This window comes from Gammaproteobacteria bacterium, assembly GCA_029881255.1.
Classification (GTDB): Bacteria; Pseudomonadota; Gammaproteobacteria; order S012-40; family S012-40; genus JAOUMY01.
In genome coordinates, this window is record JAOUMY010000007.1 from 1 (window position 1) to 115,343 (window position 115,343).

A 115,343-nucleotide genomic window follows, 5' to 3' on the forward strand; every position below is an offset into this window, starting at 1 on the left:
CCCACGCCAGCGCCAGCACCAGCGCCGGCTCCAGCGCCAACCCCGGCACCAGCACCAGCACCAGCAGCAGGCGGACACCATGGCGGAGGTGGGGGCGCACCAGCTCCTGCGCCAGCACCGGCACCGGCACCAGCACCAGCACCAGCACCAGCACCAGCACCAGCACCAGCACCAGCACCGCCGGCTCCAGCACCTGCTCCTCCAGCACCAGCACCAGCACCAGCTCCGGCGCCAGCACCGGCAGTAGCCCCAACGCCTCCAGTTGGAATGGTCAACATGTCTGGATTTTCATCAACCTTGCCAGGCATGACGGAAGTATCCAACCTTGCTTCGAATGCCGTTTGGGATTTTTTTGCGGGAGCACTCAATCTGGAATTGACTGTTTTACCTGGCGACAGGCAAATAACGGTGTGGAATTTGGCTAGCAGTGAATTGATCATGATTTTGAACATCACAGGAAATTCCAGTTCGATCTCAACAGTAAACCGGCAATTCACCAACATTCCTTGCGAACTGGCTGTTTACGCACAGGGACGCTTTCAGGTTTTAACCGTTTCGAATATTTCTGCTACAAGCTGTGTGTCTGGTAGTGGCGCGCTTGCGCGAATAGAGACGCGTTTTCCAAATGCGATTGTGTCAACGTCGCAGTCTGATTTGACGATCCAGGCTGGCAGTATTCGGTCTTTTGAGGCCGCTTCGGCCCCAGGAATTGAGTACCTGTGGTGGATACAGCAAATGAATCTGGTGGGCAGTCAGCGACAATTTGGCCCGATACAGTTCAATACGCCAGGTGTCTTTACCGTCACTTTGAATGTGAGAAATACCGAAGGGCTGGTTGATCCTGTTCCCAAACGCCTAAACATCAACGTTGTGCCTTAGGGGTGAGGGCTGGACTTTAGGGTGTAAGCAATAAATCATCAAGTTCAGCGCTAAAAAAGAGATGGCTGGTGCATCGGCAATCGGATGATCCAAAACCCGTAACCGGCATGCTGGCAGCATTGCGTTGAGCGAGTTCGTTTGCCCAAACGTGTTCAAGTCGTTTTTCGGGCGCGATTACATATTTGACCGGTTCAGTATGTGCGCGCAAAAAATCGATGTGCCATCGTTGTGTTTTATTGTCTGATAAATGTCGTCCAAGTCGGGCACGAATGCCGCCAGGACCAAACGCGCTGCCGACATAGACGTAATATCCTTTCGCAAAGTGGAACATCCCGAGTTTGCCTATGCCTATATTTCCGCTTGTTTCCGCAAATAAATAGAGTGCGTATGTGCCTTGCTGCTGAGTCAAATTTTCCTGTCTGAAGTACACGAGTGTTTACAGGTATTGTTTCAAGTAGGTTGGAATTCTCGTTTCCAGCCAATAGTGCGGCATAAACGGGATACGGCCGGAAACAAAACCCACATGACCACCTTTTTCAAATACTTCCAGTGTTGTAGTCGCAGAGATTGAAGCCTTATCCGGGATGCAGTCTCTGTTCATAAACGGGTCGTCGGCAGCGTGAATAATCAAGGTATGGTGCTGAATACTGCGCAAGTGATTCAAGGCGCTACATTCATCGTAATAGTGCCGAGCATCTCGATAACCGTGTAGGGGACCGGTAATGACATCATCAAACTGACGAAAATTACGCAAGCCCCTTATGCATTGATAGTCAAAAGGCGGTGTTATGCGTCGGAATTTTTCCTGAGCCTTACGTTTTAGCGTGTTCAGAATATTCCATTGATAGAGCCGTGAAAATCCACGATCCATTACATCGGCAATCTGGTGCAAGTCGAACGGGACCGATACGGCGACCGCAGCGCGCAAGGGCAGATCAGGTCTCTTAGCCAACAGGTTGAGTAATGCTGACCCGCCTATGGAAATACCAACAGCAGCGATTCTGGTGTGTGGTTCACGCTTGGCAAGTAGATCGATGATATAGCCAGTGTCCTCTGATTCACCGGCGTGATAGCCACGGGCAAGACGATTGGACTCATGTGAAGCGCCTCGGAAATGCATGACCACGCCCCGCCAGCCAATGCGGTGAAATTGTTTTAACAGACCTTTGGCGTAACGGGATTCTACACAACCGCCAAGTCCGTGGAAGATAACTACGATAGGGCCGCTATTCCCCTTGGTCCAGGCCAAATCAATAAAATCACCATCAGGGAGTTCTATTCGCTCCGGACGAATATCCACCTTTGGTGTCAGGCGGAATAGGTTGGGCCAAATGGTTTGGGCGTGTCGGTGGCGCAACCACCATGCGGGACGAAAAGAGGCGTTTTTTATCATGCGGGTATTATAGAAAAAAAGGCCTGAAAATCAGGCCTTTTTTTTCTAAGCAGTTTTAGGACTTATGGCAATGGGAACGTGATTGGAAGCACCGTCACCGTGATCTTCGCTGGCGTGGGGTCGGCGATACCGGCCGCATTGACGACGCGCAGTTCAATATCCCATATACCTTCCATTGTAAAAGTCACATTACCTGGACTCTGAGCAGTAGAGTTTCCCGCTCCCCCATCAATATCCCAGAAGAACTCTAGTGGCAGACCATTGGGATCAGCCCCCATGCCGGCCAGTTCTATGGTATTACCTACCGTGATCGTAATATTGCCATCTGGCGATACGATAAAACTCTCTGGTGCCCCTGCCAATGGTGAAGCCGGTGTCGCTGGCGCAGGCACAGGGTCCGCTGGTGGTGGTACCGGATCTGCTGGTGGTGCAGGATCTGCTGGTGGTGGTACCGGATCTGCCGGTGGTGCAGGATCCGCTGGTGGTGCAGGATCCGCTGGTGGCGCTGAACCAGCTGGTATAACCGTAATGACAACCTGTGGCGGTGTGGGATCAACATTACCAAGCGAATCTATCGACAGCATAGTAACGGTGTACATACCAGGTGTGGCAAATACCACCGGGCCAGGGTTTTGTTCTAAAGAATCCGGTATAGCGGGATCTCCGAAGTTCCAGAGATAGGTAATGGGATGGTTACCCGCGGCGTCGTCTCCTTCGCCCTGGAAATCCACGGCCATACCGGCTTCTATGATCACATCACCAGGTGGTGACACGATTTCTCCTTCAGGACCAAGCGGCGCAGGCGCAGCTGGGTCGACAACTGTAACCACGAGTTCAGCCGGCGTAGGATCAGCCTGCCCGAGCGAGTCAGTCGCGGTCAATGTAACGGTGTAAATTCCAGGTGCTTCATAGACGACTGGCGCTGGAATCTGTTCAGTAGATACAGGTATGGCTGGATCGCCAAAGTCCCAGGCAAATGTCAGAGGTTCGTTTCCAGCTGGAGAACTGCCCGCACCGATAAACTGCAGTGCATCACCAATATTGACGGTAACGTCAGCCGCTGGTTCGACTATGACGCTGTCAGGAAAATCATTATTGGTTACCGTGGCATCTAATACAGTAATCATGCGGGTGGCAGGCGTGGGATCAGCAAGCCCAAGCGCATCGACAACCACTAGTGATACGGTGAATATACCTGGTGTCGGGAAGGTGATCAGTCCTGGCGCCTGGCCAACCGTGCTATTCGCACCGCCACCAAAATCCCAGAAGTAGTTTAATGGTTCATTGCCGTCCGGGTCCGTACCTGAGCCGATGAAAAACAGACTGTCACCCGAGAAAATCACCATATTGTTGTTCGGCGAAATGATGTTTCCTGATGGCGCGAGGTTCTCTGTAATTGCTGCGACAACGGTGATATCGACGCTGACAGGGTCAACATTACGATTACCCTGTTGGTCGTAAACCGTTAGCGTCACAGTAAAGGTTCCTACTTCGTTGAATGTCACCATTCCCGGACTTTGCTGCGTGCTATTCGGCGCCGCGCCAGCAAAGTTCCACAGAAAGGTGAGTGCGCCCGTGCCACTGGGATCAAAAGCTGAACCGGAGAAGAAGACCTGTTCGCCTAGCATTACGGTCATCGGGCCTGCAGGTGAGTCAATATTTGCAATTGGAGGAGCGCCAAGAATACTTGTCGTTGCTGGTAAAACCTGGATACGGCGTGTGGCGGGAAGCGCGCTCGCTCCGGCGCTATTGGCGACGTTTAGCTTTACGTTATATATGCCAGGCTTAGTGAATCGTATGGCGCCTGGATTTTGGATATTGGATGTGTCGGATGCGCCATCAAATTCCCACTGGAAGGTTAATGGGTCTATTGCATTGTCCGGGCTACCTGTTGATGTAAAAAATACGCTATCACCGGCACTGATTCTAACATCGCTGATCGGCGTGAGAATTATCGCTTGTGGCAGGTTGTTTACACCAACAAAAGGGCTTGCGCTTCGCACATTTGTCAGGTCACGAGTGCGTGACATGGAGTTGCAGCTCGCTGGTGAATTTTCGATTTTACTGACCTGCACTCGTCCATTTACCTGAGCTTTGATGGCACAGGGAACGGTTTGCGGTTTTTGCAGATTGAAGCGCCAGTAGTGTTCGTTGTGAATCAGGGTGGTGGCGATTAACTCGCCGCTATCGTTGTTGACCAGGGTGACTTTGGAACCATCTCCGTGGCCGTGACCGCTAACGTGTAGAATTTCGCTACCGGCATCCCAATGCGCAGATTGGATTACGGATCGTGAGGCGGTTGGAAGAGGTTCGCATGCACTGAGCAAAACACTTAGTAACACGCCTAGCCACAAGAGATACTCTTTTTTGAAGACGGCAGTTAGAGATGAATGTGACATATAAATTCCCCACATATTATTACTGTTCCCACATGACACTCGAAACAAGTTCTGCTTCGGGGATGGAATTCGGAGAATATAAGCCAACATATCCACATTGGCAGTGCGTGGAAGACGGAAAGGTTTTCTGAGTGGTTCGCGATCAGGTTACCTTACAGACGAACGATATCGGTTACTCGACCTCAATCACTCATAAATTTTCTCCGGGCGTTAAACTCCGGTTTCACTTCACCACGCGCTGCCGGTAGATTCATTCCCTTCCCCACGTGTTGCCAGGATTTTTATTGTTGATCCTTTGGCACTTTCTACTTCAGCGTCTTTCTTGTTTTTGTAAGGTCAGCATTTCACATGCGCTTCAGATTGTTCTTATTGTTGTGTCATCTGACCGCGAACCACATTTTCACGTTGACGGGTTCTATGCTCTATTTCTAAGCTGAATCAAACCTGAACCAATTCCTACAATTTACTCAGGATTGTCTTAAAGCCCTAACCTTACGCCTAACCTTACGTTAGGGGGGCTTTATAACATGCGGAATATTAGGCAATTATTAAAGTTACAATTGTTTATCAAATCGGTATAAAACTGAGCTGACTTTGGAACGAAAACAAGATAGGAAAACTATCATTCGGGAGAGTCAGCGTGGCTCGTAAAAATACAGCAGCACAAATCATTGAACAGGCGACCAAGTTGTTCAGAAACAGCGGCTACCATGCCACGTCGATGAACGATATCGCTCAAAGCGTGGGTTTAAAAAAGGCTAGTCTATACAATCACTTTCCAAGCAAGGAAGAGATTGCCAGAGCCGTGGTCAAGCATGTTACGCAAGAGTTTCAGCAACATGTCTTCGATATCGCAAAAGATGGAAGCCTATCGCAAACTGATCGAGCGCATAAAATTGCTGATTTTCTCTATCAGCAGTTCACTGAAAATCGTGGAAGCGTGGTCGCGTCGCTATCGATGGGAGAGCTAGACGATAAGGAACTCCCAATGGCAGAGATTCGCAGCTTCGTCGATGAGTGGCAGAGTTCGTTGGTGAAATTGCTGGTGCCTCGGCTTCAGGAAAATGAAGCGCGTTGTAAGGTGCAGGAATTTGTGGCTTGTCTCCATGGGGGCCAGGTGATGATGCGTCTCTACAATGAAAGGCGCGACCTCATACGCAAAGCTTGCGATGAATTTGCGCAACTGGCTGCGTGAGCGAGCCGCGTTGTAACAAAAAAGAGGCCACAATGGCCTCTTTTTTTTGTGTATTCACTCAGTGAATTTGCTACCGATCTGGTTGTGCGATTCCCAGTTGTTCTGCCTGATTTTGCGCCTGTTTTTCCAGTGTTTTGAGTTTCATCTGTAGCTCACTGTTTTCCGTTCTATACTCCGATATCGTATTGCGGACGGCTTCAAGCTGTTCCAACAAATCGTTGAGTTCCTTCCGTTTGCGTTCCTGATCCTTCTTCAGTTCCGCGACTTTGCCAATATTGCGGGATGAGGCGATATTATTCTGGTACTCAGGCTGCTTTGGCGCGCGGCGCGCGGTGCGGTCAGGGACCGCCTTAGTCGAGAATCGCAGACGCTGCCCGGACATCAAGCTACCGTAGCGGCGTCCGGAAAATGCTTCTGGGTTTAGCTGATATAACACGGCCATGCGGGCACTATTATCCAAGTCAGAGTAATCAGCGAATTTCTCTGCAATGCGCGACAGGGATTCACCTGGACGAACTGGGCCATAACGGAACTCACCATCACCAAGTTCCTCGATTCTTGAAGCTTTTGGCCGACTGGCGACTTGTGGCTCGACTGGCGGCAAGGCTTTGACTGGAGGCGTTACCTCTTCCTCTATTACGGGATCTACGGCAGGAGGAATTGGTTCCTCAGCCTGGGCCAACGCGGTTTCTTCAGTCGCCGGAACCGGCTCTGGTATTGGCTCTGGCATAGATTCTGGCATTGACTCTGGCTCGTCAATTGGCGGGACTTCTGCGGTATTTTCCGCCACTTCAGTTACTGTTGGAGGCTCGGGTTCGAAGGAGTCATCAACGATTTTGGTCTCAGGGACTACGGGTTTGACCGGAGTCTTGGCGACTTCAGTCACCGGAGTGATGGTTTCCACCGGCTTCTTAGGCTGTTTTGTTACGGTATTTTGAACCGGAGTTCTGGTTTCTGTAAAAGGTTTGCCCCCCGGAATGTCGTCAGCAATGATGACGCCTGCGCTATCGAAGGCCATGTTTTCGCGAGGGTCACGGGATGCATTCTTGGATGTCGTCGGAGACAAAAAGATATTGAATTGCTTACGGATTTGCCCACCACTCCAGGTGAATTCAATTAGCAGGTTGAGTATAAGCTCGTGGACCGGCGCACTGCTTCTGACTTGTATAAAAGGCTTATCATCACTGGAAATACGCACGGTGAGATTCATGTCCTTGAGCAAAGGCACCCAATCCACCCCTTCTTTCAAATAGGTGCTTTGATGGGAGACCTGGGCCATCAGAGAATCGATTTCCGCACTTTTGAAAGAGGGGATATTGATTTCGGCTAGCAATGGTTCCGCATAGCTCGATTTCACAGATATTTCGCCAATGCTCAACGCGCTGGCCTGAAGTGGCAGCAAGAACAATAAAACTAAAATATATACGTGAAACCTGTTCAATTTCTTAGCCTTAGCTATTACAGAAAATTCCATTACATATATAGCGGCAGCCAAAATTAATTCTTAATCACTGCCTACATGCCTTCTTTTGCAGGGAAAGGAAGGCATGTTCTATTCACAATCTTTTAAAATCAATCTAAAACTCATATACCGTGTATATTGTATGCCATATCCACTGAGTAGCTGTGATTTTCGAATTCGCTCCTTCCTTGTACGACTAAACCGCAGAAAAACTTAAATAACTTTTTTCTTTGTGTCGATAGCCTTAGACAGTTTGATTTCAAAGGAAGATTTTCGATCTCATGGCATCAGAGTCGTTCATTGAGACGTTTGGAAAGCGCAGCCAGGCCTTTGCCAGCATCACCACAGATACCCATGTTCGTATCCAACAATTAACCGTGCTGTACAAGCAGTCCGGTACCGCGATTGTTGGGACGCTGATCGCTGCGTGCGCCATATTCTACTTGTTATGGGACGAGATTAACCATACGCGGCTTTTTGTCTGGACTGCATCAATTCTATTCTGCGTGTCTTTGGCAGTCGCCTGGCTATTTAGTTTTAGGCGATTTCATATTTTTCCTAAACATATTCGAAAGCTGGACTGGGGTTTCAGTCTACAGGCCCTACTACACGGTTTGTGTTGGGGTGCTTTAGGAGTGATGGCGCACGGTGACGTCACTGAATTTGTTTTTATGGCAATTATTATTGCGCTGGTCGGCATGGCAACGGGGGCGATTACGACGACGGCGGCCGTGTATCGAAGCTATCTCTTTTTTTTACTGCCGAGCTTGTTACCCGTTTCAATCACTATGGTTTTTTACGATGATACGCGTGCATGGAATGTAGCGGGTGTGTTGATATGGGCTTATATCGCCATACTCATCGTCGCGGGATACGATTTTTTTAACACCCTGAAGAATACCTTCAATCTACGCACGATAAATTCCGAACTGGTTGAAAATCTGATGGCGGAAAAAATCAAAAGTGACAAAGCTGTGCAGATGCTGGAAACCGAGATCAAAGAGAGACAGAGTGCACAGGAGAGCATGCGTGAGGCAATGGAGTCTGCTCGAGATGCAAACATTGCAAAGTCTCGATTTCTTGCCAATATGAGCCATGAAATTCGTACACCTTTGGCCTCGATTATCGGTTTTGCAGAAATGATACTGGAAGAACCTGACCCGGTGGAGCGTGAAGCTTCGGTGAAAACCATCATCAGAAGTGGAAAACATCTATTGGAAGTTATCAACGATATTTTAGATCTATCAAAAATCGAGTCAGAGAAACTTGAGATTGAAACTATTGATGTTTCGATTATTGATATCACCACAGAGATCACAGATAACTTTCAAAAACTGGCAGAAGAAAAAGGTGTCGAATTCGGTATTAGCTATGATTTTCCTTTACCCGCCAAGTTTTGTTCAGACCCGACGCGGGTACGTCAAATTATCTACAATCTGGCAAGTAATGCATTGAAGTTTACCCAGGAAGGAAAGATTCATCTTCATGTTGCCTATGATCGGGTTCAGAGAAAAATCAGGGTGGAAACCACAGATACCGGTATTGGCATGAGCGCAGCGGAACAGGCAAAACTGTTTCAGCCATTCACACAGGCAGATGTTTCCACAACGCGTCAGTTTGGCGGCACGGGTTTGGGTTTATCTATATCTCGACGCCTTGCCTTAATACTCGGTGGAGACTTGGCGTGCACAAGTGAAAAAGGTAAGGGCAGTGTTTTTACTTTAACGCTAGATACTGGCGAGATAGATGAAACTGATCTTGTTTATGAAACGAAAAAACGGGCAGCCGCTAATATTGTCGCCGGAACGCCAAGCTTAAAGGGGCGGGTTTTACTGGTAGAAGATAGTCCGGACATACAACGCCTGGTATCGATGCTATTGCGTAAAACCGGGGTGGAAGTCGTGTGCGCTGATAATGGCCGCGAGGGTGTTGAGAAGGCCTTAACCGAAGACTTTGATCTGGTGTTAATGGATATACAGATGCCGGTGATGGATGGAGTTGAGGCAGCCAAAACGTTACGGGCAACAGGAACAGAGATGCCAATTATTGCCATGACGGCGAATGTGTTCGAGGAAGAAAGAAGAGCGTATCAGGCGGCTGGTATGAATGATCATGTCAGCAAGCCTATCGATAAAAGTACGTTCTATAGTTCAATAACCCGATTTCTGGAGGAGGGCGAAATGAATCATGTTGCGGCGGATGACCAGGACGAATTCAATGCGATGGTTGAGAAATTCAAACTGCGCTTGCGCACATATCTGGAGGAAATGTCAGTGTGTCTGAAACAGAACAATATTCAGGACCTGGCTTTGAAGTCTCATACCATAAAAGGACTAGGCGGGAGCTTTGGTTTTCCTGAAGTGACAACGTTGGCAGCGGATTTGAATCAATATGCTAAACAAGGTGATCTCTCTAAAATGGAAACTGCGCTAAGCAAGCTGCGAGACTACGCATTTCAAAACGTGTTTTGAATAGTGGCTGGTGCGTAATATATTGGAAGTAAAATGACGTGCTTATTTTGTACCGTTCTTTCGAGCCAGATGATCAAGCTGCATTCCAGGTAAATTGGCAACATCGACCGTATCAATCTGTTCTTTGCTGAGAATAATTTCGGCGTATTTCAAATATACCTGCTCGTTGACGAATATTGAAACAGCTCATGGTCTATGTGTTGTTCCTCAGCCATTTTCCCGAGAATTGTCAGCGCTTGTGAAAGAGGCATAGGTTTTTTATAGGGTCGGTCTGTCGCTGTCAGAGCTTCAAAAATATCGGCAATCCCCATGATACGTGCCTGCACCGACATTTGCTCGCGTGTCAGACCGTTGGGATAGCCTTTACCGTCCATGCGCTCATGATGATTTCCGGCAATTTCAGGAACGTTTTTCAAATGTCTGGGGAAGGGAAGTGAGTTCAACATGCGTTGACTCAACACAACGTGATTGTTTATCACAACCCGCTCTTCCTGAGTCAGGGTTCCTTTTTGTATACATAAATTCTTGACCTCGTCGTCGTCGAGGAACGGTCGCTCAACTCCGTTTTCCTGCCAACGATAGGCCGCAATTCGGCGAATACGGGTTTGATATTCCTCGTTCATGAATTCGCTACCGGTGTTACAACTGGCAAGAAAGCACTGGTCGTCATCGAGTTGCTTCAGTTGTGTCTGATACTGTTGATCCAGTTGCGCGATTGCTGCTGTATCGCCGTTGCTGGCAAAGGTGTTTTTCAAATGTTCGATTTCCCGGTCGCGTTTTAATACCTCGAATCGGGTATTCACGGTATGCAGACGATCGTAAATCGTTTCCAATTTTGTCGCCTTATCGATAACGTGGACAGGGGTGGTGATTTTTCCACAATCATGTAGTAGCGCGGCAATTTTCAGTTCATAAAACTGTTGTTCACTAAACCGAGTTTTGGCATGTGGTCCGAAACCTGTCTGATGTACCGCTTCGGCCAACATCATGGCTATGTCCGGTACACGACGGCAGTGACCGCCGGTATAAGGTGATTTTTCATCGATTGCCGTGGCAATCAATTCGATAAATTTCTCCAGTAAGTCTTTTAGCGCAAGACTGAGATTGTTATTAGTCAGGACGATTGCCGCCTGTGCGGAAAGTGCCTCAGTCAGGCGTTGATCTTCGGGGCTAAAGGAAATCGTGTTGCCTGCGTCGTCACGCGCGTTGATTAATTGCACGACGCCGATAAGCTCACCATGTGGCGTAGTCATAGGTATGGCGAGAAACGATGTTGAACGATAGCCCATGTTCTGGTCATAGGCGCGCATGCCGGAAAAATCGAACCCTTCGGCCTGGTAGGCATCGGGAATATTGACTGACTGCCCGGTGTTGGCGGCAAACGTCGCAATATTATGGATGTTTTGATTTCCGTTCTTTTCGACCAGAGGGATAGGTGCCAGATTGATCTTTTCCTGCCGGGTTCCACCCTTGGCGATGCCCAGGGTGTCATTCTTCATAATCGCAAATTCCAACGATTTTTCTGCGTCATTATAAAGATACAATGTACCACCATCGGCATTGGTGATGCTTTTTGCGCCATTCAAAATGATTTCGAGCAATTTGTCTGTATCCCGCTCGCTAGATAGGGAGATAGCGATAGAAATCAATTCCTGTGCGAGATCAAATTGACGGAGATTTGGATTCATAGAGTCAGACTAAGTTTTCTACTGCATGCAGTAAGTGTATCGAACTGCATGTCACAAAACTTGATGGAATACGTCTCACTCCCAGCGAAAAATCGCAGACCCCAAACCGAGAAAAAGTATGGTCATGACTGACAATATGCCGTAGTGGCTGGCTATATCAGAGAAACCCGCGCCATCGGACATTATTGCTCGGGCGCCGTCTACCATATGGGTCAGTGGCAAGGCTTGAGAAATCCACTGCACCCATTGTGGGGAGCCTTCAAGGGAAAACCACACGCCCGATAGCAACATCATGGGCCAGGTCGTCATATTCAGAATTCCCCCGGCAAATTCCTCGCTTTTCAGGCGCGCCGCGATGAGCAGTCCAAAGGCAATCATGCACATCGCACTCAGTAGGGACAGGAAGAACAGATTGAGATAGGAGCCTCGCATCTGAAAGTCGAGGAAAAAGTCACAGCCGATGTAAACAAAAACGGTAATGGACTGTATCAACAACAGGCGGGATACCAGTTGAGCCAGCAGGAATTTAAACGGCGAAAGTGGCGTGGCTTTTAGGCGTTTTAGAAAACCATTTTTGCGATACCGGACGATGACATAGCCGACACCAAACAAACAACTAATCATAATGTTCAAACCGAGTACGCCTGGCACTATCCAGTCAACATAACGTATCTCACGCCCATGTACTTCCTGGCGATCAAATTGACGCTTACCCTGGGCGCCGATAAACATCTGTTCCAGAATATAACCATTGGGTGAGGTCGAGTTGATCCAGTATCCAGGCTGTGGCTGCAATGTCAGCAACATATCGATACTGTGACGATCAACCTTTTCGACGGCTTTATCGATGTTTGAAAACGGCAGAAACTCAATAAATCGTGTCGACATAAACGGCAGGGATTGATAATCACTGACTTCGCCTATCACGCCGACTTTATACATTGGTCGGCTGTCGTCGGAAAATAGGATAGAGAAACCAAACACCAGCAGGAAGGGAAATACCACATTCCAGGAAAGGGCTGAGCGGTCGCGCAGAAATTCGAGATTACGTGCGTGCAAAACCGCGAGAAAATCTTTCAATTGCGTAAATCCTTTCCGGTAAGCGTGATAAAGAGATCTTCGAGATTCCACTTGCGCATTTCGACTTTCGCCAGTGGAATTTTGCGGTGCATGAATTCGCTGATAACGCCTTCCACATCACTGGTATGAATCTCAGCCCAACCATTCTTGCGGTGCAATTTGCCATTATTGTCAGGCCAGTCGCTACTCAGTAATTCAGTCGGCAAGCGTACTATGCTTTCATTGAAATGCTTGTCCAGCAAGGCGTTTGGCGTACCCTCGGCAATAATTTTGCCTTGATCAACGATAAGAATTTCGTCGCACAACACATAGGCTTCGTCCATGTAGTGCGTGGTAAGCACAATTGTTTTGCCACGCGCTTTAATGCCTTCGATAAGATTCCAGAAATTGCGTCGTGATTGCGGGTCAAGGCCAGTGGTCGGCTCGTCGAGAAAAACGATTTCCGGGTCATTGACCAGGGCCAGTGCAAGTAATAACCGTTGACGTTGTCCGCCTGAGAGTTTGCGATTATCGCGATCTAGAATATCGTGGAGGGCGCACATGTCGATGATGTGTTGCATATCAGCCGGATGGGTATACAGGCTATGGAACATGCGCAGGGTTTCTTCAACGGATAGAAAATCCTGTAACGAAGTGGCTTGAAACTGTATGCCCGCCTGTTGACGAAAATCGTGATCTAGGGGTTTGTCTTTATACAACACCTCGCCAGAAGTAGGTGCTGCAATGCCTTCCATCATTTCGATAGTCGTGGTTTTGCCCGCGCCGTTCGGTCCAAGTAAACCGAGACACTGGCCTTTTTTTATCTGAAAAGATATGCCATTGACTGCGTTGACCTTGCCATAGCTTTTAAAAAGATTGCGTACCTCCAGCAATACTTCCATATGGCCTAGTGCAGGGAATGAGGTATGGCGAGGGTGAACGCAGGTATATTGGCGTCAAAATGTGTGTGGTCGTCGGCAATCATTTGATAGGTGCCATACATGCTACCGACCGGGGTTTCCAATACGGTGCCACTGGTGTATTGAAAATGTTCACCTGGTTTTAGATAGGGTTGTTCACCGACCACGCCGAGTCCACGAACCTCCTGCTCCTGTCCGTTGGCGTCGGTGATATGCCAGTGACGGCTGACCAAACGTGCCGGGACTTTTCCTTCGTTACTGATGGTAATGGTATAGGCGAAGACAAAGCGCTTGTTTTCCGGGTCAGATTGCTCGCCGAGGTAGTCTGTTTTTACCCTGATATCTATTTTGTGCTCAATGTTCATAGGTCTACTTAGTCCACTTGATTTTGTGCCACGTATTCTGCGCCCATCAGGCCTATCTTGGCATTAATAATCAGATAAACCGGAATTTTCTCAGTTATAACCGACATGCGACCCTTATCGTTAAATGCGCGGACAAAATTACCATCCTGCATGAAGGGGAGTATCTTCGGCGCAATTCCACCGGCGATATACATGCCGCTGGAACAACGAAAATTCAAGGCCATATTACCTGCCTGGGCACCATATATTTTAACAAACAATGCCAGTGCTTCGCCCGCTAAATGTGACGGATTTGCCAATGCCTGCACGGATATTTGGGCCGCTGCGTCACCGGCGCCGAGTTTTTGAGAAAAATCCAGGTCGGCTCTGTGGGGATAGTATTCACTCATGAATTGAAAGATTGCCTGTAATCCATCACCGGATAGAATGCGCTCGTATGACACATGCGCATGACGTTTGCGAAGAAATTGCAGCAAACCTATCTGCACGTCGTCTGTGGGCGCGAAATCGCAATGCCCCCCTTCCGTGGCGTATACCGATATCTCTGACGTTTTGTGATGGAGATAGGCCTGACCGAGACCGGTTCCTGCGCCTATGATCGCCTGTGTGCCATGGCGATCCGGTTTGCCCGGCTGGAGTGTGATGACATCATTCGCGGAAAGCGATGCTATGCCATATCCTATAGCCTGGAAGTCGTTAATCAGTTTTATGCGGGAAATAGCCAATTCGTGACCCAAGGTCTGACTGTCTATTTTCCAGGGCAGATTGGTGATCGACGCGGTTTGCGTATCGGTGTGATGGAATACCGGTCCGGCGACGGCGAGGCAGGCACTATCAACAGGGGTGTTTTCAAGAAATTCCCCCAATAAATGTTCGAAACTCGCATAGTCATTGCTGGTGACATGACGAAATTTTTGTTCGTATACGTTTCCGTTTTCTACTGTGCTGAGACGCAGCAGAGTTTTTGTGCCGCCGAGATCGGCGGAGAGCAAGGTGGTCATCGCGCATCACTCAGCTGGGAAGCGGCATGTCTATCGATAAACCAATTCTGATTGCCGCTGACGTGTGTTGCGGGCACATCGACGCCGAGATCGATGATTCGATGAAGTATCTCGGCTTTCCCTTCTCCTTCGACCAGAAATATGATTTGCCTGGCCTGGTTAATTACCGGATAGGTCAGGGTAATGCGCCAGCTCTGCATTTTTTCCACATAGACAGCACAGGTAGGTGTGCTGGTTTCCTGCAATGCCGAGGTACCCGGGAAAAGTGAAGCGGTATGGCCATCTGCACCCAGACCGAGAAACACGAGATCAAAAATGATGTTTGTATTGAACTGCTGTTGCAATTGCTGTTGATAACGGGCGGCGTCTTGTGCCGCATTGACCCCGTCGGTCGGTATAGGGAAGATATTTTTCGTCGGACAAGTTATGTGATCAAACAGACTCTCTTTGGCCATACGGAAATTGCTTTCCGCATGATCATGCGCTACCCAACGCTCATCACCAAAAAATATGACACAGTTCTTCCAGTCTACGCTTGAACGATACGGTTCTTGCGCCAGTAATGTAAACAAGCGCTTTGGGGTGGTACCGCCGGACAGGGCGACAGTGAAACGACCGCGCGCCTGTATTGCCTCTGCTGATAATTGTTGCCAGCAGTCGGCGGCAGCTTTTGATAACTCATCCGGTGAGTCGAAAATGTTGAGTTCGCCAATCATAGCGACCTGTATACAAAAAACGGGTGTAACGTCACGCTACACCCGTGTTTTATGAAATGCAAGTTGTGTAATCAGGCAGCACTCGATGATTGTCGATTTTTGATCTGACTCATTTTGTCGTCGATCGCGCCCAGCAGTTTTTTAAATGCATCAGTAAAACTCGCCACACCATCGTCTTCAAGTTTTTGCATGGCTTTTTTGACATCAATGCCGGCATTTTGCAGGGCATGAAATTCGGCTGGCGCATCCTTGAGCCCCATTTCCAGTGTAGCTTGCGTAGCAGTGCCGTGATCTTTAAAGGCATCCAATGTCGCCGGTGGAATGGTATTCACCGTATGTGCACCGATGAGTGAGTCGATATACAGCACATCACTCCAATCCGGGTTTTTTACACCGGTGCTGGCCCACAACAGACGCTGGGGACGCGCGCCTGATTTGGCAAGATCTTTAAAACTGTTGCCAAAGAGCTTGCCGTATTCAACATAGGCGCATTTGGCATTGAGTATGCCTATTTGTCCTCGCAACGAGGCAAGCGTTTTACTGACATCGGAGGGTAGTTCGTCTACCAGTTTTTCTAGAATATTGTCGACGCGACTGACAAAAAAACTGGCAACAGAGGCAATTTTATCTATGGCTTGCCCCGATTCCTTACGTTTTTGCAAGCCCGCGATATAGGCATGCGCGATTTCTATATAGCGATCAACGGAGAACAATAATGTGGCGTTGATATTAATGCCATCGGCGATCAGTTGTTCTACAGCGGGTACGCCTTCCCATGTTGCAGGTACTTTGATCATGACGTTGGGACGATCGATGCGTTTGAAAAGCTCACGCGCCTCTTTTATCGTGGCACTGGTGTTATAGGCAAGGTCGGGAGATACCTCGATGCTGACGTAACCATCCTCGCCATGACTTTCTTTGTACACATGCGCGAGTAAATCTGCTGCATGTTTAATGTCCTCAACCGCCAGTTGATAAAAATAGTCGCGACTGTTTAGTGAAGGTTGTTCTAGGGCTAAGCGGGCCAGGGAATCGTCATAATCCTTGCTACCATTAATGGCTTTCTCGAAGATGGACGGATTGGAAGTGATCCCGCGTAAATCGTCCTCGCGTATCATCTGCGCAAGTTTACCGTTTTGCAGCATGTTGCGCTCAATATTGTCGTACCAGAAGCTTTGACCGTATTTTCTCAATAGATTGATCGCGGTAGCCATATTCGTTTTTCTCCGGCAGGTGGTGGAACTGGAGGACTCCAACCTTATCGTCAAACCCGGTGGCGTCTTTAACGTATTCCAAATTCAATAAGATTTTGAATTTTCATCATGCCTAACTGATAGACCGTACTTTCCCTGGGATAAAGCAGCTGAACTATATTATTTATCCGTCGTCGATGCGTGGGGTTGGTTTTTGGTGGTACGGCTCAGTTCTCCTTTTTCCAGTATAGATGACTCAAGGCGAGACATCAGTGTTGGGAGATCCTGATGTTCGGGGGCGAGGGTTTTGATTTGGCTCAACAGGCCTTCCGCCCAACGGGTATCGCCTGCTTTTATTGCGGTATCAATCAACAGACGATAACGCTCTACTTCGGTGTCGATCTGTTTTTTCAACATCGCCAGATAATGATTAGCCAGTTGCACGTTGTCATTCGAGAGGTAATAGGCAGTCAGACGCCTTAAGACAACCGGGTTTGCCAGGGATAGACGAGCGATTTGTTCAAGCTCATTAATAATTTGTTCGTTGCCCCGATTGAGTTGCGTTGCCAGATACCATTGTCGAATCGATGGGTCTGCGTCCACCGCAGGCCGTTGCAAGGTTTCGCCCAAGGAAAACGCAATCTCGGCCAATGTTGCTTGCCTATAATTATCGTCAGGAATATTGTTTGCCAAGGTCCGCGCTTGTTTTGCTTTATTTTGTAGTAGATATACCCGTGTCTGTTGCGATAATGCATCACTTTGAAGTCGTGGGTGTTCCTCAAACCAGGTTGTTGCCGCTTGCAGATTGAATTTCCACACCAACAGGTGATGTTGCAAGCTGTCACTATGGGTTTCTGAGACAGTTTTGAGTTGATGAATAATTTTTTCCGTCGAGCCAGGACTATCCCATTTTAAAAATGCCTTACCTAGCGAATACAGTCTTTCCGCTAGTTCTTTTTTATCGATATATTGGCCGAGATCGATGCGGTAATTCTGGTTTAAAAAGCGATAGGGGTTTTCCTCGTCTTGCAAACTGGCAGAGAGCGCAGACAAACGCACCTCGGTGAAGATATTGGTATCGCGGTTGGGTATAGCGTCTCCGGCGGCAGTTTTTAATTCTTTTTGCGATAGCGCGAAATACCATAGCAAATCCTGCGCTTGGTAAACTTCATAATGCGCCAGTGTAGCGGCGATCGACGGATGCTTCATGCGTTCAGATACTTGATCATAGTCATAGTGAATGGGGCTGAGTGAGCCGAGTAACATAAAGTCGCCGGTGTCGATGTTGGCGAAACTGATGACATAGGGAAATACATTGGTAAAAGCCTTGAAAATGGAACGCAAGGTCGTCACGTCCATTTTGAACAGGTTCACCCATTGACTATAAAACCCCCCTTCGTTGAGCCGCGATTTTACGATGGTGAAAAACTCCTGGGTAAACACGTTCGACGCCCCAGCGAGCCAAGGGTGAGACGCTTGTGCCGCAATGATGTCGTATCGCTTGTCTTCAACAAGCAATGTATTTCGCGCATCGTTAAACGACAGGTTTACGCGAGGGTCATCAAGGGCGATGGCCGGACCATTTTCCAATGTGCGTATGGCCTCAACAACGGTAGGTTCGAGCTCCACCACACGCACGCTTTTCACATCGGTATGCGTGAATGCACGGGTTGTCAGTCCACCACCATAGCCGACAACAAAGGCGCTTTCCGGGTTTGGATGTAGAAAGTAAGGCATGTAGGCAAGCAGACTTTCGATGATGAGCGTCTGCTTGTTATTTTTCATATTGATAATGGATTCGTTTAGACCATTTGCCTGGACTTTGGCGTATTCACCGTCATAGGTGACCAGGCTGATGACGCTGACCTTTCCTTCTTTCAGAAACAGGAATTCCGGTTCTTTGCCCTGTGAGGCCTGTTCGTCATACATATAGTCGACCGATGCAATCATTTCCCTGTAGTCGAGATGCGGCCATAAAAAATGGCTGCTAAGGGCGACGGTTGCGCAAAGCGCGATCGCAGTGCGCTGTGCTGGTCGGGTTGTAATCAAAATAAAGAGTGCACCTGTGACCAAGGTCAATATGGCCATCGAGCTTAGTAATGTATCGGTTCCCCAGGTGGGAATTATCCAGAATCCTGCGGCAAGCGAACCGAGTATGCTGGCGAGTGTGTTGACTGCGTAGGCTTTGCCTACGCGCTGGCGAACGCCGTCGAGATCACCGCAATAGAGTCGCAGATTTACCGGGAAGATAAGGCCTAACACAAACGTCGCCGGGAAGAGTAAAAACAGGATAGTGAGATATTTGATGAATTGTTTATTCGTCTCTTCGATACTCATATGGTTGATGCCTTCGTAAATACTCGGCACCAGGCTCAAACCACCGCGGGTAAACAAAAATAACAGCGCGAGACAGATCATGCTCAAGCCAAGAAACGCGGCTGGATGGCGTATCCGTTGAATATGATTTTTGATAAACCAGGATCCCATCGCTATACCGAACAAGAAAATGGTCAATATGGACGCAAAACCATAAATTGTCGTTCCCGCGAATATCGACAAATATTTTGTCCAGCCAACTTCTGTCGCGATCGAGACAAAGCCGGTCATGAATAGTGTGGCCAGGGCCATGCTGCGAACACCAAGACCCGGCATTGAGTCATAGTGCTTGTCCGTTGATTGGCGATCTTCGAGTGGCGGAAACTGTAGTCGGCGATTGGCCATCATGCCGATAAAAACGATAGTCAGATTAAGTGCAACGGCGATATAAATCGCCCCATCGAGTCCGAAGTTGGGAATAAAAACAAACCCGGATAACATGGCGCCAAATACGGCGCCCAGGGTGTTTAGACTATATAACTGACTTACACGCAAACCGACGTGTTGATGTCGGCGCACCAATATACCGGCCATTACCGGAAATGTTGCACCCATACACAGAGTGGGTATCAGCAGTAGTGTCAGGGTAATCGCGAATTTCGTGCCGAGTTGACCGCCACTGGCCCCGATTTCAGCCATTAAGCCATCCAGGTTCAGTAAGGTGGGTAGTAATAATAGTCCGCTAAGCGCAATCAGCGCTTCAAGCACGATATAGGGCGTTAAATTCTGAATGCGTTGGCGGGTGATGCGCTCAGCGGTGTAGCTACCCAGCGCCATGCCGAGAAAAAATGCGGCCAGAACAGTACTGATGGCTGCACTGGTAGAGCCCATGCTTAGCCCAAGCAGTCTCACCCAGCTGACCTGATAGGTTAAGGCGGCTGTACCCGAAAGAACCAGAAACAGCGCCGATAACACATACACGGCGTATATCCTTTTAATACCGAAAATCGCCAGCGGAAGTTATCGACCGGCTAAACTGCAGCGTCACAGAGAATCGCATGTGACACTCCCCCCACGTAGGCCCATGACCCGAATACATATCGTTTTATACTTATTGTTGTTGAAGAAAGAAGCTTAATTAGAAATCGTCTCGTTAGGCGCAGACCAGTTAAAACTGACTACCTGTTTATGGCTGTTGAAGCGAATCTCCAAAACCTTGAGATTGGCGTCTTTGAGTTTGTGTATCTTGCCCTTGCCATAGTAATAGGTCCACCGGGTGTAATAAGTTCCATCCATCTCGACCACTGCCCCGGTACTCGTAGGTTCACCCATCTTTCCCTTGACCTGGGCCTGGGTGGTTTCACCACGCTTTACCCATGCCTCGAAATCCTTGGGATTAAAATCTGTTCCGAACTGTATGGTGGCGCAGGCGCTAGCCAGTACGAAAATCAACGATATAACAGTGAACTGCAGACTCTTTTTCATTTTTCCTCAGACTTCTTTTCAAGAAATTAAAACCAACTTAATCACAGCGACTATACTTAGTTGTACACGCAAACTGAAAAAGTGCTGCAATCAAGACAAAAGTTTAGTAATAATAGATACATATACCGAGACCTGTAAAGGGCGCAATTCTAAAAATTACCGCGTGTGGGAAGAGGGAAAACGTGAAAAATCAATTTATTAACATCATGACGCCCCGACTGGTACGTTACCTCGGCGTGGCCTGGATCATATTTTTTACGCTTCAGCTCGGCGGTTGTGAACAGTTAAAAGAGCTATCCGCAAATCGAAGCCAATCTTCTCAACCTGAAAGTGTTTCAAAGGGTGGAAATACCGAAAACACCACAATATCCAACGCGAATGGTAGTGGTGAGACTTCTGACGTGATTGTTACGGAAACGGGCACAGGCAGCAGCAACACTATTGATAATTCAAATTCAACCAGCCAAAGTAACAACAATAGCGGCACAGACAAGGTACCTGCAGACAGTTCTGAAACACAGAGCGATGCGACTAACAATACGTCGGATACCAATAGCACGAATACAGAAACAGATACTAACTCAGGTACAGGTGTCGGATTCGGCACGAATGCAGGGACTGGTACGGGTTCTGGGTCTGGCACAGGTACGGGTTCAGGCACTGGAACAGATACAGGCACTGGAACAGATACAGGCACTGGAACAGATACAGGCACTGGAACAGATACAGGCACTGGAACAGATACAGGCACTGGAACCGATACAGGTACTGGAACAGATACAGGTACTGGAACAGATACAGGTACTGGAACAGATACAGGTACTGGAACAGATACACCAACCGATATCCCCGCTTTTATGCCGATGCCGGATTTCGTCGATTCAGCAGGGACACAATGTCATACGTCGGCTACTTCTTCGGGTGATTTGCCTGATCTAGTTAAAATCATCGGCTACGCCCAGTGCGGTGGCCTCGTAGTCGGACAACGTCAAACCATACAGATTGCCGCTCAGGATTCTTTTCCGAATTTGCTGCACATGGTTGTTAAACAACCCGGTGGGGAATCGGCGCCAATCGTCTGTGAAAATCTGCTGACTAACGGTATTGCAACGAAAATTGTGCGTTGCAGCTTTATCGCGACTACCGATAACGTTGAAGTCTTAGTATTTGATGAGGCGCTTTCTCCGCTGCAATTTGGGTTTCAGAGTATGCGCTACAGCGTGATCGAGGGTGGATTCCTGCAGCTGAGAAACATGCCGATTTTGTTGAATCCCGGTAGTACATCGCAAGTTGTCGATGGTGAAGTAGCCGCCCAGGGTGGCGTGTCTTTCAGTACCTTTATCGCGGCAAAAGCGGGTGGCGAGGCAATGTCGAGCCAGTTGAACACACGTGTCGTTTTGTATCCTGATCATATCGACGATCTGGTTTTACTCCTGGTAGAGGCCCCTCCCGAAAGTTCTGGTATCAAATCCTTAGTTTGCGGACCAAAATATGTCACAAGAGTGCAGAATGGTCTGTCAGCGATCGAGTGTGAGGGGGCGTTTGCCGAATATACTCAGCTTAAGATAACCGTGTTTGCGCGTGGGAATAACAGTACTGCGGATGAGCTTCCCTATCAGAACACGATCATCAAAGGTGGGACGACTTTTAAACTACAGGTTGAAACCTATTAAAAAAACCTGGCTTTACTTCGCTCACATTTATAACTAGATGAAAAATCATCGTTTTCAGTGATAAATCACTGAACTTCGCTATCAAGAATAGTATAGAAAATTCCGATATATATAGAGGCCTAAAAGGTCAAACTAACTTAATGATTAATATCGGAATTTTTCGACTCGTCATGTTGTTCGACGATAGATGCACGCCACGATGGAAAAATTTTTCAGCAAGCTGTCGATCAGGGCGAAGTTAAACATCATCATCGCCTTCATATTCCTGGCGGTAATTGCGGTCGCTACCGTGGTTAACGTCATGAGTGAACGACGTTATATTCTTGAGGTTGCCAAAGAACAGGTAACCGATCTCTCCTATTGGTATTTCGATAGTCTCAATACCATGATGCTGACCGGCACCATGGAACAGCGATCTATATTACGTGAAAAGCTATTAGCGCGTTCTCAGGTTAAAGAGGCACGCGTGGTGCGCGGCGAACCGGTCTCTCATCAGTATGGGCCAGGTCTACCGGAAGAACAGGCGGTGGATGAATTGGACTACAAAGGTTTGCAAGGTGAATCCAGTCTCATCGTTGAAGATACACCTCAAGGTCGTGTCATGACCGTAGTGACCCCATTTAAAGCAAGTGAAAACACCCGCGGCGTGAATTGTCTGCGCTGCCACGATGTGAAGCCCGGCGCGGTGAATGGCGCGATTCGCGTGTCATATTCATTAGCGCATATGGACGGCAATTCCGCGACCGAAACGATTCGTAATGTGGTAACGAATCTGGTGCTGTTCTGGGTCGGAATGATACTGGTTAATATGCTGTTACGCCGCTGGGTCATCCTGCCGCTGGGAAAACTCAATCACGCCGTTAGTCAGCGTGGTCAAGGCGATACTGGCATACGCGTCGAGCTTGAAGGAAATGATGAATTTACGAGGCTGGGACGCGCCTTTAACACCATGGCTGACAATATCAATGCTGCCAATGATCGTGAACACCAGACTGCCGTCGATTTGCAGACCAAGGTCGACGCGATGCTTGAGGTGGTAAACCGTGTAACCGAAGGTGACTTTAACGCGCGCGTACCGTTCTCAGGTAATGATGCCATCGGTGAGTTGGCGAGTAGTCTGCAAATCATGATTGACTTCATCAACACGTCTATCGAACAAAAGAAATTAGCGGTGGAAACCTTGCAGAAAAAGGTCGATGACTTACTGCTCATCGTAACTTCTGTTGCGGACGGAGATCTTACCCAGAATATTTCCATCGGTGGCAACGATGCGATCGCGCAATTAGCGCAAGGCGTACAAACGATGACCTCGCGTCTCAATGAACTCGTCGCGCAAGTGCAACGCTCAGGTGTGCAAGTGACCTCTGCGGCGACTGAAATGGCGGCAAGCGTTAAGCAAGTGGAGCTTACCGCAGAAAAGAATGCGCTTACCACAGGAGAAATCGCCACTACCGCAACTGAAATCTCCGCAACGTCTAAAGAATTGCTGGAGACCATGGACGAAGTGGCGGAAGTCGCGGAAAAGGCCTCTAGCTCAGCGGAACAGAGTCACAAGGGGCTGGTGCGCATGGAAGAACTCATGCGTCAGGTGGTGGAGTTTTCCAGCATCGTATCAGACGAACTGGAAGTGTTGAGCGATAAGGCCACAAATATCAGTGACGTGGTGACGACAATTTCGCGCGTGGCGGACCAAACCAATTTGTTGTCCTTAAATGCATCCATCGAAGCGGAAAAAGCGGGCGAATATGGCCGCGGTTTTTCCGTCGTTGCCAATGAAATACGACGTCTCGCAGACCAGTCGGCGGTAGCGACTTTAGACATTGAGCAAATGATAAGAGAGATGCAAGATGCGGTGAACTCAGGTGTGCGCAGTATGGGTAAGTTCGCCCATCAGTTGCAGGAAAGCGTTGCAGTGGTACAACACGTGAGCCAGGAACAATCAGAGATCATCGATCGCGTGGAAACACTCGGGCCGCGCTTTGAGTTAGTACACAAGGGAATGCACTCTCAATCTAAACGGGCAGAACAGATTAACGACGTGATGAAGCATCTCAGTGATGCTGCTCGACGCACAGTGGAATCACTGCATATTTCCTCCGCTGCAATTGAACGGCTGAATAATGCGGCAGGTGGGCTGCACAGTAGTGTGTCGCGATTTAAGGTGAGGACTAAAAACGCTCTGTTCAAAGATGGCGATAGTGGTGGCTCATCATGAACGAAGAAAAAATAGCAAAGCTGGTAGAGCAGGCCTGTTGGCGTCAAATTGGCGTCTGGAGCAGTAAAGTAGGGCGATGTGAATATTTGGAAATTGTTCGGCACTGTCGAAACTGCGAGGTGTTTTCTTCGGCTGCGCAAGGGGTGTTTGCGCGTGAAAGTAGTCAGGCAAAACTGTTTGAACGCTCACTTGACTTATTTCATTCAGGCGAAGTTGTAGCGCGTAGCGAAGGGATTTCTCTGTTGCCATTTCGCTTGGGAACGACGTGGTTTTGCACCCGACCTAAAGAGGTTATCTCCATAGCCCCCCAAAGCAAAGTGCACAGAATTCCGAATAGGGAGAGTGGCTTTATTCGAGGACTTGTACCGGTGGATGGCGCGATCTATCCCAGCATATGTTTGAATGTCTTCTTTGGTTTGACCTGTGCTGGCGAGGAGCGTTATCAGGACACAGGCGTATTTGAACGCACGGTGATTTTGCAAGCAGGTAAAAAACGCCTGGCGGTGTCAGTGGACGAGGTGCGCAACTTACACTATTTCAAGGCGCAGGAGGCAAAACCTCCAGGGCACAGGTGTAGCGACAAGTTACGTCCATACGTGAAACAGGAATTCGTTTTTGATTCCTATCTTGATGAAGTCGTTTTCGAACTGGATATGGAGTCAATTGGTCTGCAATACCTGAAGGCTTTGACATGAGTGGAAACGGTGGAGATCTCAGTGATTTTTCCATGCTTGATCTGTTTCGCATGGAGCTCGACAGTCAGACAAATATTCTCAATCAGGGTTTGCTTGCGCTGGAGAACCAAAATGCATCGGCAAAGGAACTTGAACGGTTGATGAGAGCTGCACACTCTATTAAAGGCGCCGCACGCATGGTGAATGTCAATAGCGTTGTGCGAATTTCTCATGTATTGGAAGAGTGCTTTGTGCAAACTCAGCAACGCAATCTGAGACTCAGTCATGATGATATCGACGCATTGTTGGGCAGCATAGACGTTTTGTGTGAAATTGCCAAACTTCCCGACAGTGATATGACCAGTTGGGATGCAAAATACGAAATTCAAATTGGCACAATAGAATCAAACTTGTTGGCAATAGCGAATAAGAATAAACGAGATTCAGTGGTTGTGACCAGTAATGATATAGATGCCCGGCTGTTACGTGATGAGGCGAATAAACAGTACGCGAAGGAAACGCTATTAAATGAGGAACGGAACACACTGCGAGTAGATGTAAATCGTATCAATCGCATTCTAAGCCTTGCCGGTGAATCGCTGGTAGAAAGTCACCGCCTGAACGACATGATGGAAACGTTCACCCAGTTCAAACAACAGCAAAATCGCTTAATGGATGAGTTGAATCGCCTGCGTGTGACAATGCGAGATGCGCCGATAAGCGGTTTAGTAAAGTCGCAATTTCAAAAATGCTATACGTCTGCCATGCATATGCGGCACACCTTGAATGAAAGGATTGTTGAGCTTGATAGTTTCGATCGCCGCAATGCGCTATTGATCGAACGCCTGCATGAGGAAGTACGATCTACGCGCATGCGTCCGGTATCGGCTCTTGTACATGCTTTTCCTCGTATTGTAAGGGATCTGGGAAGAACGCTGAGTAAAAAAGTCAAACTGCATATGTCTGGTTTGGCGACACTCGTGGATCGTGAGGTATTGGAACGTATAGACACGTCATTGAAACACCTGATTCTAAACGCGGTTGATCATGGCATTGAGGACGAATCGACCAGGTTGAATATGGGTAAAACTGCTGAGGGTCATATTACGCTTGAAGTGTCACAGAGCGCTGGAATGTTGTTTATTGTCGTCGAAGATGATGGCAAAGGGGTGGATCTTAGTGCCTTAAAACGGAAGGTAGTTAAGAAAGGAATTTCGAAAATGGATGTTCTTGACGATATGGATTCAAGCTCTTTGTTGTCGTTTTTGTTTATGGCTGGATTTAGTACGCGTAGCCGGACTGATACTCTGTCCGGGAGGGGAGTAGGTCTTGATTTGGTGCGTGAAACGATAGAGGGACTGGGAGGGAGCATATTTGTAAGTAGTCGCCCGGGGGAGGGAACGCGTTTTCAGTTACTTCTACCCCAAACAGTTTCCATTATGCGAATTCTATTGGTGGAAGCGGCAGGTGAGTTATATGGTTTTCCCTTGTCGCGAGTACACCGCGTGACGCGGATACAACGACAGGATATCGCAAAGAATTTACACGGCTATTGTTGCTATTTTGATGACGGCACGTTTCAGTTAATCAGTATTGATCAACTACTGGGTGAAAGTGTGCCAGAGCTTGCTCCAGAGCTGGACGTAGTCTTAATTGATCAGGCGGATCAAAAAATCGCGATTATCGTCGACAATATACTTGGACAGCGCGAAGTCTCGGTACAACGTCTTGATCCTGATCTTGGAGACATTCCAGGTGTTGATTCCGCGGCTATACTCGATGACGGTGAACTGACCTTGATTTTCAGTTCTCACGCACTGGCTGGGCTTTACAGCGATTTGAATGCAGAACGCAAGATTAATCTTGCCATGCCTCGGCGTCGTGGCGAGCGATACCTGCTTTTGATATGCGATTCTCCTACAACACGTGAAACGGCAAGACGTTTTTTGGTTCGACACGACTATCAAGTGATTACGATGCGCTATTCAGACAGTGTGGTTGATCGAATCAGAGGACAGACACCTGATGGCGTCATTGTCGGAACTGACATAGGGGAGGACTCGCTGCGAAAATTGTTTTTTGTATTGAACAAGGATGAATCTTTGCGTCATACACGCACCATGATGTTAGTCGATGATATGGACAAGTCTTGGTTGAATGAAGATCAATGGGCAATGCCCCAGTTGAATACGCGAGACACGGTTCGACAGGCCTTTTTACATACGGTGAACGCAATGTTGGCAGGAAAGCATTAATGCGAATTGGAATCGTCAATGATGTGCCATTAGTTTCTGAAGGATTACGCAGGGTATTAATGCGTCATACGGAATTCGATGTCGCGTGGCTAGCCTGTGACGGTCAGGAAGCCGTAGATAAATCAGGCATGGATCTGCCAGATGTCATTTTAATGGATTTAATCATGCCGGTAATGGACGGGGTGGAGGCTACACGGCAAATCATGCAGAACAATCCCTGTCCGATACTGATTGTTACCGCCTCAGTTGATGAGAATATTGCGATGGTATTCGACGCGATGAGTCACGGTGCGCTCGACGTTGTTACCACGCCTTTAGCCTGTACCGGAGACCCGGATCTGGGTACAGACGAGTTTCTGACTAAGATCAAACTCGTGCATGCCGCGGCTATGGCGACTACAACTCAGTTAACATCCAAGCGCGCGCAGAGTGCCAGTATGGATGCGTGTATGGAGGCCACCGGCCTGGTGGCAATAGGCGCTTCTTCTGGCGGCCCACAGGCGATTTTGAATGTATTAAATAGAATGTCGCGGAATTTGCCAGTCGCTATTGTTGTCGTACAACATATGGACGAAAAATTTGTCCCCAGCTTTATAGAGTGGCTACGTCAGCAACTGGGTCGGCCAGTACAGCGGGCTGTGGAAGGGAGTAAACTCTGTCAGGGGCGAATTTACGTTGCAGTGACCTCGGATCATTTGGTGCTTAATCAGGACCGGCACCTGGCGTATACCACTTTGCCGCTAGACTATCCTTATCGACCTTCTGTCGATATTTGGTTAAACAGCGTGGTGGAAAACTGGAAGCGCCCCGCGTGTGGTGTATTGCTGACCGGTATGGGAAGTGATGGTGCCACGGGATTGAGAAACATGCGGGAGAATGGTTATTACACCATTACGCAGGATAGGCAGACCAGCACGGTTTATGGAATGCCCGGTGCTGCGCGAGCACTTGACGCAGCAATAGAAGAATTACCGCTGGAACAAATCGGTCCAGCGGTCGAACGTTATATGGCAGCAAGAGTTAGATAAAGAGTATGGGTTGAATGTCAGGCGAAATTCAAAAGACACATGACGCACAGAAAACCATTGTGATGCTGGTAGACGATCAGTCTATTGTTGCGGAAGCTGTGCGTCGTATGCTGGCCGACGACCCGGAGATCGAATTTCACTATTGTGATCAACCGACGCGGGCAATTGATTTCGCCACGGAGTTACGCCCTACTGTCATATTGCAGGATCTGGTTATGCCTGATCTCGACGGTATTTCTCTGGTACGACACTATCGCTCAAATTCTGTAACAGCAAATGTGCCGGTCATAGTTTTATCGACCAAGGAAAATCCGAAGGATAAAAGCCTGGCCTTTAGCGTGGGGGCAAATGATTACCTGGTTAAACTTCCGGACAAAATAGAATTGATCGCGCGAGTGAAAGCGCATTCACGCAGCTATCTCACACAATTGGAGCGTGACGAAGCATATCGTCAGTTACAGGAATTGCAGGCTCAGTTGGAAGAGAGTAACGCGACTCTGCAATTGCTTTCCTGCCTGGATGGTTTGACAGGAATTGCCAATCGTCGTCGATTCGACGAGTTTATGAAAAATGAATGGAAGCGTGCACGTCGCGAACAATCCGTATTGTCGATGATCTTGGTCGACGTGGATATGTTTAAGGCATATAACGATAACTACGGCCATCAACAGGGTGACGATACCTTGAAAAGAGTCGCCAACACACTAAGCGCGGTGCTCAATCGCCCGGCGGACTTGCTGGCGCGTTATGGTGGAGAAGAGTTCGTCGTCGTCTTACCTGACACCGATCTGGACGGCGCATACAAAATGGCTGAGCGTTTTCGTGGTAATGTGATGGACCTTAACATTCCACATGACTATTCAACCCAGAAAATTGTGACGATAAGCGCAGGTATTGCGGCGTGCAAGCCGTCTGAAAAAGAGAATACACCTGAACGACTACTCGAAAAAGCAGACAAGGCTCTGTATGCGGCAAAGGAACAGGGAAGAAATCGGATAGTTTCTTACAACGATTTGAACAAGAAGAAATAGGACACAAATTCTGAAGTTGTAAAATTTATTAGTTTTTCTTTAGTTTAAACTGATTAATCAGCGTTTTGAGCTCGCTAGTCATGTTCGACAGCTGGTGGGATTTTTCCAGGGATGAACTGGCATCGTTGACTACCTTTTTAGCCATATCAGATATTTCGTGAGTGATATCACTCAAACTCTCATTCGATTGACGATGTATTTGAGATGCACTTTCGATACGCCGGTTTAGTACGGCAATTTTCTCGATCTCGCTCATCATCGCAATCAGATCTTTTGCCACCGAAGAAACGGTTTCCGAATTCTCATGTGCAAGCATCTTGGCGTTCTCCATCGAGCTTACCGCGACATTGGATTTACTTAGTAGTTGATCGATTATATTTTTGATTTCGGTTGTGGATTCATGTGTGCGTGATGCCAGGGTACGTACTTCATCGGCGACTACGGCAAAGCCTCTGCCTTGTTCTCCAGCGCGTGCGGCTTCGATAGCGGCATTTAGCGCAAGTAAATTGGTTTGTTCTGCGATATCGCTAATGACGTTGATGACTAGTCCTACTTCATTGCTCTGTTGCGCCAGAGCCTCGATGCTGTCAGCTACTCGGGTAATCTCTTCCGAGAGTTGCGTGATAGAACGGGTTGTTTGTTCCAGATGATGGCTGCCTTGACTGGCTTTTTCCTCGGTCGTGTTGGCGTTTTCCGAAGCGGCAACCGCATTTTCGTTGATTTCAACAATACCGCGTAGCATTTCCTGTATTGAGTGGTTGGTAACCTTGCTCTTCTCAAGTTGCTGACTGGCGCTATTTTGTGTTGTGCGGGCCAGATTCGATACCGCATCTGTTGTTTCCGCTACACTAGCCGTCTGTTTCTGAATCTTGCCGATAATTTCGCGAAAGGTTTCCTGCATGGTATTGGTGCTTTCGGCCAGATCTCCAATCAGATCATCGTATTTAAAGTCGCAGCTTTGTGTGAGATCTTTTCGACCAATGGCTTGTGAGATGCTTCTGATTTCGCGTAATGGCGAGAGCAGGATGCGGTTGACCAGATAGAAATTGACAATGCCAATGGTCACTCCCGCGAGTATGCAGCCGATAGTAAACCATACCAACATTCCAGGTTTCCATTCGACGAACATGGCGGCATAAAATGGAAAAACAGCGCCCATGAACAATCCGAAGCCATAACACGCATACATAAGGCGCGCGAGCAGACTTTTTCTAGGGTTGCGAAGAAGAATCCAACTGCGACTTTGTTTCACGTCTATTCAGGTGTCTATCCGTTATTCATCAAGATATAACGACAAAAGAGGCCCTGATTTTGAGTGTTTTTAACGAATTTAATATGAGAGACAGTGCGGTTATAAGTCTGGCGGCATAATTCGCGCAGTTTTAACCATGTTTTCAGAGGTCTGCATGATTTCGATGGCATATTCGTTAATCTTGACGCTTATTCCTGCTTCCGGAATGCTTTCCAAATATTCCACCACCACACCGTTTAATGTTTTTGGTCCGTCTTGAGGAAGATCCCATTGCATCACACGATTTAGTTCACGGATATAGGTGCTGCCATCGACGAGAAAACTCCCGTCCTCCTGGGGATGGATTTCCTTGATGAGTGCTGACGGGTCGCTGGTAAACTCACCGACGATTTCCTCAAGAATATCTACGAGTGTAACCAGGCCCTGAATGTCACCATACTCGTTAACTACCAGACCAATTCGGCGTTGCTGGCGTTGAAAATTAAGCAACTGTGTATTGAGTGGCGTGGCTTCCGGAATAAAATACGGCTCTCGCATGTTGGCCTCAATCGCCTGTTTCGAAAACTCTTCCTGAGCCATCAAATGCATGACGTGCCGAATATGGAGAATTCCTTCGATATTGTCTATATCACCACGGTATACCGGCAGACGGGTATGCTGACTGTGAGTGAGTTGTTCTTTTATATCTGCCCAATCGTCTTCGAGGTCGATTCCCTGCACTTCATTACGTGGAATCATGATGTCTTCGACAGTCACTTTTTCGAGGTCCAGTATGCTCAGCAACATTGACTGATGTCGTTTTGGAATCAATGCGCCGGCCTCATTTACGACAGTGCGCAATTCTTCCGTACTCAAGTGATGGCTGTTCGCGCCTTCGACATCGACGCCTAACAAACGCAGCAAGGAATTGGCTATGCCATTGACCACCCATACCAGGGGATAAAGTATTTTCAGTAGTGGAATAAAGATAAAAGCCGCAGGAAAGGCGATGCGCTCTGGATGCAAAGCGGCCAGCGTTTTAGGCGCGACTTCCGCAAAAATCAAAATGACAAGTGTTAATAGGCCCGCCGCGATGGCGATGGCAGTTTCCCCACCTAAACGCAAGGCGATGATAGTGGTTAATGATGAGGCGAGGATGTTAACAAAATTATTGCCAAGCAGAATGAGGCCAATCAGGCGGTCAGGACGCTCGAGTAAGCGGTTCGCTCGAATAGCGCCCTTGTGCTTGATCTGCAGCAGATGTCTCAGCCGATAACGATTTAACGTCATCAAGCCTGTCTCTGATCCCGAGAAAAAGGCGGACAATATTAAGAGAAAAATCAGTGAGCCAAACAGCGCACTTAAAGGAATTTCATTCAATGATGGCTAACCCCTTTAGCCTCGATAAGCGGAATCCAACCCGTATTACACGGGCCATTGTGGGCGCTGTCAATCCCGAATGACGTCGGTAACGTTTTAACCGAGATCAAATTTATCGACATTCTTCATGGAATAGTGCGTTGTTTTTTTTCAATAAATGTTAAGTTTTCCGTTATATTTGCCGTTTAACGCTTGAGCAGTATTTCGAGTACGTATTTACTGCCGAAGTAGGCGACCATTAGTGTGACAAAGCCGCTAATGGTCCAGCGTACGGCAGTACGACCGCGCCAGCCGTGTTTCCAGCGCCCCCATAACAGGGTGGCAAACACTAGCCAGGCCACGACGGAAAGCACGGTTTTGTGCACGATGTGTTGAGCGAACATATCTTCAAGGTAGACAAAACCGCTGGCAAGAGACATGGTTTGTAGGGCGAAACCGATGCTGATCATTTGAAACAATAATGTTTCCATGGTTTCAAGTGCAGGGAGCGCACGGATAAAACCACCCGGATGGCGGTTATGGAGATTTCGCTCCTGGGTAGATAGCAGTATTGCCTGTACACAGGCTAGCCCAAGAAGGCTGTAGGCCAGTATGGAAAACAGGATGTGAATACTCAGGCCTCTCGCTTCATTCAGCACAATATGTGTTGTCGGAACGGTGGTATGTATAGACAATACGATGGCTGTTACGGGAAAGATAATGATGCCAAGCGCTTCGATAGGTTTGTTCATCATCGCGATTAACAGTAGACTTGCGACGAACCAGACAGCAACGGAACTTATGTTGGTAAATCCAAGGTTGAGACCGGCTTCGGTCACTACGGTAGCGTATAAGGCCCAAGCGTGAAGCAACAGTGCGACGAAGGTACACAGAAGTACAATGCTTTTACCTGGTGCGGCGGCGAGGTCAGGTCTAAGACGACGCAGCAGTATAACGGATGAAAGCAGATAACAAAGTATGGATAGCGCACTAACAAAAGTAAGCATTGTAAACGGGGCTCCGAGGAAACTCAGGCGAATAATGGCACAACCCCCGGCGCCATTGAAGGGGTAAGTTGGCAAAAATGGCAAACTTTTTCAGGACGAGTAAAGAGAGCAGGTTCAGAACAATATGAAGATTCGGGTCCTAGGATGTAGCGGCGGTATCGGTGCAGGTCTTCGAACCACGTCAATTTTGATTGACGATGACATTCTGATCGATGCGGGTACTGGCGTCGGTGATTTATCGCTGGATGAGATGAGTCGCATACGACATGTGTTTCTGACGCATTCACACATGGACCATATCACTGCACTTCCTTTGATGATCGACAGCATATTTGAACGTATCAATGATCCTATCAACGTGTACACGCAGCCTGAAACCGCCAAGGCGATCAAGGAACATGTTTTCAATTGGATGATCTGGCCAGATTTTACAGTTTTACCTACAGAAGAAAATCCAGTGCTGAATTTTCACTCGATGGTGCCAGGTGAAACGATCGAGATAAAGAAGCGCGTCATTGAAATGATTGCTGTCAATCACAACATTCCTGCCGCAGGTTATCGCGTACAGGGAGAGAATGGCGCGTTCGCGTTCAGTGGAGACACAACAACCAATGACTCATTCTGGGAAGCGCTTAACAAACACGGATCATTAGAATTACTGTTTGTGGAAACGGCGTTTACCAATCGACAACGAAATCTCGCGCAAATTGCCCATCACTATTGTTCCTCGTTATTGGCTAATGACCTGAACAAGCTGAAGCATCGCCCCGATGTCTATCTCACGCATCTGAAACCAGGCGAGGAAATTGCCATACTCTCGGAAATGCGCGTGGCGGTACAACAGTTCGCCCTTAAAACCTTGGTCGGGGGCGAGGTTTTTACGTTATAATCCCAGGCCCTGTTTTCGCAATTATTCCGACAAGGCCGACCCATGCTCGAAAATCTCACCGATCGCTTTGCCCAGTCTCTACGAGCCATTCGTGGTCAGGCACGCATTACCGAAGACAATATCAAGGATACCCTGCGAGAAGTACGCATGGCGCTACTGGAAGCCGATGTAGCCTTGCCTGTGGTGCGGGAATTTGTTAATCGCGTCAAAGAGCGGGCGGTTGGCCAGGAAGTCATCAAGAGCATCTCCCCCGGCCAGGCCTTTGTCAAAGTCGTCAATGATGAACTTATCCATGTCATGGGTGAGGCGAATGAGGAGCTAAATCTTAGCGTACAACCCCCCGCCGTGATTCTGATGGCAGGACTCCAGGGGGCGGGTAAAACGACAACTGTCGCCAAACTGGCCCGTTGGCTAAAAGAGAAAAAAAACAAGACCGTGCTGGTGACCAGTGCGGACATTTATCGGCCCGCAGCAATCAAGCAGCTCGAGACCGTCGCCGCCGAAGTCGGTGCGCTGTTCCATCCCAGTAATGAAAAGCAAGACCCTGTTGATATTGCCAAGGGTGCGATAGACGCTGCGCGCAAGAAATTCGCCGATGTCGTCATTGTCGATACGGCGGGTCGCCTGCATGTGGATGAGGAAATGATGGCCGAGATTCGGCGTCTGCATGGAGCCATCAATCCGGTAGAAACCTTATTCGTCGTCGATTCCATGACAGGTCAGGACGCAGCCAATACTGCCAAGGCCTTTGGTGACGCCCTGCCCCTGACGGGTGTGGTGCTAACCAAGACCGATGGTGATGCCCGCGGCGGTGCTGCTCTGTCGGTAAGACAGATTACGGGTAAGCCGATCAAGTTTATCGGTGTTGGTGAAAAGACTACAGCTCTCCAGCCGTTTCACCCTGAACGTATTGCCTCTCGAATTCTTGGCATGGGCGACGTGCTCACCCTGGTAGAAGAGGCCGAGTCCAAGCTCGACAAAAACGAGGCCGCGCGCCTCGCGGGCAAGCTTCAGCGAGGGCAGGGGTTCGATCTAAACGATTTCCTCAGCCAGGTCCAGCAGATGAACAAGCTCGGCGGTATTGCCAACCTGATGGATAAGTTGCCGGGCATGGGGCAGCTCTCCGATGAGGTGAAGAGCAAGGTAAACGATAAGCAAATCAAACAGGTTGAAGCGATCATCCTGTCCATGACCCCTCAGGAACGTTCCCGTCCGGATGTCATACGCGGCTCACGCAAGCGTCGTATCGCTAATGGCTCCGGTACCCAAATTCAGGATGTAAATCGCCTACTCAAGCAGTTTACCCAGATGCAGAAGATGATGAAGAAGATGGGCAAGAAGGGTGGCATGATGAAGATGATGAAACAACTCAAGGGCGGTATGCCTAACGGGATGCCCTTTTAGCGCAACAAGGTTTTGCAGCCCCATCCAACCTAGAATTAAAAGGATTTAATATGCCGGTTTTCACTTTAGATCAGTGGAAGTCTCACCAAATGAAGGACTATACACAGCACTTGGCGATGAATTGCGGGGGAACGGCGGCGACGTTTGCGATATATGGCTTGGTGGAGAACGTGCCGGAGTCTGCCATTCGTAAATTGCTCATTCAGGAAAGCGTGCCCGGCAAGAAACTCGAGACGCTGATTAACCAGGCAGGTAAGGATAATATCCGTGCATCCAGTCCTGAGCGAGTCAAAACCGCCAACTATGGGGATGTCAATCCACATGAGCTAGGTGGATTGAGTTCTGAGGTATTGGAAGACATATATAAGGATATGTTGACGACTAATGGGTATCGCTGCGTTATACAGTCCTGCCATGTCAGCAAGAAGAAAGAGAGTTCCAATTGGTACAAGGATCCTCATTGGCAGACCTGGTATTTGTCTAAGAATGGCGAATTACGATCCTATAACGCCTGGCCTTATTGGACAGCGGCGACGATTAAAAACACCTTTGTCGGTACGCCAGTAGGTTTTATCGCAGTTAGTGGTCCACGAATTCGGGAGCAAGCGGTATTTCAAGCTATTCCACCGAGATCAGGGAATATAGAAGGACAGAAGAGTCGCTTTGATCAGCGAATCCGTCAATAACCACTTATCTGAAAAAACTTACCCGGAAGATACGAAATCTTACCTTGACGGACTTATTCACGTCGTTATGCGCTTGCTTCTGGAATGGTTTGAACTTCCGTAGAAGAATTGTCTGGAAAGCGTAATACAAACCAGAAGCGTGAACCTTTTCCTGGCGTACTTTCCACTCCGATATATCCTCCCATTAGTTCAACCAGCTGTTTACTAATCGCTAAACCAAGTCCTATACCGCCATGGATACGGGTAAAAGATTCATCGACCTGGGTGAATTTTTCAAAGATATAGGTGAGTTTGCCTTTTTCGATACCGCAACCGGTGTCTGTAACCGAGAATCGCAGCAGATTCCAGTTGTTATTGTCTTTGCTCACTTTAAGAATAATGGAACCGTGTTGCGTAAATTTATAGGCGTTGCTGATAAGATTAACCAGGATTTGTCGCAGTCGAATTGGATCTCCTTGTTGCGTTTCCGATAGCATCGGATCATATTGGAGTATGAGTTCTAAATCGGGTTTTTCGTGTGACTTCCTGAAGAGCTCTAGAACTTCTTCCAGTAGTTTTCGCAAATTGAAGGTTTCGAACTGCAGCGCAAATTCTCCTGACACGTTTTGAGAGTAGTCAAGAACATTGCTTAGTAGTTCGAGTAGATGAAGTCCCTGCGCATAGAGTACATCGACATATTGTGTTTGTTCTTCATCCAGCGGAGTATCCTTTAGGGAATCTGCCATTCCGATGATGCCGTTCAATGGCGTTCTTACCTCGTGGCTCATATTGGCGAGAAATAGTGACTTAGCCTTGTTTGATGCCTCTGCCGCATCCATGGCTTTAGATAAATCGGCGAGCGTATTTTGCAGGTCGGTGGTGGCTAGTCGTCGCCTTTCCACTTCTTCAGATAACATGTGATTGTTTTCAGCGAGTTGACTCTGAGAATTTGCAAGCTCAATGAGCGAGGAGCGAAATTTTTCCAGACTTCTGCAGACGGTTGCAATTTCATCATTTTCTCCTCTCAAGGGAATTTCAATATCTGTGTTGCCTTGTTGTAAATCGTTTAGCGTCTTGCTTATTACGCTAACATTGCGAGACATACTGCGCGTAACAGCAAAGCTCGTCAATAGCATAATCATGACAAATGCTGCTATGACGGTGCCAATAGGGTGGTACACGTCCTTGATGGTATCCATCTCCACAACCAGTTCGCTATTAATGTGAGATGAAATGTCAAAAATAATATGCGAAAGAAAGCTATTGGTTTTGTTAAAGCTGTTAGACGCCTCAAGCAAATATTTTTCTGACAGCCTGAGATTTACGGTAATCATCTCTATCGCGAGACTGATGGATTTTCGGTAAAGAATTAACTCGTCATGTATTTGATCAAAATTAATTTCATAGTCAAAATGATGCGCGTTCGGGGAGTGATTTACTTTGTTGGAAAGCTGGCTAACCAGGTTATCGATTCTATCGAGGTAGTTGCGACCAAGTAGGTAGGCATCTTGTTCGCTATAATTTTTCGGCGCATTTTTAATCAGATTAAATATATCATTGTGAATGCTTGAAAGTTCCTCGAAGCCCCGAGCAACAAGATGTAGTTGATGAATTTCCTCGATTGCGATGTGTTCTACCGTGTCTTCATACTGGCTGGCAGTTAAGAAGGTAAACGTGCTGGCAGTAACGATACCCAGGCTTGCAAGGAATAAAGTGAGTCGTATCTGATTTTTAAACGACCAACTGGAAAAGCTATTGAATTTCATCTTTCCCGGATTTTCTTGTTATCGTCTTCCAGGTCTCTGGTAAAACCGCATAGATTTCTGAAAACGAATGATTGTCGTCTGACTTGAATATATGGATTACCCCTTCTGGCTTAGGCCAGATTCCGATAGCCTCCTGTAAATTTGCCGTGTGCGCGACGATCACCTCATTTGTTCCGCCAGGAGGAATTTTGTGTAGTAGCTCGTTAAGAATGCGGGACTTTTTTTCGCGTTCCTCCCGTGTAAGGCTCATTACAAAGTAAAGCGAGTCATTTACCTGCGGTGCGCCAAAGGAAAGTTGAGCAGTCTCTATACAGCGGCAAAATGGGCTGCTGTGAATTTCGTGGATGGGAATGTTCATGTCCCGGAATGCCTGGCCTATCCACCTTGCCTGATTTCTGCCAGTCTCGGATAGCATTCGTTGAGTAGTACAGTCCTTCAGGTTTACTGGTTGGACATCTTCTTGTGTGTGGTCGGTTGCGGTATGCCGCATATAGATCACATAGCCGCCTTTTTTCAAAGTAGGAATGAAATCACGTAGAGCCGAGTCGGCAAGTAGGTGAGGCTGATTTGCCGCATAAACTGGTAAGGTGCCCAAGAAGACTATTGGGATTAATATGAAGAAATTCGCACAAAGATGGCCAGGTTTCATTTTTTATCACGCAACAAGGTCTATTGGGTTTATTTCGTCTCATATAAATAGAATCATTAGCAGGTAATTTGCGAGTAATAGTGGGGAAAAATGTGTAACTTATTGATATATATGAGTGTACAGGTTTGTTTGGACAAAGCTCGGGTGGGATTATTCTTGATACGTCGGCGGTTTGGCATAATTTGTAGCCAAACAAGGGATAATCCTTTAAATCACATCCACATTAGTATAAAATTCGCCGCTTCTTTGGGCATGGGTGGCTTGCGCGCGCCCGGCGGAGGCCGTAGACGGACCCGCAATAGGCCTACTGATTTATTTTGATGAGGATTTGAGTAGATGGTAACGATTCGTTTATCACGCGGCGGCGCAAAAAAGCGTCCTTTCTACCACATGGTTGTAACTGACAAGCGTAATCGCCGCGATGGCCGTTATCTTGAGCGTGTCGGCTTTTTCAATCCTATTGCAACTGGCGCTGAAGAGCGTCTTCGCGTCAACAAGGAGCGCGTGGAATTCTGGTTAGGCCAGGGTGCACAAACTTCTGAACGCGTTGCAAAATTGCTGAAAGAGGCATAAGCCAAAGTACGCATGGGTGGTGAGAGTCCGATTATCGTCGGTAGGATTTCGGGCATATATGGTGTGAAAGGATGGGTGAAGGTCTATTCTCACACCAATCCAATAGATAACATCACGCATTACAATCCCTGGTTGCTCCGAACAGGCCAGGGATGGCAGCCCCGTAAGGTGGTTGCTGCCCGGCAGCATGGTAAGGGCATTGTTGCCCTACTAGAAGACTGCCACGACCGGGATCATGCCCGAGCGCTGATTGATGTCGATATCGGCATCACCAGGGAACAGCTTCCAGCACTTGCCCCAGGCGAGTATTACTGGAATGATCTGGAAGGTCTGAGCGTTGAACATATCGATGGAACGCCAATGGGGAGAGTAGACCATCTATTCGCGACCGGCGCTAACGATGTGATGGTAGTCAAAGGCGATGTTGAACGCTTGATTCCATTTGTTCAGGGTTCCGTGATAGTTGAAATAGACCTGGAAAAACAGCTTGTTAAAGTTGATTGGCCCTTGGACTTTTAAGCGGTTCAGGCGCCAGATGAATGAAAATTGACGTCGTAACACTCTTCCCGCAAATGCTGACGGGATTTCTGGAATATGGTGTTATTGGCAGAGCGGTGAAGCGCAAGGATTTGGACATACAGGTCTGGAACCCGCGAGACTTTACCGCCGATCGTCACCGTACTGTCGATGACCGTCCATTTGGTGGTGGTCCCGGGATGGTGATGATGGTAGAACCGCTGCAGAAGGCGGTGCAGGCAGCAAAGGCAGCTGGGCCTGTGGGACGCAAAGTGATTTATCTTTCTCCCCAGGGGCGCAGATTGGACCAGCAGGGTCTGCAGGAATTATCGCAACGTCCAGGTGTAATATTAGTCGCTGGTCGTTATGAAGGCGTCGATGAACGTTTCATCGAGTCTGAAGTCGATGAGGAGTGGTCTATAGGGGACTACGTACTCAGTGGGGGCGAATTGGCAGCTATGGTCTTAATAGACGGCATGGCGCGTTTACTCCCAGGAGTGCTTGGGCACGAGGCATCGGCACAAGAGGATTCTTTTGTGTCGGGCTTACTGGATTGTCCGCACTATACCCGGCCCGAAAGCTATCAAGGCGAGACGGTACCAGCGGTATTGTTAAGTGGTGATCATCAGGCGATAGCCCGCTGGCGCGAGAAACAGGCGCTGGGCCGGACCTGGTTAAGAAGGCCGGAATTGATAAATGAATCCGAGCTGGATGAACGACAGCAGTTGTTACTGCGGGAATTCATCCAGGAACAAAATGAATCTTGAATACATCGATATTATGGAGTGAGCCATGAGCAACATTATTAATCAGCTCGAAGCCGAACAAATGAAGACCGATGTCCCTGACTTTGCGCCAGGTGATACTGTTGTTGTTCAGGTCAAAGTGGTTGAAGGTAACCGTGAGCGTTTGCAGGCCTTTGAAGGCATTGTTATTGGCAAACGTAATCGTGGTCTGAATTCCGCTTTCACTGTACGTAAGATTTCCCACGGTGAAGGGGTTGAGCGTACTTTCCAGACACATAGCCCTGCGGTTGACAGCATTACCGTTAAGCGTCGTGGAGATGTACGTCGTGCCAAGCTTTACTATCTGCGTGAACTGCAAGGTAAGGCAGCTCGAATCAAAGAAAAGCTTTCATAAAGTCTACTTTATGAGACTACGGAAAGGCGTGCATAGCACGCCTTTTTTTTGTAGTGTCTATCCGTTTTTATAGGTTGAAATTTTGCCGAGCCAATATAGCGGACAAAAATTGATCAGTGCAGTTAAGATCATTATTGCCGCCAGCACTCCCAGTACTATCGTCAAAACGCCTTGAACGGCGCCAGAGGCAATAACACCGATACATGCAATACCAATTATGATGCGAATAATTTTATCGGTTGTACCCAAGTTTTTGTTCATGACTGTGCCAACTCCTTTTCTGAAATACTAGTTATCAAGCCTACACCTATTACAGTACACAAACCGATACTTGTCAGTACGTGTTATGGCGCTCAGGAAATATATTTTTACAATTCTCAGGTAAATACCTTTCTATCAGGTTCGATACCCTCATATGACCGTACTGAAAGGGAACATTCCCAGCATGGAATTGGAAAATATCGATCAGCTCCCCGTATTTGATGAGGAAAGTACTGCGAACATGCGTAGTATGCTGGGCGATGAATTTGATCAAATCGTCAATGAATTCATCGATACCACACCGCCATTGATCGAAGCATTGTCTCTCGCCATAGAACAAGGCGACAAAGAGCAAATTATTGGCGTATCTCACCGACTCAAGAGCGGTAGCGCCAATCTGGGGATGATGGCATTTTCTACGGTTTGTAAATATATAGAAGAAAATATGCGCAACGGTGACGATGTGGATCTTCATCACTCACTGTCACTCCTTGTTCAGCAATTCGCTCGTATAAAATCCCACTAATTCTTCGCCGGCAACACCTAAGTCATGCTATGTTTTGTGCAGGTAAAACCAGTACAGGTAATTGTCATGGAAACAGTCAGCCTCGATACGCCAATTGGCTTCCTGCAAGCGTCAATCAGTGAGGGGAAGATTACCTCACTGGATTTTTCCGATGATGAGACTGGCGCGAACTCAGTAAGAGTCTCCCATCCAATACTCCAGCAATTACAACGTTATTTTGAAGATCCCAGGTTTCCGTTTGCGGTGGATATTTCGCCCCAGGGAACGGAGTATCAGCAACGTGTTTGGGATGCGCTAAGACAAATACCGGTGGGAAGCACTATCACTTATGGCGAGTTGGCCAAGCGCCTGGGAAGTAGTGCGCGGGCTATTGGAAATGCCTGTCGCAAGAATCCCGTTCCATTGATTGTTCCTTGTCATCGTGTTGTCAGTCAAAAAGGGATCGGCGGCTTCATGGGGCAAGTGAACGGAAAAGAGATTGCAATAAAACAGTGGTTATTGCGACATGAAGGTGTGGAGTATTGAGTGCTGTTGTAGAGACCTCTGCCGGATTAATCGAACGTTTCATTGATGCGATGTGGATGGAAGCCGGCTTGAGCGAAAATACGCTCAATGCCTATCGTAAAGATCTTGAAAGTCTGCGTGCTTGGTTGCATGTGAAGGGAGTCGATATCGAACTCGCGCAACGTAGTGATTTGCTGGCTTACCTCGGGGCGCTTAGTCGAGATGGTCGCAAGCCTCGTTCAATGGCGAGATTGCTGTCTGCCATGCGGCGTTTTTTTCGCTATTTGGTAAGAGAGGGTTTGCGAGAGGATGAACCTACTCGTTTAATCGAATCTCCTCGTCTGGGACGTACGCTACCGGCAACGCTGAGCGAAGAGGAGGTTGACAGCTTACTCGCTGCGCCTGCTGAGGACAGTGATCTCGGTATGCGTGACAGGGCGATGTTGGAGCTGTTGTATGCGACGGGGCTGAGGGTATCCGAGCTGGTGGGCCTGTTGTTGAGCCAGATCAGTCTCAACCAGGGAGTGGTTAGGGTCGTTGGTAAGGGAAATAAGGAACGGCTGGTGCCTATGGGGGATGAAGCCGTTAGTCGCTTGCAACAATATCTCCGTGTGGCGCGACCTGGTTTGATGAACGGTCGCATGAGCGATTCGGTCTTTGTCACCGCTCGTGGCACTGGTATGACCCGCCACGCATTCTGGCATATTATTCGGCGTTATGCCCTTGTTGCTGGGATCACCAAACCCTTGTCACCACATACGCTGAGACATGCTTTTGCTACCCATTTGCTCAATCATGGTGCCGATTTGCGAGTGGTTCAGCTCCTGCTTGGACATAGTGATCTCTCGACGACGCAGATATATACCCATGTTGCACGGGAACGGTTGAAATCCCTTCACTCAGCGCATCATCCGCGCGGATAAAAATCGAAATCTTTTACATGTTTACCTGTCAAAAAACTCAATTCCGGTGGCCACAGGGCGATAACGCTGGTATGTTGTGCCCCATTATTCGGGGTGGTAGCGCCAATTCAGGAGTAAAAAGTGAAAAAATTGAAGTTAATTGCTGCGATTATGTTGCTAATAGCGCCGACTATGCAGGTTTTTGCTGATAATCAAAAGGAAATTGAAGGAATCAGAGCCGCCTTAGCCAAAATTATCCCTCAGAATAAACCCGATGTAATTTCGCCATCACATATTCCGGGTATCTATGAAGCGGTTTTCGGGGCGCAGATTGTCTATCTTTCTGCCGATGCGCGTTACTTTATCCAGGGTGACCTTATTGACCTCACTACCAAGGTTAATCTGACCGAGCAAACGCGCGCAGTTCAGCGCAAGAAACTGGTGAAGAAAATGGATGAATCCACCATGGTGGTATTCAATCCCAAGGGGAAAGTAAAGCACACCATTTCTGTGTTTACTGATATTGATTGTGGTTACTGCCGCAAACTGCATCGTGAAATGGAAACCTACCTGGAAAAAGGTATCAAGATTCGTTATCTCTCGTTCCCGCGTTCCGGCCCCAACACCAAATCTTACTTCAAGGCGATTAGTGTCTGGTGCGCCAAAGATAAACAAGATGCCATGACTCGTTCAAAGTCGGGTGAAGAACTGCCTAAAGCGGATTGCAAACACCCAATCGATGAGCATATGCGTATGGCAGAAGATTTCGGCGTATCCGGAACGCCAACTATTGTGCTCGAAAATGGCGAAGTGATCCCTGGATATGTGCCAGCCGAGCGTCTTGAGAAGATTCTGAAAGACGTATAAGTCACTTTTTCCCCTTACATCAAAATGAACTGGATACACTCGATATCCAGTTCATTTTTCATATATTCAGGCGTCGCGTAGCGATTTTCAGCTACACTTTAAATACAAAAGCGATAAATAGTACCTAGAAGTCTACGTGGGGAATCCGACATGAGCAGAGAGCTGACACTAGCGTTTGCCACGCTTGGGGCCTTTATTGTCCTGTCCAGTTGTGGTGGCAGCCGTTGCTCCAATGGTGTGGCAGAGTGTGGCAAGGTTTCCGACACTGCCTCCTATAGCCATACAGCAATTACCCTGAATAACAGTTTTTCTCCCACGCTCTTACACCTTGCGGCTCCAGCTACAGCGCCACTGCAAGCACCCTGGGACGCTCGAGACAGGGGCTTAATGCGTATTGCTGCCGCGCGCACCCCGGACTCTGATATCGCCAAAGGCGTGGTGTTGGAGACGACTACGCCGTGCGAGGGCGGAGGCACACTGACAGATACCCAAAACAACGAACCGCCTCCATGGTATTCCCAGGGCGATAGCTACATCACGACTTATAGCGCCTGCGTGACTGGAGATACGCAAGTGGACGGCACGCGCTCGTATATTGTGGATGTCCTGACTGGGCAGCCGTATGTCGATGTCAGCTGGTCCACAGGGACAACCATAGCAAGAGATATCAGACGCACCGATTTAATTTCGGGACAGGTTAGCTACGCCAAAGGCAGCATGAGCGAACTAATGGCGGTGGTTGACGGTGTTCAATATACGCAGATACTGGCGGGAAGTTCGGATCGTAACTGGTTCAATAATGGTCAGGAACAAATAGGCATAGAGGCTTATGAGGTGACATATGCGTGGGATGAAACGACGCAATTGTTCGAATGGGATTTTAAGGTTCAGAGCAATGGGCCGGTGACTGGTGAATCTGCAGCTGAAACCGTGCAAACCTTGCGCGGTACATTGGGGCAGCCGCCAGAGTCCGGGCAGTTTCGCAGCGCTAAAACCAGCAGTGGCGTTACCAGTGTGTCTACTATAACCGCGATAGGTGGCGGCAATGTTTTGGTTGAGACAGATAGTGATGGTGACGGCATTGTCGACAATACAACGGAAACCACCTGGCGTTTATTGCTCCTGGACTCACCATTGAACCAATTTATCTAAACTTTTCGGCGTGAACGTGCACTAACCTCATCTTAAGTCATTGTCTGTTATAGTCATCCGCCAGTAGACAGCAAGCGGCGGCAGTACACTGTTTCATCAACTATGATTCGTATCATATCTATCTTATTGTTTTTATTTGGGGCTTTTCCTGCATTTGCCTACCACCCCGAGGACGGTATCGACCTCAATGCGGTGGTGACCAACTTCGACTTTGCTGAGTACGACGATATGCGTGCCGACAAGGACAAGCGCAAGGTGGTTACGGAAAAGGGCTGGATCTATGGTGGTGATCTTGAATTCAAGACCACCTTCAACCGTATTTATGTCCAGGCCAATGCTGGCCTGCACCAGGGCAATGTTGCCTATGATGGTGAGGCGCAGGGCTCCGGCGCAAAGCATAAAACCAGAACCCTGGAGACTATAGCTGACTATTCCTTCGGAATAGGGCGGGCCTACGAGACCTGGCGTCGACATGATTATTCCTTTATCTATGCGGGAGTCGGTTTTCACCAGTGGGTGAGAGATATTGAAAGCAAGGACGAAGTTCTTGGTTTGTACGAACTCTATCGTTGGTGGTATGCACACGTCGGTGCGAGAGGGTATCTCTTCCGCATGGGGCCAGTGCATGTGTTTGGAGAGATCTCAATATTGCGCACACTCGTGCCGGAAATGACGATTAGCTTTCGGCAAGATAACGTGGATAACGTCAAGCTCAACCTGGGCGAACACTACAGCGCTAAATTTACTCTGCCTATACGTATTCTGTTAGGACGTCATTTTCAGATGAACCTGGAACCCTTCTGGGAAGCCTGGGATCTCGGGCGCAGCGGCCATATGGATCTGACGACTCAAGGCGTTGTAGTGGGTGGTGTGCATGAGCCCCGTTCCACTTCACGCATGTGGGGCATGAATATCGGCTTTTCCATGCGCTTTGACTAGGTGTTTTCGGGTATTGCGTTATTCCTTTAGAGAATCGCGCTTGCCATCTTTGAACGAAAACTGTTTACCAGCGGTCCAGAGCTTCCGAGCATGGTGAAGATCGCCAACATCGCCTTACGCGGCAATCCGTCCTGATAATTCTTATCGGTTTTCAGCAATTGTAAAAATAACTCAAGCGCCTTTTCGTAATCCTGTTGAGTCACGTAATATGCACCCAGCTGGTGTAGCGCCTGACAATCTTTCGGATTTTCGCTCAGCGCTTGTTGAAGCTGTTCGACATCGGTAATTGCGGCCGCAACTGGCACGAATAACAAACGGGCGCGTACACTTTGCACCTCGTCATCATTCTCGTGGGCGAGGGGGATTTTAGTCAACAATGCTTCTGCTTGTTCACTCTCACCGGCAACGAGATGTAATTCAATCATGCCGAGAATCAGATTCAGTCGATCCGGGTCCATATTGTAGGCCGCGGTCATCTTGGACTTCGCAATATTGATATCTCCATTTGCCAGTGCAGCAAGTGCATCGTTATAGAGAAAATCACTTTCACGCGTCAGGTGTTTTTCGATGAGTTCGCGAATTGATGATTCGGGAATCACGCCGGAAAACTCGTCGACGATGCTGCCCTGTTTAAAGATCTTTACGCTAGGCAGGCTTCGGATGCCAAATTGGGCGGCAAGGTCACGTTCGACATCGGTGTCTACTTTCACGACGAAAACTTTTCCGCCGTAGTACTCGGCGAGCTGGTTTAATACTGGCGCCAGCATTTTGCAGGGGTTACACCAGCTCGCCCAGAAATCTACCAACACCGGAACTTGAAACGAACGCTCAATGACCTGGGAATGAAAACTGCTGCTGTCGGCATCGATAACATATGACGATTCGCTCATGGATAATCAACCTCTTGATTGTGTTCTGCTAGCTATAGGGCAAGCTGTTCTTGCAATTGGCATGCAGTGGCTTCACCAATATGCGTAAACAATAATAAACATCGGATCTCTTTTTGCGGCCAGAGGCGCGCAATACCCTCGGCATAAAGTTTCATTTGCGCGTGATATTCCGTTGCTGTTTTTTTCAGCGCGGTTTTAGTGATTCGGTGAGTTTTGTAATCGAGTAGAGTAATGTAATCGCCATGAATAATTAGCCTGTCGATCACACCGGTAACCCAGTGCTCACCGTGTTTGAACTGTATTGGCAGTTCGTTATAGGCCTTGTCATATTTATCCGTATTGAAATAGTCACTGAATTTCGCGTTTTCAACGACGGCTTGTGCCTCCTCAAGCAAGGAGACCAAGGAATTTCCGTCTACGGGTATACCGGTTTCAGAGCTTACCTGTGCCAGGAGTGCTGGCTGCGACATCGACCGATGAGAGCTAAGAAGTTCAATGAAACGATGTATCGCTACACCTCGATTGCGTCCCTGTTCATCGAAATATTCCGAATCATGTAAGGCCTGACTGGGGCGGATATCTTTTGAAATGTTGCTGGCGTCAAAAGGCCTCGTTAAAGCGGGATCTACCGGTACGACGGGTTTGCCTACACTTTCCGTCTTGTTGAGCTGTGTAGGTTTTTGGCCGCTTTCTATACTTGCCAGTTCGCCCAAACGCTCAGTCAGTAATCCATACCAACCGAGTTGTTTACTGCGGGATGGTCGACAGGCGCTGACGAATAAAAATTGTCTTGCGCGCGTGAGGGCGACATAAAGCAGGTTCATGTCTTCCTGGGTAAATCGTTGTTCCTCGATTTGCAGCAACATCTGTGTAAGTTCGTCCTGATATTTTTTGCGCGCGACTACCATGAAATGTTTGGGTTTGTCTGACTCTGCCGGCCAATTGACGATGGCGCGATAGGGGCGTGCGGCATTGCGTGTATCAGCTGCACCGGCAATAAACACAACGGGTGCTTCGAGTCCTTTGGAGCCGTGTATGGTCATTATCCGTACACGGTTTTCAGAACTTCCATTTTCCTCTTTGGAAAGGTGTCCTTCTTCCTTTAACTCTTCCAGTCGTGCGAGAAATCGACCGACAGACGGATAACGACCGCTATCGACTTCCAGGGCCAGACTGGTGAACGCATGCAAATTATGCAGGACCTGGTCGCGGGTATGCGATGCGACATTTTGCGCGTATCGCTGCAATAGATTGCGTTCGAAAAAAATGCGATCGAGCAAATCGTGCGTGGGAAGATAGCTCGCATAGCCACGCCATTTATCTATCTGGATTAACGCTTCATCGAGAATTTCTGGTATGTCGCCCTGTTCGCGCATGGCGTGTAATTTGTCATACCAATTGTTACCGTGCGGGTAGCGTGCGATGGAAATTACATCTCCATTGCTGCAACAGAATATAGGTGAGCGCAATACAGTGGCCAGCGCGAGATCATTGATAGGAGCCTGTAGCGTCTGTAACAAACAGGTTAAATCCTTGATCTCCTGTGTATCTAATAATTCAACATGGCGGGCACTGTTATACGGAATACCCGCTTCACGCAAGGCCTGTTCATAGGCGTCGGCCTGGGTGCGTGCGCGGATGAGTATCATGGCGTCACCATACTGGAATGCCCGCGCGGAATGACTATTACCAATAGGTAATTCATCACGATAGAAGGATAGTATCTTCTCAGCGATGATTCTTCCTTCACGTAAATAACGTGTATCCCTGGCTATGATGCGTGGTTGTAATAGAGGGTTGCGAAATTCCTGTGTTGCGTTTTCGCTTTTTTCGTCAGCTTCAACCAGGGGGAGCAACTCGACGCGCCCCCAAAGATCTTCGTTAAATGTAGAATGTTGATGAAAATCGTTTAATAGCATTTGCCCCTGCTGAGGAGTGAAACATTGATTCACCACTTGCATAATGGCTGTAGCAGAGCGACGTGATTTATCCATAGGATAGCGTTGTGCGCGCAGATGCGATTCCAACCACTGTGCCGACTCTTCCAATAATTTTGGCTCGGCACGACGAAAGGCGTAGATTGATTGTTTATCGTCGCCAACAATGAAGGCGCTGCGCCCATCGTGTTGTGACGCAAGTTCCTGTAACACAGGCAACACCAGTTGCCATTGAGTGGGATTGGTGTCCTGAAATTCGTCAATCAGGAGATGCTCAATGCGTTGATCCAGCTTGTATTGCACCCAGGTGGCGTTATTCGCATGGTGTAGTAATTCGTAAGCCTTCCACTCCAGGTCGGCAAAATCGAGACAGCGTTGTTCCCGTTTGAGACGTTGAAAATGGTCGAGCAATCGTTGTCCCGCGAAATACCACGCCAGACATGTTTTATAGCTTAGGTGCCGATTGATTTGCTCACGTGTCACACTCAAAGAATGGACAAAGGAATCATGGATTGCGAGAAATTGCGCCGCACCCGCGGCTGTCATAGCCTTGTCCTGCGCCTTGCTTGGTTTACGTGCGCGAGGCGTGTCGGCTTGAGTAAAGAACACTTGCCACAAATAGTTAAATCGTTCTTCGACCTTACGCGACTCGTCTAGTGCGTTAAGCGCGTATGTGAGGGAATCATCGTTGCCCTTGTTGGAGTGCTTGCGCAGCAGATCACAAAATTGTTGTAATTCGTCCTCTGCCAGACGGGAAAAATACGTTAGTAGTGGATTTTCATCCGGACTAATGCGCAGTTGTTGCAACAGGTTTTGACGCGCGGTTTCCACAGGCTGGGATACGCCGCTACAAAATGCCCACCAGTCACTTCGATGACTAAGAAAGTTCTGTAGGGCTTCCTGTGTATTGTTGAGACTATTAAAAGTGTCGAAAAGAATTTCCAGTTGTAGTCCTAGCTCGCCATCGGGATCCAGAGTCGCCTCGGCGTACAAGGCTTCCCAGGCGGCTTGAATAAACGGCGCTTCGTTTTCTATCAGATCAAAGGCCGGTGGCACGTCTGCTTCCATCGGAAACCGTCGCAAGATGTCCTGGCAAAAGGCATGAAAGGTTGTCGCTTTGACCGGGTTTTCCAGTCGCATCAGTCGTTCGTAGAGATTCCGTGCGCGTAAACAGTTTTCATCGTCTGAGGCAACGCCGATATCACGGAGTTTTGCTTTTAGCGTCTGCCTATCACATTGCACGAACTCGAATAGCCGTTCGGCGAGACGGGTTTGCATTTCCGTGGCCGCTTTACGGGTAAAGGTGATCGCCAATATAGCGTCGGGTCGGGCGTCGGCCAATAGCAATCGAATCAGTCGTGTGACCAGCAGATAGGTCTTGCCCACGCCGGCAGAGGCCTTGACGACGGCGCTGTGCTCGGGGTTGGCGGCATTTAATGGATTGGGAATTGCTGACATAGGGCGTATCTTATCAGACCATCGGTATTCGCGCAGACCTTCAGCTCTGATGTGCAGAAGGATTCTGGTACAATCGCCGCCCATGAAGCTACAAGATTTTCAATTCGAACTGCCAGATGAATTGATCGCCTCGGTCCCGGCGGCAAAGCGCAGTGCCAGCCGTATGTTATGCCTGGACCGACAAAACGGCAACATACGCGATGGGGCGTTTACGGACCTAATCGACTTGTTGAACCCGGGAGATCTGCTGGTATTCAATGATACCCGTGTCATTCCCGCGCGCCTGCTGGGACAAAAAGACACCGGTGGCGCAGTGGAAGTCATGGTCGAGCGCGTCCTGGACGACCATACGGTGTTGGCCCATGTTCGTGCGAGTAAATCGCCCAAACCTGGCCGCCGCTTGTTACTCGAAAATCATATCAACGCGGAAGTCATTGCGCGTGAAAACGATTTGTTCCAAATTCGATTCGATGGCAATGAATCTGTTTTTGCTCTACTCGAAAAATACGGGCGTATTCCCTTGCCGCCGTATATTGAACGCGACGCTGTTGAGACCGACAAGGAGCGTTATCAGACAGTTTACGCGCGTGAGCCGGGAGCAGTAGCCGCACCAACGGCCGGACTACATTTTGACGAGACAGTCTTGCAGAGCCTGGCTGAAAAAGGTATCGATACCGCATTCGTTACACTCCACGTCGGTGCCGGAACGTTTCAACCGATTCGTGTCGATACGATAGAAGATCATCACATGCATCACGAACGCATCGAACTTGATCAATTAACAGCGGATAAAATTCAGCATGTCAAAGCACAGGGCGGTCGAGTTGTTGCTGTTGGTACTACCGTAGTCCGAGTGTTGGAGTCAGTCGCGCGTACAGGTGAACTCAAACCATTTCAAGGCGAAACAGACATCTTTATTTATCCCGGATATCGTTTCCATATTGTCGACGCCTTGCTAACCAATTTTCATTTACCGGGTTCGACATTGTTGTTGCTGGTGAGTGCCTTTGCCGGTACTGATTCAATTTTGAAGGCTTATCACCATGCCATTGAATCACGTTATCGTTTCTTTAGTTATGGCGACGCCATGTTTATCGCAAGCGCAACGAGCGGTGACAAGAAATGAAAACAATCTGCCAGGAATTGGAACAAACCTTATATCACGAGATACCACTGACGCAGGCTATGGGTATCAAGGCGGTCGCATATGATGGCACTACCCTGGAACTGTCCGCGCCCATAAGCTTGAACTCAAATCACAAATCGACTTTTTTCGGCGGCAGTCTATATACGGTTGCGGTGACCACCGGTTGGGCGCTCTTGCATTTGAAAACAATAGAGCGTGCACTGCAAGGTCATGTCGTCATCCATGAGGCTTCAATAAATTATTCCCTGCCGGTACACAGCGATGTGCGTGGTCGATGTCGTGTTGATGCAAAGGAAATTGAGAGATTTGAACGGCTTTATCGTCGACGGGGAAAATCGGCGATCACGCTCTCTGTTGAATTAGTTGATAGGGATGAAAAAATTGCGGCGGTGTTTTCCGGTCGTTACGCCCTGGTATAACTCAATCCATGGTCTCGCGTACGGGTGTCTTCTTCAGTGTGGTCTTGCCCGTTTTAAGATCAAGACAAATATGGCGGTAAAACGGTCCACTTACATCTTCCTCGACAATTCGAAAACGATGCAAACTCAATAAACGCTTGGTTATCGCAAGATTCTTTGCGCCAATATCAATGTAGCTTTCCTTGTCTCGGTAATGGAACATCTGTCCACCGCCATACAGGCCAACGGTAAAGTTCTTGGGTTGTAGATCGATTTCTGCAATATATTTGATGAAGGTATTGATCGCGCCATCGGCAAATCGTGTATTCATCGGATCGGGCGTATCAATTCGAGTTTCCGGCAGGGCTATGTGGCACATGCCACCAATACCGTGTTCCTTGTGCCATAAAGTAATGGCGACGCAAGAGCCTAACAGGGTTTTGACTTCCCTGGCCTGATTGCCGAAATAGAGATCTCCGACCATCAGGTAGACAGACTCGCCTTCTTCTTGGATGTCACTGGAAGCTGCGGTGTTTTGATTCATTCTAGGCTGTATTTGTTAGTGCAAAAAGGTTATCGGACAGGTGCAGAGGAAGGTTGAGTTATATCTCAGAATTATTCTGGATCCAGCAATTCCTTTAAACGTGAGGAATGTCGACGTTTTTCCAGTTCAACAAGATACCCACTCATGCTGTGCGCGTCGAGTTTACGCGCTTTGATCAGATCGTCGTAATAGCTGGTCACCCCTCGAAGTACGCTGAGGTCTGCGCCCAAGCGACTATAGCTATTATCTTGTGGGTGTAGCAGGATTTCGTCGCCGACATGCCAGTAGATATGCCAATCGTGCTCGTGATCGGCAGACAAGGGTGGCACGAGCGGGACAATGTCTTTTTCGCGGGTGTAGCGCAAGACAGGCAGCGAGGCATATTTAACCGCGGCCGTTCGGTCCATCACCTTGGGTTGACCAAAAGTAATAATGCGTTCCACGCCTAAACCTGCTTTCTTGAGATGCAGTCCTAAAAGAACCGATACAGCGCCGCCTAGGCTGTGCCCGGCAATAGCAATATTGGCGTCGCGCACCAGCTTGTGAAACAACTCATCGGCAATGCGTCTGGCGGCCTGATCAAATCCAGCATGAGCGCGGATTTCAAGAACCTCGTCGTCGACGAATGCAAAGCGCGCATCGACAATCGCGTCTTCTATGCTATCCGTGCCTCGTATAACAACAATTTGTAGTCCGCTATTTTTATCTCTAGCGAGAAAATACTGTACTCGCTCTGTGACCAGCTTGTTGCTGGTTTCCAGTGCAAGCCCCAGTTCATAGAGCTTGGTTTCAAGTTCGGGTAGATCGAGATAAGCCGCGTCGGCCAATTGCGCGTAAAAATATCCATCACCGAAGTTGGGGAAGACATCTTCATTCACCTTAAGTGAAGAACAGCTAAAACTCAGTAGCGCTAGTAAGACGAAGGCCCAGCGCGTAGCAAAATGTGTCATAAATATGCGTGCCTAATGTACTGTTTTAACGTTCTCAACAGGATTTTCCTTGGCAACAACCGATTCAGGGTTGGTTTCCAGGTTTTCCGATTCAGGCGCCTCGATGTGAACTTCCGTGGGAGTAGAGGATTTCTCCTGTTTGTCCAGTAAATGCGTTTGGCGGATTTCCAGCCGTTCCACTCCCAATTGTTCCGCGCACAAGGAGTTTGCCCCCTCTGCCAGGTGTTCATGTACGGCACGGTAACTATCCGTCATGTTATTGATCAGGTTGGCAGTCGTCAGAAAATGGTTAGCAACATCTGCCTTGTATTTTCCTAACTCGAATTGCGTTCGTTCCAGCTCCTTGGCGAGGTCTTCATTCCTGGATTTATATCCACCGTCCTCTTTTTTTAAGAAGTAGCCGATCAATCCTCCTACCACGAGCCCGAATAGCAGAAACATAATCGCTGTCGCCATGAGTGTCACCTTTCCCTGAGTTCGCTAGCCTGAACACAGTATAAATAAGGCTACATGGAATTAACAGAGGCATAGAGACGATTGGAGGCGACGGAGTAAACGTCTTGGGAGTCGAAAAGAGTTTATCTGCCTAGTTGCTGCCTATGCCTACCCTGTTGATGGCATTAATGGCGTTGATAAAACCGGCATTGTTGGTTTTATTCGGCAACAAAATATCAACTTCCCAATCCATATTGCTATCGTGTCCGGTCTTTATACCGATGATTTTCAGTGCGGATGTCGCACTGTGGCGGCGGATGTCGGAGATGATTTGTCTTGACTCGGCGGTGAGTTCGAGTAATAAGACATCGAAAGGGTGTCCGTTTTCCTGGCTTCGTGAGAGCAACTGCAAACATTCGTCAAGACTGGCGGATACATCGTAGCGAATAGATAAAGCCTTCAGCGTTGGTAATATGGTGCGGTAGACGTTTTGCGTACCGCCGAATATCATGACTCCAGTCGGTCTGGTGGGAGGAGAAATGTTAGTCGATGGGGCACTAATTGCGCCGGTCAGCGTTGGTATGAGAATCGAAAAACTACTGCCCTGATTTGGTAATGACTCCACGCGTATATCTCCGCCCAAGCTATCGATAATTTCTTTGCTTATACTCAGTCCTAATCCTGTGCCGCCGTAATTTCGCGTAATTGAATTGTCTGCTTGGGTAAAAGGCTCAAATATTTGTCTCACTTTTGCTTCGTCAATACCGATGCCGGTGTCGTTTACTTCGATGTGTAGCATTGCGGCTTGTTCATTTTCGAGATGAATGTCCGCATCAAAGTGTGGCGTGTCTGGTCCCTCTGGAGAAGGAATCAGAGAAAATCGAGTTTCGATTTTTCCCTGTGGTGTAAATTTCACTGCGTTACCAATAATGTTGGACAGTACCTGACGTAAGCGGATGGGATCAGAAATGACGATACAATCTTTGTGCAGATTGTGGTGAACTTCGAAATTCAATCCTTTTGCAAGTGCTTTGCTTAGAAATAAGTCTCGCACATCGTTGGCCAGCTGATTTAGATTGAACGGGACAAACTCCATCTTGATCTTGCCAGATTCCAGTTGGGAAAAATCAAGCAAATCATTCACCAGCTTTAAAAGAGAATGTCCGGACTCATTGGCGGCGGAGATGAACTGTTGTTGTTCATCATCCAAACGGCTGTGTTGCAATAGGTCGAGCATTCCTAATATGCCATTGAGAGGCGTGCGGATTTCGTGACTGACATTTGTCATCAGGCGGGTTTTGTATTCTGAGGCGAGTTCCGCCGATTGTTGCGCTTTAATGATGTTATCCTCCAGGCGTTTACGCTCGGAAATGTCGCGGACAATTCCGACGAACACCGTACCAGCTTTGGTGTCCACGCGATTGACGGCCAGGTCCATGGGGAATATCTCGCCGTTTTTTCTCTTGGCGAATACATCGCGGCCTATTCCAATAATTCCTGCTTTCTTTTTCTTGTTCATGTAGTCGTCAAGATACTTTTCATGACTCATCATTTCCAGTTGATTTCCGATCAGAATGTTAACGCTCTTTCCGATGACTTGGTCTCGCGCATATCCAAAAATTGTTTCGGCAGCATGGTTAAATGACAAAATAATGCCTTTGCTATCGATGGTGATAATCCCGTCGACAACGTGTTCCATAATAGCTTTTTGGTACTCAACATTTTCGGTGTGTCGTTGTTGTTCTTCCTGACGAATCTGATTGAGCTCTTCCATAAGACTACCAAGTCGCTCTTCATCTTCACGCTGAATTATTTTTGTTCGAATGTTAGAGCGATTGATTAATCCACGTTGCGCCAGATAAACAGGAAGCAAAAGGAAAAGTAGAAAGCCTAAAAATAGGAACTGTGCGTCTTCAGTCAATAGATACGCATTGAGACTGGCGTCATCCAGACTTAGTCTGACCCGTGCGCGATATAATGCATTTTCTTCTTCAGGGTAGGCGACGTTTAAGAGCACGGTTTCTTCAGCAACTCCATGCTCCTGGCTGAGAACCGGGGTGATCGGTTGGCCATTTTGATCGAAGATCTGAAAGGATAGCCAGGAATGACGTAAAGGGTGTCTGGAAAAAAACGTGTCGGTATCAAAAGACTCCACCGCCTGGTCAGCGATAAATTCTCCAATACGCTCAGAGATCATCTGCTGCTCCAAATCAATGTGGATTTGTTTGAGATAGTGAACAAAAAAAGTAGGCCACAACAATCTGACGCTAAACCAAATCAGCAGCGCACCTGCTAGCAATGGAAGCAGCAGTCTAAACCGTGTATCGCTTAAGGTAATCATTTTGCGCATCATGTTTTAGAACAACTACAAAAAAGTCGTCAAAAAGAATTAGTTCAAGGGAAATAATCGGACAAATTACCCAAATCTTTATGGGAATATGGTGTGTGTTCGTGAAGCAGTTCCTGATTGATTAATAAATACTGTGTTAGCTGCCAAACGAAGTCTCGTCAATGGAAAAACTGGTGTAGCGTTGGGCCTTTAGCGTATCCGACCAGTAGCTCGGAGAAAGCCCTGCTTTATGCTTTAGATGGTTGAGAAATTCCTCTGGGCTTTCCAGGCTTTCCCATACCGATGGCAGGAAGGTGGCTCGGTGGTACCCGTCAGAAATAATCAAGCCATCTACACCGGGTCTCAATTGCGCTATCAAATCCTGCTCAGAACCAAAACTTATGGGCGTGGCCTCGGACAAAATTGATATCGACAACGTGGTGTCCGGGAGTTCCTTGCTTTGCATCGATGGAAAACGTGGGTCTTCAAATGCCGCGGCATAGGCGTTGTGGGCAACATCATTAACCAGTGGGCGTATCGCGCTCAGCGTGCCGATGCACCCGCGTAGCTCTCCTGTTTTTTTTAAGGTGACAAAAGTTGCACGTAGTTCTTGTAACGGAGCAGGATAATTTCCTGTCACTGGTTCAAGCGCCACCCCGACGCGTAGCCCATTTTCGATAGAGGCGCGAGCGATATCCAGCAAGATTTTTTGTTCTTCCTGGCTATAGGGCGTTTCAATAGAAGACATAAGCACCATATCCGACGACGCGATCTTTGCTACCGGCGGTATCGCCAGAGTTGCGTAGGTCTACTGTCTTCACTTGCCAACGATGTTTTGCGGCCAGACATAACAGTCCTTTGATGGGATTTCGACCACACGCATCTTCGTCGCCAATATCATCACCGTCCAGTCGTTCGATAGCAGCGCTGGTTTCGGCATCCATACGCTGCGCGACAGTGTAGCTATGGTAGTGGCTGAGATCAGAACTGACGACAATCAAGGTGTCTTCTTCATTCCATAACCATTCCATCACTTCAGCGACTTCGTCGGCTCTACTATCCCCGACAACAATCGGCACAAGTGAAAACGTACCAAGTGTTTTTTGTAAAAAAGGTAGTTGTACCTCGAGACTGTGTTCTTGCGCGTGGGCTTGATTAAGTACGTGTACTTGCGGAAGGCTGGAGACAGATTCGACTTTTGTTCGATCCAGTGGCACTTCACCCAAAGGGGTATCGAAGTAGCTTGCGTCAGAAACTGCCAAGCCTGAAAAGGCGACGCGGTGAGATGGACCAAACAATGCAACCGTCTTGATCTTGTCCCTGAGTGTTTCAGTCAGTTTATAAACGCTCGCTGCGATTTTGCCAGAATAAATATATCCGGCGTGGGGCGCAATTATCGCCTTGGGTAAAATTTGCTGTTGGCTTGCCGCGTTTAACATGTAATCGACCATATCGCCCAGTTCGCGCGAGTTCTGTGGATAGAACATGCCCGCGACAGCTGCTTGCCGATGTATCACCACACACCTCCAAGGCTATTAATTGACGAGTATTGGGCTTATTATGATCTCAGTACCGAAGGATGTCGACCAACTTGGGAGTACGCGTAATGGAAACCTTGGACGCCTCTACAGTCAAAACCCGCTATTGGCATATGCTGGACGATGGGCGTGTGCAATGCGATCTTTGTCCACGTTACTGCAAGTTGCATGAGGGGCAGCACGGTCTGTGTTTTATCCGTGCCAATATTGAAAACGAATTAGTGCTTACCAGCTATGGGCGATCCAGCGGGTTTTGCATTGATCCGATCGAGAAAAAACCGCTAAACCACTTTTTACCCGGAACTTCTGTTTTTTCATTTGGTACCGCAGGGTGTAATCTGGCATGTAAGTTTTGTCAGAACTGGGATATCAGCAAGTCACGTGAAACGCGTACCCTGGCCGATGATGCGATGCCGGACAAAATTGCCCGTGTCGCCGCACAGGAAGCTTGTCGCAGCGTTGCCTATACCTATAACGACCCGGTAATTTTTCATGAATACGCCATTGATGTTGCCCGGGCTTGTCAGGAACACCAGCTCAAATCGGTAGCGGTCACCGCAGGTTATATCTGTGATACGCCGCGCAAGGAATTTTTTTCCTACATGGACGCCGCCAATGTGGACCTTAAAGCGTTCACCGATGATTTTTACTGGAAGGTCACTGGCAGTCACTTGCAAAACATTCTGGAAACACTGGTCTATATCAAACACGAAACCAATGTGTGGCTGGAGACGACCACGCTACTCATCCCTGGCATGAACGACTCGGCAACGGAAATTGAAGAGATGACGAGTTGGGTGGTAAAAGCACTCGGGCCAGATGTACCCATGCATTTCAGTGCCTTTCATCCCTCGTGGAAAATGATGGACAAACCTGCTACGCCACCACAGACACTGGCACTCGCACGAAAGATTGCGATGGACAACGGCGTGCGCTACGCCTATACCGGCAATGTACATGACAAGGCAGGGCAGAGCACGTATTGTCATCAATGCGGAGAAATATTAATTGGCCGTGACTGGTATGTACTAAGCGACTGGAATCTTGATGCACAGGGCAGGTGCATAAAATGTTCAACACCTTGTGCCGGTGTTTTCGAAGAACAGCCTGGCAACTGGGGAAGTCGCCGCAAACCGGTCAATATGCACAATCATATTTAGAAGATCTTCATTCTAGATGACGTATTAAGGGTTACTTATGCGACGAGTACGTCGTTCACGAGTTGCATAGCTTCCTCTGTCCGCTCAGTAGAGATGGCCACTAAGCCGTAATCTTCATCGCGCTCCAGAAAGCGTATGCTGCGTATATTGATATTGGCATTCTTGAAGCGCGTAGAAATTTGTGCCAGCGCCCCCGGTTTGTTTTCAATGCGTATCACTATCGCATCCTCGCTCACTGCCTTGAGGTCAGGGAATTTTTGTAACTCGTAGAGCGCTCGATCGTAGTTATCGACATTCATAATAATAATGGCCGATTCGTTAAAGGTCTCGGCGTCGATATGATTGATATTGATGCCAGCCTGCGCCAGGGTTTCGGAGATATCGGCCATAACGCCGGGGCGGTTGGGGGAGATGATGGTAATCTGCTTCATGCAACATTCCCTTTCTTCATATCGTCAATTAAGTCTTGCAGTATGGCATTGATGTGCCGCTCTTCCACATGGGGCATGGTAATTATATGCGCATGATTACCGTGAACCGCAAGTTGCCATTTTTTCATGATTTGTGGGCCTGGACGCGGAAAAACTACAGTAATCGAATTATTATTTCGCCAGGCATCGATTCCCGCCTGTTTGAATTTAGTAATCGCGTAATCGGCCGTTTTAAAACAGCGCAAAATGATTTTGCGAAATCCTTCCCAACCTTGTGCACGTATGGCATACCACAAAAATAGGGGAGTAATCGCATTGCGTGAGCCAGTGAGCGTGGTATCCAGGGTGCCGATGTATTCAACCGAACGTGCGATGCGTTCGACATTGGCCTTTTTCGCAATGACAACACCGCAAGGGATCGGTGAACCTATCATTTTGTGACCGCTAATCGACACACTGTCGACACCGGACCGAAAATTCCACGGCTGTGGATCTTTGACAAAAGGCAAAATCATGCCGCTTAGAGCCGCATCCGCATGTATATAGTAATCGCGAATGGCGAGGTCATTCAGTACGGCTTTAATTTTATCGAGATTGTCGACAGCACCCTTCATGGTTGTACCAATATTGGCGAATATGATCGGTGGTACGTCACGGTGTATACGCAAAGTTTCTTTCAAATCTTCGTAGTCGATCTCGCCATTGGGCAGGCTGCGTATCATAATGTTACGCGCATGCAGCAGTCGTAGAATTTTGGCTACACTGTAATGCGTATCTTCTGAATAATAGACGACACCATTGGGATGCAGTTCGCGCGCGAGATAAATACCGTACATATTGCCTTCGGTGCCGCCATTCGTCATGTAGCCCCAGAATCCGTTTTTGGGTGCTTCAGTATATTCACGAAAATATTCCAGCACCTCACACTCGATGTCGTGAGTATTCAGCCGAAAAGTTGTGTCTTCAAACGGATCACCAACGTTGTTGAGCGGATAAAACATAAATGGAAACAGGGGCGAGAAATCGAAGTCGCGCGTACACGGATAGCCTAGAAAGCGATCGGCTTCATATTCAAATTTTTCCAGAAGTTTGTCGAGTCTGGCGCGATCTTCCGCACTAAGCATGTCTGGAGTATAAAGCGGGTGTTTGTTTATCATAGAATTCCCTGTTGCTTACGCGCTCTGCAAGCCATTGTTCGGTATACTGCAAATACTTCGCCGGTAAAGGCTTTGTGCGCCGGTATATCTATTTGGAAAATTATCGACAGTTAAAGTTTCGTCTAAAGGGAGAAAGGAGTTCGTGATGCATGTCACTCTAGTCCATGTTTCGGTTAAAGATGCCCATGTAAATGATTTTATTGAGGCATGTCGTTTGAATCACGAGGCATCTATCAAGGAGAACGGGAATCGTCGCTTTGATATTTTACAGTCTGCAGAAGAGCCTACAAAATTTGTGCTATATGAGGCTTATGTCGGCGAAGCAGAGGCTAAAGCTCACAAAGAAACTCAACATTACCATGCCTGGCGTGAAACCGTCGCTGACTGGATGGCAGAGCCACGCAAAGGAGTTGCCTATCAAGGGGTATTTCCCAAACAATAGTCATTACCTTGTCGATACGCAAGGCGTCGTTTCAATCAATAGAAATGAACTGAAAAGGTTTTAGCATGCAGGGTTTTTCGGTGGCCCGATTACCTCGGATAGAGTTTGGTCGTGGTGTTATAAGCAAGTTGCCTGATCTGGTCGCGTCATTTGGTTCGAATGCGCTAATCGTAACAGGTGCCAAATCGTTTACTGGTAGTGAGCACTGGGCAGCGTTGCAGACATCCTTGCAACGATTGCATATTCGTCATCAACACTGCGTGATCGATCAGGAGCCTTCTCCCCATCGCGTAGATGAAATCGTGGCAAGTTTTGCGCACGAAGACTTTTCGGTTGTTATCGGTATCGGTGGGGGGAGCGTTCTCGATGCGGCAAAAGCCATTGCTGGCTTGTTACGAGTACAGCACTCGGTAATGGAGTATCTCGAAGGCGTCGGCCCCGAGCGTCCATACGTGGGACCGGCTGTGCCTTTTATCGCCGTACCTACGACGGCAGGTACGGGTAGCGAAGCGACAAAGAATGCGGTACTGAGTGTGCAGGCACGTGATGGATTTAAAAAATCGTTTCGGCACGACAAGCTGGTTGCAGAATACGCGCTAATTGATCCCGCGCTACTCAGTCGTTGTCCACCACAACAGATAGCCGCCAACGGAATGGATGCTTTAACTCAACTCATAGAGTCCTATGTATCACTCAAAGCGAATGTGTTTACGGATAGTCTGGCGCTGGAAGGGATACGTTTGGTACGTGATGGCTTGCTGGAATGGTATCGCGAAGGAGAGGTCGCGACGGCAGCACAAGACAACATGTCTTATGGCGCGTTGATATCTGGCATTACATTAGCACAGGTAGGTCTGGGCTCGGTGCATGGGCTTGCCTCACCGATGGGGGCATTTTATCCCATCCCGCATGGCGTGGTGTGCGGAACGCTGTTGGCACCAGCAACGCGCGTCAATATTGAGGCGATGAAACAACGGGAACCGGACAATCCCGCGCTGAAGAAATATCGCAAACTTGGCGCGACATTTTTTCAGACACATATACCGGACGCTGATAAGGCTTATAGTGGCCTGGTGCGAAAGCTTGAGCAATGGAGTGATGAACTCTGTTTGCCGCGATTGGCGCAATACGGGGTGACTGAGCAAGACCTCGATCATATTGTTGCAAATTCCCGAGGAAGCAGTATGAGGACGAATCCCATCGTATTGAGCGATGATGAAATAAAAGATATTTTGCGTTCGCGTCTGTGATCAAACAAAGGCCAGACTCAGGGAGTATCAATTTCCCCGCCTGTCCCCTATTATAGGCCGCAGTGGATGGCGTTACGCCGCTTGAATGTTCAAATACAGACCGTTGACGTGTTTTGCCGATCGAACAGGAGTTATTGATGAACAAGCTTTATCCCGACATACGCCCTTACGTTAATCACAGTATTGCCGTTGAGCCGCCACATGTCCTGCACGTGGAGGAAAGCGGAAATCCTGAGGGCATACCGGTTGTGTTTCTACACGGCGGTCCTGGTTCGGGAACGGAAAGTTATCATCGACGTTTTTTCGATCCGGAAGTCTATCGAATTATATTGTTCGATCAGCGTGGCTCTGGTAAGTCTATCCCTCATGCCTCATTGGAAAACAACACCACGCAAGCACTGGTCGCGGACATGGAACATATCCGAGAGCATCTGGGCGTGGACAAATGGGTGGTGTTCGGAGGTTCCTGGGGTTCAACACTGGCACTTGTCTATGCGGAAACTTATCCGCAACGGGTGTCAGGCCTGATCGTACGCGGCATATTCCTGTGTCGTCCCAAAGAAATTCATTGGTTTTATCAGGAAGGGGCGAGCAAGCTGTTTCCCGATTACTGGGAAAGCTATGTCAAAGTGATTCCGCCGAAAGAGCGCGGTGAAATGGTTAAGGCATTTTACAAACGACTCACGGGTAAGAATGAAATTGAGCGTATGGCTGTAGCCAAGGCCTGGTCAATTTGGGAAGGGCGTACCGCGACCTTGCTCAATCGCAAAGAAGTGGTGAATCACTTCGCAGACCCTCATACGGCACTATCACTGGCGCGGATAGAGTGTCATTACTTTATGAACAACGCCTTTCTGGAAGAGGATCAGATATTGCGCGATGCGCATAAACTGAAACACATACCCGGCGTGATCGTACATGGTCGTTACGATGTGGTGTGTCCAATTGAAAACGCCTGGGATCTCCACAAGGCGTGGCCGGAAGCGGAGCTGAAAATCATTGCTGAAGCGGGTCATGCCGCGTCAGAACCAGGGATAATCGACGCCCTGGTGCAAGCGGCCAGAGACATGGCAAAGCGTTTAGGAAAAGTGAAAGAACCGAGTTAGAAAAAAAGAAAATGCGGGAAACAGCTGACGCCATTTCCCGCGCGATTGCTTACATCATCATGTATTCCAGGGAGACCTGGAGTATGCCGTTAGTCTTCATTTGTGGGCCATTCAGGTACTGACGCACCGGTATAGCGTAGTCGGCATGGATATTAAAACCAGAGAACTGCTGACCAATGCCGAGTTGTACGTCAAGACGTGACCCGCCGGTATAACGTGTATTGTCCGTCATACGATCATCACGACCTTCAACACGCCCACGGACAGTTTGCATGACCTTGGAACGAAGCTGTGTGCCCGAGGCGAAGCGATAACGCAGCCATGTGCTGAGTTCGACAACATCTCCACGATTATAGTACGCACGATTATAGCCAGTTCGTGAAATACGGTAGACCTTGGCACCGGCGGTCAAATTGTTTTCGTCACGCTCGATTTGCAAGGCAGTATGGATATCGTAAGTTCCTGTACCGGTTTGCATGATATAGGGCGCAATACCATATCCCTGCGTCATGGTATCGAAAATTCCATCCGAGTTGTCTATGCTGCCAGTGGGGAGATTAATACCGGTCTTGATCGTAAAATCAAACCAATTGGTGCGAGCAAAGGTGTAGTTTAGAAATACCTGCGTATCGCCAACACCTCTGGTCGTCATCGGAAATTCGGTGAGAATGCCTGTTTGTGACATTTGATCGTACATGGTCATGTTGTTGTAAAGATAATTGAGCATGACTTCCCAGGACAGGCGGCTGGTTTGGTTATACATCAACATCAACATATGCATGTCCATGATCATGTTTTTGCCTGAGTTGGTTATAGGCTGAGCCCCGTTGAGATAAGTACGGTCTTTTGTATAAAGAGGCGAATTGTTCAAGATCGCTGTCGGATCAAGGAAATTGTTTCCATCCAACATGTCTCTTTGAAACATGCGTTCGTAGGAATAGGCAAACATCCAGGCGCCAGCATGATATTTGTGGCTACTGTCGGAGCTGTCAGTGGCTTTATCGCCCATATGTTCGCTGTGATCCATATTTGTTGCTGGTAAGCGAAGCGGGGAATGATCCATTTCCTGAGCCTGAACCAGGGAAAACGCGGTTGTTAACCAGATTAAAACCAGAATGGTCGATAAACGACCCGTAAATTGAATGGGTGCTATTTTCATACTACCTCCCCCACAATGTATCTTATTGTTTTTTTTAAACAATACTCTAAATTCGCTGTATACTGCTTGTTGTCCGGCGAATTACGCAATAAACATAACCGCATGAAGATAAACCCTCCTTAAATCATTGACAATGATTATTTTTTGTCCGATTTAGGGGGGGTGCTTAATTAGCTTGGAAATCAAAAACATATGAAATTATTACGAATTAGCCATTGTTTCTCGTGTAAAGGATTAAATTGAGTATGAACAAAGCGATGCGTTGGATGTTGATAGGGTTAAGTGGCTTGCTGATGGCGTCCTGCGGTCTGGAAGACGATACCCGAGAGAAAGTGGCCAAGCGCTCGGAATCGGCAGGGGTTACAACCATTGCTTATATAAATGGTTGCGCCGAATGTCATGCCATTGGTTCATCGATAGAGGGTCCATCCTGGAAACACGTGGCCGAACATTATAAGAACCGTCCGGACGCCAAGCCCTATCTTATTGAGCGCATCAAACATGGTGGCGAACCCAACTGGGCCAGGATCACTGGCGGTGCGGAGATGCATGCCTACGGAAATCGCGTCTCAGACGAACATCTCAATCGCCTCGTAGACTATATTTTGTCCGCGAAATAGCAGCGACTGGCAAATACTTTTCGAACCTATAGGGTGTGGTGTTGTGGGGATCAAATCTGCCCGACTAAGCTGAGTCTGGAGCTTTTGTTCCAGCCAATATGATGAGCTTACTTTGAGGACGGTAAGTCGATTATTTTACCGTACAGGTCATGCTCATCTGCAGACACGATTTCCACTTCGATGATATCGCCAATCTCAACATCGGCATCGTCGTCGATGATGACATTGCCGTCGATTTCCGGTGCGTCGTATTTACTGCGGGCGATGATGAGATTGTCCTCAAAATCGTCGATCATCACCGGCATACGCGCGCCGATTTTGTCATAAAGTTTGTCACCGCTGACCATGGCCTGTACTTCCATAAAGCGTTCGAGGCGATCTTCTTTCTCTTCCTCGTGCACTTGTCCGGGCAGTTCATTTGCCGCCGCGCCATCGACGTTGGAATAAGTGAATGCACCGGCGCGATCGATTTTCGCCTCTTGCAGAAAATCCAAAAGCATTTGGAAATCTTCTTCCGTTTCGCCGGGAAAACCGACGATAAAGGTACTGCGCAAGGCGATATCCGGACAAATTGCCCGCCACTGTTCGATACGTTTCAAGACTTTTTCCGCATGGGCAGGTCGTTTCATCGCCTTGAGTATTGACGGACTGGCGTGCTGAAACGGGATATCGAGATAGGGCAGTATTTTGCCCTCGGCCATTAGAGGTATGACTTCATCGACATGTGGATAGGGATAGACATAGTGCATGCGTACCCATATTCCAAGTTCACCCAGTGCGGTAGCCAATTCAGTAAAACGGGTCTTTACCGGGCGCCCGCCCCAGAAACCGGTACGGTATTTCACGTCGACACCATAGGCACTGGTGTCCTGGGAAATCACCAATAATTCTTTCACGCCTGCGCGTACCAAATGTTCGGCTTCCTGTAACACATCACCAATCGGGCGACTGACCAGATCACCACGCAGACTCGGAATAATGCAAAAGCTACAGCGATGATTACAGCCTTCGGAAATCTTTAAATAGGCATAGTGTTGCGGCGTGAGCTTCACCCCTTGAGGGGGGATAAGACTGGTATACGGATTGTGTTGCGGGGGCAGATGTTTGTGTACCGCCTGCATCACCTCGGGCGTGGAATGTGGACCGGTCACTGCCAATACATTGGGAAAGTTATCCAGTATTACATTGTCTTTTGCACCCAGACAGCCGGTCACGATTACCTTGCCGTTTTCGTTCAGCGCTTCGTTAATGGCTTGCAGCGACTCCTCTTTGGCCGCATCGATAAAGCCGCAGGTATTGACTACGACCAGGTCAGCATCATTGTATTCCGGGCTGATCTCATAGCCCTCGGCGCGTAACTGGGTGATGATTTGCTCTGAATCGACCAGGGCCTTGGGGCAACCCAGGGAGACAATACCGACTTTACGGGTGGACATAGAGGTGTACTCAAAAAAGAGCGGATTCTACCACAGCTATGACTAAGCCCGCCGTATCGGATGGAAAAACGTGACGTGGGAGTACTTAAAAAACGGGATCAAGGCCATGCCGACGAGAAAACCGCCGATATGCGCATACCAAGCGACACCGCCGCCCTCATCACCGCTCATGGCACTATTAATGAACTGCAACAAAAACCAGAATCCAATGACGACGCCGGCCGGTAAACGCATGGTATGAAAATAAAAGCCGAGCGGTATTACGACTAGTATTCGCGCATGCGGATAGATTAATAAATAGGCGCCTAACACTCCGGAGATAGCCCCGCTCGCACCGACCATGGGAATCTCAGACGCAGTATTGGTGAGCGCATGCGCGAGAAATGCGCCGAGACCACAAAGTATATAAAACACGACAAAGCGCACATGTCCCATGCAGTCCTCGACGTTATTGCCGTATATCCACAGATACAACATATTGCCGATTAAGTGCATCCAGCCACCGTGCATAAACATCGACGTCACCATCGTCGCCCACGAAGGGACGATCTGTAACTCGGGTGGTAATAACTTATTCTCGAAAATAGTCGCCGGGACAGCGCCGAGCATATAGATGGCTTTTTGCATCTCTTCGCCATAGCTGATCTCCCAGAAAAACACCAATACGCAGGCGATGATAAAGCCAATGGTGAGATACGGAAAAATTTGGGTTGGATTGTCGTCGTGGAGTGGGATCATTGATGTTCTCATTGTTCCTTTTGGCATAACTATACCAGAGGAGTGTGGTGAGAGCGCAGCGTATTGATGTCGTGCTGGAAAGTGAAGCCGATGGTTTTTTTTGCGTTTAAATCTAATTTCTTTGCGTACGGCAGACGTAATTGAAACCTTTCCCCAATTCGCGTAGCGTTTACCCCCTCTGCTGTGCATAGAAAGGACGAAGCATGACCTCCTGGGGGAAAATCATCGGCGCCATACTCGGCTATATGGTTTGGGGATTTTTTGGCGCACTCATGGGATTGATTATCGGACACTGGTTTGACCGAGGACTGCAACGGGCGCGTGGTTATGCTATCCCCGGCGCAGCCGATCCCCATCATGTGCAGGAGATATTTTTCAAGACATCGTTTCAGGTCATGGGGCATCTGGCCAAAGCAGACGGGCGAGTATCGGAAGCCGAAATTGCCATGGCCAATCAGGTAATGCAGCAGATGCGTCTTGATGAGACGCAACAAGTCCGCGCACGAGAATTCTTCCGCGAGGGTAAGGCCGATGACTACGATCTCGACTTCGCCCTTGATCAGCTCAAATATGTTATTTGGCGTCGCAGCAATCTAATCGCCATGTTTCTCGAAATCCAGATCGCCACGGCCCTGGCCGATGGCAAAATCGAGGAATCCGAACGCGATATTCTTACCAAGATCGGTTTGCGACTTGGACTGTCGCCATTTGAAATCAATCGTATTCTGAAAATGGTCGAAGCCCAGCAACACTATGGCAGGGGGCAGGACCGCTCCGCCCCAAGTATCGACGATGCCTACCAGGTGTTGGGTGTAGACAAAGAGGCCAGCGACGGCGAAGTAAAGCGCGCCTATCGCAAGCTTATTAATCAGCATCACCCGGATAAACTTGTCTCCAAAGGCCTGCCCGAAGAGATGATGGAGATGGCTAAGGAGAAAACCCAGGAGATCCAGAAGGCTTACGAACAGGTCATGAAGACGCGGGGAAAGTGACAGTTTATTGATTCGACATCTGTAGTCAAACCACAACAAAATTGAAAAATCCGTATATCAATTTATTCTATTCCTTGAATGTGCCCTTCTTAACATCTATAACTAAATGAAACTAAAGGCTGTATAGCAAAACGATTGCGCAGCCTTCATGTCAAAATAGCCAGAATACATCTCCTGTGGGCAGGGCGGGCACGGAGTTTGCCTACTTCCAACAACGTCAGATTTTGTCGACTTTTTGTCAGGAAGAACTGGGGACCTGTTGCAAGTGAAGGAAAACTGTAGGGAGGCACATATACAGGGATGGCCTGAGGGGCATTCTTGTCGTCATTGGTATTTAATGCCAGTCCTAACTAACCAGCAGAATTTCAAACACCTTTTAGATTGAAAACAGGGAGAGGTTGTGCAAATATTTGTTGGGAATTTGTGACCAAAGTCAAAGATAGCAAATACTTACCTAAAGTATTCTAGGCCCTGGGTCGATCAATAGCGCGACATAGTTTTACCGGGGGATTTGAAACGAGGGGTTTCCGGGGAATAAGAATGAAGCGGGAAATGGAGTTTCACACAGATAACGAATTTAGGATTGTTTTCTAAGTTAGCTATTTACATTACGTAGTCCATAAAAGGAGAGTGCAATGCAAAAATTTGCAAAAACGAGAATCGCCGCGCTGGCAACGCTAGTGCTTAGCGGCGGTATGTTGGTGGGTTGTGGTGATGACGTTCAGGTGCCTAAGGCTAGTGCGACTGATAGCGTTATCGTCAATCCTGTGGCGACCGTTACTGGTCAAGTCACAGATGCAATGACTAATCAAGGCGTAGCTGGTGTAAGAGTTATCCTTGAAGGAGTCAACATGAGTGCTACCACGGATAGTCGTGGTTATTACAAGATTGAGGGTGTTCCTGCTTCTCAAGGCGTTAATGGTGCCGGTGGTACCACGTATGACGTAACATTGGATGGCAGCGGTGCGACTGGATACCCTGGTATTGTACCGCAAGGCCCTTCTATTACCGTTAGGGCTTCTGCTTCTAATGGTGGTGCTGTTGGCGAAACAGGGTTGGTAGTTGCTGGCCAAGATTTTCAAATTGGTCAAGCAATCGTTTCCATCACTGGTAATGTCTACGATGAAGACAACGTTACGGTCTACGCGGGTACCGATACGATTTCAGTAGAACTGTACAAGAACGGTGTTCTTTCAGAAATTAAATCGGTATCACCAGGTAGCAAATTCAGCTTTACTAAAGTTGAAATGCTAGGCGGCGGTCAATATGACTTGGTTGCCAAGACCAAGACGATGATGGGTGGTTTGACTATCCAGGCTGCACACATTCAGGAAAAGCGCGATTATGACACCGATACAGGTGGTCATCTCGCGCTGCAAATGTCTATCAAGAACGTTGCGCCTGATATCGCAAAAGTCTTCCCACCAAATGGCCATGACTTTGGTTCGACCGACACAGTTACTGTAACTCTACACTTCAGTGAACCTATGGGTGCTGATGCCGCTAGTTACCGCGATTCTACCTCAGTTGGCGGCGCCTTGTATGAAGACATTATCGTTACTTACGATGGTCCAAAAGCAGGTGAGATTTCCAAGACTTTGACTTGGAATACTGCAGACTATTCAGAGTTAGCGGTAACGATTGACAGTGCAGCTCCTGGCCGCATGTACACCATCGACTATGCTGGCCTCCACGGAAACCTGGAAGATGAATACGAAAATACATTAGACCTGACTGGTAGTGCTACCGCAGCAACCTATACGGTTGCATATGGTGACACGGCTCCCACTGCACCTACAACTGTTGCCGTCGTTGACGATATTTCTGCCGCTGACAGTAATTCATTGGGCGCAGGTGTCGGTATAGATTTGTATTGGACTAGAGTCGATGGTGCTAATAGCTATAAGGTATTTAGAACAGCAAGCGTTGATGGAGTTGACCACACTGTTCAGGTCACCACAGTGGTTGGTGCTAATACTTTCCACGACACTCTAGTAGATGCTACCGCTCATAACGGTGTTGACGTACTGGTTGATGACGACAACAATGCCGTAAGTTACAAGTGGAGTGTAATGTCTGTAAACGGTGATGGTCTTGTCAGTGCTATGTCTGGCGATTCAAACAAGACGTTAGCGGATGTAACTGCACCAGCGAGCATCACTGCAACATGTATACTTAACGCATCCGGCTACGGTGGTTCGGTGATTAGAATTTCATTCGCTGAGCCTGTAGTTCAAGCGGCAGCAGAAACATTTGCTAACTACACAGGTTTACCAAGCGGTCAGAAATATTTGGAGTATGATATCGTCAACGCACGGGTAGATATTGGGTACGATGACGCAACGGCTCCTGTTTGTACCGTAGGTGGTGGTGACGACAACGTGACTGCCGGCGTAGCTATAACCGACGTCGCAGGTAATGCACCAGGTGCTGGCTTGGCCGCACCAGCGTTCTAAACCTAGTTTCTATAGCTGGTTAACGAGATATAAACGGCGGGCTTTGCCCGCCGTTTTTTTTATAGATAACGCTCTATTATCGTGTTACGGTAATTCTCACTGCACGAACTCGGTACATCAATGATACGTTCAATCTTTTTAATTCTCGTCTCAGTTGTTTCCCTATCCAGTTGCTCTTTCTTTTCCAAAAACTGGACCTTCATCGTCTATCTCGACGGAGACAACGATCTCGCGCCATATAATCTTCAAGACCTCGAAGAGATGAAGACAGGCATACAAGTGGACAATATCCGTGTACTCGTGCAATTCGATCAACCCGATGGCGTCACCGCCAAGCGTTATGAAATCACCGAGAAAGGAATGACCGAGTTAGAGGACATCGGCGAAGTCAATATGGCCGATGAACAAACTCTCACCGATTTTCTGGTGTGGGCAAAAGGAAGATTGAACAAGCCGGATCATACCATTTTGATTTTGTCCGATCATGGCAATGGTTGGGATCAGACTATCGGTCCATCGCCAGCGGAAAAAGTTGGTCCACGATCTTTGTTTAATGACTGGGACAACGGCGTAATCAAAATGGCAATGCACAATCATCGCGTGCGTACCGCTATCGAAGCCTCTGGCATCAATATCAATGTTCTCGGCCTGGATGCCAGCATCATGGGTACTATCGAGGCTATCTATGAATTTTCCGATTTGGCGGAAGTCGTCATCTCTTCGCAAGAAGTGGGATACCAAATCGGCTGGGACTACACCAATGTCTTTGCGCGCTTATCAAAAGATCCGAAGATGAGCATAGACGAATTCTCTTCGATAGTCGTCGACAGCTATCGTCGCCAATTTGAAGAAGTGCTTTATCCATCAGGCATCGAAACCAACGACAAGCTCTACACACTTGCCGCGCATCGCAGCGAAGGTGTCAAAGCGCTGGCAACCGCATTAGGTGACTTTGCGTCCAGCACCAAAGCGGCGCTGGCAGATACAGCGAATAATGCAGAACTCATCACCGCACTGCAAACCGCGCGCGAAAATGCACAGCATATCGATTTTTATAACCAGCCACGGGTCTATGTCGATATCAAAGATTTCTTTGCCAAATACGATAACACCAGCAATATTCCGGCACTGTTAGATCAAGCGACAATTGCGAGCTACCACGGCGCAGACCGACCAGACGCAAACGGGCTATCCGTAGTGTTTTTCAAACTACGCAGTGACGGCTCGAACAACACCTATGACGTGAATTATAAAAACTGGGATGCAGACACAGCGACGGGTAACAAAGGACGCTTCATTAATGAATTTGAGTGGGACGAAATGCTCTATCTATACAATTCTCAGTCATACCCGACGTTGTTCTAAAAGCCGTTCTGGTGAATTGTGAACGTTATTTGATTCCAGTGGGTCGCACTTTTTCTCTCCAGCATATGTGGCAACTTTTCGCTGGTAAGCTAATGTTGTCTGGTTTCTATACACCATATTCATACAGTGCATAGTCAATTGCACGGAAAGCATGTCTGCAATGAGTGGCATAGGAATTCTTTGTTCCCAGGCAAACAAGATCAAATAGCTGTGATGACGGTAAAAGGGAAATACATGTGAAGAAAGATGGCTCCCCGGGCCGGACTCGAACCAGCGACCCAATGGTTAACAGCCATTTGCTCTACCGACTGAGCTACCGGGGAATAGGACGCGTATACTAACGATGCTTTTCGCGTCGGTCAACCAGAAATTTTAATTAAGGGCTTTTTCCAAACGATCTAAGGCCTTGTTTAGGTTATCTAAAGACGTTGCAAAAGACAGACGCATATATCCCGGTGCACCAAACGCTGAACCGGGCACCAAGGCCACTCCAGCTTCTTCCAATAGCCATTCAGCCAGCTCCAGATCGTCTTTCATACCCTTGGCCTTGATTGCACCACTGAAGTCCGGAAACAGATAAAACGCGCCCTGGGCTGGGATGCAGCGAACACCTTTCAAGTTATTAAGACGCTTCAGGACCACGCCATGGCGTTCTTCAAAGGCCGTTAACATCATCGTTATACATGACTGATCGCCCTCTAGCGCGACCTGTGCCGCGACCTGGGAAATCGATGTCGGGTTAGATGTGCTCTGCGACTGAATCGTCTTCATACCTTTAATGATATCTTTGGGTCCAGCGGCATAGCCGATACGCCAGCCTGTCATGGAATAGGCCTTGGACACGCCATTGAGCACAATCGTCTGCGATAGTAGTTCAGGGCAAACACTCAATATATTGGTATATGGCGTACCTTCCCAGGCGATGGCTTCATAGATATCGTCAGTGACGACCAGCACTTTGGGGTGTTGTAGTAGCACATCGGCCAGGGCTTGTAGCTCTTGTTCTGAATAAATCGCGCCTGTCGGGTTGGAAGGGCTGTTGATGACAACCATGCGCGTACGATTGGTAATCGCGGCCTTCAATTGTTGAGGCGTGATTTTAAAACCAGCGTCGATACCTGCCTCGACTATTACGGGTGTTCCCTCTGCCAGTTCCACCATCGGTGGATAGGATACCCAATAGGGAGCAGGGACAATGACCTCGTCTCCGGTATCGAGTACCGCCTGACACAGGTTATAAAAACTGTGCTTGCCGCCGCAGGATACCAGTATTTGGTCAGGCGTAAAGGTAAGTTTATTGTCTCTTGCGAATTTGCTGATGATGGCCTTTTTCAGCTCTGCTGTCCCGTCCACCGCCGTGTATTTGGTAAAACCGTTGTTAATGGCCGCAATCGCCGCGTCTTTGATATGTTGCGGGGTGTCAAAATCCGGCTCACCGGCACCCAGGCCTATGATATCCTTGCCCTCCGCGCGCAAAGCGGCGGCTCGAGCGGTGACTGCCAATGTCGGCGAAGGTTTGAGGTTTTTTGCGCGTTGGGAGAGCATTGGGGGCTATGAGTCCTCTAGTCAAATTGTCCAGTACAAAACTGGCGTAATATAGCAAGACTCGTAATCAAAGTGCACTATAGATTCAGCCTTATCGACAATACGGGGATGCCGCATGGTCAAAGCCTTTAAAATCCATTCCGGTTATACCCCTTCTGGCGATCAGCCGGAGGCTATTCGACGTCTGGTAGGAGGCCTGGAAGCAGGAGAGGCGTTTTTAACCCTGCTCGGCGTGACCGGTTCTGGCAAGACGTTTACTGTCGCCAATGTTATTGAAAAACTGCAACGCCCGGCCCTGGTGCTCGCCCCCAACAAGACGCTGGCGGCACAGCTTTATGGCGAGATGAAGGATTTCTTTCCCGACAACGCGGTCGAATATTTCGTTTCCTATTACGATTATTATCAGCCCGAGGCCTATGTGCCTTCCTCTGATACCTTTATCGAGAAAGACGCTTCAATTAACGATCACATTGAGCAAATGCGATTGTCGGCAACCAAGGCCATACTTGAACGCAAGGATGTCATTATCGTAGCCACAGTGTCGGCGATTTATGGTTTGGGTGATCCCCAGTCGTATCTGAAAATGGTGTTGCATCTGTCCCGTGGTGAACAAATCAGCCAGCGGGAAATCCTGCGCCGCCTCACCGAGTTGCAATACAAACGCAATGATATGGAATTGTTTCGCGGCACGTTTCGCGTTCGCGGCGAGGTCATTGATGTCTTTCCGGCGGAATCCGATCGTGACGCTATACGCGTGGAATTGTTCGATGACGAAGTGGAGTCTATTGCCTGGTTTGATCCACTCACCGGCGAGGTGTTGCGCAAACTACCGCGAGTGACAATATTTCCAACCAGTCACTACGTTACACCGCGTGACACCGTGGTGAATGCGATTGATGACATCAAAGAGGAATTGCAGGTTCGCCTAAATCAGTTTTATGAATCGAACAAATTGCTCGAGGCGCAACGGCTGAGTGAACGCGTCAAGCTCGATATTGAGATGATGCAGGAACTGGGTTATTGCTCCGGCATAGAAAACTATTCCCGTTATCTTTCCGGTCGCAATCCCGGCGAGCCACCGCCGACACTGATGGATTATATCCCCAGTGATGCATTGCTGTTTATCGATGAAAGTCACGTCACCGTGCCGCAAGTGGGCGGTATGTATAAAGGCGACCGCTCGCGCAAGGAAACACTGGTGGAATACGGTTTTCGTCTACCGTCGGCGCTGGATAATCGGCCTTTACGCTTCGATGAGTTTGAAAAACTGCTGCCACAGACGGTGTTTGTCTCGGCGACGCCTGGCCCGTATGAGCAAGAACATGCAGGTGACATTATTGAACAGGTGGTACGTCCGACAGGGCTGGTTGATCCGGAGATTGATATCCGTCCCGTAGGTGTGCAGGTCGATGATTTGTTGTCAGAAATCAATAAACGCGTGGAAAAAAACGAGCGCGTTCTGGTTACCACGCTGACCAAGAAAATGGCGGAAAATCTCACCGACTATTATCTAGAGAATGGTGTGCAGGTGCGTTATCTCCACTCTGATATCGATACTGTAGAGCGCATGGAAATCCTGCGTGATCTGCGTCTGGGTGAGTTCGATGTGCTCGTCGGTATTAACCTGTTGCGCGAAGGCTTGGACATACCCGAAGTCTCACTAGTTGCGATCCTTGACGCCGACAAGGAAGGTTTTTTGCGTTCGGAACGTTCGCTAATACAGACCATTGGACGCGCTGCGCGTAATCTCAACGGTCGTGTCATTATGTATGCCGACAAGATAACCGCGTCGATGAAAAAGGCTATCGATGAGACCGAGCGTCGGCGACAAAAACAAATGGCCTATAACAAAGAACATGGCATCACACCGAAAGGCGTGGAAAAGGCGATACGTGACGTTATGGAGGCAACTTATCCCGGTGGCCCGGTAAGTGATCCGCGCAGCTATGCCAAGGTTGCCGATGATCTAATTGAATACGAATCCTTGAGTCCCGCTAAACTGGAGAAACAAATCAAGACCCTGGAGCAAAAAATGATGAGGCATGCGCAGAATCTGGAGTTCGAAGAGGCGGCACGTGTGCGTGATCAGATTAAAAAGATACAGGAAGCCAATATGGGGTTAGCGCGTTAGTCGTATTTGTTCGTTCTTATTTGCCAGCGATTTCTTTCGCATGGCAACTCAAAGTAACTCAGAAGATTGTAGACGAAAAAAACGGCTCCTAAAAGGAGCCGTTTTCATTTGAAACGAATCGCGAGAATTACTTCTTAGATTTTCTTCTTCTTGCGGCAACCGTCATACCGATTAAACCTGCACCAAACAATGCAAGTGAAGCGGGCTCTGGCGCGTTCGCATCAGGTACGAATACACTGATTGGGTTTTGCGTCATTGTGACATTGCCAACGCCCATAAAAGAAAGACCAGTTACGAAAGCGGTTGGATCAGCAGGATCAAGGCCAGCAGAAATCTCTATGCCACGAATGCTGAAACGGCTCAGACCGGCGGCATCGATGGTAGTTAGGTCGAAAGTGACACCACCTTCAATATCGTAGCCGGAGTCAACATATTCTGTGCCGTTCCAAAAGTATAGATCATAAAAGTTGTCGCCATAACCCGCTGGCAAAGTAACGCTAGCGAAGTTTGGTCCAGTAGTGATTTCATAATCATAACCAACGGCGATGTCCGGATCGATCCAGATAGTCTGGTTTGGTACTGTAATTTCGAAGTCAAACACAAAACCTTCATCGACAATAACGATTTGAGGTAGCAAAGGCGCGTCCGCAGATGAACCATCTGAGGTAACGCCATTGCGTATCGCCATCGTCCACAAACCCGGTGATAAGACGCTTACATTACTCGTTGCAGCTAGATTCAAAATGTCAGCACTTAAAGAACCAGGGAGGGAAAGAAACTGACCCGCGCCTGAATCATAACCGGCTGATGCTGGCGTACCACCGAACCCATTTGAACCGCCGCTGAAATCACCAGTTGTCCACTGCAACTGGTTATAACGGAACTCGATGTCAAAATCCCCGGTATTGATATCGGAACGATCATGAAGAATCATCTGGAAATCGTTAAGCTTGTCTACATGGTTAGAGTAGTAGCCAACATTGCTCCAGGTAATGACCATAGTCTCCGCGTTGGGTGCGGCAACGTAGATTTCTCCACACGTGGCACAGCGAGTATCAACGTCTGCCCAGAAAGGCGCAATGATGGGTGTTGCGGTGCTTGCACCGGTAAATGCGCTTGGCGTAAAGGTGCTGAGCGAATTCCCAAAAGAGATGTTTCCGTTGGTATTGATGAAGAAATTGTTATAGGCGGTGCCAAAAAAGTTAACCTCGAATAGCGACCTTGATGAACTTGAGCCATCATCGTTACGCCAGAAGGTTGCTCCCTCATCGAGCGTTAAGGCATAGTCACCATACCCCGTCGGACCACCTAAACCATCAAGCAATGCAATCGCATGACTTGTCGAAGGTAATACAAAGCCAGCAAACGCAAGCGCGCTTAGCGACAATTGCGTTAGCAGCCTTTTTGGACTTTTCTGTAGCATTTTGCACTCCTCTATTGATTGTTGATTTTGTATGATGATAGCAATTTGTGAACCAAGCAATAAATGACAATAAAAACAAATGGTTGTAATGCTCATGTGATTCTTGGAGTTCAATTATGTAAAATTACCCGACAAACAGAGATGGATATATTTTATATGGGTAGAAAAAATTCCTATGTTGGCAATATGAATCAATAGCAAGTATCTTTCGTGCACAGGCTTGCTGATCAAGAGGGAATTGTGTTGAAAAAACTGATAATGATTTGTTGTTTGTTTTTCATTCAATCAAGTGCGTTTGCATTCACTGCAGGAGAGTTGGCTGAGCAGTGTCGGGTTACTCAGCAGAAGTTGCCCGAGAAAGAGGCGGGTGAGAAGGCTATAAAGCGCTTTCTGGATACCGGAACTTGCGCTGGTTATGTTGGCGGCGTCATCGCCGGTGTGAACCTGGCTGGTGCGATGATGATGGAACAGAAAGTCATGAAGACCAATTTCATCTGCATGCCACGTAAATATCATGCACAGCAACTGGTGAAAATGTTTTTGGACTATATGGACGAAAATAAGAAATATGCCAAAGAGTCTGCACAGCTTACGGTTTACAACGTATTTCGCAAGCGCTTTCCATGTAAATAGTCTGGCGAAGCTATTGTGTAGCCTCTGGGCATATGTTATTTTTCGCCCTCAATTTTTAGGCGCGTAGCTCAGTTGGTTAGAGCACCACCTTGACATGGTGGGGGTCGTTGGTTCGAGTCCAATCGCGCCTACCAGACACCAAGGCATCGCCCACAAAGCGGTGCCTTTTCATTTTCACGCGACCCCTCGTATAGGTCGCCACTGATAGGAGTATGTAATGCCCGTTATTACCCTTCCCGATGGTTCCCAACGTTCTTTTGATAAAGCTGTCACTATCCACGATGTTGCTGCGGATATCGGACCTGGTTTGGCAAAAGCCGCGCTGGCTGGCAAGATCGACGATAAGCTACTGGATACTTCTCATCTGATCGAATCCGATGTGACGCTTAGCATTATCACTGAACGCGATGAAGATGGCCTGGATATCATTCGCCATTCATCTGCGCACTTGCTGGCCCAGGCGGTCAAGCAGCTCTTCCCTGAGGCTCAGGTGACCATAGGCCCGGTAATCGAAAACGGTTTTTATTACGACTTTTCCTTCGAGCGTGGTTTTACGCCGGAAGATCTGGAAAAGATCGAAAAGCGTATGCAGGACATCATCAAGCAAGATATTCCGGTGCATCGCAAAGAAATGAAGCGCGAAGAGGCGATCGAATTCTTCAAGAACATGGGCGAGGTCTATAAGGCCGAAATCATAGAATCCATCCCTAAAGGCGAAACGATTTCTCTGTATGAACAGGGCGACTTTATCGACCTGTGTCGTGGCCCGCATATTCCGAGCACCGGCAAGATCAAGGCGGTCAAGCTGATGAAAGTCGCGGGTGCCTATTGGCGCGGCGATTCACGCAACGAAATGCTGCAACGCATTTACGGTACTGCCTGGAATAACAAGAAGGATCTGAAAGACTATTTGCACCGTCTTGAAGAAGCTGAAAAACGTGATCATCGCAAGATCGGTAAGCAACTAGATCTTTTCCATATGGAAGAATTGGCGCCAGGCATGGTGTTCTGGCATGACAAGGGCTGGATAGTCTATCAAGTCATCGAAAGCTACGTGCGTAAAACGATACGCGAAGCCGGTTATACCGAAGTAAAGACACCGACTGTCGTTGGGCGCACTCTATGGGAAAAGTCTGGGCACTGGGAAAAATTCCACGAGGACATGTTCACCACCCACTCGGAGGAGCGTGATTACGCAATTAAGCCGATGAACTGCCCGTGTCATATCATGATCTTCAACCAGGGGCTGAAGAGTTACCGTGACTTGCCCTTGCGCATGGCCGAGTTCGGATCCTGTCATCGCAACGAGCCGAGTGGGGCCTTGCATGGGCTGATGCGTGTGCGTGGTTTCGTGCAGGACGACGCGCATATCTTCTGTACAGAGAATCAGATTCAGGATGAGGTCGCGGCATTTATCGACCTACTATATAGAGTATATGCGGATTTCGGCTTCGACGAGGTTATCATCAAGCTTTCAACTCGCCCGGAAAAGCGCGTCGGTTCCGACGAGATCTGGGATAAATCCGAGCATGCGCTAGAAACAGCCTTGAATAACAAAGGCCTGGCTTGGGATCTGCAACCGGGTGAAGGGGCTTTTTACGGGCCCAAGATTGAGTTCTCACTCAAAGACTGTATAGGCCGGGTATGGCAGTGCGGCACCATCCAGGTAGATTTCAATACTCCGGGTCGTCTGGGATCAGAATACGTTGACGAAAATAACGGTCGTCAGGTGCCGGTAATGCTTCATCGCGCTATATTGGGTTCTTTGGAGCGTTTTATTGGTATTTTGATCGAGAACTATGCCGGCGCTTTTCCTCCCTGGTTGGCTCCCGAACAGGCGGTAATTGTCAATATTACCGACAATCAGGCAGATTATGTTGTCGAAGTCGAGGAAACACTGAAAAAACAAGGCTTCAGGGTTAAATCCGACTTGAGAAATGAGAAGATCGGATTTAAAATTCGCGAGCACACATTACAGCGTGTGCCGTTTATTTTGGTTACCGGTGACAAAGAAGTCGCCGATAGGACTGTGGCCGTGCGAACCCGCGGCGGGAAGGATCTGGGTGCCATGAGTATTGAGGCATTTGGTAAACTCCTGCAAGAGGCGGTGGATCAGCGCGGTCGTTCTGTTTTGGAGGAATGAGTATCTCAGGCAAGAAGCGCGAAGTTCGCATGAACGCTGAAATTACATCACCACAGGTTCGCCTGATTGGTGCTGATGGGGAACAGGCAGGGGTTGTGCAAATTGCAGAAGCACTGGCTGTTGCAGCAGAAGCTGGAATGGACCTCGTAGAGATCTCACCGAATGCCGAACCACCGGTATGTCGGGTTATGGACTACGGCAAGTTTCTGTTCGAACAGAACAAGAAACAGCAAGCCGCCAAGAAGAAACAGAAGCAGATACAAGTTAAGGAAATCAAGTTCCGTCCAGGAACTGAGGAAGGCGACTATCAGGTAAAACTACGCAACCTGATTCGCTTCCTAAACGATGGGGATAAGGCCAAGGTGACATTACGTTTCCGCGGTCGTGAAATGGCCCACCAGGAACTCGGCATGGACTTGCTCAAGCGCGTTGAAACTGATCTCAGTGAAATCGGCGCAGTAGAGCAATATCCAAAGATGGAAGGCCGACAAATGGTGATGGTTATTGCCCCGAGAAAAACCAGATAAGTGAATAATTAACGTCGCCAAACATGTTGTTTGGCCAAATGCGGAGTGTATTAAATGCCTAAGATGAAATCGAACAGCGGCGCGAATAAGCGTTTCCGTCGCAAGTCTAGTGGTGCCGTCAAGCGTGGCCAGTCTCATCGTCGCCACATACTGACCAAGAAGAGCACCAAGCGTAAGCGTCAGCTGCGTACTCCTTCTTGCATCGCAAGTACAGATATCGTGTTTATCGATCGTCTGTTGCCTTATAAATAAGTTGGAGAGGAGTCGAAGCTATGCCAAGAATTAAACGTGGTGTTCAGGCCCGTCGCCGACACAAAAAGGTTTTAAAAGCCGCCAAAGGTTATTATGGTGCCCGCAGTCGCGTCTATCGCGTTGCCAAGCAGGCTGTAACCAAGGCAGGTCAATACGCCTATCGTGACCGCAAGCAGCGCAAGCGTCAGTTTCGCGCGTTGTGGATTACCCGTATCAATGCCGCAGCACGCGCCAATGGTATTACCTATAGCCGTATGATCAATGGTCTGAAGAAGGCCAGTATTGAAATTGATCGTAAGGTATTAGCGGATATCGCGGTATTTGATAAGGACGGTTTTGCCAGGATCGCAGAAGCGGCAAAATCCGCCTTGTCCTGATAACGATACGCGTTTTTACAGTGTCAACGAAAAGGGAAAGGTGTGATGCCTTTCCCTTTTTTGTTTTGAGTATCTCGGCGTAAGCCACGCGCCCCACGAGAATTAGGAAATGGAACAAGCATTAAATCAACTCACCGAAGAAGCTCAGGGCAAGATCAAATCAGCCAGTGATCTCGCCACACTTGACGATATACGTGTTCACTACTTGGGTAAAAAGGGTGTCCTGACCGAGCAACTGAAAAATCTCAAAGACGTACCACCTGAACAGCGTCGCGATGCTGGACAGGTAATTAACAAAGCTAAACAAGCAGTGCAAGAGGCTATTGAAGCGCGTAAAAATGATTTACAGCAGGCGGCACTGGATGCGCGCCTGGCAGAAGAAACCATAGACGTAACTTTGCCCGGTCGTGGTCAGCATCGTGGTTCATTACATCCAGTAACGCGAACGATACAACGCATCGAATCTTTCTTTAAGGGCATGGGTTTTACCATCGCCCACGGTCCGGAAATCGAAGACGATTATCACAACTTCGAGGCGCTGAATATTCCCGAGAATCACCCGGCGCGGGCGATGCAGGATACGTTTTATATCACCGAGAATTCTCTGTTGCGCACCCAGACCTCGGCTGTGCAGATACACGTCATGGAAAACGCCAAACCGCCGTTTCGCATTTTGTCCTCCGGACGTGTGTATCGTTGCGATTTCGATGTCACTCATACGCCTATGTTTCATCAGGTCGAAGGCCTGTTGGTGGACAAAGACGTCAGCTTTGCCACACTCAAGGGAACCTTGAAAACGTTTATGGAACAGTTTTTCGAGGTCGAAGATTTGCAACTGCGTTTTCGTCCCTCGTATTTCCCGTTTACCGAACCGTCAGCGGAAATCGATATACAGTGCGTGATGTGTTCTGGAGATGGATGCCGCGTATGTAAACAAACAGGTTGGTTAGAAGTCGGTGGTTGCGGCATGGTGCATCCTCAGGTGTTAAAAAATGTCGGCGTAGATAACGAAGAATACGTTGGTTATGCCTTTGGCATGGGTGCCGATCGTCTGGCGATGTTGCGTTACGGCATAAACGATTTGCGTCTGTTATTCGAAAACGATTTACGTTTTCTCAAACAGTTTGCCTAGACGGTAAGTGAATAAAACGCGGCGGCTATTGTGCCGTCGAGGGTTGGATACGACGCAACACGCGTCTTACAAAGAAGTTAAACAGCGACTATGAAATTCAGCGAAAAATGGTTACGTGAATGGGTGAATCCCAATGTGGATACCGCCACTCTGGCGGAAGGTTTTACCATGGCGGGTCTCGAAGTAGACAGCCTGGAGGCAGCAGCGCCACCTTTTAACAATGTTGTCATTGGGGAAGTGTTAACCGTCGAAAAACACCCGGAAGCGGACAAGCTGAATCTGACCACGGTGAATGTCGGAAGCGAGACGCTGAAAATTGTTTGCGGTGCGAGCAATGTCGCGCCCGGTATACGCGTACCCACCGCCATGGCAGGTGCGACGCTGCCTAATGGTATGACGATCAAGAAGGCCAAGCTACGCGGTGCGGAGTCCCACGGTATGTTGTGTTCCGAAGCGGAAATCGGTCTTTCGGAAAGCGCAGAAGGTTTGATGATTTTACCTGGTGATGCACCTGTTGGTATGTCGATCCGCGAGTATCTCGATCTCGACGATACCATAATTGAAGTAGATTTCACCCCAAATCGCGGCGATTGCCTGAGTGTTGCCGGTATGGCGCGAGAGGCGGGGGTATTAAACAATACTGTAGTAAATGTGCCGTTAGTGAATAAAGTTGCCGCGACAATAGACGAAACGCGTGAAGTCGTAGTGCATGCCACTACGGATTGTCCGCGCTATCTCGGTCGCGTCATACGCGATATCGACGCAAGTGCTAACACACCGCTGTGGATGGAAGAACGCCTACGTCGCGCCGGATTGCGCTCGATCAGCCCGACTGTTGATGTGACCAATTATGTTTTACTCGAACTCGGCCAGCCGATGCACGCCTTCGATCTGGATAAACTCAGCGGCAAAATCATCGTGCGTCGTGCCGAGAAAAAAGAAAAACTGAAATTGCTGGATGACAGCGAAGTCGAGTTAGACGAACAAGTGTTAGTCATCGCCGATGAAAAACAGGCACACGCATTTGCTGGTGTAATGGGCGGTCTGGAATCTTCTGTTACCGAATCCACACAACATATATTTCTCGAATGCGCCTTGTTCTCACCAGATGCGATACGCGGCAAAGGTCGACGTTTTGGTTTGCAAACCGATTCATCTTATCGCTTCGAACGCGGTGTCGATTTTGAATTGCAGGCACGAGCGATGGAGAGAGCCACAGCGCTGATTATTGAAATAGCCGGAGGTAATGCCGGTCCTATTGTTGAAGCGGTGTCACAAGCTGACATGCCGCGTCGTGATGCAATTGCGTTGCGTACCTCGCGTGTTGAACGCGTGTTAGGAATAACAATCGACAACAAACAAATCGAAAATATTTTGCAAGGTTTAGGCATGACGGTGTCGTCAACTGCAGACGGTTGGCAAGTGACACCACCGAGTTATCGCTACGATATTTCTATCGAGGCCGACCTTGTGGAAGAGGTGGGACGCGTCTATGGTTATAACAATATTCCGACTCACATGCCGTTAGGCGAATTGAAATTAACTGATGAGTCTGAAGCAGAACTCGGTATGCCGCGTCTCAAGGAGATCTTGATCGACTCCGGTTACAACGAAGTCATTACCTATAGTTTCGTTGATGCAGATATTCAGAGTTTGCTTGATCCGGAAACCGAAACTGTCGCTATCTCCAATCCGATCTCGGCAGAGATGTCGGTGATGCGCACCACATTGTGGTCTAGCCTGTTAAAGACATTGGTTCACAATCAAACGCGACAGCAAAACCGGGTACGCATTTTTGAGACCGGAATGCAATTCAGCCAAAAAAGTGGCGTTGTCGCGCAAGACCTGATGGTGGCCGGTTTGGCCTATGGCGATGCCTTACCCATAAATTGGTCGGAAAAACCGCGTAAAGTGGACTTTTATGATGTGAAAGCGGATTTGGAGCGCCTGTTTTGCGCTACTGGTGGACTCAATGGCGTGGTATTCGAAAGTGCGCAACATCCGGCCTTACACCCCGGACAATCTGCAAGGGTTTACAAAAACGGCATAGAAATTGGATGGTTAGGATGCCTGCATCCGGTTGTGCAGAAAAAACTGGACCTTCCAACACCGGCATATGTGTTCGAACTGTCCTACGCTGCACTGAAAACCGGTAGCGTTCCGGGGTTTCAGGCGATTTCCAAGTTTCCATCCATACGACGGGACTTGGCCCTGGTGGTAGATGAACAGGTCACCGCCCGGAAAATTGTTGAAGAAGTTGAAAAAACTTCTCCACAGTTACTGAAAGATATTGATATATTTGATATATATCGCGGGAAAGGTGTCCCCGAGGGAAGTAAGAGTCTTGCAATAGCGATAACCTTGCAGGATGATACGCAAACCCTCACGGACGATAGGGTAGAGGCTGTAGTCCGAACAATCTTAAACTCATTGAAGGATTCAACGGGCGCAACACTAAGAGAGTAATCTATGGCGTTGACGAAAGCGGATATGGCGGAAAAGCTTTTTGAGGAATTGGGCCTCAATAAGCGAGAAGCAAAAGATCTGGTAGATCTCTTTTTCGAAGAAATTCGCGCGGCACTGGAAACCGGTACTTGCGTGAAGTTGTCGGGTTTTGGCAATTTTACACTCCGGGATAAAAATCAACGTCCTGGTCGCAATCCGAAGACTGGAGAAGAAATTCCCATTTCTGCACGGCGCGTGGTAACCTTTAGGCCGGGACAAAAACTTAAAGCTAGAGTGGAAGCATACAAAGGCAATGGAGAGCAACAACAAGAACAAGGTTGAACTGCCGCCGATACCGGGAAAACGCTACTTCACCATTGGCGAAGTGAGCGATCTCTGCGCAGTCAAACCTCACGTATTACGATACTGGGAACAGGAGTTCCCGCAACTGAAACCTGTCAAACGTCGAGGCAATCGACGTTACTACCAGCAGCATGACGTACAGATGGTGCGTACCATACGCAGCTTGCTTTATGAGCAAGGTTTTACCATTAACGGTGCCAAGCAGCAGCTGTCGCGACGAGATTCCAAAAAGAGCAAGGCCGTTGAGGCCGAGACAACGGCAGCAACAAGCCCGGTCTCAGGTTCTCAGGATCTGGTAAAGGCGTTGCGTACGGAGCTGGAAGACCTTCTGGAAAACCTAGCTGATTGATTCTTCAGGGGTTTAGTACCTGGTTTTAGTCGTTTATCTGGAACCTTTTTTAGGGTACCATAGGCGCCTCTTTGACATTGGTCGGACATTCGGGGCGTAGCGCAGCCTGGTAGCGCATCAGCATGGGGTGCTGAGGGTCGGAGGTTCAAATCCTCTCGCCCCGACCAATTTACCTGAATTCTCGTTCCCTGCACGTTAGTTATTCTGAGTTTACGTCTTTCTTCGCTTCGAGGATTCCCAGCCGACCTTCGGCCGGCGTTCGAAGAACTGCGTTTGTCCACTGGACAAACGGTTTCTTCTCACCCTCTCGCCCCGACCAATTTACTTGAATTCTGAGTCCTTGCCCGTTAGATACTCCGTGTTTATACCTTTCTACGCTTCGAGGATTCCCGGCCAACCTGCGGTTGGCGTTCAGCCAGCTGCGAAATGACATTAGGTCATTTCGGTCTGGCTTCACCCTCTCGCCCCGACCAATAGATTCAAATTCTTATTATCATTCTAAGGATGTCGGCTTTTTCTTCTTGAAAAATATTATCGAATTCCGATAATATCTGTATATGATAATTTCGTTTGGGAATACGTTAGCTGAGGACCTGTACTTCGATAAGAAGTCGAAGGAGGTTCGAAAATTTCCAAAGGATATTCACCGGGTTGCGAGACGCAAACTGCTCTATTTGCATGATGCGGGAGACCTAGACGATTTGCGTGTGCCGCCTGGAAATCGATTGGAGAGACTGAAGGGAGATTTGTCAGGGTTCCATTCGATACGAATCAACGATCAATGGCGGGTGATATTCAAGTGGGAAAACGGGAATGCAAGTGAAGTTACCATCGTTGATTATCATTGAAGAATTAAAGGTGATACGAAATGAAAGAACCTAAGAATCCATTTCATCCTGGAGAAATTCTACTAGAAGAGTTTCTTGAGCCAATGGAAATGTCACAAGCAGCCTTTGCTAAGAAGCTGGGTTGGACTACAACACGCCTCAATGAACTGATCAAAGGGAAGCGTGGGATTACGGCCGAATCAGCCTTGGATCTAGCTCAGGTATTGGGTACTACTCCGAAGCTATGGATGAATCTGCAGGCAACATGGGATTTGGCTAAGGCGGTAGAACGTCGGAATAGGGCGGCGTAGAGACTAGTAGAATGGACATGTAAATTATTGTTCCTTGTCGCACGATATTGTCTGATATTGCAATTCAGTGAAATAATGAAAACAAATAGATAGAGTGATGTAGTCGCCTAAATGGGGTTGTGGGGGACGGAGGATCAAATCCTCTGCAAGTTAGATACTCCGTGTTTACGTCTTTCTTCGCTTCGAGGATTCCCAGCCAACCTGCGGTTGGCGTTCGAAGAACTGCGTTTGTCCACTGGACAAACGGTTTCTTCTCACCCTCTCGCCCCGACCATTTTACCCGAATTCAAATTCCTGCACGTTAGCGAAACCGAGTATACGACTTTCTTCGCCTCGAGGATTCCCGGCCAACCTGCGGTTAGCGTTCAGCCAGCTGCGAAATGACATTAGGTCATTTCGGTCTGGCTTCACCCTCTCGCCACGATACACAAATCAAAGTGTGTGCAATGATCTGCTACTAACTGGGCCCCACTTCCGGCTACACTCTAGAGTTCTAGGGCAAATAACTTCCAGCGTGCCTATGTAGTCTCACTCGTGATAGATCGCATAGATACCGACTGGGTATATAAGGCTGTGTTGTAACAATCAATATTGTCTAGTGGGAATGTAGACAGTCCCCAGATTCATTTTTGAAATGAACCGAACGCGGGAGGCTAGTTCTAGCTATAAAAGTATTAAGTCAGGAAAGCCGAGAATCTCTTCCCTTATTAATGGTGGGTGCGCAACAGGCGGCAACAATGCTAAAGATGGCGTGATAAAAAATTCGCGGTATAAGTCCGCAGTACCATGGGCCAGTACTAGCGTTTATCGCTAAAACACGAATCAGCTGAGCCTATCCGATTTGACGGATACTCAAGCCATGGGAAATTGGCCGAAATAAGAATGTTATATTTGAACGAGAATTCGACACCGCTATTTTGACGAAGAAATATAAGATTGAGGCGGTAAAACAGGGTACAAACAGCAGCAAAAAGGCTCGACAAATGATCATGGGCGAGATGCAGAATACATTTATGGCTGACCCAGAATCCCTCATCTTTCAGCCAGTCACGGAAATGATGATTACGGTAGAAGGAAGGATTAAATTGTTTGTCTTGCTCGACTTCGATCCTAACTAAAACGGAGTAATAGTTCCTAAGCAGTAGAATTATCTCCGTTATATTGCAATAAGAAAAATGAATAGAAATAACGTCTTTAAACTATTCAAGAAAAATTATCGCGCTGATATAATCCACCCAGAATGGGGCTATTCTGAAAATTATAAGCATAACTTTTAGCTGCATCCATAGAAGAAGCTAGATAAAAATAAAGTCACGGATGCTGTATTGTACTAGGTAGTATGGCTGCAACTTCAAATGTTACAAGGTATATTGCTTGCCTGTTCCGGCGCGTGGATATTAGTACGCGTTGGTGCAACTCAAAACACATAATGGACTAGGTGTGTGGTGAGTATTATTGCAGGCTTTAACTATCATAATCTTACTCCTGTTGTCGGGGAGATCACACCGACGTTCGCACGATTTTTATATCTGAGTGAGATTCCCTGCCGCGTAAGCGCATCAAGCGCTGCCTTAAGCGCATTTCTATATCACCTAACCCCGGATACTGTTGGTGATGCCTACATGGTTGCATTGACGACATTCAATCGACTGTTTCCCGAAACTCCTGTATTTGTTACCGCAGATTTTAATAACCAGAATTTAATACTAAATGCATTTCGTGCCACCAAGGTCTATGAGTTTGGCATTCTGCCTATGGAAATTGAATTTCTGCGTCAAAGTATAAGCAGGGTGATAGAGCATGAGCCATCAACAGTGGTAGAGCGGGACAAGGAGTCTGATACTATTCTGGTTACTGGTCTAAGCAAGGAAATACAGCAAATAGTCCTATATATTGACCAACACTATCAGAATAGAATGCCGGTTGAATTTATCTCGAGTCTTTTCAATATGAGCCCAGATAATTTTTCACGAAAATTCAGCAAAGAACTAGGTATGTCTTTTCGAGAGTACCTCAAGACGATTCGTCTACAACAAGCACACTATCTATTACATAACACCTCCCTGTCTATTGAGGAAATTGCATTTCGGGTTGGTTTTAGTGATCCCTCACTGTTTTCGCGTATGTATTATGCAAAATACATGATACGACCTTCAATTTGTCGTCGTGACAAACGTTTGGCTGCTTCTTCAGGAAGTTAATACCAGTAGTTTAAAGATAGACCCAGTGCAGCGACATAATGCTCAGATCGTTCGCCATTGTTGACATTTTCACCATTGGGGAAATAGCGAAACTGGTAAAAGCGACCATACCCTGAGAGAGAAAGGCGTGAATGTAGCGAAACATCTACGCCGAGGCTAAAGTTGGCGTCACAACAAGCACTCTCCTCTCCGGAAAAACCAAGGGTTTCGATGGAATTCAGTGCATCCAACAAGTCAATGGCGAATTTTGCATACGGTGCTATTCGATTAGGCCCCTGAACTAAAAAAATGCCATAAAGTGGATAGTAATTGTTTTGCGTAAAGTCCAGTGGTTTGTTGTAAAAGTGGATTCGACTAAGGCCAAGGCCAACTGCTGCCTTCATGTATTCATTGCGGCCAAACCAAAGTTTCGAAGCGCCAAAAGTATTGATTCCGCTTCCAGATTCATAAAAAATATCGATGCCTTGTGTTAATTCGGTCGGTGCTTTGGTAGTCGTTAGCAAGGTATCCGCAGCGAAACAGGTTTGTGATGTTGTGAAGATAATGACTAGTATAATTGGTACAAATACGCGCATCATATTGCTGTCTAGATCCTACTCTTTTGTTTGTTCAACCGTAGCAAACCCTACCTGCTGGTTTAATGAATTAGTTGGTAGCAAATGCTGTAGCAGGCTATCCATAGCAGTTTTCCAGGGATAAGTATTTAGATCACCCAATTCCTCAATGTTATAGTTTTGTTGTGAGGCACCGCTGACTAAGAAGGTATTCTGTTCTATCGTAGTGAGAGCTGCAATACCCTCTACAGCCCCGGCAATCACATTTCCTTTCCGGTCATATATCAAACCCTTGAGCGCAACTGTAGTGAAAGGGGATACCCCACTAACGGGGCTCGGAGTTTGTAACTTTGAGCCAAGATAAAGCGTGTTGCCAGCATTGGCAGCTACTTGCTTCAGCTTATCCCGGATTGAATTTTTTGCATCTAACCCTTCAAGCAACATATTTGGCTGAGAAGAGACATCAATGATACCGATACTTATATCAAGAATATATTCAGGTATATCGTCATGGTAATTCTCTAAAAAATACCGATACCATTTACCTGAACCTTTGACGAGGGTTAGCATGGATTCCGTGCTATCAGGCGCGCTACCTGAGCGTCGCCAATCGGGCCCCAATACATGTTCAGGCCTGCCATAGTGAATTCTTGGTAGATCGATTAGTAAAAGTGAATTGGTGTTCTCGGGACTATATGTTTCAACAAGGCCATGCTGAGGCCACTTTGGCCATTGATGAGTATAGCGCTCAAGGACTCGCCCCGATAATTTCTGTTGCAAGTATTGGGACAAGAGGGGTAGCGCATTTGAAAGATAGTTGTACATATTGGAGTCACGTAATGATTCAACTTCAATCAGAGGATCTACATGCACTGGAAAGTAGCCCACCTCCCCGGCGGCTGTTCCCATCGGAATATAATATGGAGGACGTAGGACTTTTCTGTTGAATACGAGTCCACTATCTGATGCATTTGACCACTGCAGAGTGCAGGCGTTGAGTAGTGTCAAACATCCTAGCATTGCGATACCAGTAATTCTATTGGTGCCTTTCTCAAATTGAGTTTGGATCAGGTGAAACATATTTAAATATCCTTTCTTTTACTTTCAGTTCAAGCTTCTGATTAGCGATACTTAGTAGGAAAGATTCGTTTTCCGGGTAAATCGATGTGGCGTTTGCGATGACATCGATCAAAGCGATTTGTAAGGTTGCTGACTCTGCTCCTTGATCAATTTCTTTTTGTAATTGATCTTTTGACCAATTACTAATTTCTAAATTCCCACTAAAAGGAACCAAGGCCAATACGCCTGCCGCTTTTACGCTATAGCTTTTTTCCTGGCTAAAATGCGCTGTAAAGGTGTCAAATGCGTCGCTCGACTCTATCGTAGCAATGGCCTGGTAGGCCGCACTTCGTACATCTTCGCTGCTATGTCCTAAAAAAATGGCAATTGTCGATATAGACGCAGGGTTTTGTGAATTCTTCAAACTATGTAGCAATACTACTAACTGCTCTTCGTCGCTACTTTGTGCTAGTTTGTTGCTGAGTTGGTCGACAATATGTTCTGGATTAGACTCCACCGATGCTTTGGACGGATGGGCTAAGGATCCTAGTGCGAACAGTGTAATATCTTGGTATTCGACAGAATTTTCACTGAGTTGCCAGAGTCCATCAATAGTTAGTTTACTGGGAACGTCAATTGAATGCATGGCGGCCAGAGCGCGGGATCGGGTGGAGTCGGCGGAGTACCTATCCATGGCAGTAGCAAGCAGAGCTGCCTGATTTTCCTTCATTCCAGCTTTAGCAATCGCATACCATAGAAATAGTTCTTCTCGTTGTACAAGACCAGAGTTCTGCATGTTTAGTTTGGTAATTATTGAGGTACTAGCATCAGGGTTTTTTCGGAGATAGTTAATCATAAAGTCACGGGCAAGGTTTTCAAAATTGGGGTCCAATAGCTGACTGATATAGAATTCAATGGCCTCATCGGGCGACTTTCCTAGGGCAAGTGCATCCAATTCAGGAATTGTCTTAAGACTACTAAAATCTAATGTTTTAGTTTTGTTTAGCGCACTATTCAATTGGGTAAAGCTATCTGGAAACTTAAAGGCAGCATAGCGTTGAGTTCGTTTAGCTGTGAACTTTCCTTTTACTTCGCTGAAAATTGTGCCATCTACGAATGTTTGGGTTTTCTCTTCACCTTTGATGGCGTTTATCCAACCAGTTTTTGTGTCAATTTGCAAGTTTGTTAAGGATTCGGGAATTTCGATATTGGTGCGGGCAATACCGTTTGAAAACAATTGCAAATATTTTGTTCTTTGTTTTTCCATTTGCCAAAGTTGATCTTGATGAATATTGAAATTCTTGTACGAGGCGACATATTTCCCTAGATGGTCGCTTTCCTGTACTGCCCACTGACTTCGTTTGTCGATCGGGCTGATGAATTGAAATTGACGAATGGTTTGTTGAATATACTGTGACGCATCAGCGGTAGCCTCGTTATGTATATTAATAGCATAAATTTCGCCGTTGTTTTTTAATTTGAAGGAAAATGGGTTTGCAAGATCGTCAATATATGATACTGGAGCATTGTTTATGTTTAGAGTACGAATGCGGATAAAACCACCAAATTCCCAGTATTTTTCGTGCTTCTCATAAACATGAAGGATGAGTACGCCGTATGAATACAAATCAATATCTGATTGTGTGCTAGTACTATTCCCGATAATCAGTTTTGAGGAATCCAACCAGCCATTGGCTTGAGACACAAAATCAAACGCCAATTCTTCATTTTTATTAAAGTTTGGTTTGTATAGAAGATCTGAAGAATTCAATCCTACTGACACTGGTTGGATATCTATATTGGTAAAAGTATTTGGAGTAGTTTGAATGTTTGGTTTTTGTTCATTTTTTGAGAATTCGGTAGGTATTTCCTCTTCGTAATACACAAGATAGTACGCTGCGGCCACAAAAGCTGATGCGATTAGAGTAACTCGAGCTAAATTTTGATATTTTTTCATGGTGTAATATAAATAGTTTGAATTTAATTTGTCCGAACAGACAAAAATTGTGTGGCTTAGGTGTAATTTTGAGAATTATTTCTGCTTTTTGAATGAAGTGCCGCTTGACTAGCGGCACTTCAGACAACAGGACATAGCGTCTCAAAAAGATATTGTTACGCTGCGCCAAACGACTGTGAATATTGTTTCAAATTCCACTTTTGAACTATGCCGCCAAAACTGATCATGGTTGCCTTGTAGATAGTCGTCCAATAAGTACCACAAGGGTATTTGATACCCCATTTAGAACAAAGTTTAACATTCTTTACGTCTCCAAATACGCCAATTTCGCCTTTCAGCGAATTGACTTGCCCCGGCAGTCCTGCGCTCAATGTGGCGCCTGTAACATTGACTAGCGCACTTGCTGCCATGTTCTGCTCGATACCTAGCAAAGTAAGCCACCCATAAATACCACCCCTGGCAAAAGCCAAACTGACATTACCGTTTACAATGGCGTCTAGTTTGGCATAGGGGCCGTAGTTGAAAGTTAGTTGTGAGGAAGCTAACTGTTTAAAATTCAGGGATCCTTTAGCACCAGCTTCACCTCGCAGCCCCGCTTGGATATTAAACGGAATTGGACCAAGAGGAATTGGAATGGACGTTGTCGTTTGTGTCCATAGTACCTGTGTTTCCTTTCCTAAAGCATCTTTGGTGCTCCAATCTGAACCACTTAGTATGTCTTTGTTGGCGCTCCAATAGGTCTTAGACAGAATTTGAACGTTGTAGTCGTAGTGTGCAAGTGCGGTAGGGGAAAAGATATTAACAGCAGCTTTTCCACTGACATTCGCAACACTCCAGTCTTTCAATACTTTAACGTTAACGAAATTATTTGTTCCAGCATGAAAGGCATAGGGAATTCCAGCTTGTTGTGCGTAGCTTATATCAAATCCGGTTTCGTAGTTCGATCCAAAATATTTGTTTCCGAATTTATCTGCCTTTTTTGCTGTAGTAATTTTGACGTCATATGGCCCGAAGTGACTAACCGCTACTGCAAAAGCGTTCTGCACGGATGCTATGACCAATACCAAAAGCAATAATGTTTTATACATTTAAATCCCTCTCTATTATTCTAAAGACAATGCGTCAAACACAAAGTAAGTTATGAGTTACCGATTGCGAACTAATCGGCATCCAAGGCGATTCTCCAAATCTTATTGTCTGTTTCACTAACTTCGTCTACTAAGTTACGAGAATCTACGCGAGCGTATACGTGAAAATAGCCAAAGTATTGATTGAGTGCGGTTCTCAAAGGTTCTGTAATCTTTAAACGTAGCGCACCACTGCGGCTCTGTTGTTTTGGAATAACAGGACAATCTACACAACTAGGTTCAATTTCCCAGCTTTCAGAGTATGTCGTTGATTCGTTTCCTGCAGGGTCTTCGATAGCGACAAGCAGCGGGAAGTCCACACCGTTAATTGTTGCGCCGAAATCAATAGACACACTTCCAACAGAGTATGGAATATCTTGAACATCCGTTGAAACTTCTAAATTCACCCGGATTTCATCCGTGTCGCTACGCACAACTCCGCCATTTCCTCCGAATGAAAACTCCGTGGCGCGCAAATTAGGCTTGTCAAGTTGTACTACCTGGACAACATTGGGAAAAAACTTCCAAGATAGGTTGTTTGGTGTTGTGGTACCATCTGCCAAAATAATTGCATCACCTGAATCTGTTGTTTCAATGTCCACGGGTTGTACGTTTATAGTAAAGATGTAGTTGTCCGGATCGACATTATTCGGAAAAGCGAAGGCTGGTGGTCGAACTTTGGCACCATACGTAGAAATATTATCCATTTGAAAGCTCAAAACTACCCTTTGCGGTTCGACGCTGTCGTAGTTGGCAAGGTTTTCTTCAAATGTTAGATCTGGGGAAGCCCAGTTAACTCCCACGGTTACTAAAGCATGGGGGATGTCTTGCGTCGGCTTAATAAAGAATTCGATATCTGTTGGCATTCCTATATAAAAAGTGGTCGATTTAATATAGAAATTTTTGATTTGTATTTCTCCACCTTCCGGAACGATGCTCCCCTCTGCTATCGCGCATAGCGGTAAAATCAATCCTACGATACAACCTAGTATTTTCCTCATTTGTTTCTCCCTGTACTAGACATGAAATAGAAGTCGTTGCAAGCGATGGGGTGATATTCGACAGGTTTTCCTTGGGTGCAGCAATAGTCCGCAGTTTGCCTGGTGGTATTACCCTATCCTCTCAAAGTAACTAGAATCGGTTTTCATAACGGGAAGTTACTTTGTGCAAAGGGTATGCACTTTAACTTGCACTCTATGCTGAACTGATTACTTCAGTCCTCAAAGTTTGTTGCACGATGTTGCTAACTTAGCCCATGAATGCTGTATTCCGTTGAAGACTGAGAGAATGCTAACGCAAACAAGAAATCTCAAACCAGGACTTTTCTGGGGTAAAAAGAGGACTTACTTGGGAGGGAGGGAAACTTATTTTTACAGGTAAGAAGCCCTCTCGTTTTTCAGGGCTGGAACGGAATTGTGTTTTTGGTGAAAAGTGAATTGGTAATTTAGGTGGGTTTTATTTATTTAGGTCGACGAGATTTTCTCGCCCCGACCAATTACCTGAATTCTGAGTCCTTGCCCGTTAGATACTCCGTGTTTATACCTTTCTACGCTTCGAGGATCTCCGGCCGACCTACAGTCTGCTTTCGTTAACGTGTCACTCGCTTCTTAGAAATTTCATTTATATAAAAACAGCGGGCCAGAAAAGTCTGGCCCGCCATCTCTTATTTCTCCCAATTTAAAAACTGCGTTTTCATCGCGATCATCCGTGTTTTTATCGTCGCGCCTTTGGCTTCAATCATCGATTGTGTTGTCGGCACTGATCGCGATAACCAATAAACACAAGCTGATAGTTAGCAGCGGTGGAGCTGTTGCGATTCAAAAATTTTTCGAAAATGTTGCCATGCTTCTGGCCTCTGGTGTTTATGCCTTGGTAGCGGGAATCGGTGCAGATCCCGCTAATACGATGATATGGCTTGGTGTGCTCGTGCTCATTGCCACCACGATAGTGTCCTGGCGTTTGCCTCGGGATACCGGTGAGTTATCTCAATAGTAAGTTGGTAGAGTCGCGATTACAAAAGTGGCTCAATCGGCATCAACTGCCAAAACAGGGTTTTACTTCGTTTCCAAAACGAGTTGTGTTTGTCCGCGTCTTCGGATGCGGCGTTCCAGCTGTTTTCCGGCAGCATGTCATTCAATATTTGCTGCGTGACCTGGGAGGCAATTTTCTCACTATGGATGATCGCCCCGATTTCGGTATTTAGATTGATCGAACGGGGGTCCAGATTAAAGGTGCCGATATAGCTTATCTGCTTGTCGATCACCATAGTCTTTGCGTGTAGTGCAAAAACAGGGAAATCTTTTTGCTGCGTTATTCTCCGCTCCATCAACGAGGTTTGTATTACGGGCGCGCTTTTATATTCAAATATCTCCATACCGAGTGCTAACAGTTCCTCACGTTGACTTTTATAGCCGCTAAAGGCCGGTAAATTGTCGGTGGATGAAAGCGAGTTTGTGCTTATCTTTATTGATACTCCGCGACGGAGGAGTTCGCCAAACAACAAAATTGCCTCGTCTGTCATTACCAGATAGGGCGACTGTATGATGATCGAATGTTTTGCAGATTGAATTAATTTGGCTAGCGCCTGTGTCGCCTGTCCACCCCCACCTAAGGTAAATGTGGAGGCGTTTTTTCCCGGTAGATCGGAGATAATATCAACTTTACACCACTCCAGTTCTTCAATCAGCTTCGGAAAATAGCTCGGAATGTCTTCTACCGCTTGACGAATTTCCGGGGCATAGTTTTCCCTGTCATTGGCGTAGGCGTGTAAATCACCATATACGGTTTCAATTTGACGATTATCGACGCTGACATTTTTTTGCATTATGCCTAACCCGTCATACAACTGTTCAACGGAAACGCTTATGGGATGCTGCCAATACTGTTCAAAGCTAGCGCTCATCTGACCTGCTGCGTCCCCGAGTAATAACACGTCGCGGTCACGGAAGTTGTATTGGTGATCAAAGTCGTAATATTCATCGGCCATGTTCCTGCCGCCTGTTATCGCTGCTACACCATCGACGATGAAAGTTTTGTTATGCATTCTTTGATTGAAGCTTCGAAAGCCGGTGAACATATTGAATACGCGCTTGTGTAACGGGGTGCCAACAGAGTGTTTTGGATTGTAGATCTTGATCTGAATATTGGGGTGTTTGGCGAGGGCCAATAAGGACTGGTCAGGGGCATCAATCAGCAGGTCATCGACAATGACCCGTACCGTGACGCCGCGCTCGGCTGCTCGTAACAGTGCCTCTGCGGCCAGTATGCCGATGTTGTCGCTACTCCAGATAAAATACTGGACCTCAATCGAAACTTTTGCATGATCGGCTAACCAAGCTCTGCTGATGAGGGATTCTTCGCCTTTTTCCAGAACATATGCGCCTGTATGTGGCGACTTTTCAGTGATGAGATGCTTGAAATAGGTATAGTCTATGTTGTTCTCGGAGGCGGCATGGCAAGCGAAGGCAAATATGGAGAAAAAACAGGCAAACCAAGTGGCGGTGGCCGTCTTTTTAGTCATTTGCAAACCGTTTGCAGAAACCAAAGAATTTATTCTAGATTGATGCGGCATGTGCTTGATGACTACCTATGTGAAAAGTTTGATTGCGTTAGGCATGGTTTTTTATAGATAGAAATGATTTTAAACAAAAACACAAAGACGTGGTAGCAGGAATCACTCCACAAGCCTAGCAATATAGACTTCTATAGTGATGCAATCTCTTGGTGCAGTTCTATATAGCTACGACTTGGTTTGTGAGTCATTCTATGTCAAGAACAGGCAGGAAATCGTCCGTCTGAAAAACGGGTTTTAGTATTCTGATGAATGGTTCGGTGAGGAACCGTGGCTGATTAAAATGCACGCGAGCTAGTGGCTTGTTCATATAGCTTGCAAGTATGTTAGGGCTGCGGCTGCTGATTGGCGGAAGGTATGATAATTTGACAGCCTACTTGGTATATGGCTTGGATTCACGGGCTTGTTTAAACACAGATCTGAATTTTTATACTAAATTCTCACGTTTGTTTTGACAGAGATAGGCTATATACTTACCATTCCTCAGACTATCTAGGGAGAAATACGCGTGAGGCTGACCTACTCATACATTTTTCCGGTTCTTCTCTGTGCAATATTTCCAACAGTAGTTCATAGCGCCGTCACCCACAAACTCAATGTTAGCCTGGAACCCACCGCGCACAAGATTAAGGCCGTTGATGTGGTGCAGTTGCAGAAACCGGTTAATGAGCTAGCGTTTCTTCTTCATGGAGGTCTAAAACTCACGTCACCCGATAGTTCACTGCGGATAGCTGAAACTATCAAGAACTATGTCATTCCATTGAATCGATATGTAGTAAAACTACAGGCGGGGCAGTCGCAGTTTACGCTGAATTATGAGGGTGAAATTTATCATCCCGTTGAACAGCAAAGCGAAGAATATGCCCGTAGTTTCAGTGAGACACCTGGACTGATTGGTGCTCAAGGTGTGTTTTTGGCACAAAGTACCTATTGGTATCCGGTTGTTGAAAATGAGTTCGTACATTTTTCGCTGGAAACACACCTGCCGACGCAATGGCAGTCGGTATCACAAGGCACTCGCAAACATCACGATGTTGGGAAAAAGTTCACCGTCACGCGTTGGGAAGAGTATTCCGACCAGGAGGAAATCTATCTGACGGCAGCGCCGTATAAAGTGTATCAACAGTCGGCAGGTGCGGTGGCGGCGATGGTTTATTTGCTACAAGCAGATGATGCTCTGGCGCAAAAATACCTCGATGCGACTGCACAATATGTCGAGATGTACCGAAGCCTGATTGGGCCGTATCCGTACGATAAATTTGCACTGGTGGAAAATTTTTGGGAGACAGGTTATGGCATGCCTTCGTTCACGCTTTTGGGTTCTACGGTAATACGTTTGCCATTTATCGTCAGCACGTCTTATCCGCACGAAATATTGCATAACTGGTGGGGCAACAGCGTATATGTGGACTACACGACCGGAAACTGGGCCGAGGGTTTGACTGCCTATCTTTCGGATCATTTGACCAGTGAACAACGAGGGCAGGGTGACCAACATCGCCGACAAATTCTTCAACATTATACGGATTTCGTTGACGCCAATAAGGACTTTCCATTGTCTGAATTTCGCTCCCGGCATAGCTCGGTAACAGAAGCGATTGGATATGGAAAGACGCAGATGTTCTTTCATATGTTACGCCAGCAATTCGGAGATGACGTTTTCGAGAAGGCACTGCATCGCTTTTATCGCAAATACAAAGGAAAGATTGCAAGCTTCGAGGACTGGAGAAAAACATTTGTCGAGATAACAGAAAAGGATTTATCGAACTATTTTGATCAATGGATTTCACGCACGGGAGCACCACAGCTACAAGTAAAAGCCGCGACAGCTTATCAGAAACCCAAGGGTTTTGAGTTGGAATTGGATATTGTGCAGATACAAAATGCAGATGCCTATCAACTGGAAGTACCCGTGGCGATTACGGTGGAAGGAGAGGATCAAGCCATAGTTGAGCGCGTCAAAATTGATAAGAAGCAACAAAAGATAAAGCTGCTTGTGGTCAAAAGACCACAGGCTGTAAATGTCGATCCACAGTTCGACATCTTTCGTCGAGTGGACCTCAATGAGATTCCCCCCGCATTGTCTCAGGCCTTTGGCGCGGACGAAGCCTTATTTCTAATTCCGAGCATGGCCTCTTCAGATTTGGTTTCGGCCTACAGGCAATTGGCAGAAGACTGGCAAAAGACACAAAGTTCAGGAATTGAAATAAAGCTTGATAGCGAGGTAAAGACCTTGCCTGATGATAGGGCCGTCTGGATTTTTGGCAGTGAGAATGTGTTTTTCGACCAGCTTGCGAAAGTCGCGGCTCAATACCAGGATACGTTGAATAGCAGTAACATCAGTCTAGACAAAACAGATCTGCAAAAAGGTGATCAATCGCTGATATTTGTTACCCGCAATCCTACCAATATGAAGAATGCCATCGCGTTTGTCACTACGGCGAATAGTCGCGCCTTGCCAGGTTTAGCGCGTAAGTTACCCCACTATCGAAAGTACAGTTATCTTGCCTTTGAGGGAGATGAACCCTCTAATACCGTGAAAGGGCAGTTCCCCGTTAATAGATCACCAATGCAATTGGTGGTTACACAAGCGGATGGGCATGCTGCCCAATCACGGTTTGCCGCAGTTACGCCACAAAATCCGCTGACTCAAATTCCGACCGTATTTGATGAAAAACGCATGCTCAGTGATGTCAACGCTTTAGTGGACAAAAAAATGGCCGGGCGTGGCTTAGGGAGTACTGAGATAGATCTCGCTGCAGACTATATCGCAAACGCATTTAAGGAAGCTGGTTTAACTCCGGGTTTTCCAGATTCCAATACCTATTTCCAAACGTGGTCACAGTATATCGATGGACTCGACCGCGATGTGGCAATGAAAAATGTGGTCGGATTTATTCCAGGTATTAATCCGCAAATGAAAGGAGAAAGCGTCGTTATCAGTGCACACTATGATCACCTAGGTCGAGGGTGGCCTGATGTTCGAAAAGGCAATGAAGGAAAGATTCATTCTGGAGCCGATGACAACGCTAGTGGTATTGCGGTGATGTTGGAGCTCGCGCGACTTGCCGCAAAAAAGTGGAGGCCTGAGCGGACGATTGTTTTCGTAGCGTTTACCGCCGAGGAAAGCGGCAAATTGGGTTCTTCATACTACGTCAAAAATTATCGTCGACTACCAGCTGAAAAAGTCATTGGCGTGCTGAATCTTGATACTGTGGGGCGACTCAAAGATTCACCGGTAAGCATCTTTAATAGTGGTTCGGCAACTGAGTGGCCACACATTTTTCGTGGCGCTCAGTTTGTGACTGGGGTCAATATAAAAACTCCCTCGAGTGCGATTAGTGCCAGCGACGATTCCAGCTTTATAGACATAGGTATTCCTGCCGTACAGTTATTTGGTTCTGTACACGAAGATTTTCATTCTCCCGGCGACACAATTGAGAAGATAGACAGCGCTGGGATGGTAAAAGTGGTTACCGTATTGAAAGAAGCCGCGGAGTACTTGTCCTCACGTCCGGAACCTCTGACTTCGACAATTTCGGATGCGAAAACGACAGCTACGAACAAGTCTGAGATTAAGCCTCAAGGTCGGAAAGTAAGCGTTGGTACCATTCCAGATTTTGAATACTCGGGGGAAGGCGTGCGTATTACCGGTGTCACGCCAGATTCTCCAGCACAAAACGCGGGTATGAAAGCGGGGGACATCATTACCAGCTTAAATGGAAAGTCGATAAAAAGCCTAGGCGACTATGCAAAACTTCTGCGATCCCTGAAACCAGGAGACCACATTAAATTGGGATATCAGCGCGCGGGGCAGAATACGTTAGTGGAGTTGGATGTGTCTTCTCGTTAGTCGTGGTAGAACGGTTTGCTCTGCTGGTCTGGTTTCAAGCTTGGGACATACAAATTTATTGTCGGCGTTATTTACAGTAGTTTCTAGCTTATTTAAAAATCTTTAAATAAATCAATAAGAAAAAATATGGCAATGTATTTGCTTGGGTGGGTTTTATAACAATATAGAATTACACAAAGGGCTGCATCACTTTGTGGAGTATACAATGAAGAAGTTGATGTTCGGCGCCGCAATGCTGTTGGCAAGCAGCAGCGTTATGGCAATTCCTACCCTCCAGGTCCATGCTCTTGGATCTACTGCCTACGATGGAACGGGTGACGATGATACTTGGTTAGTTTCAACAGACGGTTCAGTCGAGTTGGAATTAATCGGTACCTATAGTCCGACGACTGTTGTCAGCATTGATAATGCCTATTTGGTTATGACAGTGGCCGCGCATAGCGGCGATTTTGCAAGTCAAATCGGTCCATTTGCGACTAGATATGATGACTCGACAGCGTTTGAAACCTTTCTCTCAACGTTGGATTCTGACGTGAGCCTGAATAATCATGCACCATATGGTTATCCGGATGATCAAATCGATATCTATGCGTTGGAACTGGATTTGATGCTCCCGCCGTCAAATACGGGGATTGGATTCGGTACGTTCTCCGACATCATGGAAACCAAGGACTGTAATGCTGATATCGCTGGAACGACTGATTGTGCCAGCACAACAGCGACCGGTGAAATCAAGACTGTGACAATGTCGCCATCGTCATTAGTCGGCATTGACTGGGTTCATTATGACTTGGTTGCACTGGTAACTGACCAACATGGTAACCAGAGTATTGTGACTACTTGGGATATAAATCCAGGTTCACATGATTCAACCTGGACCAGAGCGAGTTGTACTGTTGACTGTGGAGTTACACCTCCCCAGGAATTACCCGCGCCACAAACACTCATGCTGCTTGGCTTGGGACTTGTTGGTATGGTAGCCGCACGTCGTAGGCAGTCTGTGTAGTAGGATTGCTTTTCAAACGCAGTTGAAAAAGGCGCTCGCAATGAGCGCCTTTTTTCTGAGTTCGTTTTTCACGCCTGGATTATATTTTCGCCAAATCCAAATACCTGTGAACTGGTTCATAGGTGACGACGACCCGCTTGTTAGAATTTCCTTTAATTGGATGTTATGTCATACCCAGTGTGTGCTGCCGGTGGGAGTAGGGTGTGTTTGTCTCTCACATGTGGTAATTCAAGTAGGTATGCATTAATGTTTAATTGCTGTACTGGTGGGTTTTAAGCCCTATGAAAATAACGAGTTTAACGAGAGGACAGATATGGAAATTCAGAAGGTTCCAATTCGAAAGGCTGTTACGGTTCCCCTGGCGGCATCGCTATTGGTCTTTTTAGCACCGCTTGCGCATGCTGTACCAACGATTAATGCCGAGGTTCAGTACAATGTTGGCACTATATCGGGAACAGATCAGGATGGTCCTTTAACAGCGAGTAGCGGCGGTGTTGATGTTTTGGCGCAACAACAGGATGGATACTATAACAATGTTTTCTACCATACCTATGGAACTGCAGGCGGAAACTTCGGTTCCCGCGTGAGCGGCGGTGGTGAGTTCGATATTACTGGGGTGTTTACTTACTCCGATACACTGGTTAATACAACTTCCGCGACTCAGCAATACATCTTCGAATTTGATGTCGTTGCGGGTGAGCTTGCAGCGTCTGGTTATAATTTAGCGGCGGGTGAATTCGTGCAGGCGTCATACAATATCGATATTAGTATCGATACCGGTGCAGGATTGTACACCGTATGGAGTAGTAGTGCCGCGGTCCAGATGACAGACGCCGGTGGGACCCTAAGTGAGGGTGGAAACTTACTTGATGGTGCCACGCTGACTAGCGATGGTAGTAGTGGTTACATACACTATGACTGGGACAACACCATGCGTAACGTGTTCTTGGGGGAGTTTGCGAGTGGGTCGTCGTTTGATTTTGTCTATACCTTGAGTGCCAGCGCTTCTTCAAATTTCAATCCATTTACAGAAAGCAGTTGTGAGCCCAAGGACTTTGGCGAAGGCGCGGGCTTTGACTTTGGCGAAGTGTTTATAGACTTTGTTGAAACCGATCCGCGTTGTATTGGAAACAGTGCAATTGCACGTAGCGGTGATCCATTCTACTTCAATAATTTTGGTTACAATCCTCATACGTTGACAATTTCGCAGCGTGCGGTATCAACTGGCAATGTTCCAGAGCCTGCCAGTATCGCTTTGCTAGGACTCGGAATTGTTGGACTAGTGGGTGCGAGAAGAAGAAAGAGTTAAAAAACAGAGCAGGGGTGAGACGGCACTCGTCTCATCCCTGTTCGTTTTTCATTTAACGTAGGTCGATATTTTCGTGCGAGTATCAATCGGCTGCTTTAATTGAAACCGATATTGTAAGCACTTTAGTCACAGCTGTAGCGATAGCTGTCGTCCAATTCCTTCGAGAACACCACGGTACGTATATTTTCCTGAGTTGCCTTTGCGCAAAGTGTTGTTTGTCCGCTGGGAGTTTTGTAATCAGCAAGGTATTCAGCATTCAACACCGGTTTGTTGTCGTTCACAAATACTGCGAGAGCTTCACACTCATCGAACTCATGACATTCTTCGCTGACGTGAAAATCGAAATAATCGACCAAATCCGCAGCTTGGTCATTGTCGTTTTTCAGCCCGACGCTTAGCCCTTGTTTGTGTGCCTCGTTGGCCAGCCAACGGTTATAGGCAAGTTGGACTTCAGCCGTAATTGGTTTCCCTGAATCGTTTTCAAATATATTGACGTTGTCGGGTTCGACACCATCGCAGCCTAATGTTTTGAACGCGCTCAACCTGGCCTTCATGATATTGTGTACATTTTCCGAACGAACATCTAGCCAGCGTTCATTGGCATAACCATCCATGGTATTTCCCAAATCGGCCTCTTGAAAATCTGCTGCGTCATTGCGCCAGCTTTCATAGCTACCGGCAGAAAAATAACAAATTACCTTCCTGCCATCATTATGTAGTTGATTGATTAATGACTGGGCATCGCTAAGGTCAGGGGATAATGGGTCAATATCATAAATCTCGACGTCATAGCTTGTGTTGATTGTCTCTCCTTGTATCTGCCATTGCCAGGTTGCGGAGACGCCGGGCTTATACCAGCCGCCGCTGGTGATGGGAAGAATTTCTGACGCATCAGGTAAGGCATTCACTATATCAGGTTCATCGTCGCCACACGCGACGACCATTAGCGAGACAGAAATAACGCAAAACAATTTGAAGGCAATTGAATGGAATGTTGAAGGCGATTTCATTTTCTACCCTTTAGTTCAGTGCTATACAGTCGCCCTAGTTTAAACGATATAATTTTGTCTACATAGTGAGTTAAATCACGGGAATTGCAAAATCTGGGAGTGAGAGGCCTCGAAGGGAGAAATAAGGTATAGCGCCCTCCAGGAGAGCGCATAAAAGTATAGAGTCACTACATCTGTGAATGGGTGCAAACTATCTTCGCGTACTTGGTCCATTTAACGGAAGCCCATTACCCATATAGGTTAAAAAGTATTCAAGGTTCCGATACTCTTCACTTTGGGCTTCAAACGGCTTGGCGCGTACTTGATTGTTGCAGCCGATAAAACGACGATGAAGAGTGCCAAGCTCATTCCATTTTGATCGATAGACCGGCCAGTTGGTGTGTTGCCCCAGGCTGGGGCTCAAGGATTCCGTGCGCAAGAATTTTCCTGCTGCTACCTGATGACAGTGTGCGCAGGAAAAATTAAGTTGTCCGCGGCGCGCGTAGTAAAAGTGTTTTCCTTTTTCGTAAGCTGATAGTGCACCTGGATCATTAGGAATCTCGACTTTAGTCAGCTGGCCACGAGATTCGTAAGCCATGTATGCGAGTAAATCCGCTATATCTCCTTTTAAATACTTTAAGGGCTTCTCACCATTGGACTCGCGACATTGATTAATGGCTAAGGGGAGAGTGATAACAGACTGTTGTTCTTTGTCCCAACGCGGGAATTGATTGGTCACGCCAGGTTTTTTAAAGCACGAAGCATAGCTTTTGCCATTACTAAATGGTGCATTCCATAGGCGCTTTCCTGCATCGATATTGGTTTCATAGGGAGGGAACTCTTCAATCAGTTCCCAGTTTTCGCGTGCAACGTTGTCCCACATATAGACACCGTCAGCAAAGTCCTTTTCCGCGACCTTGGGAAAGAGTTTAAAGTAGTAATTCCTAAACGCGTGACGGTCGCTTTCTGGGCTGGCAAATGCCGCAGGCAAACAAGACAAGAGTACCGTTGTAATGATAGTCAGAGTAAAGTATTTGCGCATGGCGATCACCTTCTTTGTTGTGCTTTGAAAAAACAGAAGAATTGAGTTTATATGAAGGTGATAAGCGCTAGGAATGACCAGAATTGCAAATCTGTAGTGCATTTGTGCAAAACGAAAATTGTTTAGCGAAAATGCTTTCCGCTAATCAAGTCCTGTTTGGTCGATAGTTCGGCATGCAGAAAATCCAATAGGGTCCGAATGCGGGTAGAATTGCGTAGATCAGGATGTGTGAGCAGCCACAATTGAAGTACGAGTTCATCGGGTGGACTGATGATACGGCGCAATGAGGTCTCCGCATCTCCGAGAAAGCAAGGCAAAGGTGCAACACCCATGTGTCGTTTTACGGCATCGAGTATGATCTGCGTGCTATTGCTGCTCAATGAGACGCGACTTTGAATCTGTGAAAACTTTTTCCAGATAGATTGTGGAAACCAGGCACTGCTATCATCAGTGAGAATCCAGCTGTGCTCGCCGAGAGACTTGTGTTGATTTTCCTGTATGTATTTTTTGCTGGCATAAAAACCAAAACGAAAATCACAGATCTTGCGGCCTATACTAAGATCCGGTGGCCTGGCAGTCACTCTAACCGCAATATCCGCCAGCCGTTTCGACAATTCAAGCGCGCTACTGGTAACGATTAAGTCGATGTGTATATCCGGGTGCAGACGCGTAAACTTCGCTAAGCACGGCGTCAGCAAATGTAGTGATACGCCTTCCGCGGCAGTGATGCGTATCGTACCCTGAAGTCTGGTATCTTTGCCGAGAAGCTCTCGGCTGAATTCGCTTACGCGCTCCTCTATATCCTGTGCAGCTTTGACGGCTGATTCACCCTCATCGGTCAAAACATACCCCGTGGGCAAGCGCTCAAAGAAACGGACTTTGAGTGTTTTTTCGATGGCATTGATATGTCTGAAAACCGTGGTGTGATTTACGCCCAATAGTTCGCCTGCGCCAGCAAGACTGCCCGCTCTGGAAATCGCCAGTATGGTCTTCAGGTCATCCCAAAGCATCTTCCAATGTCCTTTTTGTGTTTGCACAAATGCAAAATGTGATTGCAGTAATGTTTGTTGATATTGCAGCTTTACAATTTATAAACTGAAGACACATCGCTTGTCCAGTACTCAAAGGAGTGTTTTGTGAAACTAATGAGAAACGTGAGTCGGTCCATTGTGCTATGTCTATTTGCTCTATCCAGTACAGTCGTTGTTGCCAAAGAAATTGTTCTGGACTTCAAGGGGCGATTGTTGAACGCGGATCTTCAATTCGTTACAAACAAAACATTAAAAGACGGGGTAATTCTCATTACGCATGGCGGCCTGGCACATAGAGACCAGGAAACCATTGCCCACATGAGCAGTTTACTCAATGAGCGAGGATATAACACCCTGGCTATCAATCTTAGTCTCGGTATTTGCAATCGACATGGCATGTACGATTGCGAACAAGCTCACCGACACACGAATGACGAAGTCATGGACGAACTGGCTTCCTGGTTCGAATGGTTGTCAAAACAAGGCGCGACGGACATCGTTGTCCTTGGCCATTCACGAGGTGGCGCGCAGGTTGCGAGATTCGCCGCAAGACATTTGCCTCATAAGGCACATGCCGTGGTCTTGATGGCGCCATCGACTGCCATGAATGCGGGTAAGGGATATGTAACGCGGTATCAAAAGCCTCTGGATCCTTTACTGGCTAGGGCCAAGGCCTTACAAGAACAGGGTAAGGGTGAGACGCTTATTCATAATACAAACATGATGCACTGCCGAGATACAACGGTGAGTGCAAACTCTATTGTTTCGAACTACGGTGAGGACGATTTGCTCGATGCGCCGACGATGCTTAAAGAGATCAAGGAACCAACTCTTATTGTCATCGCAGGCGATGATGAGGTTGTGATTGATTTGGGCAAAGAGTTAGTTGAGCTACAGAAACGACCGAATATAAAGGTCGAGGTCGTCGATGGCTCAGGGCATTTCTTTCGCGATCTTAACGGGGAAGATGCCGCCGATATGGTAGATGCATTTTTATCTACTCTTTAGTATTTATGTAGAAAGAATAGCTTAATCGGCTAAAGATACTTCCCGTTCATCCATTGCCATCAACTCATCGGCGAACAATAGTTCAACGAGCGGGAATGGCTGCATAAAATGATAGCCCTGGGCATAATCAATTCCCAAAGACACAAGTTTTTCTACTATGGATTCGGTTTCTACAAACTCGGCGATAGTCTTTTTACCCATTACATGACAGATATCATTTATTGACTTCACCATGGCGTAGTCAACCGGATCTTTGTCTATGTCCCTAATAAAAGTTCCGTCTATCTTTATATAGTCGGCCGGTATCGATTTAAGATAGCTGTATGATGATAGACCACTTCCAAAGTCGTCGAGATAGAACTGGCAGCCGTGTAATTTCATTTCACGCATGAATCGCAAAGCCTGTGGTAGTTTTTGAATAGCGGCTGTTTCTGTGATTTCTATTCCAATGCTACCCATAGGTGGTTTATAACGATTAAACAACTGTTCAATCTTTTTCAGAATATTGGCGTCTCCTAACGAGACACCGGATAGATTGATAGACAATCGTATAGCATCGGTTCGATTTGGATTACTGTAGTATTCGTTCAGCAATTTGAGTGTATTGACTACCACCCACAGATCAATTTTCGAAATGATGTTGTAGCGTTCCGCAGACTGTATGAATTTGTTTGGTGTAACGATAGTCCCGTTGTTTTCCTTCAGGCGTAGAAGGACTTCATAGTGTTGCGCAGGGCGACTCTCTCCATTGCTTATTCTGTGTACAGGTTGGCAATAGAGCACGAATCGATTCTCCTGCAGACCCTGTATGAGCCTTGTTACCCACAGCATTTCCCCTTTGCGTCGGTTTAATTCCTTGTCTTCGGGTTTGAATACTTGAATACGATTGCGTCCCTGGTCTTTGGCCGAATAGCAGGCAGAGTCCGCAGCAGAGAGTATGTAAAAATAGTCACCTGTCTGGGCGGTGAACTCGATAGCGCCAATCGACGCGCCTATGCTAAATAGCTTGTTTTCCCATTTGAAACGAAATTCTCGGGCAGTGTCCAATAGCAATTCTGCAATTTTTATAGCGGCTCCCATATTGCAATATTCGAACAATATGCCGAACTCGTCCCCACCGAGTCTAGCGAGTGTGTCATGCTGGCGAACGCGTTCTTGTAGAAGGCTGGATAGTTGGCGCAGCAACATATCGCCTGCGACATGACCACAGGTATCGTTGACGATTTTGAATTGATCAAGATCTATATAAAGCAGAACATGGGAGCTACCATCGCTGCGGGAAAGATCTAAGGCATTATTGACGCGCTTTTCAAACTCACGACGATTGATGAGTCCAGTGAGGGCATCATGTGAAGCCTGATACGATGCCTTCTCCTTTTGTTTGATCAATTCGTCGGTGGTTTGTTTGTGGTTGTCGATCTCGCCTTTGAGCTTTTCCTGGTAGGCCTTGATGGAGTCGCGCATGTTTTCAAAACTATGAATGAGATCACCAATTTCATCCTGCGTCTGCCCCGGTATGTTTGAATGGTAGTCTCCCATTGAAAGCCTGGAAGATGCATACGCGAGTGCTTGTATAGGTCGGCGTACGACAAACTCAACTATAGTACCAATGGAGATAATAACGACGACCAGAAAAGAATACAGCGTTAGTAGAAATTCGTGTTCCAATTGCTTTACATGCTGTATAACTTCTTTGACGTCCACGAAAAGCGTTAGCATGCCTAAAGCGGGTCCGTCAAAACGCACTGCCTGATTATACCGAAATACGGTATCGGAAAGCTCAATAGGCTCTGGTTCATCAATGGGGTAGAGCAATGTTTTGTCGCTGCTGTATAACGTAATGCTTAACCATTTTTCGTTCTGGTGAAGCAATGCATCCAGGTTGTCATAGATGTTTGCCAAACGATCCTCAAGCAAGGATGGAATGAGTCCCTCGGCGGCGGTCTTTAAATGGGCCTTAGTATTGGTTTGATATTCATTCAGGACGGCGTCAGTATACTTCGGTAGCCAGATAAAATGGGAATATCCCGCCAGACACAAACAAAACAATGCCAGCGGAATAAAGAGCTTTGCTCGCAGTTTCATTTTTGGACGAAAATTACTCGTTGGTAGAAACATAAAACCTATCCAATCCCCATTGGCGAATTACTGTGTAGTCGCTAATCTCAGCAGGAATCGCTTTATTCAGCGGTATTTGCGATAACATCAAAGCGCCTTGCTGCGTTTTGGAAAGATCAAGCAAGGCCTTCCGTAATAATTCGCGGTGTTTAGCGGGAACACGCGGGTGCGCTGCAATGGGATGTGGTGGGATGGGGCGCGTAGTGTATAAAATTCGAAGTTTGTTTTTTATTTCGGGTATTTGAGAATCAAACGTGCTGAGAACCCCGCCGCCAGCACTTGATAGACCCTTTGCAACATGTAAATAGACGGAGCTGTGAGTCTGCACATACTTGGGTTTAACGCTAATCTGAAATAGATTGACAAAGTCGGCGCGCATAATCAACGATGCGCCAAGCGCATTGGGCGCTGGAAATGCGACGGTTTTGCCTTGAAGTTCACGTATGTCGCTAATATCACTATCTCTGTGTACGACTAAAATCCCCTGTAGTGAACGTTCACCATCTCGAACCAAAGGCACGTAGCCCTGAGACTTATGCGCGAGCGTAATGTGATAGGGGTTCATATACGCGAAATCGAATTCGCCAGCCAGAAAACTGGTTTCGAAACTTGATATCTTGGGGCTTCCTTTGATTTTAAAGCGTAGTCCCGTCTTTTCCTCGATTTGGGTAAGAATAGGCTGCCAGATACGAAACATTTTTCGCTGTTCGAATTGTGGCACGATACCGAAACTATAAACTCTATCCTGTTTGATAGGATTCTGAGCTGCCGGCGCGCTCTGAAAACAGAAAAACATGCAGACTAAAACGTAGCCAAACCGTCCGATGGTAAAACGCATGGCTCCTTCCTATCATGATGAGTTACCAGCATACGCAAGGTTTCTGCTTACTGGGGATTTAGCATTTCTCACGTAAAAAAGAAAAACTTACGATTGTTTTCTTTTATACCGTTTTCTTTCTGGTTTTCCAAGGGGTTGCGAACTAAATCTCGCGAGAAAAATTTATAGTGACATCGGAAAATCTTTTAGATCGTTTACTTTTTTAGCTGGTGCACCGAGACAAAATGAGATGATTCAGTCGATCAACAAAAGAACCTAATACATGCAGTGTGGGATAGGCAGTAAGTGAGTGTTTCCTGTGGTCGTTGTTTTATGCTAAAGCAAGTGACGAAAGCAACCGCCATATTGGTGTTAGGCAGAGGACTGTTGCGTTTGCTACGTATAGTGAACTTGCTGGTTATTATTTGGACAAACTCTTAAGCAAAATATCAAATAACAGGAAAAGTTATGATCATCACCAATCTTGAAACCGTTCCCGGTAGGACAATAATTGAGCACTTTGGTCTTGTTCAAGGCAACACGATCCGAGCAAAGCATATTGGGCGTGACATTTTCGCCGGAATAAAAAATATTTTTGGCGGAGAGCTAAAGGGCTATACCGAGTTGCTGACTGAAAGTCGGGAAGAGGCAACGCAGCGCATGATACAACAAGCGGAAAGTTTTGGTGCGAATGCTATCGTCAACGTGCGCTTTAGTACGTCATCTGTCGCTCAGGGCGCCGCTGAGTTGTATGCCTATGGCACGGCAGTGCGAGTTGAATGATGATAGATTTTGCCATATTTCTCACCTTGCTAGGATTAGGTTTTGCCTTTGGTCGCTATGCGGAAAGTCGCCATTTTGTATCGATAATACAGCGTGAAAAGGAAAGTCTCCACTGTCCGGTCGTGACCCTCGACAGCTATCCTGATATGCATGACAAAACTGAGTCGACGCTGGTTACCGGTAGTGTCGTGGTATCGATTGATTACTTCAAGCGCTTTCTTGCGGGGCTGAGAAATATCTTTGGCGGCCGTATGTCCTCTTACGAATCGCTGCTCGATCGAGCCAGACGTGAGGCTATTTTGCGCATGAAGGAGGCGGCGATGGAAAAAGGCGCGGTTGCCGTTATCAGTACTCGTATCGAGACTTCTTCTATCAGCAAGAATGCGGCAAAGGGCTCTGTTGGTTCGGTAGAGGTGTTGGCCTATGGCACTGCTCTTATCTCTGGAGGGGAAAAAGCCGAGTCGTGAAGTACACACCCAAACAAGCGCCAGAAGGTATCAACTATTCCCAGGAAAATCCTTTAAAAGAGCTGGTTCTGTTGTTATCGACAGCAACCATGATCATTGCGCTTGTCGTCTATGTGCTTTTTGTTTCGTCAGATATTCTCGTCAGGTTCATTCCTTTTTCCGTAGAACAGCAATTGTTTCAGCAACACCTGGTGGAAAAAGAGTTAGGGATGGATGCCACTCAGGCCTGGCAGGACCAGGAAGCCTATATGCAAAGCCTGGTGGAAAGACTGCAGGCCGCTAATGGAGACAAGTCGTTTACATTTAAGGTCCATATTATCGATATTAAGACGCCGAATGCCTTTGCTTTTCCAGGTGGCCATATTGGTGTTACCCCAGAATTGCTCAACATTATAGAAAGCGAGAATGGACTCGCCATGGTGCTCGGTCATGAGATGGGGCATCACTATGCACGTGATCCGATCAAGGGCTTAGGTAAGGCGGTTCTCTTGTCTATGGTGATGTATGCGCTGACGGGGCTTGGTAATGATGAATTTTTACCATCACTTGTTGGGCAGGTAAGCCTGTTAGGAATGAGTCGATTTTCACAGGATCAGGAAAGACTGGCCGACAAAACTGGAAAAGATCTTCTGATGAAAGTCTATGGACACGCGGGTGGGGCGACAGAGTTTTTCGAGAAAATGAAAGATCTACGTGATGGTAAACAGAGCGAACTCAGTTTCTTTGAAACACATCCGCCGACAGACGAACGCATACAATCTCTTGGACAATCTGAACATCCTGCGCTGGTCCCACTTCCCGAATTTGTTCGTCGCTAGCAGCGCAATGCCTTGTGCCGCTATTGTAATGTGAGATGAACACCGTGCGTAACGCAGCCGGTGTATATTAACCCGAATTCATAGGCGCTCCGGTGGCACCCTAGAATGATAGCTGCTGATACACATTGTTAGCCACATTGAGCATCTGTTGCCGCTGAAAATCGCCACTTAATACATAACCTAGATTGCCGTCAATCCAGTAAAAGCTATTGGTGTTGTCTTGTTGATGAAAACGAAAAGCAGTGTTTTGTTCGTCGTTATGTTTGTTTCTCACATAGAGCGTCATACGGCTACCCGATTCGTCCTGGTACATAAACTGTGCTGCAGGACCGTTATCGCTGGGTAACAATCGACCACCTACCAGAGAAAAGCCAAGTTGAGCAAGATTTGGGGCGGCGATTTCATTTCCCAGGCGCTTGGATAACCAGGCGATTAAATGTTGTTCCTGATCTGCGCCAACCTCAACAGGGTGTTTCACTTCGGGGGAATACACCGCGTGTGCGAATGCGGCAGGTTTTGCGAGGCCCTCTACAGCATCATAGTGTGCCAATTGGGCCCCATTGATGGTCCAGCCTAGCGTGCCACCGGTGAACAGCAAGCCTATGCTGGCGGCAATATTAAACCAAAGAGGCCTGCGCGCGACTGGATGGGTCTTGAGCAACAGTTTAGCCGGGACGGGCTCTTCTAGTACGCCGTCAAAGGCCTGATGCAGCATGTCGTTCTGTGTTTGATAATGTTCAATTGTGGCTTTGAGTTCAGGGTCTTTAGCCATTTGTTCTTCTACAAACGCTCGTCGTTGTGGCGTGAGCTGTCCATCCACGTAGGCGTGAATTTCATCCATGCTGATTGAGTGAATAGAGTTTTTCATTTAATCGGTACTACCTTGGCTTGCTTTTGTTCAGACAATAGTTCGCGCAGTTCTTCTCGTCCCCTGGAGAGACGTGACATGACCGTACCTGGTGGCGTATCGGTGATCTGTGCGATCTCCTTATAACTTAAACCTTCTAGCCCCGCCAATATGACGACTTCGCGATACTCAACGCGCAACTGTCTGAGTGCGTAATGAATGTCCCGTATCATATAGCCGGTGTCTTCCTGCGCCTGTATTTGTTGTTGGCGCAGGCTTTCCGCATAGTCAGAGGCGAGTTTATTGCGTCTTATGGAATTAACGAATGTGTTGTGCATGATACTGAATAGCCAGGCGCGAAGATTACTATCCAGACGCCAGGTACGGCGCTTGTCCCAGGCGCGTTCCAGACTATCCTGCACCAGGTCATCCGCCTGTGTCGGGTCTTGAGTCAGCGCCATGGCATAGCGCCTAAGATTTGGTATTTGCTCGTTTAACCGCTGTTCCCAGTCTATATCATTCATGTAATTTGTTCTGTTCCAGGTCCACATTAGGGAAAAATTGAGAGCATGGAAGCCCTATTCTCCAGTTTCACTTCATAGACAAACAAGCTGTGCGCATTATTCCCAAATGAAAAAAATATATTTCCCCGGAATATTCGCCTCTGCCAGGCGTTATTGAAACAGGACCCTTGGAGGGTATATCCACTATTACAGGAGAAATTCAATGAGTAAACACCTTATTGTTAGTTGCTTGATGGGATGCATGGTCGCTTCCGCGTCGCTCGCGATGGCGCACGAAGAAATGGGACAGGAACTGGAGTTTAAGCTCCATAGTCTCAATGATTCCGGCGTGGAAGGGGAGGTCGAGCTTAAACTGCGCGGGCACACATTGTATGTCGAATTAGAAGTGTCCGGTTTGGAAATTGGCAAACCCCATCCACAACACATACATGGCCACGAAAATCAAAGTGTGCCAGCCAGTTGCCCGAGTATCGATGCGGACGCCAATGGTGACGGCCTTGTTTCTGTAGCCGAAGGTCTTCCGAACTATGGTCCAATTATACTTCCACTCACCCCTTTTAATCTTGTCGATGCGGGAGGGGAGTTAAATTATCGGGCAAGTTTCGAAATTGAGGTAGACAAGCTTCAACCACTGAACAAGCGAGCAATTGTGGTTCACGGTATGACAGTTGGGAGTGTGTATATTCCCAGTCTGCCTGTCGCCTGTGGTGTTGTTGAGTTAGACGACTAAGGTGTGAGTGCTGGACTCCTGATATGCCGTAATGGCATTCAGGAGACCAGCACCGCTCAAACGTTCATTGCAAGACAATTACCCTAAATCTATTTTTCAGCGCCAACAACGAGTTCGAGATATTCGATTACGTTATCTGACGAATGGACGATATCGTGGTTGAGAGTTTGCAGCCGATCTGCAATGACCTTGAATTGTTTACCAGCGTCACCGGCACGCGAGGCGACGATTTTGGAATTGATGGAAATAATGTCCATCTGATGGCTAATCTTTTTAATACTTTGTATAGCGGTTAGAACGGTCTCGCTTTGTCGAACCAGGTCTGAGCGTTGGTAGGCACTGTATTCGTGAAACGCAGATTCAAATATCTGGGTGATTTCGTTGAGACAGTCAAGTACTGGGTTAGCCGTATATAGGACCATTTCATCCAATGTTTTCTGAGAAATCGGAATAGCATTCGATAAATCTGAATGAAAGCTCTCTACGTCGCGTATAAAGTTGTTAATCAGCTTCTCTGCACCTCCCTTGTTTAGCTTTTCCACGAGTCGTTCATGACGGATACAGGGGATTTTTTCACCTTGGTTACCGTTTAATATATTGTTTTGGCATGTTATGAATAAATTAATGGTAGTCCGTAGGAGCGACAGAGAAGTGCTGAGTTTGTCACCCTTATCGTGTTCGAGAAGCATGTGACAGTGCAGAACAAGTAGGATGATGCGTTGCGACAGCATGCGTTGTCTGCCGCTGATATTGATCAGTGTGCTGAAGGCTTCGCTCGTTAAATTATCAACATCTTTCCAGTTCATAAGAATACGGGTACAAGGGTTCTGAACATTGAGTCATTATTACCTGTGTAGATAGATCTGTTTTAAGAATGAATACATCAATCTATTCAAGGTATCTCTATTTTTATATAGCGGTATTGTTTACATGTAGATTGAGTAATTCAGCAGAGAAATAGGCGTCTGCGATAACCAGGCTATAGACTTTGGGATTTTCCGTATAGCCAAGAGATAGGAAACAACTTAAAACAGGTCTTGATAATCAAAACGGAGTCTTGGGCCAGGTTTGTGTATTGTTAAGCGCAGTAAAGGCGAGGTGGATACACTCAACAGGAAAATATCGGGACTAACTATTATCGGCGTAGCTGGTGCGGACTATGACATTCCCTGTTTTGCGGTGGCTACCTACATACTCATAGGCAGCGACAATATCGTCTAAAGCGTATTCGCGATCTATGAGTGCAGAAAATTTTCCTTGAATCATCAAATCGACGATCACTTTTAGCGTGTCGGCTACATCTGATGGAAACGGAAATAGTGTTTCACGAAATCCGATGAAAGGCTTGATTATGCTAGTTACGGCTGG

The 115,343-nt window shown here is 47.4% G+C and carries 104 protein-coding genes, 3 tRNA genes and 1 pseudogene (1 of these 108 running past the window's edge); 57 read left to right on the forward strand and 51 right to left on the reverse strand.

Annotated features, from left to right (window positions below):
* A partial coding sequence (locus OEZ43_13620; protein MDH5546628.1) for a hypothetical protein occupies positions 1–253 on the reverse strand: 253 nt, incomplete at its 3' end.
* A 23-nt stretch (positions 254–276) separates the two neighbouring features.
* Between OEZ43_13620 and OEZ43_13625 the strand changes: the two genes are divergently transcribed.
* Positions 277–879 carry a hypothetical protein gene (locus OEZ43_13625; GenBank protein ID MDH5546629.1) on the forward strand — a complete coding sequence of 201 codons (603 nt, stop codon included), beginning with the start codon at positions 277–279 and terminating at the stop codon, positions 877–879.
* Between the two features lie 16 nt (positions 880–895).
* Here the strand turns inward: OEZ43_13625 and OEZ43_13630 are convergent, their stop codons facing one another.
* The 3 genes from OEZ43_13630 to OEZ43_13640 form a co-directional block, all read right to left on the reverse strand.
* Positions 896–1,288: a GIY-YIG nuclease family protein gene (locus tag OEZ43_13630; GenBank protein ID MDH5546630.1), complete on the reverse strand. Its 393-nt coding sequence runs from the start codon at positions 1,286–1,288 to the stop codon at positions 896–898.
* Positions 1,289–1,315: 27 nt separating this feature from the next.
* Positions 1,316–2,272 carry a hydrolase gene (locus tag OEZ43_13635; protein MDH5546631.1) on the reverse strand — a complete coding sequence of 319 codons (957 nt, stop codon included), beginning with the start codon at positions 2,270–2,272 and terminating at the stop codon, positions 1,316–1,318.
* A gap of 62 nt (positions 2,273–2,334) precedes the next feature.
* Complete coding sequence (locus OEZ43_13640) at positions 2,335–4,671, reverse strand: PKD domain-containing protein (GenBank protein ID MDH5546632.1); 2,337 nt, start codon at positions 4,669–4,671, stop codon at positions 2,335–2,337.
* 640 nt (positions 4,672–5,311) lie between these two features.
* Here OEZ43_13640 and OEZ43_13645 point away from each other — a divergent pair.
* Entirely contained in the window at positions 5,312–5,866 is a 555-nt protein-coding gene (locus OEZ43_13645) for a TetR/AcrR family transcriptional regulator (protein MDH5546633.1), read from the forward strand.
* Between the two features lie 70 nt (positions 5,867–5,936).
* On the opposite strand, the gene OEZ43_13650 is transcribed toward OEZ43_13645, so the two are convergent.
* Positions 5,937–7,223 (reverse strand): hypothetical protein, encoded by a 1,287-nt coding sequence (locus OEZ43_13650; GenBank protein ID MDH5546634.1) that lies wholly within the window; start codon positions 7,221–7,223, stop codon positions 5,937–5,939.
* 386 nt (positions 7,224–7,609) lie between these two features.
* On the opposite strand from OEZ43_13650, the gene OEZ43_13655 reads away from it, so the two are divergent.
* Positions 7,610–9,799, forward strand: a complete 2,190-nt coding sequence (locus tag OEZ43_13655) for a response regulator (protein MDH5546635.1) — start codon at positions 7,610–7,612, stop codon at positions 9,797–9,799.
* A 42-nt stretch (positions 9,800–9,841) separates the two neighbouring features.
* On the opposite strand, the pseudogene OEZ43_13660 reads toward OEZ43_13655, so the two are convergent.
* The 9 genes and pseudogenes from OEZ43_13660 to OEZ43_13700 form a co-directional block, all read right to left on the reverse strand.
* A pseudogene (locus OEZ43_13660) lies at positions 9,842–11,487 on the reverse strand (GAF domain-containing protein).
* A 75-nt stretch (positions 11,488–11,562) separates the two neighbouring features.
* Entirely contained in the window at positions 11,563–12,567 is a 1,005-nt protein-coding gene (locus tag OEZ43_13665) for an ABC transporter permease (protein MDH5546636.1), read from the reverse strand.
* Positions 12,564–13,448 (reverse strand): ABC transporter ATP-binding protein, encoded by an 885-nt coding sequence (locus OEZ43_13670; protein MDH5546637.1) that lies wholly within the window; start codon positions 13,446–13,448, stop codon positions 12,564–12,566. Before OEZ43_13670 ends, OEZ43_13665 begins: the two co-directional genes overlap by 4 nt.
* 5 nt (positions 13,449–13,453) lie before the next feature.
* On the reverse strand, positions 13,454–13,831 hold the full coding sequence (apaG, locus tag OEZ43_13675; protein ID MDH5546638.1) for a Co2+/Mg2+ efflux protein ApaG: 378 nt from the start codon (positions 13,829–13,831) through the stop codon (positions 13,454–13,456).
* An 8-nt stretch (positions 13,832–13,839) separates the two neighbouring features.
* Positions 13,840–14,832 (reverse strand): glucokinase, encoded by a 993-nt coding sequence (gene glk / locus OEZ43_13680; GenBank protein ID MDH5546639.1) that lies wholly within the window; start codon positions 14,830–14,832, stop codon positions 13,840–13,842.
* Entirely contained in the window at positions 14,829–15,548 is a 720-nt protein-coding gene (gene pgl, locus OEZ43_13685; protein ID MDH5546640.1) for a 6-phosphogluconolactonase, read from the reverse strand. The genes glk and pgl overlap by 4 nt, the downstream gene beginning before the upstream one ends.
* A gap of 71 nt (positions 15,549–15,619) precedes the next feature.
* Entirely contained in the window at positions 15,620–16,762 is a 1,143-nt protein-coding gene (tal, locus tag OEZ43_13690; GenBank protein MDH5546641.1) for a transaldolase, read from the reverse strand.
* Between the two features lie 159 nt (positions 16,763–16,921).
* A complete protein-coding gene (locus tag OEZ43_13695) occupies positions 16,922–20,038 on the reverse strand; it encodes a fused MFS/spermidine synthase (GenBank protein ID MDH5546642.1) in 3,117 nt (1,038 codons plus the stop codon).
* A gap of 153 nt (positions 20,039–20,191) precedes the next feature.
* A complete protein-coding gene (locus OEZ43_13700) occupies positions 20,192–20,542 on the reverse strand; it encodes a hypothetical protein (GenBank protein ID MDH5546643.1) in 351 nt (116 codons plus the stop codon).
* Between the two features lie 182 nt (positions 20,543–20,724).
* On the opposite strand from OEZ43_13700, the gene OEZ43_13705 reads away from it, so the two are divergent.
* The 6 genes from OEZ43_13705 to OEZ43_13730 all read left to right on the forward strand — a co-directional run bounded on the left by OEZ43_13705 (position 20,725) and on the right by OEZ43_13730 (position 29,418).
* Entirely contained in the window at positions 20,725–22,215 is a 1,491-nt protein-coding gene (locus tag OEZ43_13705) for a hypothetical protein (GenBank protein MDH5546644.1), read from the forward strand.
* A gap of 199 nt (positions 22,216–22,414) precedes the next feature.
* Positions 22,415–24,430, forward strand: coding sequence for a methyl-accepting chemotaxis protein (locus OEZ43_13710; GenBank protein ID MDH5546645.1), 2,016 nt, complete (start codon positions 22,415–22,417; stop codon positions 24,428–24,430).
* Entirely contained in the window at positions 24,427–25,125 is a 699-nt protein-coding gene (locus OEZ43_13715) for a chemotaxis protein CheW (protein ID MDH5546646.1), read from the forward strand. The genes OEZ43_13710 and OEZ43_13715 overlap by 4 nt, the downstream gene beginning before the upstream one ends.
* A complete protein-coding gene (locus tag OEZ43_13720) occupies positions 25,122–27,359 on the forward strand; it encodes an ATP-binding protein (protein MDH5546647.1) in 2,238 nt (745 codons plus the stop codon). The genes OEZ43_13715 and OEZ43_13720 overlap by 4 nt, the downstream gene beginning before the upstream one ends.
* The gene (gene cheB, locus OEZ43_13725) at positions 27,359–28,387 is read left to right on the forward strand and encodes a chemotaxis-specific protein-glutamate methyltransferase CheB (protein MDH5546648.1); all 1,029 of its coding nucleotides are present in this window, start codon (positions 27,359–27,361) and stop codon (positions 28,385–28,387) included. Before OEZ43_13720 ends, cheB begins: the two co-directional genes overlap by 1 nt.
* Positions 28,388–28,401: 14 nt before the next feature.
* Positions 28,402–29,418, forward strand: a complete 1,017-nt coding sequence (locus OEZ43_13730) for a diguanylate cyclase (protein MDH5546649.1) — start codon at positions 28,402–28,404, stop codon at positions 29,416–29,418.
* 28 nt (positions 29,419–29,446) lie between these two features.
* Here OEZ43_13730 and OEZ43_13735 read toward each other — a convergent pair whose 3' ends face one another.
* From OEZ43_13735 to ccsA, 3 genes are all read right to left on the reverse strand, one after another.
* Positions 29,447–30,577: a methyl-accepting chemotaxis protein gene (locus OEZ43_13735; protein ID MDH5546650.1), complete on the reverse strand. Its 1,131-nt coding sequence runs from the start codon at positions 30,575–30,577 to the stop codon at positions 29,447–29,449.
* A gap of 192 nt (positions 30,578–30,769) precedes the next feature.
* A complete protein-coding gene (locus tag OEZ43_13740) occupies positions 30,770–32,029 on the reverse strand; it encodes an HlyC/CorC family transporter (protein ID MDH5546651.1) in 1,260 nt (419 codons plus the stop codon).
* A 185-nt stretch (positions 32,030–32,214) separates the two neighbouring features.
* A complete protein-coding gene (gene ccsA / locus OEZ43_13745) occupies positions 32,215–33,015 on the reverse strand; it encodes a cytochrome c biogenesis protein CcsA (protein ID MDH5546652.1) in 801 nt (266 codons plus the stop codon).
* Positions 33,016–33,139: 124 nt separating this feature from the next.
* Between ccsA and OEZ43_13750 the strand changes: the two genes are divergently transcribed.
* From OEZ43_13750 to OEZ43_13760, 3 genes are read left to right on the forward strand one after another with little or no spacing between them, the layout of a single operon-like run.
* The gene (locus tag OEZ43_13750) at positions 33,140–33,904 is read left to right on the forward strand and encodes a 3',5'-cyclic-nucleotide phosphodiesterase (GenBank protein ID MDH5546653.1); all 765 of its coding nucleotides are present in this window, start codon (positions 33,140–33,142) and stop codon (positions 33,902–33,904) included.
* 42 nt (positions 33,905–33,946) lie between these two features.
* The gene (gene ffh / locus OEZ43_13755; protein MDH5546654.1) at positions 33,947–35,308 is read left to right on the forward strand and encodes a signal recognition particle protein; all 1,362 of its coding nucleotides are present in this window, start codon (positions 33,947–33,949) and stop codon (positions 35,306–35,308) included.
* Between the two features lie 50 nt (positions 35,309–35,358).
* Positions 35,359–35,994, forward strand: a complete 636-nt coding sequence (locus OEZ43_13760; protein MDH5546655.1) for a hypothetical protein — start codon at positions 35,359–35,361, stop codon at positions 35,992–35,994.
* A gap of 65 nt (positions 35,995–36,059) precedes the next feature.
* Here the strand turns inward: OEZ43_13760 and OEZ43_13765 are convergent, their stop codons facing one another.
* Positions 36,060–37,739 carry an ATP-binding protein gene (locus OEZ43_13765; protein ID MDH5546656.1) on the reverse strand — a complete coding sequence of 560 codons (1,680 nt, stop codon included), beginning with the start codon at positions 37,737–37,739 and terminating at the stop codon, positions 36,060–36,062.
* Positions 37,726–38,229 (reverse strand): histidine phosphatase family protein, encoded by a 504-nt coding sequence (locus OEZ43_13770; GenBank protein ID MDH5546657.1) that lies wholly within the window; start codon positions 38,227–38,229, stop codon positions 37,726–37,728. The genes OEZ43_13765 and OEZ43_13770 overlap by 14 nt, the downstream gene beginning before the upstream one ends.
* Before the next feature lie 495 nt (positions 38,230–38,724).
* On the opposite strand from OEZ43_13770, the gene rpsP reads away from it, so the two are divergent.
* The 4 genes from rpsP to rplS are packed head-to-tail and all read left to right on the forward strand — an operon-like array spanning position 38,725 to position 40,617.
* Positions 38,725–38,961, forward strand: coding sequence for a 30S ribosomal protein S16 (gene rpsP, locus OEZ43_13775; protein MDH5546658.1), 237 nt, complete (start codon positions 38,725–38,727; stop codon positions 38,959–38,961).
* A gap of 12 nt (positions 38,962–38,973) precedes the next feature.
* On the forward strand, positions 38,974–39,480 hold the full coding sequence (gene rimM / locus OEZ43_13780; protein ID MDH5546659.1) for a ribosome maturation factor RimM: 507 nt from the start codon (positions 38,974–38,976) through the stop codon (positions 39,478–39,480).
* A gap of 20 nt (positions 39,481–39,500) precedes the next feature.
* Positions 39,501–40,244 (forward strand): tRNA (guanosine(37)-N1)-methyltransferase TrmD, encoded by a 744-nt coding sequence (gene trmD, locus OEZ43_13785; GenBank protein MDH5546660.1) that lies wholly within the window; start codon positions 39,501–39,503, stop codon positions 40,242–40,244.
* Between the two features lie 25 nt (positions 40,245–40,269).
* Positions 40,270–40,617 carry a 50S ribosomal protein L19 gene (rplS, locus tag OEZ43_13790; protein MDH5546661.1) on the forward strand — a complete coding sequence of 116 codons (348 nt, stop codon included), beginning with the start codon at positions 40,270–40,272 and terminating at the stop codon, positions 40,615–40,617.
* 57 nt (positions 40,618–40,674) lie between these two features.
* Here the strand turns inward: rplS and OEZ43_13795 are convergent, their stop codons facing one another.
* Positions 40,675–40,878: a DUF2892 domain-containing protein gene (locus OEZ43_13795; GenBank protein ID MDH5546662.1), complete on the reverse strand. Its 204-nt coding sequence runs from the start codon at positions 40,876–40,878 to the stop codon at positions 40,675–40,677.
* Positions 40,879–41,032: 154 nt separating this feature from the next.
* On the opposite strand from OEZ43_13795, the gene OEZ43_13800 reads away from it, so the two are divergent.
* The 6 genes from OEZ43_13800 to OEZ43_13825 all read left to right on the forward strand — a co-directional run bounded on the left by OEZ43_13800 (position 41,033) and on the right by OEZ43_13825 (position 45,768).
* Positions 41,033–41,404 (forward strand): Hpt domain-containing protein, encoded by a 372-nt coding sequence (locus tag OEZ43_13800; GenBank protein MDH5546663.1) that lies wholly within the window; start codon positions 41,033–41,035, stop codon positions 41,402–41,404.
* A 66-nt stretch (positions 41,405–41,470) separates the two neighbouring features.
* Positions 41,471–41,929, forward strand: coding sequence for a methylated-DNA--[protein]-cysteine S-methyltransferase (locus tag OEZ43_13805; protein MDH5546664.1), 459 nt, complete (start codon positions 41,471–41,473; stop codon positions 41,927–41,929).
* Positions 41,926–42,831 carry a site-specific tyrosine recombinase XerD gene (gene xerD / locus OEZ43_13810; GenBank protein MDH5546665.1) on the forward strand — a complete coding sequence of 302 codons (906 nt, stop codon included), beginning with the start codon at positions 41,926–41,928 and terminating at the stop codon, positions 42,829–42,831. Before OEZ43_13805 ends, xerD begins: the two co-directional genes overlap by 4 nt.
* 120 nt (positions 42,832–42,951) lie before the next feature.
* Complete coding sequence (locus OEZ43_13815; GenBank protein MDH5546666.1) at positions 42,952–43,677, forward strand: DsbC family protein; 726 nt, start codon at positions 42,952–42,954, stop codon at positions 43,675–43,677.
* A 150-nt stretch (positions 43,678–43,827) separates the two neighbouring features.
* On the forward strand, positions 43,828–44,829 hold the full coding sequence (locus OEZ43_13820; GenBank protein ID MDH5546667.1) for a hypothetical protein: 1,002 nt from the start codon (positions 43,828–43,830) through the stop codon (positions 44,827–44,829).
* Positions 44,830–44,931: 102 nt separating this feature from the next.
* Entirely contained in the window at positions 44,932–45,768 is an 837-nt protein-coding gene (locus OEZ43_13825; GenBank protein MDH5546668.1) for a hypothetical protein, read from the forward strand.
* Between the two features lie 26 nt (positions 45,769–45,794).
* On the opposite strand, the gene trxA is transcribed toward OEZ43_13825, so the two are convergent.
* Positions 45,795–46,658: a thioredoxin gene (gene trxA / locus OEZ43_13830; GenBank protein MDH5546669.1), complete on the reverse strand. Its 864-nt coding sequence runs from the start codon at positions 46,656–46,658 to the stop codon at positions 45,795–45,797.
* Between the two features lie 32 nt (positions 46,659–46,690).
* The gene (locus tag OEZ43_13835; GenBank protein MDH5546670.1) at positions 46,691–50,053 is read right to left on the reverse strand and encodes a UvrD-helicase domain-containing protein; all 3,363 of its coding nucleotides are present in this window, start codon (positions 50,051–50,053) and stop codon (positions 46,691–46,693) included.
* An 82-nt stretch (positions 50,054–50,135) separates the two neighbouring features.
* Between OEZ43_13835 and queA the strand changes: the two genes are divergently transcribed.
* Together queA and OEZ43_13845 are read left to right on the forward strand one after the other, a co-directional pair.
* Positions 50,136–51,179, forward strand: coding sequence for a tRNA preQ1(34) S-adenosylmethionine ribosyltransferase-isomerase QueA (gene queA, locus OEZ43_13840; GenBank protein ID MDH5546671.1), 1,044 nt, complete (start codon positions 50,136–50,138; stop codon positions 51,177–51,179).
* Positions 51,176–51,619, forward strand: a complete 444-nt coding sequence (locus OEZ43_13845; protein ID MDH5546672.1) for a thioesterase domain-containing protein — start codon at positions 51,176–51,178, stop codon at positions 51,617–51,619. Before queA ends, OEZ43_13845 begins: the two co-directional genes overlap by 4 nt.
* 1 nt (position 51,620) lies before the next feature.
* Here the strand turns inward: OEZ43_13845 and OEZ43_13850 are convergent, their stop codons facing one another.
* The 6 genes from OEZ43_13850 to amrB form a co-directional block, all read right to left on the reverse strand.
* A complete protein-coding gene (locus tag OEZ43_13850; protein MDH5546673.1) occupies positions 51,621–52,142 on the reverse strand; it encodes a chemotaxis protein CheD in 522 nt (173 codons plus the stop codon).
* A gap of 71 nt (positions 52,143–52,213) precedes the next feature.
* A complete protein-coding gene (locus tag OEZ43_13855) occupies positions 52,214–53,092 on the reverse strand; it encodes a lipase family protein (GenBank protein MDH5546674.1) in 879 nt (292 codons plus the stop codon).
* Between the two features lie 12 nt (positions 53,093–53,104).
* Positions 53,105–53,548: a YhcB family protein gene (locus tag OEZ43_13860; protein MDH5546675.1), complete on the reverse strand. Its 444-nt coding sequence runs from the start codon at positions 53,546–53,548 to the stop codon at positions 53,105–53,107.
* Between the two features lie 130 nt (positions 53,549–53,678).
* Positions 53,679–55,868 (reverse strand): ATP-binding protein, encoded by a 2,190-nt coding sequence (locus OEZ43_13865; GenBank protein MDH5546676.1) that lies wholly within the window; start codon positions 55,866–55,868, stop codon positions 53,679–53,681.
* A gap of 145 nt (positions 55,869–56,013) precedes the next feature.
* Positions 56,014–56,604: an AmmeMemoRadiSam system protein A gene (gene amrA / locus OEZ43_13870; GenBank protein MDH5546677.1), complete on the reverse strand. Its 591-nt coding sequence runs from the start codon at positions 56,602–56,604 to the stop codon at positions 56,014–56,016.
* Positions 56,591–57,370 (reverse strand): AmmeMemoRadiSam system protein B, encoded by a 780-nt coding sequence (amrB, locus tag OEZ43_13875; GenBank protein MDH5546678.1) that lies wholly within the window; start codon positions 57,368–57,370, stop codon positions 56,591–56,593. Before amrB ends, amrA begins: the two co-directional genes overlap by 14 nt.
* 92 nt (positions 57,371–57,462) lie before the next feature.
* Between amrB and amrS the strand changes: the two genes are divergently transcribed.
* The gene (gene amrS, locus OEZ43_13880) at positions 57,463–58,554 is read left to right on the forward strand and encodes an AmmeMemoRadiSam system radical SAM enzyme (GenBank protein MDH5546679.1); all 1,092 of its coding nucleotides are present in this window, start codon (positions 57,463–57,465) and stop codon (positions 58,552–58,554) included.
* A gap of 35 nt (positions 58,555–58,589) precedes the next feature.
* Here amrS and OEZ43_13885 read toward each other — a convergent pair whose 3' ends face one another.
* On the reverse strand, positions 58,590–58,985 hold the full coding sequence (locus OEZ43_13885; protein MDH5546680.1) for an ACT domain-containing protein: 396 nt from the start codon (positions 58,983–58,985) through the stop codon (positions 58,590–58,592).
* Positions 58,982–60,142 carry a histidine decarboxylase gene (locus tag OEZ43_13890; protein MDH5546681.1) on the reverse strand — a complete coding sequence of 387 codons (1,161 nt, stop codon included), beginning with the start codon at positions 60,140–60,142 and terminating at the stop codon, positions 58,982–58,984. The genes OEZ43_13885 and OEZ43_13890 overlap by 4 nt, the downstream gene beginning before the upstream one ends.
* A gap of 145 nt (positions 60,143–60,287) precedes the next feature.
* On the opposite strand from OEZ43_13890, the gene OEZ43_13895 reads away from it, so the two are divergent.
* The 3 genes from OEZ43_13895 (at position 60,288) to pip (ending at position 62,940) form a co-directional block, all read left to right on the forward strand.
* Positions 60,288–60,584, forward strand: a complete 297-nt coding sequence (locus tag OEZ43_13895) for an antibiotic biosynthesis monooxygenase (GenBank protein MDH5546682.1) — start codon at positions 60,288–60,290, stop codon at positions 60,582–60,584.
* Between the two features lie 65 nt (positions 60,585–60,649).
* A complete protein-coding gene (locus OEZ43_13900; GenBank protein MDH5546683.1) occupies positions 60,650–61,834 on the forward strand; it encodes an iron-containing alcohol dehydrogenase in 1,185 nt (394 codons plus the stop codon).
* Positions 61,835–61,971: 137 nt separating this feature from the next.
* Positions 61,972–62,940, forward strand: a complete 969-nt coding sequence (gene pip, locus OEZ43_13905; protein MDH5546684.1) for a prolyl aminopeptidase — start codon at positions 61,972–61,974, stop codon at positions 62,938–62,940.
* 49 nt (positions 62,941–62,989) lie between these two features.
* On the opposite strand, the gene OEZ43_13910 is transcribed toward pip, so the two are convergent.
* The gene (locus OEZ43_13910) at positions 62,990–64,099 is read right to left on the reverse strand and encodes a hypothetical protein (protein ID MDH5546685.1); all 1,110 of its coding nucleotides are present in this window, start codon (positions 64,097–64,099) and stop codon (positions 62,990–62,992) included.
* A gap of 245 nt (positions 64,100–64,344) precedes the next feature.
* Between OEZ43_13910 and OEZ43_13915 the strand changes: the two genes are divergently transcribed.
* Positions 64,345–64,719, forward strand: coding sequence for a c-type cytochrome (locus tag OEZ43_13915; protein ID MDH5546686.1), 375 nt, complete (start codon positions 64,345–64,347; stop codon positions 64,717–64,719).
* Positions 64,720–64,826: 107 nt separating this feature from the next.
* On the opposite strand, the gene rimO is transcribed toward OEZ43_13915, so the two are convergent.
* Positions 64,827–66,155 (reverse strand): 30S ribosomal protein S12 methylthiotransferase RimO, encoded by a 1,329-nt coding sequence (gene rimO / locus OEZ43_13920; GenBank protein MDH5546687.1) that lies wholly within the window; start codon positions 66,153–66,155, stop codon positions 64,827–64,829.
* A gap of 42 nt (positions 66,156–66,197) precedes the next feature.
* Complete coding sequence (locus tag OEZ43_13925; GenBank protein ID MDH5546688.1) at positions 66,198–66,893, reverse strand: rhomboid family intramembrane serine protease; 696 nt, start codon at positions 66,891–66,893, stop codon at positions 66,198–66,200.
* 203 nt (positions 66,894–67,096) lie between these two features.
* On the opposite strand from OEZ43_13925, the gene djlA reads away from it, so the two are divergent.
* From djlA to OEZ43_13940, 3 genes are all read left to right on the forward strand, one after another.
* The gene (djlA, locus tag OEZ43_13930; GenBank protein MDH5546689.1) at positions 67,097–67,885 is read left to right on the forward strand and encodes a co-chaperone DjlA; all 789 of its coding nucleotides are present in this window, start codon (positions 67,097–67,099) and stop codon (positions 67,883–67,885) included.
* A 635-nt stretch (positions 67,886–68,520) separates the two neighbouring features.
* Complete coding sequence (locus tag OEZ43_13935) at positions 68,521–70,341, forward strand: carboxypeptidase-like regulatory domain-containing protein (protein ID MDH5546690.1); 1,821 nt, start codon at positions 68,521–68,523, stop codon at positions 70,339–70,341.
* 120 nt (positions 70,342–70,461) lie between these two features.
* Entirely contained in the window at positions 70,462–71,706 is a 1,245-nt protein-coding gene (locus OEZ43_13940) for a clostripain-related cysteine peptidase (protein ID MDH5546691.1), read from the forward strand.
* A gap of 247 nt (positions 71,707–71,953) precedes the next feature.
* On the opposite strand, the gene OEZ43_13945 is transcribed toward OEZ43_13940, so the two are convergent.
* Positions 71,954–72,029 (reverse strand) — tRNA-Asn (locus OEZ43_13945).
* A gap of 49 nt (positions 72,030–72,078) precedes the next feature.
* Positions 72,079–73,251, reverse strand: a complete 1,173-nt coding sequence (locus tag OEZ43_13950) for a pyridoxal phosphate-dependent aminotransferase (protein ID MDH5546692.1) — start codon at positions 73,249–73,251, stop codon at positions 72,079–72,081.
* A gap of 115 nt (positions 73,252–73,366) precedes the next feature.
* On the opposite strand from OEZ43_13950, the gene uvrB reads away from it, so the two are divergent.
* Positions 73,367–75,382 (forward strand): excinuclease ABC subunit UvrB, encoded by a 2,016-nt coding sequence (uvrB, locus tag OEZ43_13955; GenBank protein ID MDH5546693.1) that lies wholly within the window; start codon positions 73,367–73,369, stop codon positions 75,380–75,382.
* A 127-nt stretch (positions 75,383–75,509) separates the two neighbouring features.
* Here the strand turns inward: uvrB and OEZ43_13960 are convergent, their stop codons facing one another.
* Positions 75,510–76,805 (reverse strand): PEP-CTERM sorting domain-containing protein, encoded by a 1,296-nt coding sequence (locus tag OEZ43_13960; protein ID MDH5546694.1) that lies wholly within the window; start codon positions 76,803–76,805, stop codon positions 75,510–75,512.
* A gap of 243 nt (positions 76,806–77,048) precedes the next feature.
* Here OEZ43_13960 and OEZ43_13965 point away from each other — a divergent pair, with 243 nt between their 5' ends.
* The 15 genes from OEZ43_13965 (at position 77,049) to OEZ43_14035 (ending at position 88,365) form a co-directional block, all read left to right on the forward strand.
* Entirely contained in the window at positions 77,049–77,438 is a 390-nt protein-coding gene (locus OEZ43_13965) for a Rap1a/Tai family immunity protein (GenBank protein MDH5546695.1), read from the forward strand.
* A 57-nt stretch (positions 77,439–77,495) separates the two neighbouring features.
* Positions 77,496–77,572: transfer RNA gene (locus tag OEZ43_13970), tRNA-Val, on the forward strand.
* An 83-nt stretch (positions 77,573–77,655) separates the two neighbouring features.
* Entirely contained in the window at positions 77,656–79,581 is a 1,926-nt protein-coding gene (gene thrS / locus OEZ43_13975) for a threonine--tRNA ligase (protein MDH5546696.1), read from the forward strand.
* Positions 79,578–80,108: a translation initiation factor IF-3 gene (gene infC, locus OEZ43_13980; protein MDH5546697.1), complete on the forward strand. Its 531-nt coding sequence runs from the start codon at positions 79,578–79,580 to the stop codon at positions 80,106–80,108. Before thrS ends, infC begins: the two co-directional genes overlap by 4 nt.
* A 54-nt stretch (positions 80,109–80,162) precedes the next feature.
* Positions 80,163–80,360, forward strand: coding sequence for a 50S ribosomal protein L35 (gene rpmI / locus OEZ43_13985; protein MDH5546698.1), 198 nt, complete (start codon positions 80,163–80,165; stop codon positions 80,358–80,360).
* Positions 80,361–80,380: 20 nt separating this feature from the next.
* Positions 80,381–80,737, forward strand: a complete 357-nt coding sequence (gene rplT / locus OEZ43_13990; GenBank protein ID MDH5546699.1) for a 50S ribosomal protein L20 — start codon at positions 80,381–80,383, stop codon at positions 80,735–80,737.
* A 109-nt stretch (positions 80,738–80,846) separates the two neighbouring features.
* Positions 80,847–81,869: a phenylalanine--tRNA ligase subunit alpha gene (gene pheS / locus OEZ43_13995; protein MDH5546700.1), complete on the forward strand. Its 1,023-nt coding sequence runs from the start codon at positions 80,847–80,849 to the stop codon at positions 81,867–81,869.
* Positions 81,870–81,959: 90 nt separating this feature from the next.
* Positions 81,960–84,335, forward strand: coding sequence for a phenylalanine--tRNA ligase subunit beta (pheT, locus tag OEZ43_14000; protein MDH5546701.1), 2,376 nt, complete (start codon positions 81,960–81,962; stop codon positions 84,333–84,335).
* A 3-nt stretch (positions 84,336–84,338) separates the two neighbouring features.
* Positions 84,339–84,656, forward strand: coding sequence for an integration host factor subunit alpha (gene ihfA, locus OEZ43_14005; protein ID MDH5546702.1), 318 nt, complete (start codon positions 84,339–84,341; stop codon positions 84,654–84,656).
* Positions 84,628–85,026: a MerR family transcriptional regulator gene (locus tag OEZ43_14010; protein ID MDH5546703.1), complete on the forward strand. Its 399-nt coding sequence runs from the start codon at positions 84,628–84,630 to the stop codon at positions 85,024–85,026. Before ihfA ends, OEZ43_14010 begins: the two co-directional genes overlap by 29 nt.
* Before the next feature lie 90 nt (positions 85,027–85,116).
* Positions 85,117–85,193: transfer RNA gene (locus OEZ43_14015), tRNA-Pro, on the forward strand.
* 390 nt (positions 85,194–85,583) lie between these two features.
* Entirely contained in the window at positions 85,584–85,874 is a 291-nt protein-coding gene (locus OEZ43_14020) for a type II toxin-antitoxin system RelE/ParE family toxin (protein ID MDH5546704.1), read from the forward strand.
* Positions 85,875–85,894: 20 nt separating this feature from the next.
* Positions 85,895–86,164, forward strand: a complete 270-nt coding sequence (locus tag OEZ43_14025; protein ID MDH5546705.1) for a HigA family addiction module antitoxin — start codon at positions 85,895–85,897, stop codon at positions 86,162–86,164.
* 917 nt (positions 86,165–87,081) lie between these two features.
* A complete protein-coding gene (locus OEZ43_14030; protein ID MDH5546706.1) occupies positions 87,082–87,282 on the forward strand; it encodes a hypothetical protein in 201 nt (66 codons plus the stop codon).
* Between the two features lie 327 nt (positions 87,283–87,609).
* The gene (locus tag OEZ43_14035; GenBank protein MDH5546707.1) at positions 87,610–88,365 is read left to right on the forward strand and encodes an AraC family transcriptional regulator; all 756 of its coding nucleotides are present in this window, start codon (positions 87,610–87,612) and stop codon (positions 88,363–88,365) included.
* Here OEZ43_14035 and OEZ43_14040 read toward each other — a convergent pair.
* From OEZ43_14040 to OEZ43_14060, 5 genes are all read right to left on the reverse strand, one after another.
* Positions 88,362–88,943: a hypothetical protein gene (locus OEZ43_14040; protein MDH5546708.1), complete on the reverse strand. Its 582-nt coding sequence runs from the start codon at positions 88,941–88,943 to the stop codon at positions 88,362–88,364. The genes OEZ43_14035 and OEZ43_14040 overlap by 4 nt on opposite strands.
* Positions 88,944–88,958: 15 nt before the next feature.
* Positions 88,959–89,999, reverse strand: coding sequence for a hypothetical protein (locus OEZ43_14045; protein ID MDH5546709.1), 1,041 nt, complete (start codon positions 89,997–89,999; stop codon positions 88,959–88,961).
* On the reverse strand, positions 89,971–91,935 hold the full coding sequence (locus OEZ43_14050; protein MDH5546710.1) for a HEAT repeat domain-containing protein: 1,965 nt from the start codon (positions 91,933–91,935) through the stop codon (positions 89,971–89,973). The genes OEZ43_14045 and OEZ43_14050 overlap by 29 nt, the downstream gene beginning before the upstream one ends.
* Positions 91,936–92,090: 155 nt before the next feature.
* Complete coding sequence (locus tag OEZ43_14055) at positions 92,091–93,023, reverse strand: hypothetical protein (protein MDH5546711.1); 933 nt, start codon at positions 93,021–93,023, stop codon at positions 92,091–92,093.
* 71 nt (positions 93,024–93,094) lie between these two features.
* A complete protein-coding gene (locus OEZ43_14060) occupies positions 93,095–94,063 on the reverse strand; it encodes a hypothetical protein (protein MDH5546712.1) in 969 nt (322 codons plus the stop codon).
* Between the two features lie 748 nt (positions 94,064–94,811).
* Here OEZ43_14060 and OEZ43_14065 point away from each other — a divergent pair.
* Complete coding sequence (locus tag OEZ43_14065; GenBank protein ID MDH5546713.1) at positions 94,812–95,054, forward strand: hypothetical protein; 243 nt, start codon at positions 94,812–94,814, stop codon at positions 95,052–95,054.
* A 19-nt stretch (positions 95,055–95,073) separates the two neighbouring features.
* On the opposite strand, the gene OEZ43_14070 is transcribed toward OEZ43_14065, so the two are convergent.
* Positions 95,074–96,582, reverse strand: a complete 1,509-nt coding sequence (locus tag OEZ43_14070) for a phospholipase D family protein (GenBank protein ID MDH5546714.1) — start codon at positions 96,580–96,582, stop codon at positions 95,074–95,076.
* 559 nt (positions 96,583–97,141) lie between these two features.
* Between OEZ43_14070 and OEZ43_14075 the strand changes: the two genes are divergently transcribed.
* From OEZ43_14075 to OEZ43_14085, 3 genes are all read left to right on the forward strand, one after another.
* Positions 97,142–100,486 (forward strand): M20/M25/M40 family metallo-hydrolase, encoded by a 3,345-nt coding sequence (locus tag OEZ43_14075; protein MDH5546715.1) that lies wholly within the window; start codon positions 97,142–97,144, stop codon positions 100,484–100,486.
* Positions 100,487–100,691: 205 nt separating this feature from the next.
* Positions 100,692–101,492 (forward strand): choice-of-anchor N protein, encoded by an 801-nt coding sequence (locus OEZ43_14080; protein MDH5546716.1) that lies wholly within the window; start codon positions 100,692–100,694, stop codon positions 101,490–101,492.
* A gap of 313 nt (positions 101,493–101,805) precedes the next feature.
* Complete coding sequence (locus OEZ43_14085) at positions 101,806–102,801, forward strand: PEP-CTERM sorting domain-containing protein (GenBank protein ID MDH5546717.1); 996 nt, start codon at positions 101,806–101,808, stop codon at positions 102,799–102,801.
* A 122-nt stretch (positions 102,802–102,923) separates the two neighbouring features.
* On the opposite strand, the gene OEZ43_14090 is transcribed toward OEZ43_14085, so the two are convergent.
* The 3 genes from OEZ43_14090 to OEZ43_14100 form a co-directional block, all read right to left on the reverse strand.
* Positions 102,924–103,811, reverse strand: coding sequence for an endo alpha-1,4 polygalactosaminidase (locus tag OEZ43_14090; GenBank protein ID MDH5546718.1), 888 nt, complete (start codon positions 103,809–103,811; stop codon positions 102,924–102,926).
* 190 nt (positions 103,812–104,001) lie between these two features.
* Positions 104,002–104,832 carry a sulfur oxidation c-type cytochrome SoxA gene (gene soxA / locus OEZ43_14095; GenBank protein MDH5546719.1) on the reverse strand — a complete coding sequence of 277 codons (831 nt, stop codon included), beginning with the start codon at positions 104,830–104,832 and terminating at the stop codon, positions 104,002–104,004.
* Between the two features lie 122 nt (positions 104,833–104,954).
* The gene (locus OEZ43_14100; GenBank protein ID MDH5546720.1) at positions 104,955–105,842 is read right to left on the reverse strand and encodes a LysR family transcriptional regulator; all 888 of its coding nucleotides are present in this window, start codon (positions 105,840–105,842) and stop codon (positions 104,955–104,957) included.
* A gap of 135 nt (positions 105,843–105,977) precedes the next feature.
* On the opposite strand from OEZ43_14100, the gene OEZ43_14105 reads away from it, so the two are divergent.
* Positions 105,978–106,871 carry an alpha/beta hydrolase gene (locus tag OEZ43_14105; GenBank protein ID MDH5546721.1) on the forward strand — a complete coding sequence of 298 codons (894 nt, stop codon included), beginning with the start codon at positions 105,978–105,980 and terminating at the stop codon, positions 106,869–106,871.
* A gap of 21 nt (positions 106,872–106,892) precedes the next feature.
* Here the strand turns inward: OEZ43_14105 and OEZ43_14110 are convergent, their stop codons facing one another.
* Complete coding sequence (locus tag OEZ43_14110; protein MDH5546722.1) at positions 106,893–108,989, reverse strand: EAL domain-containing protein; 2,097 nt, start codon at positions 108,987–108,989, stop codon at positions 106,893–106,895.
* Positions 108,970–109,827, reverse strand: coding sequence for a phosphate/phosphite/phosphonate ABC transporter substrate-binding protein (locus tag OEZ43_14115; GenBank protein ID MDH5546723.1), 858 nt, complete (start codon positions 109,825–109,827; stop codon positions 108,970–108,972). The genes OEZ43_14110 and OEZ43_14115 overlap by 20 nt, the downstream gene beginning before the upstream one ends.
* Before the next feature lie 447 nt (positions 109,828–110,274).
* Here OEZ43_14115 and OEZ43_14120 point away from each other — a divergent pair, with 447 nt between their 5' ends.
* The 3 genes from OEZ43_14120 to OEZ43_14130 are packed head-to-tail and all read left to right on the forward strand — an operon-like array spanning position 110,275 to position 111,874.
* Complete coding sequence (locus OEZ43_14120; GenBank protein MDH5546724.1) at positions 110,275–110,589, forward strand: YbjQ family protein; 315 nt, start codon at positions 110,275–110,277, stop codon at positions 110,587–110,589.
* The gene (locus OEZ43_14125; protein MDH5546725.1) at positions 110,589–111,056 is read left to right on the forward strand and encodes a YbjQ family protein; all 468 of its coding nucleotides are present in this window, start codon (positions 110,589–110,591) and stop codon (positions 111,054–111,056) included. The genes OEZ43_14120 and OEZ43_14125 overlap by 1 nt, the downstream gene beginning before the upstream one ends.
* The gene (locus OEZ43_14130) at positions 111,053–111,874 is read left to right on the forward strand and encodes a M48 family metallopeptidase (GenBank protein ID MDH5546726.1); all 822 of its coding nucleotides are present in this window, start codon (positions 111,053–111,055) and stop codon (positions 111,872–111,874) included. The genes OEZ43_14125 and OEZ43_14130 overlap by 4 nt, the downstream gene beginning before the upstream one ends.
* 100 nt (positions 111,875–111,974) lie before the next feature.
* Here the strand turns inward: OEZ43_14130 and OEZ43_14135 are convergent, their stop codons facing one another.
* Together OEZ43_14135 and OEZ43_14140 are read right to left on the reverse strand one after the other, a co-directional pair.
* A complete protein-coding gene (locus OEZ43_14135) occupies positions 111,975–112,742 on the reverse strand; it encodes an anti-sigma factor (protein ID MDH5546727.1) in 768 nt (255 codons plus the stop codon).
* Positions 112,739–113,245 carry an RNA polymerase sigma factor gene (locus OEZ43_14140; GenBank protein ID MDH5546728.1) on the reverse strand — a complete coding sequence of 169 codons (507 nt, stop codon included), beginning with the start codon at positions 113,243–113,245 and terminating at the stop codon, positions 112,739–112,741. The genes OEZ43_14135 and OEZ43_14140 overlap by 4 nt, the downstream gene beginning before the upstream one ends.
* Positions 113,246–113,447: 202 nt before the next feature.
* Between OEZ43_14140 and OEZ43_14145 the strand changes: the two genes are divergently transcribed.
* Positions 113,448–113,975, forward strand: coding sequence for a hypothetical protein (locus tag OEZ43_14145; GenBank protein ID MDH5546729.1), 528 nt, complete (start codon positions 113,448–113,450; stop codon positions 113,973–113,975).
* 89 nt (positions 113,976–114,064) lie between these two features.
* Here OEZ43_14145 and OEZ43_14150 read toward each other — a convergent pair whose 3' ends face one another.
* Positions 114,065–114,781 (reverse strand): methyl-accepting chemotaxis protein, encoded by a 717-nt coding sequence (locus OEZ43_14150; GenBank protein ID MDH5546730.1) that lies wholly within the window; start codon positions 114,779–114,781, stop codon positions 114,065–114,067.
* Positions 114,782–115,103: 322 nt separating this feature from the next.
* A protein-coding gene (locus OEZ43_14155) for an NAD(P)-dependent alcohol dehydrogenase (protein ID MDH5546731.1) crosses the window boundary here: on the reverse strand, positions 115,104–115,343 show its final stretch. Its footprint extends 759 nt past the window's final position; 240 of the gene's 999 nt are visible here — the last part of the coding sequence; its start codon lies beyond the right edge, outside the window — the gene reads right to left on this strand; the stop codon is at positions 115,104–115,106.

Bases quoted from the DNA above. Each gene is read 5' to 3' on its own strand.
- OEZ43_13625 (MDH5546629.1), top strand. From the start codon at position 277: ATGTCTGGATTTTCATCAACCTTGCCAGGCATGACGGAAGTATCCAAC.
- OEZ43_13635 (MDH5546631.1), bottom strand. From the start codon at position 2,272: ATGATAAAAAACGCCTCTTTTCGTCCCGCATGGTGGTTGCGCCACCGA.
- OEZ43_13640 (MDH5546632.1), bottom strand. From the start codon at position 4,671: ATGTCACATTCATCTCTAACTGCCGTCTTCAAAAAAGAGTATCTCTTG.
- OEZ43_13655 (MDH5546635.1), top strand. From the start codon at position 7,610: ATGGCATCAGAGTCGTTCATTGAGACGTTTGGAAAGCGCAGCCAGGCC.
- OEZ43_13670 (MDH5546637.1), bottom strand. From the start codon at position 13,448: ATGGAAGTATTGCTGGAGGTACGCAATCTTTTTAAAAGCTATGGCAAG.
- apaG (MDH5546638.1), bottom strand. From the start codon at position 13,831: ATGAACATTGAGCACAAAATAGATATCAGGGTAAAAACAGACTACCTC.
- glk (MDH5546639.1), bottom strand. From the start codon at position 14,832: ATGACCACCTTGCTCTCCGCCGATCTCGGCGGCACAAAAACTCTGCTG.
- pgl (MDH5546640.1), bottom strand. From the start codon at position 15,548: ATGATTGGCGAACTCAACATTTTCGACTCACCGGATGAGTTATCAAAA.
- tal (MDH5546641.1), bottom strand. From the start codon at position 16,762: ATGGCTACCGCGATCAATCTATTGAGAAAATACGGTCAAAGCTTCTGG.
- OEZ43_13700 (MDH5546643.1), bottom strand. From the start codon at position 20,542: ATGAAAAAGAGTCTGCAGTTCACTGTTATATCGTTGATTTTCGTACTG.
- OEZ43_13710 (MDH5546645.1), top strand. From the start codon at position 22,415: ATGGAAAAATTTTTCAGCAAGCTGTCGATCAGGGCGAAGTTAAACATC.
- OEZ43_13715 (MDH5546646.1), top strand. From the start codon at position 24,427: ATGAACGAAGAAAAAATAGCAAAGCTGGTAGAGCAGGCCTGTTGGCGT.
- OEZ43_13720 (MDH5546647.1), top strand. From the start codon at position 25,122: ATGAGTGGAAACGGTGGAGATCTCAGTGATTTTTCCATGCTTGATCTG.
- cheB (MDH5546648.1), top strand. From the start codon at position 27,359: ATGCGAATTGGAATCGTCAATGATGTGCCATTAGTTTCTGAAGGATTA.
- OEZ43_13730 (MDH5546649.1), top strand. From the start codon at position 28,402: ATGTCAGGCGAAATTCAAAAGACACATGACGCACAGAAAACCATTGTG.
- OEZ43_13735 (MDH5546650.1), bottom strand. From the start codon at position 30,577: ATGGGCGCTGTTTTTCCATTTTATGCCGCCATGTTCGTCGAATGGAAA.
- ccsA (MDH5546652.1), bottom strand. From the start codon at position 33,015: ATGCTTACTTTTGTTAGTGCGCTATCCATACTTTGTTATCTGCTTTCA.
- OEZ43_13750 (MDH5546653.1), top strand. From the start codon at position 33,140: ATGAAGATTCGGGTCCTAGGATGTAGCGGCGGTATCGGTGCAGGTCTT.
- ffh (MDH5546654.1), top strand. From the start codon at position 33,947: ATGCTCGAAAATCTCACCGATCGCTTTGCCCAGTCTCTACGAGCCATT.
- OEZ43_13760 (MDH5546655.1), top strand. From the start codon at position 35,359: ATGCCGGTTTTCACTTTAGATCAGTGGAAGTCTCACCAAATGAAGGAC.
- OEZ43_13765 (MDH5546656.1), bottom strand. From the start codon at position 37,739: ATGAAATTCAATAGCTTTTCCAGTTGGTCGTTTAAAAATCAGATACGA.
- OEZ43_13770 (MDH5546657.1), bottom strand. From the start codon at position 38,229: ATGCGGCATACCGCAACCGACCACACACAAGAAGATGTCCAACCAGTA.
- rpsP (MDH5546658.1), top strand. From the start codon at position 38,725: ATGGTAACGATTCGTTTATCACGCGGCGGCGCAAAAAAGCGTCCTTTC.
- rimM (MDH5546659.1), top strand. From the start codon at position 38,974: ATGGGTGGTGAGAGTCCGATTATCGTCGGTAGGATTTCGGGCATATAT.
- trmD (MDH5546660.1), top strand. From the start codon at position 39,501: ATGAAAATTGACGTCGTAACACTCTTCCCGCAAATGCTGACGGGATTT.
- rplS (MDH5546661.1), top strand. From the start codon at position 40,270: ATGAGCAACATTATTAATCAGCTCGAAGCCGAACAAATGAAGACCGAT.
- OEZ43_13795 (MDH5546662.1), bottom strand. From the start codon at position 40,878: ATGAACAAAAACTTGGGTACAACCGATAAAATTATTCGCATCATAATT.
- OEZ43_13800 (MDH5546663.1), top strand. From the start codon at position 41,033: ATGACCGTACTGAAAGGGAACATTCCCAGCATGGAATTGGAAAATATC.
- OEZ43_13805 (MDH5546664.1), top strand. From the start codon at position 41,471: ATGGAAACAGTCAGCCTCGATACGCCAATTGGCTTCCTGCAAGCGTCA.
- OEZ43_13820 (MDH5546667.1), top strand. From the start codon at position 43,828: ATGAGCAGAGAGCTGACACTAGCGTTTGCCACGCTTGGGGCCTTTATT.
- OEZ43_13825 (MDH5546668.1), top strand. From the start codon at position 44,932: ATGATTCGTATCATATCTATCTTATTGTTTTTATTTGGGGCTTTTCCT.
- trxA (MDH5546669.1), bottom strand. From the start codon at position 46,658: ATGAGCGAATCGTCATATGTTATCGATGCCGACAGCAGCAGTTTTCAT.
- OEZ43_13835 (MDH5546670.1), bottom strand. From the start codon at position 50,053: ATGTCAGCAATTCCCAATCCATTAAATGCCGCCAACCCCGAGCACAGC.
- queA (MDH5546671.1), top strand. From the start codon at position 50,136: ATGAAGCTACAAGATTTTCAATTCGAACTGCCAGATGAATTGATCGCC.
- OEZ43_13845 (MDH5546672.1), top strand. From the start codon at position 51,176: ATGAAAACAATCTGCCAGGAATTGGAACAAACCTTATATCACGAGATA.
- OEZ43_13850 (MDH5546673.1), bottom strand. From the start codon at position 52,142: ATGAATCAAAACACCGCAGCTTCCAGTGACATCCAAGAAGAAGGCGAG.
- OEZ43_13855 (MDH5546674.1), bottom strand. From the start codon at position 53,092: ATGACACATTTTGCTACGCGCTGGGCCTTCGTCTTACTAGCGCTACTG.
- OEZ43_13860 (MDH5546675.1), bottom strand. From the start codon at position 53,548: ATGGCGACAGCGATTATGTTTCTGCTATTCGGGCTCGTGGTAGGAGGA.
- OEZ43_13865 (MDH5546676.1), bottom strand. From the start codon at position 55,868: ATGATTACCTTAAGCGATACACGGTTTAGACTGCTGCTTCCATTGCTA.
- amrA (MDH5546677.1), bottom strand. From the start codon at position 56,604: ATGTCTTCTATTGAAACGCCCTATAGCCAGGAAGAACAAAAAATCTTG.
- amrS (MDH5546679.1), top strand. From the start codon at position 57,463: ATGGAAACCTTGGACGCCTCTACAGTCAAAACCCGCTATTGGCATATG.
- OEZ43_13885 (MDH5546680.1), bottom strand. From the start codon at position 58,985: ATGAAGCAGATTACCATCATCTCCCCCAACCGCCCCGGCGTTATGGCC.
- OEZ43_13890 (MDH5546681.1), bottom strand. From the start codon at position 60,142: ATGATAAACAAACACCCGCTTTATACTCCAGACATGCTTAGTGCGGAA.
- OEZ43_13895 (MDH5546682.1), top strand. From the start codon at position 60,288: ATGCATGTCACTCTAGTCCATGTTTCGGTTAAAGATGCCCATGTAAAT.
- OEZ43_13900 (MDH5546683.1), top strand. From the start codon at position 60,650: ATGCAGGGTTTTTCGGTGGCCCGATTACCTCGGATAGAGTTTGGTCGT.
- pip (MDH5546684.1), top strand. From the start codon at position 61,972: ATGAACAAGCTTTATCCCGACATACGCCCTTACGTTAATCACAGTATT.
- OEZ43_13910 (MDH5546685.1), bottom strand. From the start codon at position 64,099: ATGAAAATAGCACCCATTCAATTTACGGGTCGTTTATCGACCATTCTG.
- OEZ43_13915 (MDH5546686.1), top strand. From the start codon at position 64,345: ATGAACAAAGCGATGCGTTGGATGTTGATAGGGTTAAGTGGCTTGCTG.
- rimO (MDH5546687.1), bottom strand. From the start codon at position 66,155: ATGTCCACCCGTAAAGTCGGTATTGTCTCCCTGGGTTGCCCCAAGGCC.
- OEZ43_13925 (MDH5546688.1), bottom strand. From the start codon at position 66,893: ATGATCCCACTCCACGACGACAATCCAACCCAAATTTTTCCGTATCTC.
- djlA (MDH5546689.1), top strand. From the start codon at position 67,097: ATGACCTCCTGGGGGAAAATCATCGGCGCCATACTCGGCTATATGGTT.
- OEZ43_13935 (MDH5546690.1), top strand. From the start codon at position 68,521: ATGCAAAAATTTGCAAAAACGAGAATCGCCGCGCTGGCAACGCTAGTG.
- OEZ43_13940 (MDH5546691.1), top strand. From the start codon at position 70,462: ATGATACGTTCAATCTTTTTAATTCTCGTCTCAGTTGTTTCCCTATCC.
- OEZ43_13950 (MDH5546692.1), bottom strand. From the start codon at position 73,251: ATGCTCTCCCAACGCGCAAAAAACCTCAAACCTTCGCCGACATTGGCA.
- uvrB (MDH5546693.1), top strand. From the start codon at position 73,367: ATGGTCAAAGCCTTTAAAATCCATTCCGGTTATACCCCTTCTGGCGAT.
- OEZ43_13960 (MDH5546694.1), bottom strand. From the start codon at position 76,805: ATGCTACAGAAAAGTCCAAAAAGGCTGCTAACGCAATTGTCGCTAAGC.
- thrS (MDH5546696.1), top strand. From the start codon at position 77,656: ATGCCCGTTATTACCCTTCCCGATGGTTCCCAACGTTCTTTTGATAAA.
- infC (MDH5546697.1), top strand. From the start codon at position 79,578: ATGAGTATCTCAGGCAAGAAGCGCGAAGTTCGCATGAACGCTGAAATT.
- rpmI (MDH5546698.1), top strand. From the start codon at position 80,163: ATGCCTAAGATGAAATCGAACAGCGGCGCGAATAAGCGTTTCCGTCGC.
- rplT (MDH5546699.1), top strand. From the start codon at position 80,381: ATGCCAAGAATTAAACGTGGTGTTCAGGCCCGTCGCCGACACAAAAAG.
- pheS (MDH5546700.1), top strand. From the start codon at position 80,847: ATGGAACAAGCATTAAATCAACTCACCGAAGAAGCTCAGGGCAAGATC.
- pheT (MDH5546701.1), top strand. From the start codon at position 81,960: ATGAAATTCAGCGAAAAATGGTTACGTGAATGGGTGAATCCCAATGTG.
- ihfA (MDH5546702.1), top strand. From the start codon at position 84,339: ATGGCGTTGACGAAAGCGGATATGGCGGAAAAGCTTTTTGAGGAATTG.
- OEZ43_14010 (MDH5546703.1), top strand. From the start codon at position 84,628: ATGGAGAGCAACAACAAGAACAAGGTTGAACTGCCGCCGATACCGGGA.
- OEZ43_14020 (MDH5546704.1), top strand. From the start codon at position 85,584: ATGATAATTTCGTTTGGGAATACGTTAGCTGAGGACCTGTACTTCGAT.
- OEZ43_14025 (MDH5546705.1), top strand. From the start codon at position 85,895: ATGAAAGAACCTAAGAATCCATTTCATCCTGGAGAAATTCTACTAGAA.
- OEZ43_14040 (MDH5546708.1), bottom strand. From the start codon at position 88,943: ATGATGCGCGTATTTGTACCAATTATACTAGTCATTATCTTCACAACA.
- OEZ43_14045 (MDH5546709.1), bottom strand. From the start codon at position 89,999: ATGTTTCACCTGATCCAAACTCAATTTGAGAAAGGCACCAATAGAATT.
- OEZ43_14050 (MDH5546710.1), bottom strand. From the start codon at position 91,935: ATGAAAAAATATCAAAATTTAGCTCGAGTTACTCTAATCGCATCAGCT.
- OEZ43_14055 (MDH5546711.1), bottom strand. From the start codon at position 93,023: ATGTATAAAACATTATTGCTTTTGGTATTGGTCATAGCATCCGTGCAG.
- OEZ43_14060 (MDH5546712.1), bottom strand. From the start codon at position 94,063: ATGAGGAAAATACTAGGTTGTATCGTAGGATTGATTTTACCGCTATGC.
- OEZ43_14070 (MDH5546714.1), bottom strand. From the start codon at position 96,582: ATGACTAAAAAGACGGCCACCGCCACTTGGTTTGCCTGTTTTTTCTCC.
- OEZ43_14080 (MDH5546716.1), top strand. From the start codon at position 100,692: ATGAAGAAGTTGATGTTCGGCGCCGCAATGCTGTTGGCAAGCAGCAGC.
- OEZ43_14085 (MDH5546717.1), top strand. From the start codon at position 101,806: ATGGAAATTCAGAAGGTTCCAATTCGAAAGGCTGTTACGGTTCCCCTG.
- OEZ43_14090 (MDH5546718.1), bottom strand. From the start codon at position 103,811: ATGAAATCGCCTTCAACATTCCATTCAATTGCCTTCAAATTGTTTTGC.
- soxA (MDH5546719.1), bottom strand. From the start codon at position 104,832: ATGCGCAAATACTTTACTCTGACTATCATTACAACGGTACTCTTGTCT.
- OEZ43_14100 (MDH5546720.1), bottom strand. From the start codon at position 105,842: ATGCTTTGGGATGACCTGAAGACCATACTGGCGATTTCCAGAGCGGGC.
- OEZ43_14105 (MDH5546721.1), top strand. From the start codon at position 105,978: ATGAGAAACGTGAGTCGGTCCATTGTGCTATGTCTATTTGCTCTATCC.
- OEZ43_14110 (MDH5546722.1), bottom strand. From the start codon at position 108,989: ATGTTTCTACCAACGAGTAATTTTCGTCCAAAAATGAAACTGCGAGCA.
- OEZ43_14115 (MDH5546723.1), bottom strand. From the start codon at position 109,827: ATGCGTTTTACCATCGGACGGTTTGGCTACGTTTTAGTCTGCATGTTT.
- OEZ43_14120 (MDH5546724.1), top strand. From the start codon at position 110,275: ATGATCATCACCAATCTTGAAACCGTTCCCGGTAGGACAATAATTGAG.
- OEZ43_14125 (MDH5546725.1), top strand. From the start codon at position 110,589: ATGATAGATTTTGCCATATTTCTCACCTTGCTAGGATTAGGTTTTGCC.
- OEZ43_14135 (MDH5546727.1), bottom strand. From the start codon at position 112,742: ATGAAAAACTCTATTCACTCAATCAGCATGGATGAAATTCACGCCTAC.
- OEZ43_14140 (MDH5546728.1), bottom strand. From the start codon at position 113,245: ATGAATGATATAGACTGGGAACAGCGGTTAAACGAGCAAATACCAAAT.
- OEZ43_14145 (MDH5546729.1), top strand. From the start codon at position 113,448: ATGAGTAAACACCTTATTGTTAGTTGCTTGATGGGATGCATGGTCGCT.
- OEZ43_14150 (MDH5546730.1), bottom strand. From the start codon at position 114,781: ATGAACTGGAAAGATGTTGATAATTTAACGAGCGAAGCCTTCAGCACA.